This window comes from Actinotignum sanguinis, assembly GCF_030230305.1.
Taxonomy (GTDB): domain Bacteria; phylum Actinomycetota; class Actinomycetes; order Actinomycetales; family Actinomycetaceae; genus Actinotignum; species Actinotignum sanguinis.
In genome coordinates this window covers 1-115,343 of the sequence record NZ_JASPCQ010000006.1, presented here as the reverse complement: position 1 = coordinate 115,343, position 115,343 = coordinate 1, and the positions used below count along the sequence as shown (strand labels likewise).

General features: G+C 61.7%; 97 protein-coding genes, 8 tRNA genes, 1 other RNA gene and 1 pseudogene (1 of these 107 running past the window's edge). 70 read left to right on the top strand and 37 right to left on the bottom strand.

Features of this window, described 5'->3' with window-relative positions:
- The 4 genes in view from QP828_RS04960 to QP828_RS04945 are tightly spaced (at most 58 nt apart) and all read right to left on the bottom strand, a layout consistent with a single transcriptional unit that may run on beyond the window.
- On the bottom strand, window positions 1-197 hold the 5' end (the start) of the coding sequence (locus QP828_RS04960; RefSeq protein WP_274735346.1) for an ABC transporter permease. It extends 778 nt beyond the left edge of the window; 197 of the gene's 975 nt are visible here — the first part of the coding sequence; it begins with the start codon at window positions 195-197; its stop codon lies off the left edge, out of view.
- Entirely contained in the window at window positions 194-1,684 is a 1,491-nt protein-coding gene (locus QP828_RS04955; protein WP_274735348.1) for a sugar ABC transporter ATP-binding protein, read from the bottom strand. The genes QP828_RS04960 and QP828_RS04955 overlap by 4 nt, the downstream gene beginning before the upstream one ends.
- Window positions 1,685-1,686: 2 nt before the next feature.
- On the bottom strand, window positions 1,687-2,643 hold the full coding sequence (locus tag QP828_RS04950; RefSeq protein WP_274735349.1) for an ABC transporter substrate-binding protein: 957 nt from the start codon (window positions 2,641-2,643) through the stop codon (window positions 1,687-1,689).
- 58 nt (window positions 2,644-2,701) lie between these two features.
- Window positions 2,702-3,730, bottom strand: coding sequence for a LacI family DNA-binding transcriptional regulator (locus tag QP828_RS04945; protein WP_274735351.1), 1,029 nt, complete (start codon window positions 3,728-3,730; stop codon window positions 2,702-2,704).
- A gap of 299 nt (window positions 3,731-4,029) precedes the next feature.
- Here QP828_RS04945 and QP828_RS04940 point away from each other — a divergent pair, with 299 nt between their 5' ends.
- From QP828_RS04940 to QP828_RS04915, 6 genes are all read left to right on the top strand, one after another.
- On the top strand, window positions 4,030-4,851 hold the full coding sequence (locus QP828_RS04940; RefSeq protein WP_274735407.1) for a methyltransferase domain-containing protein: 822 nt from the start codon (window positions 4,030-4,032) through the stop codon (window positions 4,849-4,851).
- Window positions 4,852-4,862: 11 nt separating this feature from the next.
- Window positions 4,863-5,204 (top strand): cupin domain-containing protein, encoded by a 342-nt coding sequence (locus QP828_RS04935; protein ID WP_274735353.1) that lies wholly within the window; start codon window positions 4,863-4,865, stop codon window positions 5,202-5,204.
- Window positions 5,205-5,213: 9 nt separating this feature from the next.
- Entirely contained in the window at window positions 5,214-5,510 is a 297-nt protein-coding gene (locus QP828_RS04930) for a hypothetical protein (RefSeq protein ID WP_274735354.1), read from the top strand.
- A gap of 133 nt (window positions 5,511-5,643) precedes the next feature.
- A tRNA-Asn gene (locus tag QP828_RS04925) sits at window positions 5,644-5,715 on the top strand.
- A gap of 112 nt (window positions 5,716-5,827) precedes the next feature.
- Window positions 5,828-6,340 carry a peptide deformylase gene (gene def / locus QP828_RS04920; protein ID WP_126134581.1) on the top strand — a complete coding sequence of 171 codons (513 nt, stop codon included), beginning with the start codon at window positions 5,828-5,830 and terminating at the stop codon, window positions 6,338-6,340.
- Between the two features lie 55 nt (window positions 6,341-6,395).
- Complete coding sequence (locus tag QP828_RS04915; protein ID WP_026428785.1) at window positions 6,396-6,902, top strand: DUF3145 domain-containing protein; 507 nt, start codon at window positions 6,396-6,398, stop codon at window positions 6,900-6,902.
- Between the two features lie 13 nt (window positions 6,903-6,915).
- On the opposite strand, the gene QP828_RS04910 is transcribed toward QP828_RS04915, so the two are convergent.
- Window positions 6,916-7,305: a phosphopantetheine-binding protein gene (locus QP828_RS04910; RefSeq protein ID WP_274735389.1), complete on the bottom strand. Its 390-nt coding sequence runs from the start codon at window positions 7,303-7,305 to the stop codon at window positions 6,916-6,918.
- A gap of 34 nt (window positions 7,306-7,339) precedes the next feature.
- Between QP828_RS04910 and QP828_RS04905 the strand changes: the two genes are divergently transcribed.
- The 4 genes from QP828_RS04905 to QP828_RS04890 all read left to right on the top strand — a co-directional run bounded on the left by QP828_RS04905 (window position 7,340) and on the right by QP828_RS04890 (window position 9,950).
- A complete protein-coding gene (locus tag QP828_RS04905) occupies window positions 7,340-7,948 on the top strand; it encodes a hypothetical protein (protein ID WP_274735391.1) in 609 nt (202 codons plus the stop codon).
- A gap of 117 nt (window positions 7,949-8,065) precedes the next feature.
- Window positions 8,066-8,680, top strand: coding sequence for an L-threonylcarbamoyladenylate synthase (locus QP828_RS04900; protein ID WP_274734450.1), 615 nt, complete (start codon window positions 8,066-8,068; stop codon window positions 8,678-8,680).
- Window positions 8,677-9,339, top strand: a complete 663-nt coding sequence (locus tag QP828_RS04895) for an HAD hydrolase-like protein (protein ID WP_274735392.1) — start codon at window positions 8,677-8,679, stop codon at window positions 9,337-9,339. The genes QP828_RS04900 and QP828_RS04895 overlap by 4 nt, the downstream gene beginning before the upstream one ends.
- A gap of 173 nt (window positions 9,340-9,512) precedes the next feature.
- On the top strand, window positions 9,513-9,950 hold the full coding sequence (locus QP828_RS04890; protein WP_274735393.1) for a hypothetical protein: 438 nt from the start codon (window positions 9,513-9,515) through the stop codon (window positions 9,948-9,950).
- Here the strand turns inward: QP828_RS04890 and QP828_RS04885 are convergent.
- Window positions 9,947-11,734, bottom strand: a complete 1,788-nt coding sequence (locus QP828_RS04885) for an ABC transporter ATP-binding protein (RefSeq protein ID WP_274735395.1) — start codon at window positions 11,732-11,734, stop codon at window positions 9,947-9,949. The genes QP828_RS04890 and QP828_RS04885 overlap by 4 nt on opposite strands.
- A complete protein-coding gene (locus QP828_RS04880; protein ID WP_274735396.1) occupies window positions 11,731-13,584 on the bottom strand; it encodes an ABC transporter ATP-binding protein in 1,854 nt (617 codons plus the stop codon). The genes QP828_RS04885 and QP828_RS04880 overlap by 4 nt, the downstream gene beginning before the upstream one ends.
- A 91-nt stretch (window positions 13,585-13,675) precedes the next feature.
- Here QP828_RS04880 and QP828_RS04875 point away from each other — a divergent pair, with 91 nt between their 5' ends.
- Window positions 13,676-13,816: a hypothetical protein gene (locus QP828_RS04875; RefSeq protein ID WP_274734445.1), complete on the top strand. Its 141-nt coding sequence runs from the start codon at window positions 13,676-13,678 to the stop codon at window positions 13,814-13,816.
- Window positions 13,817-13,828: 12 nt separating this feature from the next.
- Here QP828_RS04875 and aceE read toward each other — a convergent pair whose 3' ends face one another.
- Window positions 13,829-16,564 (bottom strand): pyruvate dehydrogenase (acetyl-transferring), homodimeric type, encoded by a 2,736-nt coding sequence (gene aceE / locus QP828_RS04870; protein ID WP_274735409.1) that lies wholly within the window; start codon window positions 16,562-16,564, stop codon window positions 13,829-13,831.
- A 337-nt stretch (window positions 16,565-16,901) separates the two neighbouring features.
- Between aceE and QP828_RS04865 the strand changes: the two genes are divergently transcribed.
- Window positions 16,902-17,300 carry a DUF3052 domain-containing protein gene (locus QP828_RS04865; RefSeq protein ID WP_126134573.1) on the top strand — a complete coding sequence of 133 codons (399 nt, stop codon included), beginning with the start codon at window positions 16,902-16,904 and terminating at the stop codon, window positions 17,298-17,300.
- Window positions 17,301-17,399: 99 nt separating this feature from the next.
- Window positions 17,400-17,473, top strand: a tRNA-Val gene (locus QP828_RS04860).
- A 57-nt stretch (window positions 17,474-17,530) separates the two neighbouring features.
- Here the strand turns inward: QP828_RS04860 and QP828_RS04855 are convergent.
- Entirely contained in the window at window positions 17,531-18,382 is an 852-nt protein-coding gene (locus QP828_RS04855) for an aldo/keto reductase (protein WP_274735397.1), read from the bottom strand.
- 125 nt (window positions 18,383-18,507) lie between these two features.
- On the opposite strand from QP828_RS04855, the gene QP828_RS04850 reads away from it, so the two are divergent.
- The gene (locus tag QP828_RS04850; RefSeq protein ID WP_274735398.1) at window positions 18,508-19,293 is read left to right on the top strand and encodes a Nif3-like dinuclear metal center hexameric protein; all 786 of its coding nucleotides are present in this window, start codon (window positions 18,508-18,510) and stop codon (window positions 19,291-19,293) included.
- A 107-nt stretch (window positions 19,294-19,400) separates the two neighbouring features.
- On the top strand, window positions 19,401-20,141 hold the full coding sequence (locus tag QP828_RS04845; RefSeq protein ID WP_274735399.1) for a zinc ribbon domain-containing protein: 741 nt from the start codon (window positions 19,401-19,403) through the stop codon (window positions 20,139-20,141).
- Between the two features lie 379 nt (window positions 20,142-20,520).
- Here QP828_RS04845 and QP828_RS04840 read toward each other — a convergent pair whose 3' ends face one another.
- Window positions 20,521-22,908 (bottom strand): LPXTG cell wall anchor domain-containing protein, encoded by a 2,388-nt coding sequence (locus QP828_RS04840; protein ID WP_274735400.1) that lies wholly within the window; start codon window positions 22,906-22,908, stop codon window positions 20,521-20,523.
- Between the two features lie 546 nt (window positions 22,909-23,454).
- Here QP828_RS04840 and rnpB point away from each other — a divergent pair.
- Window positions 23,455-23,799: RNase P RNA component class A (rnpB, locus tag QP828_RS04835), an RNA gene on the top strand.
- 59 nt (window positions 23,800-23,858) lie between these two features.
- Here the strand turns inward: rnpB and map are convergent.
- Both map and panB read right to left on the bottom strand, forming a co-directional pair.
- Window positions 23,859-24,770 (bottom strand): type I methionyl aminopeptidase, encoded by a 912-nt coding sequence (gene map, locus QP828_RS04830; protein WP_274735401.1) that lies wholly within the window; start codon window positions 24,768-24,770, stop codon window positions 23,859-23,861.
- Window positions 24,771-24,779: 9 nt separating this feature from the next.
- A complete protein-coding gene (panB, locus tag QP828_RS04825; RefSeq protein WP_274735402.1) occupies window positions 24,780-25,586 on the bottom strand; it encodes a 3-methyl-2-oxobutanoate hydroxymethyltransferase in 807 nt (268 codons plus the stop codon).
- 90 nt (window positions 25,587-25,676) lie between these two features.
- On the opposite strand from panB, the gene QP828_RS04820 reads away from it, so the two are divergent.
- From QP828_RS04820 to QP828_RS04810, 3 genes are read left to right on the top strand one after another with little or no spacing between them, the layout of a single operon-like run.
- On the top strand, window positions 25,677-26,876 hold the full coding sequence (locus QP828_RS04820; RefSeq protein ID WP_274735403.1) for a DUF2207 family protein: 1,200 nt from the start codon (window positions 25,677-25,679) through the stop codon (window positions 26,874-26,876).
- A gap of 51 nt (window positions 26,877-26,927) precedes the next feature.
- Entirely contained in the window at window positions 26,928-28,265 is a 1,338-nt protein-coding gene (locus tag QP828_RS04815; protein ID WP_274734438.1) for a glutamine synthetase family protein, read from the top strand.
- Window positions 28,266-28,282: 17 nt separating this feature from the next.
- The gene (locus QP828_RS04810) at window positions 28,283-31,228 is read left to right on the top strand and encodes a bifunctional [glutamine synthetase] adenylyltransferase/[glutamine synthetase]-adenylyl-L-tyrosine phosphorylase (RefSeq protein ID WP_279058189.1); all 2,946 of its coding nucleotides are present in this window, start codon (window positions 28,283-28,285) and stop codon (window positions 31,226-31,228) included.
- Between the two features lie 29 nt (window positions 31,229-31,257).
- On the opposite strand, the gene glnA is transcribed toward QP828_RS04810, so the two are convergent.
- Both glnA and QP828_RS04800 read right to left on the bottom strand, forming a co-directional pair.
- Window positions 31,258-32,682: a type I glutamate--ammonia ligase gene (gene glnA / locus QP828_RS04805; RefSeq protein ID WP_126134779.1), complete on the bottom strand. Its 1,425-nt coding sequence runs from the start codon at window positions 32,680-32,682 to the stop codon at window positions 31,258-31,260.
- Window positions 32,683-32,855: 173 nt separating this feature from the next.
- Window positions 32,856-33,557 (bottom strand): DUF4191 family protein, encoded by a 702-nt coding sequence (locus QP828_RS04800; protein WP_284891310.1) that lies wholly within the window; start codon window positions 33,555-33,557, stop codon window positions 32,856-32,858.
- 216 nt (window positions 33,558-33,773) lie between these two features.
- Here QP828_RS04800 and QP828_RS04795 point away from each other — a divergent pair, with 216 nt between their 5' ends.
- Complete coding sequence (locus tag QP828_RS04795) at window positions 33,774-34,289, top strand: hypothetical protein (RefSeq protein ID WP_284891309.1); 516 nt, start codon at window positions 33,774-33,776, stop codon at window positions 34,287-34,289.
- Window positions 34,290-35,481: 1,192 nt separating this feature from the next.
- On the opposite strand, the gene sucB is transcribed toward QP828_RS04795, so the two are convergent.
- On the bottom strand, window positions 35,482-37,254 hold the full coding sequence (gene sucB, locus QP828_RS04790; RefSeq protein ID WP_274733665.1) for a 2-oxoglutarate dehydrogenase, E2 component, dihydrolipoamide succinyltransferase: 1,773 nt from the start codon (window positions 37,252-37,254) through the stop codon (window positions 35,482-35,484).
- Between the two features lie 18 nt (window positions 37,255-37,272).
- A complete protein-coding gene (lpdA, locus tag QP828_RS04785) occupies window positions 37,273-38,646 on the bottom strand; it encodes a dihydrolipoyl dehydrogenase (protein WP_274733664.1) in 1,374 nt (457 codons plus the stop codon).
- A gap of 125 nt (window positions 38,647-38,771) precedes the next feature.
- Here lpdA and QP828_RS04780 point away from each other — a divergent pair, with 125 nt between their 5' ends.
- Window positions 38,772-39,086, top strand: coding sequence for a P-loop NTPase family protein (locus QP828_RS04780; protein ID WP_126134784.1), 315 nt, complete (start codon window positions 38,772-38,774; stop codon window positions 39,084-39,086).
- A gap of 81 nt (window positions 39,087-39,167) precedes the next feature.
- Complete coding sequence (locus QP828_RS04775) at window positions 39,168-39,593, top strand: hypothetical protein (RefSeq protein WP_274733661.1); 426 nt, start codon at window positions 39,168-39,170, stop codon at window positions 39,591-39,593.
- A gap of 89 nt (window positions 39,594-39,682) precedes the next feature.
- Here the strand turns inward: QP828_RS04775 and QP828_RS04770 are convergent, their stop codons facing one another.
- Window positions 39,683-40,378 (bottom strand): DUF3043 domain-containing protein, encoded by a 696-nt coding sequence (locus QP828_RS04770; RefSeq protein ID WP_274733660.1) that lies wholly within the window; start codon window positions 40,376-40,378, stop codon window positions 39,683-39,685.
- A gap of 192 nt (window positions 40,379-40,570) precedes the next feature.
- On the opposite strand from QP828_RS04770, the gene QP828_RS04765 reads away from it, so the two are divergent.
- Together QP828_RS04765 and QP828_RS04760 are read left to right on the top strand one after the other, a co-directional pair.
- Window positions 40,571-41,926 (top strand): dipeptidase, encoded by a 1,356-nt coding sequence (locus tag QP828_RS04765; protein WP_274733658.1) that lies wholly within the window; start codon window positions 40,571-40,573, stop codon window positions 41,924-41,926.
- A gap of 64 nt (window positions 41,927-41,990) precedes the next feature.
- Window positions 41,991-42,992 (top strand): FKBP-type peptidyl-prolyl cis-trans isomerase, encoded by a 1,002-nt coding sequence (locus QP828_RS04760; RefSeq protein ID WP_274736533.1) that lies wholly within the window; start codon window positions 41,991-41,993, stop codon window positions 42,990-42,992.
- Between the two features lie 106 nt (window positions 42,993-43,098).
- Here the strand turns inward: QP828_RS04760 and QP828_RS04755 are convergent, their stop codons facing one another.
- Together QP828_RS04755 and QP828_RS04750 are read right to left on the bottom strand one after the other, a co-directional pair.
- Window positions 43,099-44,961 carry a DEDD exonuclease domain-containing protein gene (locus tag QP828_RS04755; RefSeq protein ID WP_274733655.1) on the bottom strand — a complete coding sequence of 621 codons (1,863 nt, stop codon included), beginning with the start codon at window positions 44,959-44,961 and terminating at the stop codon, window positions 43,099-43,101.
- Between the two features lie 52 nt (window positions 44,962-45,013).
- Window positions 45,014-45,523: an SdpI family protein gene (locus QP828_RS04750; RefSeq protein ID WP_274733653.1), complete on the bottom strand. Its 510-nt coding sequence runs from the start codon at window positions 45,521-45,523 to the stop codon at window positions 45,014-45,016.
- 69 nt (window positions 45,524-45,592) lie between these two features.
- Here QP828_RS04750 and QP828_RS04745 point away from each other — a divergent pair, with 69 nt between their 5' ends.
- Entirely contained in the window at window positions 45,593-46,807 is a 1,215-nt protein-coding gene (locus QP828_RS04745) for a pyrophosphate--fructose-6-phosphate 1-phosphotransferase (protein WP_274733651.1), read from the top strand.
- Window positions 46,808-47,040: 233 nt separating this feature from the next.
- Entirely contained in the window at window positions 47,041-48,399 is a 1,359-nt protein-coding gene (locus QP828_RS04740; RefSeq protein WP_126134793.1) for a class II 3-deoxy-7-phosphoheptulonate synthase, read from the top strand.
- 38 nt (window positions 48,400-48,437) lie between these two features.
- Here QP828_RS04740 and QP828_RS04735 read toward each other — a convergent pair whose 3' ends face one another.
- Together QP828_RS04735 and QP828_RS04730 are read right to left on the bottom strand one after the other, a co-directional pair.
- The gene (locus QP828_RS04735) at window positions 48,438-50,066 is read right to left on the bottom strand and encodes a protein kinase domain-containing protein (protein ID WP_274733649.1); all 1,629 of its coding nucleotides are present in this window, start codon (window positions 50,064-50,066) and stop codon (window positions 48,438-48,440) included.
- A gap of 36 nt (window positions 50,067-50,102) precedes the next feature.
- The gene (locus tag QP828_RS04730; RefSeq protein ID WP_274733648.1) at window positions 50,103-50,600 is read right to left on the bottom strand and encodes a lytic transglycosylase domain-containing protein; all 498 of its coding nucleotides are present in this window, start codon (window positions 50,598-50,600) and stop codon (window positions 50,103-50,105) included.
- 176 nt (window positions 50,601-50,776) lie between these two features.
- Between QP828_RS04730 and QP828_RS04725 the strand changes: the two genes are divergently transcribed.
- Complete coding sequence (locus QP828_RS04725; protein WP_274733647.1) at window positions 50,777-51,139, top strand: Rv2175c family DNA-binding protein; 363 nt, start codon at window positions 50,777-50,779, stop codon at window positions 51,137-51,139.
- A 58-nt stretch (window positions 51,140-51,197) separates the two neighbouring features.
- Here the strand turns inward: QP828_RS04725 and QP828_RS04720 are convergent, their stop codons facing one another.
- Window positions 51,198-52,238 (bottom strand): polyprenyl synthetase family protein, encoded by a 1,041-nt coding sequence (locus tag QP828_RS04720; RefSeq protein WP_274733645.1) that lies wholly within the window; start codon window positions 52,236-52,238, stop codon window positions 51,198-51,200.
- Between the two features lie 106 nt (window positions 52,239-52,344).
- On the opposite strand from QP828_RS04720, the gene QP828_RS04715 reads away from it, so the two are divergent.
- Both QP828_RS04715 and QP828_RS04710 read left to right on the top strand, forming a co-directional pair.
- On the top strand, window positions 52,345-53,625 hold the full coding sequence (locus QP828_RS04715; protein WP_274733644.1) for a hypothetical protein: 1,281 nt from the start codon (window positions 52,345-52,347) through the stop codon (window positions 53,623-53,625).
- Window positions 53,626-53,870: 245 nt separating this feature from the next.
- The gene (locus QP828_RS04710; RefSeq protein WP_274733643.1) at window positions 53,871-55,643 is read left to right on the top strand and encodes an RNA polymerase sigma factor; all 1,773 of its coding nucleotides are present in this window, start codon (window positions 53,871-53,873) and stop codon (window positions 55,641-55,643) included.
- Here the strand turns inward: QP828_RS04710 and QP828_RS04705 are convergent.
- Window positions 55,591-56,364, bottom strand: a complete 774-nt coding sequence (locus QP828_RS04705; protein WP_274733641.1) for a 3'-5' exonuclease — start codon at window positions 56,362-56,364, stop codon at window positions 55,591-55,593. The two genes, QP828_RS04710 and QP828_RS04705, sit on opposite strands and share 53 nt — an antisense overlap.
- A gap of 81 nt (window positions 56,365-56,445) precedes the next feature.
- Here QP828_RS04705 and QP828_RS04700 point away from each other — a divergent pair, with 81 nt between their 5' ends.
- The gene (locus QP828_RS04700) at window positions 56,446-56,640 is read left to right on the top strand and encodes a DUF7455 domain-containing protein (RefSeq protein WP_026428827.1); all 195 of its coding nucleotides are present in this window, start codon (window positions 56,446-56,448) and stop codon (window positions 56,638-56,640) included.
- A 114-nt stretch (window positions 56,641-56,754) separates the two neighbouring features.
- Here the strand turns inward: QP828_RS04700 and QP828_RS04695 are convergent, their stop codons facing one another.
- Window positions 56,755-57,219, bottom strand: a complete 465-nt coding sequence (locus QP828_RS04695) for a GNAT family N-acetyltransferase (protein ID WP_274733639.1) — start codon at window positions 57,217-57,219, stop codon at window positions 56,755-56,757.
- Between the two features lie 224 nt (window positions 57,220-57,443).
- On the opposite strand from QP828_RS04695, the gene QP828_RS04690 reads away from it, so the two are divergent.
- Window positions 57,444-59,567, top strand: a complete 2,124-nt coding sequence (locus QP828_RS04690) for a DNA gyrase/topoisomerase IV subunit B (RefSeq protein WP_274733638.1) — start codon at window positions 57,444-57,446, stop codon at window positions 59,565-59,567.
- Window positions 59,568-59,622: 55 nt separating this feature from the next.
- Window positions 59,623-60,657 (top strand): N-acetyltransferase, encoded by a 1,035-nt coding sequence (locus QP828_RS04685; RefSeq protein ID WP_274733637.1) that lies wholly within the window; start codon window positions 59,623-59,625, stop codon window positions 60,655-60,657.
- Here the strand turns inward: QP828_RS04685 and QP828_RS04680 are convergent.
- Complete coding sequence (locus QP828_RS04680) at window positions 60,654-63,086, bottom strand: DNA gyrase/topoisomerase IV subunit A (protein ID WP_284891308.1); 2,433 nt, start codon at window positions 63,084-63,086, stop codon at window positions 60,654-60,656. The genes QP828_RS04685 and QP828_RS04680 overlap by 4 nt on opposite strands.
- Before the next feature lie 79 nt (window positions 63,087-63,165).
- Here QP828_RS04680 and QP828_RS04675 point away from each other — a divergent pair, with 79 nt between their 5' ends.
- On the top strand, window positions 63,166-64,317 hold the full coding sequence (locus QP828_RS04675; RefSeq protein WP_274733634.1) for an alkaline phosphatase family protein: 1,152 nt from the start codon (window positions 63,166-63,168) through the stop codon (window positions 64,315-64,317).
- Window positions 64,318-64,402: 85 nt separating this feature from the next.
- Here QP828_RS04675 and sepH read toward each other — a convergent pair whose 3' ends face one another.
- Window positions 64,403-65,599: a septation protein SepH gene (gene sepH / locus QP828_RS04670; RefSeq protein WP_274733632.1), complete on the bottom strand. Its 1,197-nt coding sequence runs from the start codon at window positions 65,597-65,599 to the stop codon at window positions 64,403-64,405.
- A gap of 225 nt (window positions 65,600-65,824) precedes the next feature.
- On the opposite strand from sepH, the gene QP828_RS04665 reads away from it, so the two are divergent.
- The 4 genes from QP828_RS04665 to QP828_RS04650 all read left to right on the top strand — a co-directional run bounded on the left by QP828_RS04665 (window position 65,825) and on the right by QP828_RS04650 (window position 67,997).
- Entirely contained in the window at window positions 65,825-66,124 is a 300-nt protein-coding gene (locus QP828_RS04665; protein WP_126134806.1) for a DUF4193 domain-containing protein, read from the top strand.
- A gap of 123 nt (window positions 66,125-66,247) precedes the next feature.
- Window positions 66,248-66,985 carry a DUF3710 domain-containing protein gene (locus QP828_RS04660; RefSeq protein ID WP_274733630.1) on the top strand — a complete coding sequence of 246 codons (738 nt, stop codon included), beginning with the start codon at window positions 66,248-66,250 and terminating at the stop codon, window positions 66,983-66,985.
- A 6-nt stretch (window positions 66,986-66,991) separates the two neighbouring features.
- Window positions 66,992-67,243, top strand: a complete 252-nt coding sequence (locus QP828_RS04655) for a hypothetical protein (protein ID WP_126134808.1) — start codon at window positions 66,992-66,994, stop codon at window positions 67,241-67,243.
- Window positions 67,244-67,271: 28 nt separating this feature from the next.
- The gene (locus QP828_RS04650; RefSeq protein ID WP_274733629.1) at window positions 67,272-67,997 is read left to right on the top strand and encodes a DUF3159 domain-containing protein; all 726 of its coding nucleotides are present in this window, start codon (window positions 67,272-67,274) and stop codon (window positions 67,995-67,997) included.
- On the opposite strand, the gene QP828_RS04645 is transcribed toward QP828_RS04650, so the two are convergent.
- Together QP828_RS04645 and QP828_RS04640 are read right to left on the bottom strand one after the other, a co-directional pair.
- Window positions 67,922-68,644 carry a potassium channel family protein gene (locus QP828_RS04645; protein WP_274733627.1) on the bottom strand — a complete coding sequence of 241 codons (723 nt, stop codon included), beginning with the start codon at window positions 68,642-68,644 and terminating at the stop codon, window positions 67,922-67,924. The genes QP828_RS04650 and QP828_RS04645 overlap by 76 nt on opposite strands.
- On the bottom strand, window positions 68,641-69,288 hold the full coding sequence (locus QP828_RS04640; RefSeq protein WP_279058205.1) for a potassium channel family protein: 648 nt from the start codon (window positions 69,286-69,288) through the stop codon (window positions 68,641-68,643). The genes QP828_RS04645 and QP828_RS04640 overlap by 4 nt, the downstream gene beginning before the upstream one ends.
- Before the next feature lie 54 nt (window positions 69,289-69,342).
- On the opposite strand from QP828_RS04640, the gene QP828_RS04635 reads away from it, so the two are divergent.
- Together QP828_RS04635 and QP828_RS04630 are read left to right on the top strand one after the other, a co-directional pair.
- Entirely contained in the window at window positions 69,343-71,127 is a 1,785-nt protein-coding gene (locus QP828_RS04635; RefSeq protein ID WP_126134811.1) for a hypothetical protein, read from the top strand.
- Window positions 71,124-72,392 carry a class I SAM-dependent RNA methyltransferase gene (locus QP828_RS04630; protein WP_274755808.1) on the top strand — a complete coding sequence of 423 codons (1,269 nt, stop codon included), beginning with the start codon at window positions 71,124-71,126 and terminating at the stop codon, window positions 72,390-72,392. The genes QP828_RS04635 and QP828_RS04630 overlap by 4 nt, the downstream gene beginning before the upstream one ends.
- On the opposite strand, the gene QP828_RS04625 is transcribed toward QP828_RS04630, so the two are convergent.
- The gene (locus QP828_RS04625; RefSeq protein WP_274733623.1) at window positions 72,389-73,606 is read right to left on the bottom strand and encodes an HRDC domain-containing protein; all 1,218 of its coding nucleotides are present in this window, start codon (window positions 73,604-73,606) and stop codon (window positions 72,389-72,391) included. The two genes, QP828_RS04630 and QP828_RS04625, sit on opposite strands and share 4 nt — an antisense overlap.
- A gap of 99 nt (window positions 73,607-73,705) precedes the next feature.
- Window positions 73,706-74,272, bottom strand: a complete 567-nt coding sequence (locus QP828_RS04620) for a DUF3000 domain-containing protein (protein WP_126134814.1) — start codon at window positions 74,270-74,272, stop codon at window positions 73,706-73,708.
- 66 nt (window positions 74,273-74,338) lie between these two features.
- On the opposite strand from QP828_RS04620, the gene QP828_RS04615 reads away from it, so the two are divergent.
- Window positions 74,339-75,418, top strand: a complete 1,080-nt coding sequence (locus QP828_RS04615) for a lipid II:glycine glycyltransferase FemX (RefSeq protein ID WP_274733622.1) — start codon at window positions 74,339-74,341, stop codon at window positions 75,416-75,418.
- Here the strand turns inward: QP828_RS04615 and treZ are convergent.
- The 4 genes from treZ to QP828_RS04595 form a co-directional block, all read right to left on the bottom strand.
- Window positions 75,415-77,274 (bottom strand): malto-oligosyltrehalose trehalohydrolase, encoded by a 1,860-nt coding sequence (gene treZ / locus QP828_RS04610; protein WP_274778338.1) that lies wholly within the window; start codon window positions 77,272-77,274, stop codon window positions 75,415-75,417. The two genes, QP828_RS04615 and treZ, sit on opposite strands and share 4 nt — an antisense overlap.
- Window positions 77,274-79,889, bottom strand: a complete 2,616-nt coding sequence (gene treY, locus QP828_RS04605; RefSeq protein WP_274733620.1) for a malto-oligosyltrehalose synthase — start codon at window positions 79,887-79,889, stop codon at window positions 77,274-77,276. Before treY ends, treZ begins: the two co-directional genes overlap by 1 nt.
- A gap of 10 nt (window positions 79,890-79,899) precedes the next feature.
- A complete protein-coding gene (gene glgX, locus QP828_RS04600) occupies window positions 79,900-82,062 on the bottom strand; it encodes a glycogen debranching protein GlgX (protein WP_274733619.1) in 2,163 nt (720 codons plus the stop codon).
- A 49-nt stretch (window positions 82,063-82,111) separates the two neighbouring features.
- A tRNA-Val gene (locus QP828_RS04595) sits at window positions 82,112-82,186 on the bottom strand.
- A gap of 213 nt (window positions 82,187-82,399) precedes the next feature.
- Between QP828_RS04595 and QP828_RS04590 the strand changes: the two genes are divergently transcribed.
- From QP828_RS04590 to QP828_RS04490, 21 genes are all read left to right on the top strand, one after another.
- Window positions 82,400-82,472 (top strand) — tRNA-Gly (locus QP828_RS04590).
- A gap of 59 nt (window positions 82,473-82,531) precedes the next feature.
- A tRNA-Cys gene (locus tag QP828_RS04585) sits at window positions 82,532-82,602 on the top strand.
- A 4-nt stretch (window positions 82,603-82,606) separates the two neighbouring features.
- Window positions 82,607-82,681: transfer RNA gene (locus QP828_RS04580), tRNA-Val, on the top strand.
- Window positions 82,682-82,752: 71 nt separating this feature from the next.
- Window positions 82,753-82,825: transfer RNA gene (locus QP828_RS04575), tRNA-Gly, on the top strand.
- Between the two features lies 1 nt (window position 82,826).
- A tRNA-Val gene (locus QP828_RS04570) sits at window positions 82,827-82,901 on the top strand.
- Between the two features lie 1,010 nt (window positions 82,902-83,911).
- Window positions 83,912-84,358 carry a Dps family protein gene (locus QP828_RS04565; RefSeq protein ID WP_087070697.1) on the top strand — a complete coding sequence of 149 codons (447 nt, stop codon included), beginning with the start codon at window positions 83,912-83,914 and terminating at the stop codon, window positions 84,356-84,358.
- A 336-nt stretch (window positions 84,359-84,694) separates the two neighbouring features.
- On the top strand, window positions 84,695-86,674 hold the full coding sequence (gene thrS, locus QP828_RS04560) for a threonine--tRNA ligase (protein WP_206435366.1): 1,980 nt from the start codon (window positions 84,695-84,697) through the stop codon (window positions 86,672-86,674).
- Window positions 86,674-87,354 carry a phosphatidylinositol phosphate synthase gene (gene pgsA / locus QP828_RS04555; protein ID WP_274778337.1) on the top strand — a complete coding sequence of 227 codons (681 nt, stop codon included), beginning with the start codon at window positions 86,674-86,676 and terminating at the stop codon, window positions 87,352-87,354. Before thrS ends, pgsA begins: the two co-directional genes overlap by 1 nt.
- Window positions 87,351-88,358, top strand: coding sequence for a phosphatidylinositol mannoside acyltransferase (locus QP828_RS04550; RefSeq protein WP_274778336.1), 1,008 nt, complete (start codon window positions 87,351-87,353; stop codon window positions 88,356-88,358). Before pgsA ends, QP828_RS04550 begins: the two co-directional genes overlap by 4 nt.
- The gene (locus QP828_RS04545) at window positions 88,355-89,479 is read left to right on the top strand and encodes a glycosyltransferase family 4 protein (RefSeq protein ID WP_126134821.1); all 1,125 of its coding nucleotides are present in this window, start codon (window positions 88,355-88,357) and stop codon (window positions 89,477-89,479) included. The genes QP828_RS04550 and QP828_RS04545 overlap by 4 nt, the downstream gene beginning before the upstream one ends.
- The gene (locus tag QP828_RS04540) at window positions 89,476-90,069 is read left to right on the top strand and encodes a hypothetical protein (RefSeq protein ID WP_274733612.1); all 594 of its coding nucleotides are present in this window, start codon (window positions 89,476-89,478) and stop codon (window positions 90,067-90,069) included. The genes QP828_RS04545 and QP828_RS04540 overlap by 4 nt, the downstream gene beginning before the upstream one ends.
- Window positions 90,070-90,078: 9 nt before the next feature.
- On the top strand, window positions 90,079-90,585 hold the full coding sequence (locus QP828_RS04535; protein ID WP_274733610.1) for an NUDIX hydrolase: 507 nt from the start codon (window positions 90,079-90,081) through the stop codon (window positions 90,583-90,585).
- A gap of 106 nt (window positions 90,586-90,691) precedes the next feature.
- Entirely contained in the window at window positions 90,692-91,447 is a 756-nt protein-coding gene (locus QP828_RS04530) for a YebC/PmpR family DNA-binding transcriptional regulator (protein WP_274733608.1), read from the top strand.
- Window positions 91,447-92,085, top strand: a complete 639-nt coding sequence (ruvC, locus tag QP828_RS04525) for a crossover junction endodeoxyribonuclease RuvC (RefSeq protein WP_274733606.1) — start codon at window positions 91,447-91,449, stop codon at window positions 92,083-92,085. The genes QP828_RS04530 and ruvC overlap by 1 nt, the downstream gene beginning before the upstream one ends.
- Before the next feature lie 22 nt (window positions 92,086-92,107).
- The gene (gene ruvA / locus QP828_RS04520) at window positions 92,108-92,704 is read left to right on the top strand and encodes a Holliday junction branch migration protein RuvA (protein ID WP_126134826.1); all 597 of its coding nucleotides are present in this window, start codon (window positions 92,108-92,110) and stop codon (window positions 92,702-92,704) included.
- Window positions 92,701-93,720, top strand: coding sequence for a Holliday junction branch migration DNA helicase RuvB (gene ruvB, locus QP828_RS04515; RefSeq protein WP_126134827.1), 1,020 nt, complete (start codon window positions 92,701-92,703; stop codon window positions 93,718-93,720). The genes ruvA and ruvB overlap by 4 nt, the downstream gene beginning before the upstream one ends.
- Window positions 93,721-93,800: 80 nt before the next feature.
- Window positions 93,801-94,247 carry a preprotein translocase subunit YajC gene (locus QP828_RS04510; protein ID WP_126134828.1) on the top strand — a complete coding sequence of 149 codons (447 nt, stop codon included), beginning with the start codon at window positions 93,801-93,803 and terminating at the stop codon, window positions 94,245-94,247.
- A 5-nt stretch (window positions 94,248-94,252) separates the two neighbouring features.
- Window positions 94,253-95,992: a protein translocase subunit SecD gene (gene secD / locus QP828_RS04505; RefSeq protein WP_274733602.1), complete on the top strand. Its 1,740-nt coding sequence runs from the start codon at window positions 94,253-94,255 to the stop codon at window positions 95,990-95,992.
- Complete coding sequence (gene secF / locus QP828_RS04500; protein WP_274733601.1) at window positions 95,992-97,089, top strand: protein translocase subunit SecF; 1,098 nt, start codon at window positions 95,992-95,994, stop codon at window positions 97,087-97,089. Before secD ends, secF begins: the two co-directional genes overlap by 1 nt.
- The gene (locus QP828_RS04495; RefSeq protein ID WP_126134831.1) at window positions 97,086-97,628 is read left to right on the top strand and encodes an adenine phosphoribosyltransferase; all 543 of its coding nucleotides are present in this window, start codon (window positions 97,086-97,088) and stop codon (window positions 97,626-97,628) included. The genes secF and QP828_RS04495 overlap by 4 nt, the downstream gene beginning before the upstream one ends.
- A 19-nt stretch (window positions 97,629-97,647) precedes the next feature.
- On the top strand, window positions 97,648-99,951 hold the full coding sequence (locus QP828_RS04490) for a RelA/SpoT family protein (RefSeq protein WP_274733599.1): 2,304 nt from the start codon (window positions 97,648-97,650) through the stop codon (window positions 99,949-99,951).
- Window positions 99,952-99,980: 29 nt separating this feature from the next.
- Here QP828_RS04490 and QP828_RS04485 read toward each other — a convergent pair whose 3' ends face one another.
- Together QP828_RS04485 and QP828_RS04480 are read right to left on the bottom strand one after the other, a co-directional pair.
- Window positions 99,981-100,460: a hypothetical protein gene (locus QP828_RS04485; RefSeq protein WP_274736529.1), complete on the bottom strand. Its 480-nt coding sequence runs from the start codon at window positions 100,458-100,460 to the stop codon at window positions 99,981-99,983.
- 89 nt (window positions 100,461-100,549) lie between these two features.
- The gene (locus QP828_RS04480) at window positions 100,550-101,842 is read right to left on the bottom strand and encodes a DUF349 domain-containing protein (protein WP_126134834.1); all 1,293 of its coding nucleotides are present in this window, start codon (window positions 101,840-101,842) and stop codon (window positions 100,550-100,552) included.
- A 141-nt stretch (window positions 101,843-101,983) separates the two neighbouring features.
- Between QP828_RS04480 and QP828_RS04475 the strand changes: the two genes are divergently transcribed.
- The 6 genes and pseudogenes from QP828_RS04475 (at window position 101,984) to QP828_RS04450 (ending at window position 109,237) form a co-directional block, all read left to right on the top strand.
- Window positions 101,984-102,712, top strand: coding sequence for an MBL fold metallo-hydrolase (locus QP828_RS04475; protein ID WP_274733596.1), 729 nt, complete (start codon window positions 101,984-101,986; stop codon window positions 102,710-102,712).
- A gap of 13 nt (window positions 102,713-102,725) precedes the next feature.
- Window positions 102,726-104,042 (top strand): histidine--tRNA ligase, encoded by a 1,317-nt coding sequence (gene hisS / locus QP828_RS04470; RefSeq protein ID WP_274733594.1) that lies wholly within the window; start codon window positions 102,726-102,728, stop codon window positions 104,040-104,042.
- The gene (locus QP828_RS04465; RefSeq protein ID WP_274733593.1) at window positions 104,039-105,796 is read left to right on the top strand and encodes a dynamin family protein; all 1,758 of its coding nucleotides are present in this window, start codon (window positions 104,039-104,041) and stop codon (window positions 105,794-105,796) included. The genes hisS and QP828_RS04465 overlap by 4 nt, the downstream gene beginning before the upstream one ends.
- A pseudogene (locus QP828_RS08790) lies at window positions 105,775-106,305 on the top strand (dynamin family protein); the annotation flags it as partial. The gene QP828_RS04465 and the pseudogene QP828_RS08790, both read left to right, overlap by 22 nt.
- A gap of 1,220 nt (window positions 106,306-107,525) precedes the next feature.
- Window positions 107,526-107,999: an arginine repressor gene (locus QP828_RS04455; RefSeq protein WP_126134839.1), complete on the top strand. Its 474-nt coding sequence runs from the start codon at window positions 107,526-107,528 to the stop codon at window positions 107,997-107,999.
- Between the two features lie 2 nt (window positions 108,000-108,001).
- A complete protein-coding gene (locus QP828_RS04450) occupies window positions 108,002-109,237 on the top strand; it encodes an argininosuccinate synthase (RefSeq protein ID WP_274733589.1) in 1,236 nt (411 codons plus the stop codon).
- 89 nt (window positions 109,238-109,326) lie between these two features.
- Here QP828_RS04450 and QP828_RS04445 read toward each other — a convergent pair whose 3' ends face one another.
- Complete coding sequence (locus QP828_RS04445; protein WP_274733588.1) at window positions 109,327-110,874, bottom strand: MFS transporter; 1,548 nt, start codon at window positions 110,872-110,874, stop codon at window positions 109,327-109,329.
- A 276-nt stretch (window positions 110,875-111,150) separates the two neighbouring features.
- Here QP828_RS04445 and QP828_RS04440 point away from each other — a divergent pair, with 276 nt between their 5' ends.
- From QP828_RS04440 to tyrS, 3 genes are all read left to right on the top strand, one after another.
- Window positions 111,151-111,966: a nitroreductase family protein gene (locus QP828_RS04440; protein ID WP_274755826.1), complete on the top strand. Its 816-nt coding sequence runs from the start codon at window positions 111,151-111,153 to the stop codon at window positions 111,964-111,966.
- A gap of 86 nt (window positions 111,967-112,052) precedes the next feature.
- Window positions 112,053-113,483, top strand: a complete 1,431-nt coding sequence (gene argH / locus QP828_RS04435; RefSeq protein ID WP_274733585.1) for an argininosuccinate lyase — start codon at window positions 112,053-112,055, stop codon at window positions 113,481-113,483.
- Between the two features lie 99 nt (window positions 113,484-113,582).
- Complete coding sequence (tyrS, locus tag QP828_RS04430) at window positions 113,583-114,842, top strand: tyrosine--tRNA ligase (RefSeq protein WP_126134844.1); 1,260 nt, start codon at window positions 113,583-113,585, stop codon at window positions 114,840-114,842.
- Window positions 114,843-115,343 lie beyond the last annotated feature (501 nt).

Genomic DNA, 115,343 nt, shown 5'->3' with positions numbered 1-115,343 from the left:
ACGAAGGTCATGCCGGCCGCAATGATCGCGTTGATAGAGATCGAACGGGCGATATTCATGAGGTTGTTCATCGACATGAAGTTCGGGGCTATGAGCGCCATAATCACAACGAGAAGGACAAGGACCGCGAGAATCCCGACCTTATCCCACCACGCAGCGAAGTTCATTTTCCGTCGAGGTGCAGCTTCTATAGTCATGCTTGTTCCTTTGTTGCTCCGGTCGCGAGGCTCATGACCGATTCTTCCGTGGCGTCTCGTGCATCGAGTTCTCCCACGACTTTTCCTTTTCGCATAACGATGATGCGATCAGACATTCCCAGGACTTCGGGAAGGTCAGAGGAAACCATGATGATGGTTTTTCCTTCTTTAGCCAGATCATTCATGATTTCGTAGATCTCCCTTTTCGCCCCGATGTCAACACCGCGCGTAGGCTCGTCAAAAATCAAGAGATCGGCGCCCGCCATGAGAGTGCGGCCGAGAAGTGCCTTTTGTTGGTTCCCTCCAGATAGAGCCCGTACGGGGAGATTCGTGGAGGTCTTTCTAATATTGAGCACCTCCATGATCTGGCGAACTTTCTTTCGAATTGCGCCTCGTGCGAGCACACCGAGTTTGGTGAAGTTCCCCAAAGAGGCAATTGAGATATTCGATGCCGTTGTGTGATCCAAAAACAGCCCCTGTTCTTTTCTGGATTCTGGCACCATAGCGATACCAGCTTCTAGGGCTTCCTTGGGGCTTTTAGGATGATAGCTTTTACCCTTGAGTAGCAACGTTCCGCTATTTATCGGATCCGCTCCCATAAGTAGCCTGACGGTTTCCGAACGTCCGGCACCAACCAAGCCTGCGAACCCAAGAATTTGCCCGGCTCGAGCCTTGAAGGAAACATCCTCAACGCCAGGCGCTTTGAGATCTTTCGCCTCAAGTACTATTTCTCCTGATGAACGGTCTGCATGTTCGTATAGATCGCCGATTTTTCTTCCGACCATCATCCTCACGATTTCGTCAGGTGTTAAGTCGGCTAGGGACTGTGTCCCGACGGATGTTCCGTCCCGAAGAACGGAGACTCTATCAGCCAGCTTCCACACTTCTTCCATGCGGTGAGTGATGTAGATAAGACCAACACCGTTCTGCTGCTGCTCCCGAATAATTCTGAAAAGGTCTTCTGTCTCAGCGCGGGAAAGCGCGGCAGTTGGCTCGTCGAGAACGAGAATGCGAGCATTCTCGGCAGCCGCACGGGCAATTTCTACCATCTGTTGCATGCCGATGGAGAACGAACCGAGTGGCCTGTTCACATCGATGTCCACTCCAATGGCAGATAATTTGGCACGTGCATCAGAACGCATCTTGTCGCGATCAAGAATCCCGTGTTTGAGTGGTTCAACGCCAAGACAGAGGTTTTCGGCCACGGTCAGATTTGGGACGGTGTTGATTTCTTGATGGATGATCGCGATGCCGTGTTTACGGGCATCGTTAGGAGAAGAGATACGGGCTTCTTGCCCATCAACGAAGATCTTTCCACTGTCGGCAGCCAAGTTCCCCGCCAGGATCTTCATCAAGGTTGACTTGCCGGCACCGTTTTCTCCCATGAGCGCATGAATCTCTCCGGCGTGCAGATCAAAGGAAACTCCTCCGAGTGCTTGTGTGGCACCGAATCTTTTCCTGATTCCTTCGAGCTTGAGAAGTGTCATCTCTACCATCCCGGGTATTCGTCGACCGCATCACGAGTAATGATTTGCGAAGGAATAAGGATAGTGGTTTCTGTGAGCGATTCTCCACGAGCAAGTTGCTGTCCAACCTCGATTGCCTTCTCTACCATCTTTGCGGGCTCTTGGGTGGCAGTACCGACAAAAGGAGAACCTGCGGTTCGGAGCTCCTGAAGTCCTTCAGGGGAAGCGTCGATTCCCACCACTTTAATTTCACTCGTACGCCCCGCTTGCTGGACAGCAAGCGTCGCACCAAGCGCGGATGGATCATTCATGCCAAAGATGCCCTGGACATCGCTGGCTGCGGTAAGCATGTCGGTAGTCACGGAGAGGCCGGTAGCACGGTCGTTTTGCGAGTTCTGATGTCCGACTTCCTTAATGCCAGGGAAATTTCTCATAGCTTGATTGCAGCCCTTGATACGATCTGTGATCGTTTGGATAGGCGTACCATCAACAACCAAAATGTTCCCCTTACCACCCATTTGTTCGAACAGATAGGTGCATGCAATTTCACCAGCCTGGACGGCATCGGTCATTACAATGGCATCCGCTCCCTTTGCGGGAGTATCAACAGCTACCACGAAGATTCCTGCCTGTCGGGCACGTTCGATGGCGGGTTGTAGGCCGGACTCGTCCACAGCGGAGACAACGATAAGGTCCACGCCTTGCTGAATGAATGTATCGATCTGAGTATTCTGATTCGCCAGATCAAGTTTGGCGTCTTGGACGTTGAGGGTCGCACCAATCTTTTCGGCGGCTTCTTTCGCGCCCTTATCCATAGCGGAGAAGAAAGGATTTGACATGTCCTGAACCATCAAGCCGATTTTCTCGATTTTGTCCGGTTTGGGTGCTTCCGTAGCGGAGTCGCCTGAAGTGCAACCCGAGAAAGTTGTGGCTAGCAAGATGCTGGTAGCGAAGGCGAGTACCTTTTTTACTGTTCTCATCGTTGAGATCTCCTTTTGGTTAGATAGACCGTTTGGTCCAAATTGTTTTCAAATTCTTTTAGCATCCGCAGGAACCGCGAATTCTGAGTTTGACATTCACCTCCTCAGACTCCTGGTTGTGGTAGCGGATCGCTCCTTGTGGATGCTCTTGCATGATGTGAATGAGTTTCAGAGCGGCTTTTGCGCCGATATCCCGAGAATCTTCGTCAATTAACGTCACTGGAGGATCGACAAAAGTTGACCAAGTAAATTCGTCAAATGCGACTAACGCGACTTGATCAGGAACATGAAGGTCGCATGCTTGGAGTGCGTGCATAGTTCCGAGGAGAAGTGGATTGTTACCGGCAATGACCGCGAGCCCCTCTGTCTTCCTATCCCTGAGATACTCCTCTAATACGGTTGCACTTGATTGTGAGTCATTAGCGCATTCGAGAATCGAAAGAGTTGCTCCGAACTTCTCGGCGGCGTTTTCCATACCTTTAATTCGAGTTTGCCTCGTGGACCACCGCTCGGGATAGATCAATAAAAGCCACTTGTCGAGTCGGTGGTAATTGAGATGTTCACCGATTTGATACGCTGCTTGTTCGTTATTTGAGGTTACAGACACCGAACCGGAAGGTGCGGTTGGTCCCTGCGAGTCGACATAGACAATGGGGATTCCCCACTCGCAGAGCTTCTCATGGTTGTCTACAGATAGAGTAAGAGTGCTAATAACTCCAGCTGCCCGCGATTGTATTGCCTCGATAACAACCAGATCTTCAGTTTTCTGGTCAAACCTGCCTTCGGGAGCGAGGTCAGCTGTGCGTACGCCATGGGAGGATGTACGTAGCATTTCGTGAATGCCGTCGAGCATATCTACGTAGTAGGCATTGGATGTCGATGCTGTCATTACAACGATTGGGCCGGGAGTTTCACGGCGCAGAGCGCGTGCCGTTTGGTTAGGGATATAACGGAGTGTTTTGGCCGCTTCCAATACCCGGGTTTTGGTTGATTGCGTTACGGGAGCTTTACCGGAAAACGTATTGGAGACAGTCCAAATGGACACACCGGCGGCCCTAGCCACGTCTTTGAGAGTTGCCGGTTTCATTAGGGTCTCCTTTGTCCCAATTAGTTGCGTTGAGGTCAAGCTATGCCACCTAAACGTTTAGGGCAAGGATGCATATCGGTTCAAAGTGTTGTGGGGTGCGACACATGAGTCTGTATTACGTGCATTTTAAGACACTTATCCGCATAGGTTTTGTGTTTCTCTGTAATGGTTGATTGGCGTTTGTCTAATGATTAGCTTTCGCGTAGTAATTATTCGGTTTTTGAAGTGATGGAAGTTGTGTGTGGAAACTGTGAAATACCCTTTTCTCAACAGCCGCGCGGGATTAAAGTGAATCCATGATCGATGACAATGCTCCGCTTCCACAATCTGATCGTCCTACCGCTACCGCCGCCGGGCACTGGGTGCTCGCCCGCGCGGGGAAGCGGGTATTGCGCCCCGGTGGCCTGCATTTGACGATGGCCATGCTTGAACACGCCCAGCTGGCCAATGCGGACGTGGTGGAATTCGCCCCCGGCCTGGGCCGAACCGCGGAACTCATTATCGCCCAGCCCATTCACTCCTATACCGGAGTCGATCAGGACAAGAATGCGGTGACCCGCGTCAGGGGGATCGTTGAAAAAGTGGGCGGCGTCGTCGTTAATTCCACCGCGCAGAAATCTGGACTTCCCGAGGCAAGTGCGGATGTGGTCGTGGGTGAAGCGATGCTCACCATGCAGGGCGCCAATTCGAAAGCCGCGATTGTGAGCGAAGCTTTCCGGTTGCTGCGCCCGGGCGGGCGCTACGCCATCCACGAGCTGAGCCTCACCCCGGATAGTATCGATCCAAGCATTGCCGATACCCTGCGCAAGGGCCTGGCCCAGACGATTCGCGTCAACGCGCGTCCGCTCACCCAGGCTGAATGGCGCCAGGTGCTCACCGACGCCGGTTTCGACGTGGAATGGGTGGGGGAGGCTCCTATGGCGCTGCTGTCCCTCCGCCGTAATCTGGCCGACGAAGGCCTGCGCGGGGTGGCACGTATCCTCCGAAATGTGCTGCGCGATAAAGAGCTACGGGCGCGGGTGCTGGCCATGCGTGCCCTCTTCCGCAAGTACCGCCACCACCTGGCCGGTGTGGCCATGGTGGCTCGTAAACCCGCCGAATCCGCCACTACCTCGAACTGAAAGGACAACCGATGAGTGACACTACCCCGCAGCTTTCCTACCTGGAAGATCTTGGCGCCACGGTGGATTACGCCGCCGCCTCGACCGTTTCCACCACCGCGCTGCGCGCTGAAGGTGTGAATGTGGTGGTCTTCTCCTTCGATACCGGGGAGGAACTTTCCGAGCACACCGCCGCCGTTCCCGTACTCATCCAGGTACTAGAAGGTGAGGTGGAAATGCGCACTGAGGGACGCACTGTGCAGCTGCGCCCCGGCGGCCTCGTGCACCTGCCCACCCGTCTCCCGCACGCGGTGCGCGCCCTGGCTCCCACCAAGATGGTGCTGTTCATGCTCACCGGGCAGCGTGTGGGCTAGAGTAGCCCCATGTCAACATCCGAGAAACCGCAGCTGCCCGCGAAACCCGAGCTGCCAGAAGCGCAGCAGCTATCGGAAGCGCAGGAGCTGCCGGAGAAGCTGGAAACTCCCGCTTCCCTCGATGCCGCCCAGGCGGAGGAGATTCAGCGCATCGCGCGCCGGCGCATGATTGCGGCCGCGATTGTAGGAGTCATTCTGCTGATCGTCATGTTCTTCGCCGGGCGCGCCCTGCGCCAGCACCTGAGTGCACCCTCGGCTGGCGTGGGGGATCCGGTAGCCGCGGTGATGGCTAATCCGCCGTGGTGAAGCAGCCGGTAGCCGCGGTGGCGGCGGGCCCTTTCGCGGTGGCGAGCGGCACTGACGCCTGGGAGTGGCAGAGCACACACCTCTGAAGTTGCTTCGCGTCCCGCCATTGACTATTATCTTTTCTGTTGCAAATTCCCGCATAGCTCAATGGCAGAGCATTCGACTGTTAATCGAACGGTTGCTGGTTCGAGTCCAGCTGCGGGAGCGAACGAACGGCGGTGAGCGTAGGCTTACCGCCGTTCTGCTCTGTCCGGCACCCGCGGCCACCCGCGCCGCGGGGTGAGTAAATGTGAAGAATCTTACCAAAGGAGTTCGCTATGGCATACCGGGAGATTCGCGTGGTGGGAGACCCGGTCCTGCGCACCCCCTGCGATCCGATTCGGGACATCACCCCGGGCATTGTGCGCCTGGTAGAAGACCTGCTCGAGAACGTGAACGACGACGCCCGGGCGGGCCTGGCAGCCAACCAAATCGGGGTCTCCCTGCGCGCCTTCTCCTGGCACATCGACGGCGAGATCGATTACATTCTCAACCCCGTGATCGTGGCGCTCTCCGAAGATGAATACCAGGACGGTGACGAAGGCTGCCTATCCGTCCCGGATCTGTACTATCCGACTAAGCGGGCCTGGTATGCCCGCGCTGAAGGTATTGACCTGGACGGTAAGAAGAAAATTGTGGAAGGGGAGGGCCTCCTCGGGCGCTGCATCCAGCACGAATGTGATCACCTGGACGGCCACCTCTACCTCGACCGCCTGGAACGGGACGTACGCAAACAAGCGATGCGCGATATTCGCCAGCTGCGCGTCTCTTCTGCGCTACAATCGCTCTAGTAGCCCCTCCGCGTGGGTAGCACGGGGAAAGCCACCCAAGCGCAGGAGGAATGCTATGGCACATAAATACGCCACTCGCGGCGTCATATTCATTCACTCTGTCATGCCGGCCGTTCAACCCCACGTTGAATGGGCGGTTACAAGTGTGCTCGGATACGAACCGCATTTTGAGTGGACCAAACAACCTGCCGCCCCGCATATGAACCGGGCAGAAGCCTCGTGGACGGGAGAAGTGGGAACCGGTGCCATGCTCGCTTCCGCGCTCAACGGCTGGGAACACTTACGTTTTGAAATCACCGAGGATGCTAGCCCGGTATCCGAAGGAGGCCGCTGGTCCGCCACCCCCGGCCTCGGTATTTTCTACGCCCAAACAGATCTGACCGGCAATGTGGTGATCCCCGAAAACCGGGTGCGGGCCGCGCTGGAAAACGCCGGGAACGACGCCGCAGAAATGCGCCGGCTTCTCGATATTGCCCTCGGCCAAGCCTGGGATGATGAACTCGAACCCTTCCGCTACGCCGGCGCGGGCGCCCCGGTGCGTTGGCTGCACCGGGTGGGGTAAAGCCCGGGGGGGGCTAAAGCCCGAGGGCAGCCCGCAAATCCGCCGCGGAAAGCGGAGCATCTTCAGCGGGCCTCTCCGGCTTCTCCGGGCTAAGCCCCGCGGCATCCGCCGCTGTGGTAGTAGGCATGGGGCGGGTGGCAGCGGCGCCGTCGTTCCTAGAAGCGGACGGGGTGATGCTGAATTCCGCGCCCGGGCAGCTGAGCCGCACCAGATCCCCGAGAGTATTCGCCGCGCAAATCTCGCTATCGGGTACCACCACGCCGCTGGCATCCTCCAGCGCCACTGCAACAGCCCAGCGTGTCACGCTATCCACGCGGCTCAGCTCGAAACTCTCGGTGGCATCCGGGTAGCCTTCCCGCTCCAGGATATCCGCGCCCAGCGACATGAGTTGCGCTACCTCCATCGCACGACCTCCCTATTTTCGGTACGCTCGCATCATGGCATTCCTCGATTTGATGCAGCAACTCTTCCAGCATACTCGGGCCCCGGAAGCCGATACCGCCACCGCGCAGGCGCTGCGTGATCGGCTTGCTGAAGATCCCAACGACGTCGAGGCTTTCACCCAGCTTGTCACCCTGGCACGCGACGCCGAAAACGAACTCCCGCCCGTGGATCCGCTTACCGCGGAGGTGACCGGAAGCCTTCTTTCCGCGGATCTGGCGATCTACGCTCTCGCGGAAGAGCTCTCCAGCTCCCCGGCTTCCTGGTACCCGCAGCTGCATATGGCTCGCCTCGCGGTGAGCTCCGATCCGGAGCGAGCGCTGCGGCTCCTCACCACCGCCACGGACCGCAATGCGGACGGGCACATCCTCGCCCGCGCCATGGCTATTCTGCGCGAGGCCGGCCACCCGGATCAGGCCCTCAGCTTAGGTCTGGCGCACTGGGATCCGGCCACCCATAGTTTCGAGGCTGGGGAAGCGCTGGTACGTACCGCGCTGGCAGCCGGACGCGCCAGCGAAGCCCGCGCGTACCTGCGGGAAATGGAGCCTTATACCAGTGCGGCGCAGCTCGCGGAGCTGCGCGAGGCGGCGCGCGCGGCGGAGTAGGGCGGCGGAGTAGGGCGACGCGTGCAACGGAGTCAGAGTAAGTCAGAGTAAAGCGGAGTGCGGCGGAGTAAAGCTGCGCGGCTTCCTCGTGTCGCGCCCTCGACTAGACTAGTGGCCATGGCTACCTTCATTGATATTCATCCTGAGGATCCGCAACCGCGGCTCGTCACCAAAGTGGTGGATCGGCTCCGGCGCGGTGAGGTGGTGGCCCTGCCCACTGATTCCGGTTACGCCATTGTGTGCCAGATGGGCAATAAAGAGGGCCTGGAACGGATTCGCACCATCCGGCAGGTGGGTGATAAACACCATTTCACCCTGCTCTGCCATGATTTCGCGCAGCTCGGGCAGCTTGTGATCGTAGATAATCCAGATTTTCGGCTCATCAAAAGCCTCACGCCCGGGCCCTACACGTTCATTCTCAAGGGCACTAAAGAAGTGCCGCGCATGACCCTCAACCCGAAGAAACACACGGTGGGCGTGCGTATCCCGGATCACCGCATCACCCAGGCTGTGGTTACGGAGATGGGCGAACCCTTGCTCTCCTCCACCCTTATTCTTCCCGGCGCGGAAGAACCCCTTGAAGAAGGCTGGATTGTGGAAGATGAACTGGGCCATGCCCTGGATGTGGTGGTGAACGGACCCGTGGGGCGCGGCCCCACCACCGTACTTGACCTAGTAACTAACGAAATCGCGAGACAAGGAGCAGGCGATACCGCCGGACTTGACCTGTGAACCCTATCCTTATTGATCTGGACGGAACTTTCCACGATTCCGCCGCTATCGTCAAAAAAACTTTCCGGGCCACTCTGCGTGAAGAAATGGGGGAGGATCACCCCGAAGAATTCTTCGTGCAGTTCATTGGCCCGCCGCTTATCGATACCTTCACGAAGCTCGGCGCGGCCGACCCGGTGGAGATGGTGCGCCGCTACCGGGTGCGCTACGAACAGCGCATGCTCGACACCCCGATTTTCCCGGGGATGCGTGAATTGGTGGAGGAGCTGGACGCAGCCTGGGTGCCGCTTGCTATTGCGACGTCGAAAAACGAAAAGAATGCCCGCGCGATTCTGGAACACCAGGGCGTAGCACAGCACTTCCGCTACATTGCCGGGGATCCTGAAGATATCCCCGGGTACGGGAAAGCTGAAGTGGTGGGGGCGGCGCTGCGCGAATTGCGGGCGCAGGGCGTCGATACCTCACGGGCTCTTATGGTGGGGGATCGTATTCACGACGTCGAAGGCGCAGGCCAGCATGGCCTGCCCACGGTGCTTGTGGAGTGGGGGACCGCCCCGCGTAGCGAATGGGAGCTAGCTTGGCGGCACGTGGGAACCGCGGCTGAGCTCGGTGAAATTCTGCGGGATTTTGCCGAGGTGGAACAGTCACAATCCCATTAACACCGGCCACGGTTATATTAACAAGGCTTACAGTAGCATTACCCCGGGATACAATTTGATTAAGATGCTATTGGTGTGGCCCGTGGCCGTATCCATCCACCCGAGGCATCGTTAGACTCAAAAATAAGGTCGTCACCGCGGCGGTTGATTATATAACTCAACGGAAGGATCTTATGATGAATGCCTACATGTCTGGAAAGATTGCGGCGGGAGCGGCGATCCTGGGTGCTTTCCTTGGCTATCCGCTTCTCTATATTAACTCCATGGATATGGCGCAAGGGGCCCCGGAATTTAGCCTTGCTATCTGGACCTGTACGTGCTTTGGCATGCTCTGGGTTGCGCTCGGCCAGGTTTATCTCCTGGGGGTCTACCAATGGTTCACGTTGCTGGAACAACCCCGGCGCCCCGCTCCCGCATGGCTGCGCCCCACGATGCAGGCGATCCCGGTGGGCGCTGCTGCGCTGGGAGCTATTCTCTTGGTCTTCCTCATTATTAAAAATGCCGGGCACCCGAGCGTTCTGATTCTCATAGCTGCCCTGTGGGTTCTCAGCCTGGGTGCCAGTGCGGTAGCACGGCTCATGTCCGGCTACCTTACGCGCCGCACGGCCTAGGCCCACTGGCTTTCGTAGAGGCGGGCATAGGCGCCGCCGGCTGCCAGCAATTCCTCATGGCTACCACTTTCCACCACGTCTCCGGCTTCCATGACCAGGATCGTGGTGGCATTGCGGACGGTGGAGAGGCGGTGGGCAATAATGAAAGAGGTACGCCCTTCGCGCAGCCGCTCCATGGCATCCTGGATAAGCGCCTCGGTGCGGGTATCCACCGAACTGGTGGCCTCATCCAGAATCAGCACATCGGGATTGGCTAGGTACGCTCGCGCAATGGTGATGAGCTGCTTCTCCCCGGCGGATACATTCTCGCCCTCATCGCCAATATGGGTATCGAAACCGTGGGGGAGAGTCTCGAGAAGATCATCGATACCCAGGGCGGCCGCGGCGGCAATGGCGTCGTCGCGCGTCGCCTTTTCCTTTCCGAAAGCAATATTTTCCCAGACAGTGCCGTCAAACAGCCAGGTGTCTTGCAGGACCATCCCGAAATGTTCCCGCAGAGATTCCTTGGTAAAAGAATCGATGGGCGCACCGTCCACGGTAATCGCCCCGCCATCTACCTCGTAAAAACGCATAAGCAAATTGACGAGCGTGGTTTTCCCGGCGCCGGTGGGCCCCACAATCGCCACCGAATGCCCCGGCTCCACCCGCAGCGAGAGGTCACGGATCACCGGGGTATCCGGTTCGTAAGCAAAACGCACATGCGAAAACTCGATAGTGCCACGCCGCGCTTCGGGAGCCACCACCTCGCGATAGCTCGAACTCGCATCCGGCTCCATTTCTTCCTGGGCGAGGTAATCGAAAATCCGCTCCGCGGAGGCCGCCGCGGATTGGATGAGATTCGCGGTAGATGCTAGGGACTGGAGCGGGTGGGAAAGCTGGCGGGTGTATTGCATCATCGCCTGGAGTCCACCAATGGTCATCGTGCCGGTCATCGCCTGGATACTCCCCAGGAGCGTGACGATAGCGAAGGAACCGTTCTGTACCAGCATCATGAGCGGCTGGGACATTTGCGCAATCGCCTGAGCACGGAAGGAAGCATCGTAAAGCTCTCCATTCGCGGCATCAAACTGGCGCTGGAATTCATCTTCCAGCCCGTAGGCAGCCACCACATCCAGCCCGGTGAAGCTCTCCTCCACCACGGCGGATACCTCACCTGTGAGCCGCCACTGGTCGCGGAAATACGGGCGGGAGCGACGCAGGAGAAGCAGAATGCCGATAATCCCCACCGGGATCACCACAAGCGAGGCAAGGGCTACCGACCAGGACAAATAGACCATGACCGCCACGATCCCGATGATCTGGTATATCGCGGAGAGCACTTCGGACAGGGTTTGCAGCAGGGACTGGGTCACGTTATCGACGTCGTTCGTGACCCGCGAGAGCACGTCCCCGCGCTGCTGTTTATCCAGCACGGACAGCGGCATCCGATCAATTTTCTGCTGGCAATCCCGCCGCATCTCATAGCCGAGATCCTGAATAATGAGGCGAATGATATAGCCGAACCAGAAACGCAGCAGCGCCGAGAGAATATAACATCCGGCCGCCAGGCTCAGCACCCGCGCCAGCTCCGGGAAATCCACCCCGCCCGCGCGAATCCCGTCGACCACCACGTTGGTGCCCTGCCCGAGGAGGAAGGGCGCGGCCACCACCGCCGCGGTCGCGATAAGCGAGAGCAGCAGCACCGCCAGGATCCGCCCCACATAATGGCGCAGGTAGTGGCGAATAAGGGTGAGGAGCGCCCCGCGGATATCACGAGCTTCGTCAATATTTCCGGCACCTCTCATGCTCGCGCCTCCTCATTCGTTGCGGCCGCGGTGCCGTTCGTTTCCGCGCTGTCCGCTTCTGTATCGCGTACCGCGTCGCCTTCCGGCTCGCGCTCCTGGGAGCGCACAATGGAGCGGTACATCTCATTTGTTTCCATAAGTTCGGTGTGCGTTCCGCAACCCACCACCTCGCCGCAATCCAGAACGACGACGCAATCGGCGCTGCGGGTGGTCGAAATACGTTGGGCGATAATGACCACCGCCGCATCTCGGACCCGCTCCTTGAGATTCGCCCGTACCCGCGCATCGGTGGCGTAGTCGAGGGCGGAGAAAGAATCATCAAAAACCACCAGGTCCGCTCCGGCCCGCCCGGAGTTATCGGGGAGGGCACGGTAAAGAGCCCGCGCGATGGTCAGGCGCTGGCGCTGCCCGCCGGAAAGATTGGTTCCCCCGGTTTCTACCGGCATCTCCAGCCCGCCCCCGGCTTGCACAAAATCCCAGGCCTGGGCGCAGCGCAGTGCATTGATCACCCGCTCCTGATCAATATCGCGGGTGGATCCAGCAACATTGCTGGCCACGGTTCCGCTGAACAGGAAAGCACGCTGGGGCACAATGGCTACCCGGCGGCGGAAATCAGCGAGTCGAATATCACGCACATCTACGTCGCCGGCCCCGGTGCTAGCTTCCACGGTGTAGCGCCCCGTGCTCACATCCACGAGGCGGGGCAGTATTTTGACCAGCGATGATTTGCCTGAGCCCGAGGCGCCGATAATCGCCGTCGTCGTTCCAGGTCTGAACGTTATAGAAATGCCGCGCAAGGCCGGTTCGTCCGCATCCGCGTAGGTGAGGGAAATATCGCGCAAGCTGAAAGTGAGCGGCCCGGGCGGCATCTCCCGCGCATTCGGCGCGTCCGCAATGGAGGGGACGGTGCTATTGACCTCGATCACACGCTCGGCGGACACATTACCGCGCGGAACCACCATAATAATCATGCCGAGCATCATGACCGCGCCCAGAATCATCATGAGGTAGGTAATAAAAGCCGCCAGCGCCCCCACCGGCATGGAACCTCCGACAATTCGATGCCCGCCAATCCAGACGATAAGCGCGGAGGCCAGCCCGATGACCGCGCTCATAGCCGGCAGCAGCGCGGACCAAATCGTGCCGATCTGGAGCATAATCGAACGGAAATTACGATTGTGGCCCTCGAATTCCCCCGCCATCGCATCTTCGCGACGGAAAGCCCGAATCACCCGCGCCCCGGACAGCTGCGAGCGCAGCGCATCGTTAATCGCATCCACACGCCGCTGCAGGGTTTCGTAGCGTTTGGCGAGCATCGCGGTACACACCAGAATAATTGCGGTGAGCACCGGAATAATCACAAGAAGGGTGAGAGAAAGTACCACATCCTGCCCGATGGCCATGAGCACCCCGCCCACTCCCATAATCGGGGCCGTCACCATAATAGTGAGGGACATGAGGGTGACCATTTGGATTTGATTGACGTCGTTCGTGGTACGAGTCACGAGGGTGGAGGCCCCAAAGCGCTGCTGGTCCGCGGGGGAGAAGCGCTGCACGTGCGCGAAAGTTTCGCGGCGCAGCTCCCGGCCCAGATGGGTGGACACCAGCGCCCCGTAATAGATCGCCCCGATAGCGCAGAGCACCTGCGCGAGGGTAAAGAGGAGCATGAGTAGCCCGCGCGACCAGATATAGGAGCTATTGCCTTCCAGGATGCCGTAATCGATAACGTTCGCGCCCAGCGCGGGGAGGGTGAGCCCGAGGAGCACCTGCGCGATCTGTAACACAGCAATCGCGAAGAGCTGGAATTTGCGGTCGCGTAGATGCCTCCACGCCAGTCGATAAACGGTCAATCACTCGCCTCCATATAGGTGTGGCGGCCCGAAAGCTCACTGTGCGAAAATAGCTCGCCGCGTGAGAAGGGACCGCCACACTATGCTACGTGTGAGAGCACAGATGCTCAAACACTATTCAATTAGTTACGACGACGCCGGGCCTGCACCGCTGCCAGTGCAGCGCCCGAGCGCCGTAGCTTGGCGCGCCGGGGATACTGGCTATGCCAGCGATGCAGGCCCGCCCGGGTAGCTTTACTCCGGTTTACTCCGGATCGTTATCGGGCACCGGTTCGGCTGCGGCCGGGTTATGCAGATCGTACTTCTCGATTGCCTGGCGGACAACCGAGCGGTCGATCTTGCCGGCCTTGGCCAGCGCGTACAGGGCCCGCACCACCATCGTGGCATCATCGATCTTGAAGTAACGCCGGGCGGCCGGGCGGGTATCGGAAATACCAATCCCGTTGGCGCCGAGCGTCTCATAATCACCCGGGATCCATTCGCGGATGGAATCTTGAACCTGGTGCTCGAAATCGGAGGTGGCGATGAAGGGGCCTTCTTCGCCTTCCAGCTTCGCGGTCACATAGGCCTTGCGCGGTTCTTCCTCCGGGTGGAGGTAGTTGTATTCATTGGTGGCCAAGCCATCCTTGCGCAGCTCATACCAGGAAGTCACGGAGTAGACGGTGGCATCCACGCCCCAGTCATCGCGCAGCATACGTTTGGCTTCGCGAGCCCAGCGCACCCCCACGCCCGAGGAAAGCAGGTTGACGCGCGGGCCGCCCAGGCCATCGGCTTCATCGAGCTTGTAGATACCGCGGATAATGCCATCCACATCCACATTCTCCGGTTCGGCCGGCTGGTGGATGGGTTCGTTGTAGACCGTGAGGTAGTACATGACGTTCTGCTCACGCCCGTCCGAGCCATCCCCGTACATACGCGTGAGGCCATCCTTGAAAATATGGCCGAGTTCGTAAGCGTAGGCCGCATCGTAAATAACCATGCCCGGGTTGGTGGAGGCGAGCACGGGGGAGTGCCCGTCCATATGCTGAGAGCCTTCACCCGTGAGGGTGGTGCGCCCGGCGGTGCCACCAATAATGAAACCGCGTGCCAGCTGATCGTAGGCCGCCCAGAACTGATCCCCGGTGCGCTGGAATCCAAACATCGAGTAGAAGATGTAGAAAGGCACCATCGGGGTGTTATGGGTGGCATACGAGGTTCCGGCCGCCACGAAAGCGGAGAGGGAACCGGCTTCGGTAATACCGGTGTGGAGCAGCTGGCCCTGGGTGGATTCCTTGTAGGAGAGCAGCATATCGTGATCCACCGCGGTGTACTGCTGGCCCTGGGTATTGAAGATCTTGGCCGAGGGGAACATGGAATCCATGCCGAAGGTACGCGCTTCGTCCGGGACGATAGGTACCATGCGGAAGCCGAATTCCTTATCGCGCATAATGTCCTTGAGCAGGCGCACCAGGGCCATAGTGGTGGCCACCTTCTGCTTGCCCGAGCCCTTCTTCATGGACTGGAAAGGCTTATCGGCCGGCAGGGCGATCCCACCCTGGTGGGTGCGGCGCTGGGGCAGGTAGCCACCCAGAGCTTCGCGCCGTTCACGCATATGCTTCATCGCCGGGTGATCTTCAGCAGGCTTGTAGTAGGGCGCGTTATAGGGATCTTCCAGCTGGGAATCATCAATGGGGATGCGCAGGGTATCGCGCAGCAGCTTGAGATCGTTGCTGTTGAGCTTCTTCATCTGGTGGGTGGCATTGCGCCCGGCGAAATTGGAGCCGAGGTCATAACCCTTGACCGTTTGCGCCAGAATCACGGTGGGCTGGCCCTTATGGGCGAGGGCAGCCCGGTAGGCGGCGTAAATCTTGTGATGATCATGGCCGCCGCGGCGCAACGCCCAAATCTCATCATCGGACCAATCTTCCACCATGGCCTTTGTGCGCGGGTCACGCCCGAAGAAGTTATTGCGCACATAAGAACCATCGTTTGCCTTGAAGCCCTGGTAGTCCCCATCCGGGGTGGACGTCATGAGATCCACGAGGGCGTGGTCCTTATCCTGGGCGAGGAGCTTATCCCAGCCCGAGCCCCACAGCACCTTAATGACATTCCAGCCCGCGCCCTTAAAGAAAGACTCGAGTTCCTGAACGATATTGCCGTTGCCGCGCACCGGCCCGTCCAGGCGCTGGAGGTTGCAATTGACCACCCAGGTGAGATTATCGAGCTTCTGGGAGGCGGCCAGCTGGAGCATCCCGCGCGATTCGGGTTCGTCCATTTCGCCATCGCCCAGGAAGGCCCAGACGTGCGAATCAGAGGTGTCCTTAATGCCGCGTTCGCTCAGGTAGCGATTGAACCATGCCTGGTAGATGGAATTCGTGGCACCGATACCCAGGGACACGGTGGGGAACTGCCAGAAGTCCGGCATCTGGTGGGGATGCGGGTAGGAAGGGAGACCGCGCCCGCCGGAAATGCGGGAGGCTTCCTGGCGGAAAGAATCCAGGTCAGCTTCCGTCAGGCGCCCTTCCAGATAGGCGCGGGCGTAATTACCGGGGGAGGAGTGGCCCTGGAAGAAGATTTGATCCCCGCCGCCGGGAGCATCCGGACCGCGGAAGAAGTGGTTGAAGCCCACTTCATAGAGGGTGGCTTGGGCGGCGTAGGAAGAAATATGCCCCCCAACCCCCACGCCGGGGCGCTGGGCGCGCGTTACCATCACGGCCGCGTTCCACCGGGTCCAGCTGCGGAACTGATGTTCGAGTTCCTCTTCTTCCGCGGTGCCCGGGTAGGGAGGTTCTTCTTCAGCCGGAATCGTATTGATATAGGGCGTGACGAGATCAGGGGAGACCGAAACTCCCTTGGTGCGCGCGTGTTCGTCCACGCTGGCGAGGATAAACCGCGCCCGATCCGCACCATTTGTTTCAATCAGATCATCCACGGACGCTAGCCATTCGCGGGTTTCTTCCGGATCAACATCCGGGATCTGGCTGAGCTGGCCGGATACCATGCGAGCATCAGAATCTTGTGAAGCCACGGAATCTCCTCCATTGCTTGAGTGGTCATGTTTCTTAGGGACGTGTCAAGGCTACCCGTTCGCGGCTTTAGTCCCAGAGCGGCTGTGGTGCCTCTTACACATGCACTCTTATAGTACCGCGTTGTTGAGAGCCATCGCACAGGCATGAGGGGAATTAAGCTGAGCGGTGGACGGGGCGCGCGGCGGGTGGGTTTCGCGGCGCCCGGATACCGGGCGGCGCGCGTCGTCGTACCGGAATGATCACCAAAATCACGAGGCACGCGGCTGAGATTAACTTGAAAAAACGGCGGCGATCAGATGAGCTTAAGCCATGAGTTCGTTTGGTTTCCAGAAAGGGAACATCATCCAAGAATTTGGCTACGACGACGACGTAGCCACCCAGGTCCGCGCGCAGATCGAAGAAACTATCGGAAGCGAGCTGCTGGACGAAGATTCGCGCGATATCGTGGACGGCGCCATCGCCTGGTGGCGTGCAGACGATGGCAACGTCGATGACCTCGCCGATTTGCTCCTGGATATCAAGGCTAATTTCGACGACGAAAATGCTATCTGCTGGCTCTTCGTGCCCACCGGGCGGGTGTCGAATGCGGTACCGCATAACGATATTGAAGAGGCTGCCGATACCGCGGGGATGCAACCAACCACATCCGTGGCCCTCGGTGAATCCTGGACGGGCGTGCGCCTGACCAATAAGGGCCTGCGCTACTAGGCTCCTCACCTCGCCCAAGGATGTGGGCGGTAGGTATTTTCGGTGAGAAGGTGCGCGCGGGCCGCGCATCGGGTAGGATCATCCGAGTGCGCAGCGCGCGGGCCCGTAGCTCAGTTGGTCAGAGCACCTGGTTTACACCCAGGGTGTCATCGGTTCGAATCCGGTCGGGCCCACTCTTTATACCGCCTATGCGCTTATACCGCTATGCGCTTCATCGCGCGCCGGTGGTGCTACCACTCTTCATGCGTACGCGCATCCCAAACGTGCAGGTCACCGGTATCCAATGCGGCTAAATCCCGCATATCTGATTCATCCAGGGTGAAGCTGAAGAGATCAGCATTCGCCCGCCAGCGCTCGCGGCGGGACGACGACGGAATCACCACAATGCCCTGCTGGACACACCAGCGCAGCACAATCTGGCCCGCACTTACCCCGTGCTTGGCAGCCAGGCGCCCCACCACAATCTGATCCAGCAGCTTCTCCGGGCCGCCCAGCGGGCGCCACGCTTGGGTGACAATGCCGTGGCGCTCATGGAAGGCGCGCAGATCGGTGCGCGGGAGGGCAACCGAGAGCTGGATCTGGTTGAGTACCGGCCACACCCCGGTGGCCTCATGCAGGCGCGTGAGATGTTCCGGCAAGAAATTAGAGACTCCCACGTGGCGCACCACGCCCTCGGCCTGGGCGGCGAGCATTTCTTCCCAGGTTTCCACGTACAGGCCGCGGGAAGGATTGGGCCAGTGGATGAGGAGGGCATCGAGGTAATCAGTATCGAGGCGGCGCAAGGAATCTTCGATGCTGCGCCGGGTATAGCGTTTGCCCTGTTCCGCGCCGGCCACTTTCGAAGTGATAAACACCTCCGAGCGCGCCACCCCGGAGCGTTTCACCGCTTCCCCCACGGCTGTTTCATTGGCGTACTGCTGGGCGGTATCGACGAGGCGGTAGCCATCGGCGATGATGTGGCCCAGGATGGTGGCAAGTTCGTTTCCCTTGGCTAGCAGAGAGCCGATCCCGACGAGGGGAATCTGCCCGCCATCGGCAAGGGGAACGGTGGGAATAACGGTGGGAATATCGGATGCGGTCATGCCCCTCAGCCTATCAATGTGACAGATATCATGTCTATCTAGTGTTTTCCTGGCGGAATTAGGCGCCGTACTTGAGAATGAACGCGCATTTTCAGTTCCGTAGGCGCCCCGGGTAGGGTGGATTCATGACATATACAGTGGCGGATATCACCGCGGTTATGGACGAATTATTCCCACCCGCGTGCGCGGAAAGCTGGGATCGGGTCGGCCTGGTGGCAGGCCTGCCCAGCGATGAGGTGCGCAGCGTCGCTTTCGCCGTCGACCCGTGTGAAGCAACCGTGCAAGAAGCCTGCGAACGCGGTGCTGACCTCCTCATCACCCACCACCCGCTCTTTTTGCGCGGAACTTCCACCGTGGCGGGAACTTTCGCCAAGGGGCGGTGGATAACGCAGTTGGTGCGCGGGCGAGTCGCGCTTTTCAGTGCCCATACCAATGCGGACGTGGTGGCCTCCACCGTTGCGCTCGCGCGGCTTCTGGGCGTGGAGATCGAGAGGCCGCTGGATCCCGAATCCGGAATCGGCGGGGTGGGGAGCATTGCGCCCGTGCCCTTCGGGAAACTGGTGGAGAAGGTAGCTCAGGTATTACCGCATACCCCGGCCGGGGTGCTCGGGGCGGGTGATCCCGAGCGGGAAGTGCGGCGCCTGGCTATCTGCTCCGGTTCGGGAGATTCACTCTTAGCGGCCGCGAAAGCCGCGGGCGCGGATGCCTATCTCACCGCGGATTTACGCCACCACCCGGCCACCGACCATATCTGGGACGGTGGCTGCGCGCTCATCTGCGCCACCCACTGGGCCAGTGAATGGCCGGTGCTCGGTGAGATGGAGGAGCGCCTGCGTGAACATTTCCCGCAGCTGAATACGTATATCTCCGCGATTCCCACGGATGCGTGGAATATCGCGGTGCGTGGCTGAGGCGACCGCGGCTGCGGTGGCGGTACCCTGCGCGGGGCGGGCTCTCCCACATAGAATAGGGGAGGCGCGCCGCGCGCCTTTCGTGCGAGTCGAAGGAGATCCACCCGATGAAAGCACCCCGTGCCGATCAACTTATCCTGCTTCAAGTTGCTGATTTGGATGCGCAGCTCAACCGCCTCGAGCGGGAGAATACTCAGCATCCGCTGCGGGTATCCCTGGGGAAACTCCTCAATGCGATTGCCGCGCGCGGGCGGGAAAAAGCCGCGGCGGAAACGCAGCTGGAGCAGGCACGGGCAGACTTGGCAGATATTGAAAAAACCAGCGCGGAATTAGCGCGCCAGGTTGCGGACAAAGAAGAAGAATATAATGCCGGAACCGGGCTGACATCCCGCGATCTGCTTGTTTTGGAAGACGAAATGGCGGCTTTGCGGGCTACCCTCGAGGAAACTTCGGACAGAGAATTCACCGCGCTTGAAGCGGTTGAAGGCGGCGAGGAACGGGTGCGGGAACTGGGCGCAGCTATTGATGCACTCCAAGAAAAAGTACTGGCGCAGCGTTCCGAATTGGAAGATGTGGTTGCCGAGCTTACCGCCTCTCAAGAAAAAATCCGCGCCCACCGCGAGGAGCTTTATGCACCGCTGGCGGCGTCGCTCAAAAAAGTGTACGAACACTCGGTTGCCACCGGTGGCTACGCGGTCATGACCATGACTCCCAACGGTGCCACCGGCGCTGGAATCACACTCTCCCCGGTAGAAGTAGCACAAATCAAGTCCACCCCGGAAGATGATATTTATCTTTCCGAGGATTACGACTGCATTATCGTTCCGGTGGATTACGACGAAGCCTAGGTGATTGCCCGGGTGCGCGGGGCGCGGAGAACATTTTTCCTTGCCCGAGCATTAGCCAGGCCCGGGAGCGAGGCTCGCGTTGAGCCAGGTGAGCCATCAGAGTGGTACCCGAGAACATCGGGCCGCACGTAGTGGTACTTCCCGACAAGAAAATGGGCTCTTGCTGTAGCTCCAGTACCACTTCAGCTCTGGCACACATATAGGTGGCCGGAAAGACCATAAAGATCTTCCCGGCCACCATCCGAATGCGCTTCTTGGGGCTATGTTCCCAGCTGCCCGTGCCGGCTAGGCCCGCGGCTGTGCCCGTGCCGGCTAGGCCCGCGGCTGTGCCCGTGCCGGCTAGGCCCGCGGCTGGTAGGGAACGCTAGCCATGCGGTTTCTAGCGCGCGGCACGCTTGCGGGAGGCATACGCCACCGCGCCCGTTCCAGCCAGCATAAGCAGCAGAGCCGCACCGGCCACACCGGTACTTTCCGCACCGGTGTTCGGCAGCTGCGCCGCGGCCGCGGCGTGCTTGGCAACCGACTGCTTAGCGCGGGCTGCCGGGGCTACCGGAGCGGCAGGATCGGCGTGCTTGCCGCCCGGTGCCGGGGCATTCGGTGCAGGCGTTTCCGGTGCCGGCGCGCTCGGAGTAGCAGCCCCGGTGCCGGGTTGCTCACCCGCACCCGGCGTCTCTCCCGCACCAGGAGTTTCCGGCTGCTCTGCCGCACATTTCTCCAGGAAGGTACGCAATGCCGCGATACGGGCATCGACCGCCGCTAGATCATCCGTGAGCTGTTTCGCCGCAGCATCCGCCGCCGCGACCTTCTGCGTCGCTTCGGCAAGGGTGGCGCTCGCAGCCGTATCGTGCTCACGGGCCGCCGCGGCATCAGCCTCCGGCTGGGTAGCCGCCGCTGCCAACTTGTCATATTCGGCCTGCAAGCCGTCCAGCTTCGCCGCGGCTGCTTCCAGATCCGCAACCTGCTGGCGGGCCTTATCGCGTGCCCCCTCGGCGGCCGTCAGCGCGGTGGAACTCTTGTCCGCCGCCGCCTTCGCCTTCTCAAGTTCCTGGTCGGCAGCGCCCTTCGCGGTCTCGGCCTCCGTCAGGGCTGTTGCCGCTTGGGTGTGCTCCTGCTGGGCTTCTTCGCGCTTAGCCTTGAGGTCATTGAGCTTCGGCACGAACTCATTGATAATCTTCGCGGAGAGGTCTTCCAGCTCCTTGTTCGCCTGCGTGGCTTTCTCCTGTGCGGCGGTGGTTTCCTGCTGGGCTGCCGTTAGCGCCTCATCGGCGGGGCGGGTTGCTTCCGTCGCGGCGGTCTCCGCGGCGGCGAGGGCTGCCTTCGTGGTTTCTACCTGCTGCTGAGCCGCGGTGAGAGCCGCGTCTTTCTCGGCAACAGCAGCGCGCTTCGCCTTCTCGCTTTCCACCGCGGCCGTCAGCTGCGCGGCGCTTTCCTGCGCGGCCTGCTGATTCGCGGCGTGGGTGGCCTCCAGGCCAGTCTTCTCGGTCTGCGCCGCATCACGCTCCGCTTCTTTGGCGGGAATCTGGGTGGCGAGCTCATTCTTTTCCGCAACCTTGGCGGTATACGCCTCATTCGCCTGCGTGAATGCAGCCTTCTTCGGGGCGGTTTCAGCCTTCTTCGCTTCCCATTCCTGCCGGAACTGCTCCACTTCCTCGTTACTGTAATTCTTCTTGTCCCCGGCGGCGGCTTCGTACATCTCCTTCGCCTCGTCCTCGGCCGCTTGGGCCTCGTTGTAGGCGGCTTCGGCATCATTCTTGGCCTGTTCCAGTCCCGGCAGTGCGGCCTGCACCTCGGCCTGGCGGTTCTTGAGTCCGGTAAGCGCATTCTCAAGATCGCCGAGTTTTTGCGTGGCCTGCGCCAGCTTCGCTTCCGAATCCTTGACATTACGCTGGGCAGTTTCATCATCAGCGCGCTTGAGCGTCACATCGTTAGCTGCCGCGGTGGCCGCCTGCTGCGCTTCATCTTTCGCGCTCTGGGCGGCGGGAACGGCAGCGACGGCGTCGTCGTGCGCCCGCTGCGCCGCGGCAACCTTTTCCGCTTCCCGCGCGGCAACCTGGTCGCGGGTATCCTGAGCCGCGCGTTCCTTGGCCCGTGCAGTCTGCAAATCCGCGTCCGCCTGATTCTTCTTCGCGGTTACCTCACGCAGCTGCGCGGCGAGCTTCTCGCGTTCAGCATTTCCGGCAGCCTCGGCCTCCTGCGCCGCCTCCAGCTTTGCGCGGGCATCTTTCTCCACCTGCGTCTTCGCGGCGAGCTGCGCAGTCTTCTCGTCAAGAACGCGTTGTGCGTCGGCCGCTGCTGCGGCGTCTTTCTCCTTTTGGGCCGACGCCGCCACTACCTGGCTCTCCGCCGCTTCCAGAGCGGTGCGCGCCGCGGGAATCGCATCTTTCGCCGCCTGCCCTTCCGCCTGGAACGCATCCAGCGCAGCCTTGGCCGCATCGCGGGCCTGTACGGCAGCCTGGGCGGCCTTCTCCGCGGCGTTCAGTTTCGCGGTAGCCGAATCTTTCGCGGCTTGTGCCTCCGTTGCGGCAGCCTGGGCGGCTGTGAGATCTTGCTGTGCAGTTTCCGATTTCTGGAGCAGCGCGTCCCGTTCGGAATTCGCTTGGGCGACCGCGGCCGTTGCTTTCGGGGAATCCGTGCAGGAGCTAAAGGAAGCGCCCGGAGCGGGGGAGTCGGCGGTCGGTTGGGCCTGGGCGGCCACGGTACCCGCCATTGTGAGGGCGAGGGTGGTCACGGTGAGAGTACTGGCGATTCGGGAGATACGCTGCCTCATGGGAATCCTTCGCGAAAGACATTGCAGTACTATCCTGAGCGGCTAATCTGCAATTTTGAGTGTTTAATGAAACATCCAAAGTCTACGGGCCGTGCGGTGTATCCGTATATGACCTTTGGTTAAATGTGGTGAGCGTCTACGGCGGTGTATATATGCAGCTCGTGGCGTGTGCGTAGCCGTCTGTGTTGCGGTGCGGGGGCCGACCCTCACGCAAAGTCGGCCCCCGCATCCATTACCTACTAACAGAGAAAACTTGCGAAACGTCGCTGTTTTGACTGTTGATCGGATTCTAAGCAGGTTTAATATTTAGGGGCAAGGGATCCTCAAACACTTAATAATTGCGGTAGTTCGAGTAGGAACGGCCTGCCTTACTTTCCCAGCCTTTCGCGCTTTCGTATATGAGCAAAGTAACAATCCGGCAATATTACTCGCGGTAATTGATGCGGTATATACATTCAGAAAAGGCATTCTTGTATCGTTTCGAATCCGGGTAATAATCGCGGGGATGGCTGCCGTGCACCCGTCAGACTGGTAGCATAAACGGGTCATGTTGGCCGGGCGGCCGCGCGGCGCGTATGCGCCTCGAGGAACGTCCGGGCTCCGTAGAGGACGGTGGTGGGTAACGCCCACCCGGGGTGACCCGCGGGAAAGCGCAACAGAAAGTAAACCGCCGCAAGGTAAGGGTGAAAGGGTGGTGTAAGAGACCACCGCGTGCCGGGTGACCGGCATGGCACGGCAAGCCCCACCGGGAGCAAGATCAGACAGTGCCCCGTCAGGCTCCTCGTCTAGGGCACGGGTGGATTGCTAGAGTGCGTCAGCAATGGCGCACGTAGATGGATGGTCGCCGCCGCGCGAGCGGTACAGAACCCGGCGTATAGGCCAAGATGACAGTGGGGGCGGATTTTCGAATCCGCCCCCACGTGCATATCTGCCCCAGCGTGCATATCCGCCTAGAGCCGCAGCCCGAGTTTCGGATCGGAGGGCAGCGTCAAAATCTCTGGCCCGCTTTCCCGCACCACGATGGTGTGCTCAAATTGGGCGGTGCGCCCGCGGTCCTTGGTCACGACCGTCCAGTCATCATCCCAGATCTCATAGTCGATAGTTCCCAGCGTCACCATGGGCTCCACCGTAAAGACCATATTCTCTTCGATGGTTTCCCCGTGCAAAGGTGCGGCGTCGTAATGCGGAATAATGAGGCCGGAATGGAAAGCCTCTCCCACGCCGTGCCCGGTGAAATCACGCACGTCCCCGTAATCGAAACGCTTGGTATACGACTCAATCACTCGGCCGATCACGTTGACCTGGCGCCCGGGGCGCGCCGCCTTAATCCCGCGCAGGGTGGCGGTGGCGGTGCGTTCAATAAGCAGGCGGGATTCTTCGTCGATCTCACCCACACCGAAAGTGGCATTGGTATCCCCGTGCACGCCGTCCTTATAGGCCGTCACGTCCAGGTTGATAATGTCACCTTCGCGTAGCACCTGGTCATCAGGGATACCGTGGCAGATAACTTCGTTGACGGAAGTGCAGATCGACTTGGGGAAACCCATATAGCCCAGGCACGAGGGGTAGGCGCCGTTATCGATCATGTACTCGTGGGCGATGCGGTCTAGTTCATCGGTGCTCACGCCCGGGCGGATCGCTTTGGCGGCCTCGTACATGGCATCCGCGGCAATGGTTCCCGCCACCCGAATCCGCTCAATCGTTTCCTCAGTTTTCACATCCGAGGCGGTGATCACTTCCGGCCCGTCATGAAACATGTATTCGGGGCGTTCAATATGGGCCGGAACTTTACGGCGCGGCGAAATCTTTCCGGGACGCGCCGAACCGAGCGGCGCACGTGCTGCAAGACTCATAGCCACCATTGTAGTGGCTTAGAAACTGTGCTCCTTATCCGGGAATTCCCGGCTCTTGACGGCCGTGCGGAAAGCCGTGACCGCGTTGCTGAGCGCGCTACCCACCTCACCAAAACGCTTGGCGTAGGAGGGCTGCCATTCATTCATTCCGGCCATATCCGGCCATACGAGTAGCTGCCCGGACGTGCGGTAGCCGGCCCCGATCCCGAGGGTGGGAACTGAGAGAATTTCGGTAATTTTCGCTCCGAGTTTCCCGGGTACCATTTCGACGACGACGGCAATAGCGCCCGCCTTCTCCAGCGAGACCGCATCGTCGATAATGGCCTCACTTTCTTCTTCATCCCGGCCTTGCACCCGGGGGCCACCCAAGGCAGCGTCGGCGTGGGGCCGGTAGCCGACGTGGGCCACCACGTTAATCCCGGCGTGGGTGAGGGCTTCGACGATGGGTGCGAAAGCTTCCCCGCCTTCTAATTTCACCGCATCGGCGCCCGCCCGCACCAGGCGGATAGCGGTGCGGATAGCTTGCGCAGGGCCTTCTTCATAGGTGCCCATCGGCATATCGGCAATGATGAAAGCCCGGGTGGTGCCGCGCATAACGGCGCTGGTGGCGCGCTCAATATCTTCCAGGGTGACCTGGATTGTGGAGGAGAATCCCATGGCGGTATTGCCGATGGAATCACCCACCACCAAAATATCGATTCCGGCCGCGTCCAAAATGCGCGCTGTGAGAGCGTCATAGCAGGTCAGTGCCGTGAGCACCTCTCCGTTAGCGACCATTTCATTCAGGTGCTGCACCCGAATTCGTGCCGGTGAGAACTCCGTCATGATTACCTCCCGATATCTATGGCTTAGAGTACTAGGTCACGCGCGCCGGTGCATCATCGGGCACGGTACGCTAGGTGCGAGGAGGTGACTGTGGAACCCTTGCTTGAGCTGGTGTCCATGAACGCACTGGAATTCTGGTTAGCCTTAGGGATCGGGGTGACTGCCCTGGTCATTATGTGCCTGGCGCTTATCCCCAGTAGGGAATATGCCGATCTGCCGCGCGGGGTGTATCCGCGTGAACCTGCCGGGGTAACCGGCCATAATTACCGGCGCCGCCGCCGGCATACCCGCCCGCCGGTGCGCACCATCCCTCCGGAGATGCCGGCCGCCCTCGGGGCTTTTATGCACCGCCACTACGCCGCGGACGACGCCGCCATCACCACCCTCCTCGACCTGGCCGCCCGCGGGTTCCTCACCATTGACTTCTTCCGCGATCCGGCCTTACGTGGCCAGATGATCACAATTTCGCTCACCGAGGCGGATACCTCCACCCTCGAACCTTTTGAGATGCGGGTTCTGGCGGCCCTCGCCTCCCCGCAGAGCGCCGAATCGGCAGCATTCCGTGAATCTGAGCCATTCGATGATCGCTCGTATCGCACCGCGATGGAAAACGCCGGGCTGCCCGCCGCCTCCCGCCCGGTGCTACGCGTGCAGGGCTTCTCCACCCGCCTCGCCCTCGCCATCGCGCGCGATAGCAAAGCGGAAGTGGTATCGCGGCGGGGCTGGTACCACCACGGGCGCGAATTAGTGGGGTCGCTGGCAGCCGTACTCTTCTTCGGTGGTATCGCCCTGACGGGATTGGCCTTTATCGGGGCCCTGGCTTTTGAACTGTCCTGGTATTGGCTCATCGTGGGCGGCTGGCTGGTGTTCTGCGGATTCGTGGGGCTCCTCAATTTTTCTTCTCTCACTCCGAACGGGGTGGTGGCCAGCGACCAAGTGGAAGGTTTCCGGCGTTTCCTCACCGCGGCTCCCCGTTTCGCTGGGGTGAGCGCGGACGTCCTCGCTTCTTATGTGGGCTGGGCTTATGCCCTGGAATGCGCGGATGAATGGGTCCGTTCCCTCGAGCGAATTAACTCGCGGGATATGCGCGACGTCGGCGCGGCCCTCCCGTGGCTGCATTTTGCCGGCGAAGACATCACAAATTGGTACCAGCTGCGCGAGGCCCTGAGCGTATTGGAAACCCGCTTCCGTTCCCACCCGCTCGCCCACGATCTCCCGCACGCGCGGCGCCGCCACCTGCGGCGCTTCGTGCGCGGATTACTACCCGCCGCAATTCGCACCCACACCTAATGGACCACGCCCGCAACACCCCACGGATACAGAACGGAAAGATGAAGCGCCATGGATGACCAGCAAGAACACGTCCTTCGCACCATAACCGACCGGGGCATCCGCTACGTGCGGTTGTGGTTCACCGATATCGTCGGCACCCTCAAATCCGTGGCGGTAGCCCCCGTGGAGCTCGATAATGCTTTCGCGGAGGGCGTCGGTTTTGACGGCTCGGCCATTCAAGGGCTCACGCGCGTTTATGAGTCAGATATGATTGCGCGCCCGGATGCTTCTACCTTTGCGGTATTGCGTGGCGTGGATGGGAGCGACGACGCCGCTTTCATGTTCTGCGATATCCTCACCCGCGAAGGTGAACCAGCCCGCTCCGACCCCCGGGCCATTCTGCAACGTACCCTGCGGCGCTGCGAGGATCTGGGCTTCACCGCCTACGCCCACCCGGAAGTCGAGTTCTACCTGTTCCAGCCCGGGGCGAGCGATGATGAAGAGCCCACCCCGATCGATTCGGCCTCCTATTTTGATTACGTTACCCGCTCGGTGGCTCATAATTTCCGCAGGGATGTGATCCTCTCCCTGGAGGACGTGGGCATCAGCGTGGAATTTTCCCACCACGAAATTGGCCCGGGCCAGCAAGAAGTAGATCTGCGCTACGCCGATTGCCTAACGATGGCCGATAGCATTATGGCCGCCCGCGTCATCATTAAAGAAGTGGCACTGCGTCACGGGGTGGAAGCATCCTTCATGCCCAAGCCCTTGGCGCACTGGCCCGGATCGGCCATGCACACCCATTTCTCGCTTTTCGAAGGCGAAACAAATGCCTTCCACGATCAACGCGGCCAGTTCGGAATGTCGGTGACGGCGCGGCGTTTCCTCGCCGGCCTCATGCGCCACGCCCGCGAAATTACCGCTGTCACCAACCAGCACGTCAATTCCTATAAGCGACTGTGGGGCGGCGGGGAAGCCCCACCCTATGTGTGCTGGGGGCCGCGCAATCAATCCGCCCTCGTGCGGGTACCCGAATATAAACCCACGAAACCGCAATCAGCACGCCTGGAATACCGCGCCCTGGACACGGCCGCCAATCCCTACCTAGCTTTTGCTGCGGTACTCGGCGCTGGCCTGGCCGGAATCGAAGGGAAATACGATCTTTCCGATCCGGCCGATACGGACGTTCTCCTCCTCACCGATATGGAACGCTCGGTACTCGGCATCGAATCCCTACCCGGGAGCCTGGACTCCGCCCTCAAGCTCATGGAGGGCTCCGATCTGGTTGCCGAGATTCTGGGCGAAGATGCCTTCGATTACTTCCTGCGTGATAAACGCGCCGAATGGGCCGAATACCGCGCCCAGGTTACCCCGCTGGAACGCGCACGTTTCCGCGCGGATCGCTAGGGTAGCGGGGAACGGGTATGCGTCGTCTCACCCTCGCCCAGCGGGCCCGGCGCTCTGGATTCACGGCCCCCGAACGCGCCGTTCCGGATCTGGAGGCCGGCGCCTGGCAGCCCGAGGATTTCACGCACGTGGCGGACCCGGACCGGGCACTTGCGGCCTGTGCCCGGCTCGGTTTAACCCGCCGGGAGGGCGTAGGCTGCGACGCCGCCGCCCGGCCGCGCCTCCTCGCTGTCCTCGGGCTTTCCACCGCGCTGGCCGATCACCTGGCCCGGCACCCGGAAGCCGCCCGTAACCTGTGCGGCAGCGCGGAGGAAGCAGAAAGGCGCGCGCTCCTGAGCGAGGCGGAGGAACGCACCGCCATGCGAGCTGCCCTCGCCCCCTGGCTCACCGGCACCGCAAACAACCTCCAGGATGCTATTGCCGCGCTACGAGCCCACTATTACACCCGTATTCTCACCCTGGCCGGCTGGGATCTCACCCTCCCCGACCCCCTTATCCGCCTGCCCGAGGCGGCCGCCACCCTCTCTAACCTGGCCTGCGCCACCCTGGAAGGTGCCCTCCAGCTCGCCCGCACCCGGGTACCTGATGCCCAGGATATTGACTTCACGATCATCGCGCTCGGGAAAACTGGGGGAGGGGAACTCAATTACGCCTCCGACGTGGACGTTGTTTATATCACCGAACCCCGCCCGGGCGTGAGCGAAGAACGGGCACTGGAGATCGGCACCGCACTGGCCACCACCCTCGCCGGATATATCAGCGCACCCGGTCCCGAAAGTGCCCTGTGGACCATTGATACCGCGCTACGCCCCGAAGGCGGCACCGGCTCCCTTGTCCGCACCCTTGCCTCCCACCTGGATTACTACGCTACCTGGGCGCAAAGCTGGGAATTCCAAGCCCTCCTCAAAGCCCGGGTAGCCGCAGGAAACCGCGAACTCGGTGAAAGTTACGTGCGCGCCACCCGCCCGCTGGTATGGAACGCTGCCTCCCGAGAGAATTTCGTGACCGACGCCCGGGCCATGCGTACCCGCGTCGAATCCCATATCCCCACCGCCCAACGCGAACGCCATATCAAACTAGGGGCGGGCGGCCTGCGCGACGTCGAATTCACCGTCCAGCTCCTCCAATTAGTCCACGGGCGAGTAGATACCACCATCCGCTCGGCCACTACTACCACGGCGCTCGCGAGTCTGTCCGAAGGCGGATATATTTCTCGCACGCATGCCGCCCGCCTCGACCACCACTACCGGTGGCTGCGTTGCCTGGAACACCGCGCCCAAATGGTGCGCTTGCGCCGCGCCGCCGTGCTTCCGACCCGGGAAGATGACCTGCGCCGCCTGGCCCGCTCCCTCGGCCTGCCCGACGCCGGCGCGCTTCTCGAAGCTTTCGCGCAGGTACGCCGGGAGGTGCGTGAACTCCACCAAGATATTTTCTATCGGCCTCTCCTGCCCGCCGCAGCCCAGCTCTCCGCGGATGATATTTCCCTCGCCCCCGAGGCCGCCCGCAGCCGCCTCGCCAGTATCGGCTACCGCGACCCTGCCGGGGCCTTGCGCCATATCGCCGCCCTGACCGCGGGAAGCAGCAGGAGCGCAGCGATCGCCCGCCAGCTCCTCCCCGTGATGCTCGGCTGGTTTGCGGAAGGTCCCGAACCGGATGCCGGGCTCCTCGCCTTCCGGGTGCTCTCGGAAAAAATGGGGGATACCTCCTGGTATATGCGCACCCTGCGCGACGGCGGGCCCGTCGCGCACCGCCTCGCCCTTATCCTGGCCCGTTCGCGTTTCCTCGCCCGTGATATCCCCGAGCTTCCTGAATCCATCGCGTGGTTGGGCGACGACGCCGAACTGGCCCCGCGCAGCGCGGATGCGCTGCGCGGGGAGCTGGACGCGCTTCTTGAGCGGCGCAGCAGCCCTAAGGAGATCGCCGGGGCGGGCCGGTGGTTGCGCTGGCGCGAGGTGCTGCGCACCGCCATGGCCCAGGCTCTCGGGCTGCTCGGGCCCGATGAGGTGGCGGGCGCGGTGAGTAACGCTGTGGAATGCGCGGTGGAAGCCGGAGTGCGCGCGGCCAAGTGCGCCGTCGTCGCAGAAAATAGTGCGGCGGATAGCCAGCCCGAGGTTTCTTTTGCGGTGATCGGTTTGGGGAGCCTGGGCGGACGCGAATGTGGCTATACCTCCGATGCTGATGTGATGTTCGTCTGGGATGGACCCGAGGCGGCCGCGGGATATGCCGATGCGCTGGCCCGGGCCTTCATGCGCGTGGAACAGGAAACGGGCGGGGTACCGCCGTTAGCCGTGGACGCGGATATGCGCCCGGAGGGCCGGAGCGGGCCGCTGGCCCGGCGCCTGGATTCCTACGCGGAGTACTACCGGGCCTGGGCCGAGCCCTGGGAATTCCAGGCTTTGCTGCGGGCCCGCCCGGTGGGTGGGGATCGCGCGCTCGGGGAACGTTTCGTGGAGATGATCGCCCCGCTGCGCTACCCGGCACACTGGGATGAGGCGCGGCGTACCGCTATCCGGCTCATGAAAGTGCGGGTGGAAAAGGAACGAATCCCCGGGGGAGTGGCCCCGGCTTCTCATCTCAAACTAGGCCCGGGTGGGAGTGCGGATGTGGAGTGGACCGCGCAGCTCCTTCAGCTTGAGCACGCGGCGGCCTATCCGCAGCTTCGGGTGACCGGAACGGGGGAGGCGCTGCGGGCGGCGGGTGCCGCCGGGCTCATCACCGCGGCGCAGGAAAATGCCCTGCTGGAAGGCTGGCGGGCTGCCAGTGCACTCCGCCAGGCCGCCTTTGTGGCTACCGGCCGGACCGGGAGTGCCGCCCAGGTCATTCCGCGTGATCCGCGCGAACGCGAACGTATGGCCGCGATCCTGGGCGCCGGGCACGCCGCCGATGTCCTCGACCGGCGCGCCCGGGCCGCACGCCATGCCCGCACCGCCGTGGAACATGTTTTTTACGGGCGGGATACGTAGCCCGCGCCCCTTGAGAGCGGGTAGCCCGTTTAGAGCGTGTAGTACAGCTCGAATTCGTAAGGGTGCGGGCGGGCGCGCAGGGGCGTGACTTCCGCATCCATCTTGTACTTAATCCAGGTGGCGATGAAATCCTCCGTAAAGACATCCCCTTCGAGAAGGAAATCGTGATCGGCTTCCAGCTCGGCCAAAGCCTCATCGAGGGAGGCGGGGATCGTCTCGATATCCGCGTATTCTTCCGGAGGTAGCTCGTAAATATCCTTGTCGATGGGGGCGGGCGGTTCGATCCGGTTACGGATGCCGTCCAGGCCCGCCATGAGCTCGGCGGAGAAAGCCAGATAGGGATTAGCGGTGGGATCGGGAACCCGGAATTCAATACGCTTGGAGGCCGGAGAATTTCCGCTGAGCGGAATCCGGATCGCGGCTGAGCGGTTGCGCGCCGAATAGACCAAATTAATGGGAGCTTCGAAACCGGGAACCAGGCGCCGGTACGAGTTCACGGAGGGGTTGGTGAAGGCCGCGAGTGCCTTCCCGTGCGCCAGCAGGCCGCCCACGTACCAGCGGGCCAGGTCCGAAAGCTGGCCGTAGCCGCGCGGATCATGGAAAAGCGGCTGGCCATCCTTCCAGAGCGACATATGGCAGTGCATCCCCGAGCCGGCTGAATCAAAAAGCGGCTTGGGCATGAATGTGGCAGTTTTCCCGCATTCATCGGCGGCCCGGCGAATCACGTACTTGAATTTCATGAGGTCATCTGCCGCGGCGCGCAGGGAATTGAAACGGTAGTTAATTTCCTGCTGGCCGCCCGCACCCACTTCGTGATGGGCGCGTTCCACATCCAGGCCCACCTGCGCCAAATATTGGCACATGACATCGCGTACATCCTCATTGGCATCCACCGGTGCCACCGGGAAATAACCCTGCTGGTGCGGAATCTTGTAGCCGGTATTCCCGCCCGGCTCCGGCCGGCTCGAATTCCACGATCCCTCATTGGAATCGATGACGTACATAGAATGATTGACCGCGGTGTCATAGCGTACGTCGTCGAATAAATAAAACTCTGCTTCCGCACCCACTGAAATCGTGTCCGCAATTCCCGTGGAACGCAGGTAGGCTTCGGCACGTTCGGCAACATTGCGCGGATCGCGCGCAAAGGGCTCATCCGTATAGGGATCCACCACGTTGAAATTCATGATGAGGGTGGGCTCCGCGCGGAAAGGATCCACGAAAGCGGTGGACACATCCGGGAGCAGTTTCATATCCGATTCGTGAATCGAGGTGAATCCGCGGATAGAGGAGCCATCAAACATGTAGCCCTCGTTCATTTTTTCCGCGGTTGCCTGGGTGGCGGGCACCGTGAAATGTTGCATAACGCCGGGCAGGTCGCAAAAACGAATATCGAGGAACTGGATTTCGTGCTCCGCGATAAACTCGGCAGCTTCGGCGACACTTGTGAACATGGTGGACTCCTCCCGGCGCGCGGCTCGGCTAGCGGTGCGGTTTACCCCATGTATTTTAGCGCGCTACGCCCTGCTCAAAAACCTGCGGACACGCCTCCGCCCGGCGGAACTCGTGTGGAATTCCCCGGGCGGATAGCGAAAATTGCGTTGAATATGTACGACGGCGGCGCGGCCTACTGGCCGCGCAGGGCCCGCCGATTAGCGCGAATATTAGTGGGATCAATGCCCTTGGGGATATTGAGCGCCTTATTCCCCAATGCGTCGAGGCGCTGGGACAGGGCCGAAACTTCCTGGGCGGAAATTTCCTTCTTAAGCTTCTTAATGGCCCGCTCGAGCTTGGCGAGCGGAACCTGGCCTTCGCCATTACCCATGAAAAGAGCGTGCACCGGGGCATTCGGTGCTACCCGGCGAATAGCGCGGCGTTCATCATCAATGAGCTTGCGGGTGCGTGAGATGGGGCCTTCGGCGACGAGAACCACGCCGGGCCGCCCGATGAGCCGGAAAACGAAATCTTGGTGGCGCGCGTTGAAACGCACCGGTTCGGTTTGCTTGACCCACGAGCCGCGCAACGAATCGAGAATCGCGGAGGTTGCCCCCGGCATGCCATCCAGCTGCGCGTAGCTGGCCGACCGCACCGCCCGGGTGAGAAGCAGCATGGGGAGCAGAAGCATGAGGAGAATACCGAAAACGGTCCACGCGATCCAGCTCTTCGTAAGGAAGCCGAGGAGAATGCCGATCCCCAAGCCCGCGAGCCCGGCCAGGGCAAGCCACCAGCCTAGATGCCGGTAGGTACGCTTCGCGATGGTGAATGCGTCACGCAGAGTCTTGAAAAAGCCCGGCTTCTTCTTCGCGCCCTTGTTCTTATCCTGTGCCATCTGATTCCTTTTAAATCCTTCTCGATAGTCCCCGTCGATTCTAGACGATAGCGCCGGCTTTGTTGAGCACCGGGCCCAATCTCACGCCTGCGGGCAGCTTGAGGAGCGCCGCTGACCCGTGCGATGACCCGTGCGACTTGTGGAAAACGACGCCGCGGCAAGCTCGCCTGTGGATGCTCCCTGGACGGGATGGGGCGGTGGTGGTGAACTGTCCCCATGTCGGGGGAAGAGAAGACGAAGCCGGTGGCTCTCCTGGTGCGATTATGCGTTTTCGGGATGGTCGCGGGCATACTCGCGGGAATGATTCTCGGTGCTCTTGTTCCCGGTATGAAGGAGGCGCGCACCGGCCCGCAGCAGGCGGCCAATGCGGAGCTTCGCGGCGGTCGGGATCCGGAAGCGCTGGCGGTGGCCCGCCAGCTGGTAGCGGCTCGCGATGCTGCACTCACCGCTGGTGATACCGCTTCTTTGAGTAGCTTGAGCGTTCCGGAGGGCGCCGCGGCGGCAGCAGATGCACAGTTGCGCAGCGCATTGGAAACCTCTCCGGTTGCGAAGGTGGAAACCGAGGTGCGGAAAGCGGCGTGGGTAGGGGAGGATCTCCTTGAGGTCATCACCGTGCAGCGGCGCCTCGTGCTTGCCAACGGGGAAACTGTCGGGCCGCAACCGGAGCGGTGTGCGCGGTGGCAGCTGAGTCCGCAGCCGTGGCGGATTGTGGCGGTTCACCCGTGTTTGTAAGCGGGCCGCCCGTGTTTATCACCTCCGAGACAATTGACCGGTTACTAACATCGCCAGGCGTGTTCGTAAGACTAAACGACACCCCAAGTACAGGCTTAGCAACAACAGGTTTGCGGTAGCGATACCGGGCCGGGTTAGTCGCATCCAGGGCCGGGTTAGTCGCATCCAGGGCCGGCGCGTTGTGGAGTGTTAGGGAGGCAGAATGTAGGTCACGGATATAGAACCGCAGAAAAACTGTTACCCACCTGCATGCTATTAGCTGGCCCTGCCGTGGTCACTCGCTCGCGTGGGCAAGCGTGGACGATGCGAGCGGTGATGCCCATAAATAGCAACGCGCCGACAGTGAAGCCCCCAGGATGCGTCCTCCCGGCAGGAGGCCCCCACAAAAAGCAACCTCACGACAGTGGGCCCCATAAAAAGCAACATCTCGACGGGCAGCTCTTCAGAATGCAACCCCACGACAGTGGGTCCCACAGGATGCAACCCCACGACAGTGCGCCCCACAAAAAGCAACCCCACGACATCAAAACAATTTCTTAATGTAGCTGCCGTTGCATTTTGATTTCGGGCAAACGCGGCTGCCTTCCCGCGAGAGTCTCATGGGCCTCACGAACTTCAATAGTCACATCGGCCTCTGGGGAGGGGGATCTGTTTTCATAACTGTACTGCGCTTGTCGTACATGCGAAGTACATCCCGGGAAAACACCCCCTCCCCGCCGGCGCGGCGGGCGGTGGCGGGGAGGCAAGGCAGCAGGTGGCGCGGTGGGCGGCGAAGCAAGGCGGCGGGTGGCACAGGCCCCAATCGCCGTTGCAGCGCGGTGATACAGCGCAATGCTCAGGCGCGGTGGTCCGGTGCAGTGCTCCAGATTCGCGGGTCAGCCAGGCAGCCCGGTTAGGCAAAGTGCGAGTGCGGGACATCTCCTCCCACAGGATGCGCGTAAGGGACACGAAACCATCCCGAAACGGTGCTCTCCCTCGGACTTTGTTTCCGGGCACGGTTCGTGCAGCTCCGTCCGCACCCCCGACTGTCTATTAACCCGTCTATTAACCCGAAAGCTCCCCGGTTCCGATAATGCCCATGAGCACTATCGGAACCGGGGAGCATCTTCACGCGCGGTCACGCGTGCGGACGAGGTTGTGTTAGTAAGCTACTTTGCTACCCAGGTGCTGAGTAGCCCACTAACCGAGTTCCTTAGAACGCACCCTCGAAATCGGCTTCTTCCAGGCGAGCCTTGAACTCCTTGAGGAAGCGGCCCGCATCTGCACCGTCGACCAAACGGTGATCGTACGTGATGGCGGGGTAGAGGTAGGAACGAATACCGATGGATTCGTTGCCGTCCGCATCCTTGACGATGCCAGGTTCGCGCATAATCGCACCGATCCCCAGAATGGCTACCTCCGGCTGGTTGATGACCGGGGTGTCAAACATGACGCCGTTAGAGCCGGTATTCGTAATGGTGAAGGTACCGCCGGTGAGGTCATCAACCGCGGCTTCGCCATTGCGTACCTTGGCGGCACCGGTGTTAATGGCGCGTGCCAGGCCCGCGATATTGAGATCACCGGCGTTCTTGATCACCGGGACGAACAGGCCCTTGGGGGTATCCACCGCGATGCCGATGTTCTCGTAATCGAAGTACTCCACTTCGTTGTCCTTGATGGTGGCGTTGAGCTTCGGGTGGTTCTTCAGGGTATCGACAGCAGCCTTGACGAAGAAGGGTAGGTAGGTCAGCTTGGTGCCTTCACGTTCTGCGAAAGCAGCCTTATTGGCTTCCCGAAGCTTGACGATCTTCGTGACATCCACCTTGATAACGGTGGTCAGCTGCGCCGAAATCTGGAGGGATTCCACCATGCGCTTGGCGATGGTCTGGCGCAGGCGCGTCATCTTCGCGGTGGTACCACGCAGCTGAGCCGCCTCAGCGGAAGGCGCGCTCGGCGTGGCCTTCTTTGCCGGGGCGGGGGCCGCAGCTGCGGCCGGGGCCGGCTGAGAAGCGGCAGCCTGGGCACGCGCGGCTTCTTCCGCGGCCTTCTGTGCGGCAGCGGCTGCCTCTTCCACATCCTGGCGGCGAATACGCCCACCCACGCCGGAGCCCTTGACCGCGGAGAGATCCACGTTCAAGTCCTTGGCCAGCTTCCGCACGATCGGGGTGATATAAGCATCGGGTTCGGAGAATCCGGTACCGGCAGCAGCCGAATCCAGATCCGGCGTATGCGCCTGGTTTTCCTGCTGGGCAGGGGTGCCGTGCTGCGGGGTACCGGAAGCCGGTTCTTGGACCGCTGCCACACCGGCCGGTGCTTCAGCCGGGGCCGCGCCGGCGGCGGGAGCCGCGGGAGCGGGCGCGGCTGCGCCGTCGCCGATATAAGCGATCACGGTACCCACCGCAACCGTTTCATCTTCCTGGACCACAATCTTCTGAATGGTGCCAGCGGCCGGGGCCGGAACTTCCGAATCGACCTTATCGGTGGAGACTTCCACGATGGGCTGGCCGGCTTCGACTTCCTCACCTTCGGCCACCAGCCACGAGGTGACGGTTCCTTCACTAACCGATTCACCCAGGGCCGGCATTTTCACTTCCACACCGGTGGTAGCCGAGCCGCCCTGCTGCGGGGCGGGAGCTGCTGGTGCAGGAGCGCTCGGAGCGGGGGCCGGTGCCGCCGGAGCAGCAGCCGGGGCCGCTTCTTCCGCGTGGGCCGCGTTGCTGGCGGGAGCCGCCGGAGCAGCCACGCCGGAGCCATCACCGATATAGGCGAGGATGGCACCTACTTCAACTTCTTCGTCTTCCTGGACGAGGATCTGTTCGATAACACCTTCCGCGGGAGAGGGAACTTCCGAATCGACCTTGTCTGTGGACACTTCGACAATCGGCTCATCGAGCGACACGGTATCGCCCACCTGCTTGAGCCAGGCGGTCACGGTACCGGTGGTGACGGATTCGCCCAGGGCGGGCATCTTCAACGGTTCAGACATAGAGTTTTCTCCCTCGATTTAGTGGTTGTGGAGCGGCTTGCCCGCGAGGACCAGTGCCGCTTCGCCGATTGCTTCGTTCTGGGTGGGGTGGGCGTGGATAAGACCATCGAAGTCCTGCGCGTAAGCTTCCCAGGCCACCATGAGTTCACCTTCACCGATCTGTTCGGACATACGTGCCCCGATGGCGTGGAAGCCCACGATGGGGCCGTCCTTGACCGCGACCAGCTTAACGAAACCGGCCGCACCCAGCATCTGGGACTTGCCATTACCGGTGAGGTTGAAGGTGGCGGTGGTGATATTTTCCTTGCCGTATTGTTCCTCGGCCTTGTCCTGATTGAGGCCGACCGAGGCGATTTCCGGGGTGCAGAAAGTCACGCGCGGAATCTTCGTTTCGTCAATCACCTTGGGGTTGAGACCCGCAATATCTTCCGCAACGAAAATACCCTGGAGGAAACCGCGGTGTGCCAGCTGGAGGCCGGGCACAATATCGCCCACCGCGTAGACTCCATCAATGTTGGTGCGCAGCCGCTCATCAGTGAGGACGAAACCACGATCCATCTTTACCCCGACTTCTTCGTAGCCGAGGTTCGCGGTGGCCGGACCGCGCCCGATAGCGATGAGTAGATAATCCGCCTCGAATTCCTTGCCGTCCTGGGTGAAAACCTTGACGGAATGATCGGTCTGTTCGAGGTGATCAAACATGGTTCCGGTGGCGAATTTAATTCCGCGCTTGCGGAACTGGCGTTCCAGATTCTTGGAAACTTCCGGATCCTCATTGGGGACCAGGTGCGGCAGGCCCTCAATAATCTGGACTTCTGCCCCGTAGGAGCGCCACGCGGAGGCGAATTCCACCCCGATGACTCCGCCGCCCAGCACGATCACAGATCCGGGGGCTTCACCCAGCTCCAGTGCTTCGGTGGAGGTGAGCACACGGCCGGTGATCTCCTGGCCGATGGTCTTCGAATAGGAGCCGGAGGCAAGCACCACGTGCTTGCCGCGGTAGTGCACGCCATCAACGGCGATGGTGTCTTTCGCAACAAGCCTGCCCCAGCCCTGCACAATCTCAACTCCGCGCGAGGAGACCAGGCCGGTCAAGCCCTTGAACATCTTTTCGATAACGCCATTCTTGTAAGCCTGCAAGGTAGGCATATCGATGCCCTCAAAAGAGCCCTTCACACCGATGGAGGGGCCTTCGCGCATTTCATCGGCAACATCAGCGGCGTGCAGCAGTGCTTTGGTGGGGATGCACCCGCGGTGCAAACAGGTACCGCCGAGTTTGTCAGCCTCAATGAGAGCAACGGTCAGGCCCAGCTGACCGGCACGAAGCGCGGCCGCGTAGCCGCCGCTGCCGCCACCGAGGATGACGACGTCGTACTCTTTCGTTTCTGCCACAGGATTTCCCTTCGCAATACAACATTTTGGAATGCGGTACAAGAGCCGCTATACCTATATTCTGCCATGCCGAGGTGTTATCTGGAACGCATCACGCTCCCAGCGAGGGTCGCTAAAATCACCGTATGGGTCTTTTTTCGCGTCGCTCCCGTTCCCGTGCTGCTCACGGCGGTGCTCGCCGTTCGACGACGGCGAAACACTTCGCCGATTTCATCGAGACTCGCGCGGGGGTGGAAGCCTATTTTGAGGTGGAAACTCCGCGTGAGCCAGCAGCTCTTCTTCTCGTTGCTCGCACGGGGGAGTGGACCCGCCGGCGGGTGCCCGATCTGGCGGCAGGAGCACAACTTGCTCGAGAACTGGGCATACCTTTCTACGAAATTAACCGCACCGGCTACCCCGAGTCGGTACGTCGTTGGAATGCGGAGCACCGGCGCGCTTAAAGGTTTATGATGGTACGTCGTCTCCGCGGTCGATCCCGCGAAGGAGACGCACAGCCAGTGCAGGATTCTGGGAGGAGCCAGGTGACTAGTGAAATGATTCGAGACGAGAGGCGCACCGCCGTGGGCTGGCCTCTCTTCCTCCTCATTGCGCTGAGCCTGGGGGCCGCTATTTTCGTGTGGCGTGCCATCGTCGCGGGCACCGAAGATTTTCAACTGGGCTATCCCGGGCGCATGGCTACTACGCTAGTTGCAGCGCTCGTCTGGGTGCTTGCCTGCGCTGGCTCACTCCACAACGGGCGGCGGATGCGCTGGGTGGCCACCACTTGCTGGAGCGCCAATATTGTGATGGCCGTGGTGGGCGTGGTGATTCCCGATCTTTTCCACCAGGTGAGTCCCTGGTACCAGGCCGGAGCCACCTATTATTACCTTCCTACCCTCGGGGCTATTGCCGGGCTGGCCTGGATCATGTGGTCGCGGCCAGCCAGCATCGCCCAGCGTAATCTTTAGAGCTTTCGTTGCAATCTTTAGATTTTCGCCCGCGCCCCTGCGCCCGCCCCTACGCCCCGGCACTGAGGTCTAATTTTTGAGTTACGGGCCTAGCCCTTAGCGGCGCGCTTGGTTTCTTTCTTCGCTTCCCGCGCCTTCTTCAGATCAGCGGGAGTGCCGCCCTCGGGGTACTCACTGAATTTCACCATGGGGCGGGGCATACGCCAACGCCGCGGGGTGAAGCCGCGTGACATCATCTGCCCGACCAGACGATCCGGAGTTTTATCTTCCCCGAATTTGTATTCCACCAGGGTGCGAACCTGGCGGGCGCGCCACCACGCCTCCAAGGCCATGAGCACCAGGACCGCGTAGCAGGTAATAACAAATACATTGAAGACCAGCGGATAGCGGGTGAGGGTGAACACGCCCACGATCATAATGATGGCGAGGCCAAGCATGAGCGAGGAGAACTGGAAACGCGAATCAAGCGCATCGCGCGCGAAAGCTCGCTGCACACCCGCGTGGGCGAGGGGCATATTCCGAATATCCCCCGTTTTCATCGCGGTTTGTTCGCGTTCCCAACGTTCGGACGAGCGGGCGCGTTCCTCGGCCTTGCGGGCCTTCTTTTCCTCGCGCGTCATGGAGGACTTGTCAGAAATAATCGGCCGGCGGTGGCGTGCCTCCACGTCCTTGCGCTTCGGGGTGGGAACTCCCTTGCCCGGTGTGTATCCCTTGGGATGAGTAGGGGCGGGGGCTGCCTGTTCTTGCGCCTGTTCTAGTGCCTCTTTCTTGCGGCCGAATGCCATCTCAACTCCTGCGTCGTCGCCAACTATGCCTTGAACGAGAATAGTCTAACCGTTCGCGCGCGACCGTCCTGTCCATTACGTGCGCGTGCACGGCCCGCGGCCGCTCCGTTTGCCGCGTGCGCACGGCCGGCGCCGTCGTCGTTCAGCACCCGCCCGCGCGGGCGCGGGCGCGAACCCGGTACCCTAGGACGTATGAGTAGTGATCTTGTTGCGCGCGTAGATGAGGCCCTGCCCGTCCATCGCGCTTTGCTTGAGGACCTTGTGCGTATCCCCTCCGTCTCCGCTGACGCTTTTGACCAGGCTAAAGTGCGTGAATCTGCGGAATTCGTGGCACGCATGGCCCGCGAACGCGGCTTCGACGTCGATATTATTGAATTGGAAACGCCCCAGGGGAAGGGCCGTCCGGCAATTCTCGCCCATAAGCACGTTGGGGATGATAAGCCCACCATTCTTCTCTACGCGCACCACGATGTGCAGCCGCAGGGAACCTTGGAGGGATGGGAATCCGATCCCTTTGAGCCGGTAGAAAAGAACGGGCGGCTGTACGGGCGAGGCACCGCTGACGACAAAGCGGGTGTGCTTGTCCACATGGCGGCGATCTCAGCCCTCGGTGATGACCTGGCCGTGAACGTCACCCTCTTTATTGAAGGCGAAGAAGAAATCGGTTCGCCTACCTTCCACGCTTTCCTGGAAACCTACCGTGATCGCCTCCAGGCCGATGCCATTGTGGTGGCCGATTCGGGTAACTGGAAGGTGGGGGTGCCCTCCCTGACCACCTCCTTGCGCGGCGTTGTGCGCCTGGGCGTGGAAGTGTCCACCCTTACCCACGGCGTGCATTCGGGCCAGTACGGCGGGCCCACCCTCGATGCGGTGACCGCCCTCGCGCGGATTATCGCGACTTTGCACGACGAGAACGGTGACGTTGCGGTTCCCGGTTTGGATGCCTGGGACGACGCCGACGTCGATTACGAAGAAGAGCACCTGCGCCGCGATGCCGCGATTCTGCCCGGCATGCAGCTGCTAGGAACCGGATCCTTCAATTCGCGCATGTGGACGAAACCCTCCATCGCCGTTATCGGCATGGATGTTACCTCCACCGCAGAAGCCTCCAATACCGTGATTCCCTCCGCGCGGGCCTTCCTGTCCATGCGCGTGGCCCCCGGTCAGGATCCGCAGCGCGCCGGCGAACTGCTGGCCGAATACATCGAAGCGCAGGCACCCTTCGGGGCCACCGTGGTGACCGAAGTTGCGGAAGCAGGTTCCGGTTTCAAGGCCGGGGAGGATACCCCCATCATGCATCTGGCCCGCGAAGCGCTCAGCGAAGCCTTCGGTCACGAATCGGTGGATATCGGAACGGGTGGATCCATTCCCTTCATTTCTGACCTCGCGGAGGTATTCCCGCAGGCGGAGATTTTGGTAACCGGCGTGGAAGATCCGGACGCACGCGCTCACGCTCATAACGAATCTCTGCATCTGGGCGATTGGCGCAACGCTATTCTGGCGGAGGCGCTGCTCCTGGAAAAGCTGGGTCAGGGCGAAAGCCGCTAAGCGCGGGTACGCGAAGGCCGTGGCGTGCTCGAACGGCGCGGACGGGACGAAGAAAGTGACATTGATGGGAAAGAAAATTCTTGCGGGATGCACGGCAGCCTTGCTCGCGTGCGGCCTTACGGCATGTTCGGGTGGGAACGACGGCGCAGCTAGCTCAACACCGGCTGCTTCGGAATCCGCGAGCGCTGCGGCAAGCGGTACGGTAGAAAGCCCCGCCCCCGGGGAAACACCTGAGATTGTGTACTCGGAGGAGGGCATGCCGTCCCTGGGTGGTACGGCGCAGGCACCGCTGCTGGAGTTCCCGAAGGGGGAAGCTCCCGCGGATGTGCGGGTGCGGGTGCTGGAACAGGGGAGCGGCGCGGAATTGGGCGCTGATGCGGTAGCCAAGGTCAATTACGTGGGCCAAGTGTGGGGGAAGAACGAGCCTTTTGATTCTTCCTACTCGCGTAACGCCCCGGCTACCTTCCCGCTCGCCCAGGTGATCCCGGGCTGGAGTCACACTCTGGCCAAGGCCCACGTGGGGGACAAGCTGATTTTGTCCATCCCGGCCAAGTGGGGGTACGGCCCCTCGGGCGGTACCCAGGATGGGTCCATCGGAGCAACCGATACCATTGCTTTCTACGTGGAAATTCTGGATGCCTGGAATGCTAAGAGCACGGGCGAGGCCGGTGCCACGGTGGAAACACCCGCAGATGCGCTCCCGGTGGACTACACGGGTGAGCTGGGCCAGCCCATTACCGAGATCCGGGTGAAAGAAGGGGCAGAAGCTCCCGCGGAGCTCAAGGCCACGGTCATTGCTCGGGGTAGCGGGGCTCCGCTCCCGGAGAAGGGCACCTATGTGCTCCAGTTCGCGGCCGCCCAATGGGATAACGCCCACGCGGAAAATACCTGGGTTCCCACAACTGCGAACTACCCGGCCGGGCCGCGCTCGGTTCCTTCCACCCAGCAGATTTTCGCACCTCTGGCCGGGGTGCCGGTTGGCTCGCGAGTTCTGCTGAGCGTGCCGAATAAGGATAATCCGGCCCAGGCTATTGCCGTGGTGGTGGATATTCTTTCCGCGGTGTAACTCCGGGTAGGTGCCGGGTAGCTACCCGGCGGTTTCGGATCGAGCCGAAAGATACATCAAATAGTGTGAAGGGCGGGGTGCCTCCAGGGGTGCCCCGCCCTTCACACTATTCGGGGAACGGTTCCGTAGCGCTCGCGGAGTGACTCAGGAAAGATGCGGGGAAGCGATGGGCTGAGGCGAGGGGAACCGCGAGGGGAACCTCGCTCTCAATAGCGAGCACCCGTGAGCGTGAATCGGCGAGCCAGGCCGCCAGGAGCTGGGTTTCCTCCGGGTGGGCATGCTCAGCCGCCCGGGCCGGCGGTGCGAGCAAAGGAGTGGCGCTGCGCAGCGCCGCGGCGCGTTCGGGAACCTCGCGGGCTGTACGCACCGTTGTGGTAGCGAGTAGTTTGCCGTAACTAGCGAGAATAATCTCCCACTGGTCCTCGCGCCGGGAAACGGCGACGACGCAGCGTGCCCGCCACAGCGGTGCGAGCATTTCTCGCCGGTGTACAGCGGTGAGGAGGGCCGAAAGCCGGTCGCGTTCCACCACCGCTTCTTCGAAACGTTCCGCACCGGCCAGGCGGGCAATACGGGCCATCTGGTGATCCCATACTTCGGCAAGGGAACCGGTTAGCAGCTGCCGGGCCCGAGAGAGGGCCACCGCCCCGGTATTGACGGTGCCCCGCGGGGCAAGATAGCAGGGCGCGTGGGCAGCAAAGTGACACGGGCAATCGCTCAGATCGGCCTTCCGTGGCACATTCAAGCCTGCGGGGTTGAGGCCGGCTTCATCTCCGATGAGTTCAGCGGCACGCCGGGCGGCCTTACGGGAACCAAACGGGCCCAGGGAATTCGGCACCGCCGCGGCCGCGCAGCTCCGCGATATTTTCAGGCGTGCCACGGGGGCGGTTTCCAGGCCGATCCAGGTGCGGGTGTGCAGGCGGCGGGAGCGGCGATTATAGGGCGGATCGAAGCGGGTAATATCGCGAAGCTCCACTACCCGTGCTTCGAGGAGAGTGGCGGTGGGTGTGGTTTCTACCCGGGTGGCCAGGTCCACCATCTCCGCCATCCGGCGGCGTTTTTCCGCGGAGGTGAAATACTGGCGCACCCTCCGGTACATATGTCCGGAGCTGCCCACGTACAGTACTTCGTTATTCGGGCCGATAAAACGGTAGCTGCCCGGGCCGTGCGGTACCTCATCGGCTAGCACGGCGCGGCGCCGGCGGCGGGCCGGAACTGGATTGGAGGCGGTGAGCAGGTCCTCGATATGGGTGACCCCGAGCGGGCCGAGCCGCCCGATCATTGCGTGGAGGACATCCACGGTGGCCCGCGCATCATCGAAGGCACGGTGGGAGGGCTGCACCGCGGCCCGACAGTATCCCGCCAGGGTGCTGAGTTTGTGATTGGGGACTTCATCGCGGGTAAAAATACGCCGTGCCAGCCCGAGGGTATCGAGAACGCGCAGGCGCGGCCAATCCATGTCTAGTGCTTCGCAAGCCCCGCGCAAATGAGACATATCAAAACGGGCATTATGAGCCACGAGCACCGGTGGCGCGGCTCCGTGGTTTCGGGCAACCATTCCGTTGCCGTTGCCGTTGGCATCGCCGGGGGCAACGGCTGCGGGCTCAAGAAAATCGAGAAAAGCTGGAAGGACCTCGCGCAGCGGGGGAGCGGAGATAGTCATCGCGGTGGTAATACCGGTGAGCACGGTGATGTGGGCGGGGATAGGTACCCCGGGATTAACGAGCGAAGAAAACTCCTGCACTACCTCCCCGCCGCAGACTTTCACCGCCCCAATTTCGGTGAGCGCATGAGCCCCGGGCCGCCCTCCGGTGGTTTCCACATCTACCACCACGAAAGTGGCCTCATCGAGGGGAGTGCCCAGATCCGTGAATTCCAGCTGGCGGGGACTCACAGGACGGCCGGATCGATACGTCTCAATGGGTTCGGTATCGATCCGGGTGCCGGGCCGCGGAAAACGCCGTGATGTCATGATTCTTTAACCTAGCGCGGACCTCCGACAAAATATGCGGGGAGATGGCGCGCTAGAGGCGGGCGCCGTCGTCGTACGGATCGGTATCTTCACGAGCCGGGGCCGTCAAAATAATGGCGACCACCACGCCCACCAGCGCGCCACCGGCCAGGAGCCACGCAGTCAGGCGCGGCGCGGGCAGCAGGCCGATAAACATGAGGGCGCTGATGAGAACCAGCACCCCGGTGGCCATCCAGGCGAGGCTCGCGTAGCGGTGCGCGGGGGCCTGGGGAACGTAATATTCTTCGCGCGAGGCCGGGTCGAAAGTGGCGTCGTCGTCGGAAAAATCTGAATCCTCCGGGGCTGGGGACCAATCGCGCGGACCGGTTGCGCGCCCGCCACCCAGCGCCCACGCGGCATCGGTGTAGCGCGGGGAAGCGTCCACCGGTGGCAGTGCGGTGCCACCATCCTGGACGCTATCGATATTCGCTCCCACACCCTCGGCTTCTAGCTCGCGCGCGATCTTGTCCCATTGCGCATCGAAGCTATTATCCGAGTGCTTGCCTGTAGGTCTTTCTCCCATGAAAGACACTATAGCTGCGGGTATAATCGACAGCGGAATAATCCCCCAATCAGAAACGGAAGGTTAACGATGACTGTCCGCCGCGTTGCGCTCTTGACCGCCGGAGGTTTCGCCCCGTGTTTGTCCTCGGCCGTGGGTGGCCTCATTGAGCGCTATACGGAAATTGCGCCCGATGTGGAAATTATCGCCTACCAGCATGGCTACCACGGGTTGCTTACCGGGAATTACATCACCATCGATAAAGAGGGGCGTGAACAAGCCCATATCCTGCACCGTTTCGGCGGTTCGCCCATCGGCAACTCCCGCGTCAAGCTGACCAATACCGCGGATCTGGTCAAGCGGGGCCTCGTGGAAGAAGGCGTGAATCCGCTGGAATTCGCCGCCCAGCGCCTCGTGGAAGATGGCGTGGATGTGCTCCACACCATCGGCGGTGACGATACGAATACCACCGCCGCTGATCTGGCCGCCTACCTGGAAGAAAACGGGCATCACCTCGTGGTGGTGGGCCTGCCCAAGACCATCGATAATGACATTATTCCGGTGCGTCAGTCCCTGGGTGCCTGGACCGCCGCGGAAGAAGCATCGCTCTACGCCCAGCATATTATTGGCGAACATCGCTCCAACCCGCGCATGCTCATCGTTCACGAAGTCATGGGCCGCAATTGCGGCTACCTCACCGCGCAGGCCTCCAAGTACTACCACGATTGGGTCCAGGAGCAGGAATGGGCTCCGGCGCTGGGGCTAACCAAGGAACGCTGGGATGTACACGCCGTCTTCCTGCCTGAAATGGCTTTGGATATCAGCGGAGAAGCCGAACGCCTCAAGAAGATTATGGATGAGATCGGCAACGTCAATATCTTCCTCTCCGAAGGCGCAGGCGTGGATGAAATTGTGGCGGAAATGGAAGCCGCCGGCCAGGAAGTGCCGCGTGACCCCTTCGGGCACGTCCAGCTCGATAAGGTCAACCCGGGCCGCTGGTTCGCGGAGCAGTTCGCGCAGAAGCTCGGTGCGGAAAAGGTTATGGTGCAAAAGTCCGGGTACTTCTCGCGCGCCTGGCACGCCAATGCCGAGGATCTGCGCCTCATTAAGGGCATGGTGGACCTGGCCGTGCAGTGCGCGCTGGAAGGCAAGCCCGGCCTCATCGGCCACGATGAGGAGAACGGTAACGTCCTGACCAATATCGCTTTCCCGCGGGTGAAGGGCCACAAGGCTTTCGATATCACCCAGGATTGGTTCGTGGAGACCATGCAGGCCATCGGCCAAGACGTGCGCCCGCACGCCTAAAACAGCTGCGCCGCTGGCCGCGGCCGCGCAGATCGTGCTGCCCCGGCTGATCATGGTGTTTCGGCTGACCCGCATCCACACGTAAAGGCTCGCCCCGTACCGCTTATATGGTGCGGGGCGAGCTTGTGTGCGGGATTCATGGTGAGTGCGGTAGGGGCCGTTGAGTGCCGGGTGTGTCTCATGGCGGTGACGCAATTCTGCCCGCGCCCCCGTTCCGGGCTAAGATTTCGTTTATGTTTGAGGACGATACGCATAAAATCGCCGCGCTGGCCCACACCTGGCGCGATAAGCCCGCGCTGCACCAGCCTCATTACGAGGACGAAGCAGAGCTCGCTGCCGTCATGCAGCGTTTGGCGAAAATGCCACCTCTCGTTTTTGCGGGTGAATGTGATCGCCTCCGGGAGAGCATCGCGGCCGCGCAACGCGGAGAAGCTTTCGTCCTCATGGGCGGGGATTGCGCGGAATCTTTTGAGCAAATCACCGCGGATCGTATCCGTGCCAAGGTTCGCACCCTCCTGCAAATGTCGGTTATTTTGACCTACGGGGCATCGGTGCCGGTGGTGAAAATCGGGCGGATGGCCGGCCAGTACTCCAAGCCGCGCTCCCAGGCAACCGAAACAATTGGCGACACCACTCTGCCCTCCTACCTGGGTGATTCCATTAACGGGCACGAATTCACCGCCGCGGCGCGCCGCCACGATCCGCACCGCTTGGAGGAGGCGTATCTGTACTCGGTGGCCACCCTCAACCTCATGCGCGCTTTTACGCGCGGCGGTTTCGCGGACTTGCGTTCGGTCCACGATTGGAACCGCGGTTTTATTGCCAACCCGGCTTATGTGCGGTACGAAAAAACGGCGAGCGAAATTGATCGTGCCATGCGTTTTGTGACCGCGGCCGGGGTCGACGGCGCCCAGCTGGCTGAAACGCAAATTTATTCCTCCCACGAAGGCCTTGTGCTGCCCTTCGAGGAAATTATGATGCGCATCGATTCGCGCACCCACGATCCTTATCTCACCTCCGCACACTTCCTGTGGATTGGGGAACGTACCCGTGACGTTAACGGTGCCCACGTGGAGATGTTCTCCCATGCGCGTAACCCGATCGGGGTGAAATTAGGGCCGACGACGACGCCAGATACGGCACTTGCCCTGATCGATAAGCTTAATCCGGAAGGTGAGGCGGGCCGCCTCACGTTCATTACCCGCATGGGGGCCGGCCGCGTAGAAGAAGCCCTGCCGCCCCTGGTGGAAGCCGTGCAGCGCGACGGGCGCCCGGTAACGTGGGTTTCCGACCCCATGCACGGAAATACCATCAAAGCCTCCAATGGCATTAAGACCCGCCGCCTGAGCGATATTATGGCGGAAATCCGCGGGTTCTTCGCAGTTCACGAAGCCTTGGGTAGCCACCCGGGCGGTATCCACGTGGAACTGACCGGGGACGACGTAACGGAGGTGCTGGGGGGCTCGGAAGAGATTTTCGAAGAAACCCTCACCGAACGCTACGAATCGCTGGTCGATCCGCGCCTCAACCATCAGCAGTCTTTGGAGCTGGCCTACCAGCTGGCCGAAATGTTGCGCGACGTCCACCTGTAAAACAGGGGCCTAGCCTGGGCTGGCATGGCCTGGCTTGGCTAGCGCGCCGCGATAATGAGCGTGACCTTTTCGCCGGCTGCGGCGCTCACGCCGGGGCCGGGATCCTGGCGCAGCACGGTGCCCGGCCGCGCAGCCCGGGTCTCCCGGTAGCGCACCTGCACCTGGAACCCTGCGTTTTCGAGCGTGGCGCGCGCCTCCGCCTCCAATGTATCCGCCACATCTGGAACGGTTGCAGCGCGGGCTTCGCCGGCGATAAGGAGTTCAACTGTGCTCCCCGGCCGCACTCGGCTACCTGCCTCGGGGTCGCTACCCAGCACGGTGCCCGGTAGCGCCCCGTTTCCAGCACCCACCTCCGTCTCCACCGTGAGCCCGAGCGCCTCCAGTTGGCCGCGGGCTTGGGTAAGACCGGTGGCAAGCTCGGGCACTGTTATCCGTGCCCACGGGCCGGCCTGAAGTGCCCACGTAGTTCCTCCCACACCGGCTAGGAGCGCCAGTGCGCATACCCAGGCGGCAATCTTCCACGCGCGGCCGCGCCGCGGGCGCACCCCGTGGCGTGCTGGGCGGTGTGCGGGAACAGTGGCCTGCACGCTTGCCCCGGTAGAGATCGCCGTGGCGGTATCCGCACCTGTAATTCCGGTAGTTGCGGCCACCCTGGTAACATCCACGGTGCTCCGAGCCGGAGAGATATCACCGGCCGAGCTGCTTTCCTCCCGGTGCTCAGCTGCCGCGGTAGGGAGAAGCGGTTGCGGGTGGCGCGGCGTAACCGGGATACGCCGCAGCTCGGCCTCCTCAGATACCCGGTCTCGAAGTCCGTGCAGCAACTCGCGGGCCTGCGCGGCGCTTGCCGGGCGATCCGCCGGATTTTTCGCTGTGAGCACCCCGATAAAAGAATCAACCTCCGCCGGCAACCACGAATTATCCCCTGCTAGACGCGGCAGATCCTCGCGTGCCTGCGCCGCCGCGAGCTGGGCGGCCGAATACCCGGCCCAGGGGAGCCGGCCGGCAAGTAGCTCAAAGAGCACCAGGCCGGTGGCGTACATATCGCTAGCGGGGCTCGCGGCGCGGTGCTCCAGAATCTCCGGTGCGGTATAGGCCAGGGTTCCCCAGCGCGGCAGGGCCCCCGAGGATGAGCTCACCGCATGGGCGAGTCCAAAATCGGTTACCGTGACGGCGAGCTGTGGAAGGCGCACGGGGGAGGGTGGCGGGCAGGCGTCGTCGAATAAAATATTTTCCGGTTTGATATCCCGGTGAATAATTCCGGCCCGGTGGGCAGCTGCCAGGCCCTGAAGAACCTGATCGCAAATCTCCAGGGCGGTGCCGAGCTGGAAGGAGCCCAGGCGCTCCAGCTCGTGGCGTAGCGTGGGCCCGGGAACGTATTCCATGACGAGGTAGGCGCGCTCGGTTGCGCCGTCGTTCCACACCCCACGGTCGTACATAGTGACGATATGCGGGCTGCTGAGCGCGGCAACAGCCCGAGCTTCCCGTTGGAAGAGCCGAGTGAAATCATCAAGCGCCGCCAAATCGGGGTGCATAATTTTGATGGCGACCACGCGATCAAGCTTGGTATCGTAGCCGCGGTATACCGCGGCCATCCCGCCGCGCGCCACCGGGGCGTCGAGACGGTAGCGGCCCTCAAGCCACCCGGTCGGCAGGGAAGGAATAGTCACATACTTAGGGTAGCGTGCTGCTGGGAAATGCCGCGTTTAGAAACTCTTTGCTGCACGCAAGACCCGCAGCACATATTTTTGGGTGGAGGGATAGGGCCCCGCCTCCCGCAGGCGCGCCAGACCCTGGTAGTAGGCGGCAATCGCCTCATGTGTGCTGGTGGTGTGGCGCTGCAAATACCGAATAATGGCGATCCCTGCGGTGATGTTATCCGCGGGAATGAGCCAATCCAGATCACGACCGACCATCCGCCCCGCCCACCGCGAGGCGGCGGGAATTAACTGCATCACACCTGCCGCACCTTCCGGGGAGAGCGCGCGGGAATTAAAACCGGATTCGATATAGGCATGCGCCATTGCAAGCCGAGGATTGACGCCCATGAGCGCCGCCGTATCACGCACCATCTTCTGCGTATCGGCCCGACTCGGGGCGATAATCGCATTCAAACGCGCCGCGATTTCCGCGTGCGATAGTTCGTAGCGCGGGGCAGGTGCCTGCGCCCGTAAACGCGCAAGATTCGCCTTCGATCCCACCATTTCTCACTTCCTGGCCGGGGCGGGGGACATTCGATAGCGTCCCGGCCGTTGTTCCACTTGTGACAATAGTGCACTGTTGTGAAAATGTCACCAGATTGTGACGATTTTGTAATGGCGACGACGCCGCGCCCTTGCCCACCGACGCGCATGAGCGGTGCCGGCATTAAGATGGAACTGTGGAAAAAGAGATAACGAATGTGACCTGGTTGAGCCTCCCGGAGCTAGCGGAGTACCTCGAGACTGATCTGCGCACGGTCCGCTCCCAACTGCGCGACGCCCGTTTCCTGGCGGTGCGGCGTGGGGACAATAACGCGCTCTACGCCGACGCGGGACAATTCGTGATGAAAGACGGCAAGCGCGTGCCCCTGCCCTCGCTGCGCGGCACCATTATTTCCCTGCGCGATGCCGGATATAGCGACGACGAGGCGCAGGAATGGCTGCGGCGCTTCGATGCGGAATTACGGGATACCCCGCTGAGCGCACTCATTGCCGGGCACACCCACGCGGTCCGCCGCGTCATCGCCGGCCTGGCTTTTTAGTTCCTCGCTGGCCCGCTTCGGTGTGGCCACGTTCGTGCGGGCCGATGCGCCTCGTGGACTAGTGGGTGCGCGAGCGCAGCCGCTGCAAGAGTTCGCCCAGGCTCTCGCGGGCGGCCTCATTCAGCCGCGGCAAGATAGCACGAGCACTATCCTCACGCTGGCGGATCATGCTTTCCACGTGAGCACGCGCTCCCGAGCTTTCCATAAGATTTTGGGCACGAACGACGTCGTCGCCCTCCAAGGGCTTCCCACGCAAGGACCGCAGCCACCGGGCATCCGCCTCGGTTACCCGCTCTAGCGTTTCGAGGAAGAGGAACGTGTTTTTCCCTTCGGTGAGGTCATCGCCGGCGGGTTTACCGGTAACGGCCGGATCCCCGAAAATGCCGAGGATGTCGTCGCGCAATTGGAAAGCCTCACCGAAAGGCGTGGCAAAAGCTCGTAAATCTGCGATTGTTTCCGGCGCGGGCTGCCCGGTGAGCGCGGCTCCGATGAGCAGCGGGAACAGCGCGGAATACGACACCGTTTTATGGGTAATGATCGCGCTAATATCCTCCCGGGTAGCCGCGCGGGTATATTCGCAGCGGATATCGAGGAACTGGCCGATGCCCACGTCCTCACACATGGTGAAGAAAGGCTCAAGGGGAGCGGTGCGCCCGGCACTCACCGCCTCCTGGGAAGCCAGCGCCAGCACAGCATCGCCCACAATAAGGCCGGCCCGCAAACCGTAGCGCTCGGGGGAACCATCCCACCCGGACGCTCGGTGATAATTCTCCAGCTCGGCGTGCACCGTGGGTACCCCGCGGCGGGTGGCAGAAGCGTCAATAATATCGTCGTGAATAAGGGCCGCGAGCTGGAAAAGCTCCACGGCAGCTCCCAAACGCACCGCCGCCACCATATCCGCACAGTCGGGTTCGGGCAGAGCGGCGAGCATTCCCGCGCGCACAAGCCGGGCCCGGGTGCGTTTACCGCCGGCTGCAAGGGCGGTAACCGTATCGATGAAATCCTCCACCTCAGGCTGATCCCAGCGCCGCAACGAATCCAAACGCGCCTCGATACGGCTATCGACCCCGTTGGTGAAATCGCGAGTGCTCCACTCCATTGCTCCTGCTCCGCTTCTTTATCCACAGATTCGTGAGGTGCGCGCCCCATCCACAGGGTACCGGCACTCGCCAGCACGTGCCGGCTGAAGCTGGTTATCTAGCCCTATGGACACGATCACACTTCATCATCCACGCGATGCCCTCGCTGTTATTCCCCATCTGCTGGGCTTCCACCCGCGCCACCACTTCGTACTCTTCGGGGGAAGCCCGGAATTACATCGGGCCGTGGGCCCGGAGGGTGAGGCACTCCCGCAATGGTTCGGCTCGCTGGAATCTTCTAAGCGGCCAGAAGTTGCTGTGGCCGGGGGTGAAACGCCACTTATCCGCCTGGATCTGCGTGCCGGCCCTATCTCACCCTATGTTGCCCGGCAGATATCTGACACGGTAACTGCCTGCCGCATGTTCAGCTGCGTGGCGGTGGTCTACTGCCCAGATTTTGTTCGCTTCGCACATACCCGCGAATTTGCCTCGGTGCTGGCCCTCCTCGAACTGCTGTGCGCCGCGCTTTCCCGGCTCTGGGATAGCAACCCTGGCACTCGCGATGCGTGGAGTCTTGATTTTTTTATTGCCGATAACGAAGGGTTTATGGATATGGGAGAAGAAACATTTTGCCGCTGGGAAGAACTCGAATCTACCGAGGCTGCGGCTACTCTCGTGTATAAAGGCTCGGCACCGCTGGAGGAAGAACCGCGCCGCGATATCGTCAAAGCCAGTCCCACCCGGATGCGCAATACCGCCGTGGCGCTGGAAGAAGCGCGCGGGGAGCCGCTCACCGCACTGGAAGAGCATTGGGATATGCTCCTCGCTCGGGTGGTACGCCGCCGCCAGGCGGGCCCACCGCGCCTGACCACCCGCGAAGCGGGTCGGGCCCTGGCCGGGCTCGTGCACATTCCCATTCGGGACAAAATTTTGCAGGTGTCTCTCGAACATGATCCGCTGTTGCCCATGTCTTCGGTGGATCCCGCTTCGGGTTTTGCTACCGGGATAGGGGAGCGCCCCAATATTGTGCGAGCTTTGGGGATGATGGCACTTCTGGATGAATTAGCCCGCCTAGCTCCGGATGGGGTAGAGGTTCCTTATGTGTGCTCAGCGTATTTAGCCTGGTGGGTGGGGCAAAATTCCATGACCGCGCTGCGTGCTCAGGAAGCCCTGGAGATCAACCCCGGCTCGCGCCTGGCACGCATGCTCAAAGATGCTGCCGCATGGAACGCGCTGCCGCCCTGGCTGATCGGCCCGAATGAAGGCGGGAGGAGCTCTCGCGCCGAAGCTGGCGGTGAAAGTGGAGGTGCGGGTGAGGACGGAGGTGAAGATGCCACACCTCGCGCTCTGGCCGATAGCGATCCCGAAGCCGTGGCCGATAGTGGCCCCGGCAGTAAAGCGGCGTAAGTAGCTACGTGCGGGAAGGTACCAGTGCCCCCCGGGGAAGGTACCAGTGACCCCCCGGGGAAGGCGGGAGACCTAAGGTGGGAGAACTATAGTCACCGAATATAAGAATATTCTGTGATGATCGGCACGTTAGGGAGGGTGGGGAACAAAAGGCGGGTCGGGCGCGTTCCGCTAAGTAGCTCTTTGGGGTGGATACCCCGTGCCGGTTCTCGGCATTCGTTGATAACACTAGGGAAAGGTCTCACGTGGCCACAAAGTCTGCCAGTGCACAAGAAACCGCTGCCGTGGAAAAAGACACCGCGGCCTCCGCATCCGCTTCGGGTACGAAGAAGAAGGCGGCCTCTCGCTCTTCCAGTCGCACGGCATCGGCCACCTCGGCAGCTTCCGCTTCTGAAAGCACCACGGCTGCGAAGAAGCCGGCGCCTAAGAAAGCCAGTGCTACCAAGGCCACCACTACCAAGAAGGCAGCCTCCAAGACAAGCGAATCGAAGGCGGCCGAATCCAAGGCATCTTCTTCCACCAAGAAGGCCGCTACGGCGAAAACCACCGCGAAGTCCACCGCCTCAAAGTCCACCGCGGCAAAGAAGACGTCCGCGAAGAAGGCAGCGGCTGAAAACGAGGTGCCGGAAACCGCATCTGCCGCTACGGAGGCTACCGCGGCCGGCACGGAATCCACCGAAGATAAGCCGGCGGCTAAGAAGCCTGCCACCCGCAAGACTTCCGCGAAGAAGGCAACTTCGAAGGCAGCTGAATCCAAGACAGCTGCTGCCTCGAAGAAATCCACCTCGAAGCGTGCCACCGCTAAGCAGGAAGAACCCGAAGATCCCGAAGAACATGAGGATCTCGAGGATGAAGATTTCGACGTCGACGCTGAAGATGTTGATGCCGAGGATCTTGACGACGATCTCGAGGATGACGAAGACACCGACCACGATTCCGAGGACGCTGAAGAAGAGCCCGAGGAAGAAGAGGACGAAGCCGATAAGGAAACGGATAGCGCCGCTAAAACGGAAACAACCGGGCGTAACTCCCGGGGTGGTTTCACCGTTAAGGACTCTGATGATTCCGATGAACCGGCGGTGCGTGTTCATGTTGCCGGTGCCACCGCGGATCCGGTCAAGGATTACCTCAAGCAGATCGGTAAAGTTCCCCTGCTCAACGCCGCGGAAGAAGTGGAACTCGCCAAGCGAATCGAGGCGGGGCTCTACGCGCAGCACCTGCTGGATCAGGGAAATCTCGATAAGGAGAAGGATCACGCCTATATCCGTGAACTGCGGATTATCTCCCGTGATGGCAAGCACGCCAAGAACCACCTCCTGGAAGCTAATCTTCGCCTGGTAGTTTCTTTGGCTAAGCGCTACACGGGCCGGGGCATGCTCTTCCTTGATCTTATCCAGGAAGGGAATTTGGGGCTGGTGCGCGCCGTTGAAAAGTTTGACTACGCCAAGGGCTACAAGTTCTCTACCTACGCCACCTGGTGGATTCGCCAGGCCATTACCCGCGCGATGGCGGACCAGGCCCGCACTATCCGCATCCCGGTGCATATGGTCGAAGTTATCAACAAGCTCGCGCGGGTCCAGCGCCAGATGCTCCAGGAACTCGGGCGGGAACCAACCACCGAGGAACTGGCGAAAGAACTGGATATGACCGAAGAAAAGGTCGTCGAAGTTCAAAAGTACGGGCGCGAACCGATTTCTTTGCACACACCGCTGGGTGAAGATGGCGATTCCGAATTCGGTGACCTCATTGAGGATTCCGAAGCGGTGGTCCCGGCGGATGCCGTTGGCTTCACCCTGCTCCAAGAACAGCTCCATCGCGTTCTCGATACCCTATCCGAACGCGAAGCCGGGGTGGTTTCCATGCGCTTTGGCCTTACCGACGGCCAGCCGAAAACCCTGGATGAAATTGGTAAGGTCTACGGGGTTACCCGCGAGCGCATTCGCCAGATCGAATCCAAGACCATGTCTAAGCTGCGCCACCCGAGCCGTTCGCAGGTGCTGCGTGACTACCTGGAGTAAAGCTAGCAGCGGCAGGTTCCGCGTGGCCCCGCGGGGCGCGGCGTTTGCAGCGCACGCTGCGGAACTCCACGTCGAATAACGGGGTGGGCCATATAATCTCAGCGGCGTGGCGGCGAGCATCGTCCCACGCCGCTGCTGTTATTTCCCGGCCATCTCTACTACGCGCGCGGGTGGCGTAGCGCTGCCCCCGCGCCTCCCGGCGCAGATACTCAGCCAGGAGCCGCCCGCACATGCGCGCATCCGTGATGGCGCGGTGGTGTTCTTCTATCGCAATCCCGGCCCGCTGGGCCACAGCCATGAGGGAGTGGCGCCCCTCGGGAAGGTAAATACGCGAGAGATCCATCGTGCATACCGCGGCGTTGCGGGGGATATGTAGTGGGCTGCCCGCCCGGCGAAAAGCCTCGTTGAGAAAAGCAAGATCGAAACGGACGTTGTGCGCCACGAGGATACGCCCGCGCAGCAGCCGTTCCACCTGGGGGAGAAGTTCGGAAAACGACGGCGCCTGCGCCACTTCCGCGCCGCGCACCCCGTGAATTTCCGTGGCTCCCATGGGCCGCAACGGGTTCACCAGGCTCTCCCATTCGCGTTCCGGGCTGCCCTGCTCATCCAGAAGCACCACCCCGATCTCCACAATTCGATCGGTGCGCGCATCTAAACCGGTGGTTTCCAGATCGAGGGCGGCATAGCCCAAAGAACTACCGTGTGCGTGAGAAAGAGCCATGCGTTCAGCTTACCGAGAGCACGGGCCTGAGGTGATCTTCTCCTCAGGAATAAGCGCGCCCTTTTATGCTTTGATAGGTATGTGAGTACTACATTGACTGAATTAGCTCCCTTGACCGCGCAGGATCGTTGCGATGCCTGCGGAGCCCAGGCCTACGTTCGGGTACGCCTGCCCTACGGAGAACTTTTCTTCTGCGGCCATCATGCTTCCCAGCACCTCGATAAGCTGCGTGAAGATGCCCTTGAGATTCAAGACGAACGCGAAAATATCGCCTAACCTCGCTTCGATCTCAACACGAGCGGCCCATCCGGGCCGCTTTTTCGTGGCCAAATCCCGGCTCAGGGGTATCTGAAAGCTCAGCGGCGTTCCTCCATAGTCCCCTGCGATTACCTACGCTGGAAGGCGCTTCATATACAGAAGAGGGAACGGACGTCCTTCCTCATCAACATCGCTGCGTTTGTACGTGCTAAATCCGTGATGAGAATAAAATCCAACCGCCAGCGGGTTCTGTTCATTGACGGTTAGCTCGGTGACCCCGTACCTATCCACGGCTAGATTCAGTAGCCGTGCCCCAAGGCCGACGCCGCGCGCCGGAGCGGCAAGGAATAACATTTCGAGGCGGTGGGCCGCTACACCCATAAACCCGACGACGCCTCCCGTCCGATCCTTCGCGACCACCACATGTTCAATTCCCGTGAATACCTGCGGTAAATCCTGCCGGATCTGATCGATATCGGCTTCAGATAAAAACAGGTGGGTCGCGCGTACCGAAGACTCCCATACCTGGACTAGTTCCTCAAGGAGTTCCTCGGTCCTGTGCGATTGAGCTACCTCAACAACGGTCGCGTCTTCCATACGTTTAGCGTACCGGTACCAGAGGGACCTGAAATATTTTAACTGCTGACGTTACGAACCATGCGAAATGCAGGTTAAATCTGCAGCCCTCGTGACTACGAATTGCCTGTCTAGCGCAGGGAAAAATTCACACGCAGCGCAACCGAGAAGCAGTACCACTCACATATGAGGCGCATACGCGCGCCGCTGCGGCTCGCGAACAGCCGTTCGCGTAAACTACCGGTGTGTCAACTTCCGAAGAATACTCAGCTCGTCACCTCCAAGTCCTCGAAGGCCTGGAAGCCGTGCGCAAACGCCCCGGTATGTACATCGGCTCCACGGATTCACGCGGACTCATGCACTGCCTTTGGGAAATCATCGACAACGGCATCGACGAAGCTCTGGAAGGATTCGCCACCCATATCACCGTTACCCTCTATGCTGACGGCTCGGTTGAGGTAACCGACGACGGTCGCGGGGTGCCCGTGGATACCGTCCCCGGGGTGGGGCTTTCCGGAGTGGAAGTTGTGTACACTCGCCTGCATGCCGGAGGGAAATTCGGGGGCGGATCCTATTCCGCTTCCGGTGGCCTCCACGGCGTGGGTGCCTCGGTCGTTAACGCCCTCTCCGCGCGCATGGATGTGAAAGTCCGGCGCGGCGGCAAGGTTTACCAGATGCAATTCAAGCGCGGCGAACCGGGGCGTTTCCAGGACGGCACCCAGCCCTCCCCGGAGGCCCCTTTTGAAGCCTTCACGCACGGTAGCGAGCTTGATACCGTCGGGAAAGTAGCGAAGAAGAATACCGGCACATCGGTGCGCTACTGGGCTGACCCCCAGATTTTCCTGGCCGAAGCAGAATTCTCCTATGACCTGCTCACCGAGCGGGTGCGCCAATCCGCGTTCCTGGTTCCCGGCCTGACCATCACCATCCGCGATGAGCGCGGCCTGGCGGGCACCCCCGGGGAGAACGGCCCCCATGAGGAAGTGTTCCATTACGAGGGGGGCGTCGTCGATTTCGTGGACTATCTGGCCACCGATCCGGCTCTTACCGCCACTATGCACCTCACGGGCAGCGAAACCTTTACCGAAAACGTGCAGGTCCTGGATCCGGAAAGTGGGCATTTGCGCGCCCAGGAAGTCGAACGAACCTGCGAGGTCGATGTGGCCCTGCGCTGGGGAACCGGATATGACACCACCACCGAATCCTTCGTGAATATTATTCGCACACCCGGGGGAGGGGCGCACCAGACTGGCTTCGAACAGGGCGTGGTGAAAACCCTGCGGGCCCTTATCGATACCAATGCCCGCCGCCTCAAAATCACCGCCAAAGATGCCAAAATCGAAAAGGACGATATTTTGGCCGGGATGACCGCCGTTGTTACGGTGCGGCTAGCCGAACCCCAATTCGAGGGGCAGACGAAGGAGATCCTCGGGACTGCGGCAGTGCGTCCGATTGTGGCGCGCGTCGTCGCCGCGCAGCTTCACAGTATCTTGGCGTCCACGAAACGAGACCAAAAAACAGAAACGTCACGGCTCCTCGAGAAGATCGTGGCGGAAATGCGGGCCCGGGTGGCCGCGCGCGTCCACAAAGAAATTTCGCGGCGGAAAAACGCCCTCGAAAATTCCACGCTGCCAGCCAAGCTGGCCGATTGCCGCAGCGATGATATTGAGCACACCGAGTTGTTTATCGTCGAGGGGGATTCGGCGCTCGGCACCGCGAAACTGGCGCGTTCTTCGGAATTCCAGGCCCTGCTGCCCATCCGCGGCAAGATCCTCAATGTGCAGCGTGCCTCGCCCGCGGATATTCTGCGCAACCAGGAAGTCTCCTCCATTATTCAGGTGGTGGGGGCCGGTTCCGGGCGTACTTTTGACCTCGCGGCGGCGCGATACGGGAAAATTATTATGATGACGGATGCGGACGTGGACGGCGCCCATATCCGCACCCTGCTGCTCACACTTTTCTTCCGCTATATGCGTCCGCTCGTGGAAGCCGGGCGGGTTTTCGCGGCGGTGCCGCCGCTGCATCGTATTGAGGTGGCCGGGCGCGGCGGGAAAAAAGGATCGTATATTTATACCTATTCCGAAGAGGAATTGCATCGGGAACTCAAGAAGCTCGAGCGCGCCGGGAAAACCTATAAGGAACCCATCCAGCGCTATAAGGGCCTGGGGGAGATGGACGCGCACCAGCTCGCGGAAACCACCATGGATCCGGCCCACCGTACCCTGCGGCGCATCCGAATCGAGGACGAAGCCGCGCTGCGGGAAGCCGAGTCCGTTTTTGAGGTATTGATGGGTAACGAGGTGGCTCCGCGCCGCGAATTTATTGTCGAAGGTGCCAGCGATATCTCCTACGACAAGATCGATGCCTAAGATTCCCGGGCCACGCTTCGCTACACTTGAGAGTCATACCCGTAAAGGAGGGCCCATGGGTGACGGTGCGATGCGGTGGAGCGATCTCACAGCGGCGGATGCCCGCGCGATTTTCACGCTGCTCGATACCCACCAAAGCGCCGTCAACTCCAGTTTCCGCACCTCGCGTGAAGAAATCGCTCTGATGTTTGAGCCTTCGGTTCCGCACAGTGTTTTCGGGTGGTACGACGACGCAGCACCGGTCCGGCGCCTCCTCGCTTTCGGTATCGTGCGCCTTTACGATGCGCGCACCGCGCATCCCACCGTCACGCTCTCGGCCAGTGTGCACCCCGAGCTCAGCCCGGAGCTGCGCGAACGGGCCGCTCGCGGCGTGCTCGCCGAACAATTGCGCCGGGCTCCTGCCCTGGCGGCCGGCACCCTCCACCCCGTGGCCGTGGCGAATGTGGAAAGCTGGGATCCGGAACGGGGGAAGGCCCTGGCCGCTGCCGGCTTCACCGACCGGCTCTCCTACCTGCAGATGCGCCGGCCGCTCGCGCGCGGGCCGCTGCCCCTGCCACCTTCCGCGCACACGGAGAATAACAGTGTGGAGCTGGTTCCCCTCACCCCCGACTGGGACGACGCCGCGCTGCTCGCCCACAATTCTTTTTACGCAGATAAATTGAATTACCCGATTTACACCCGGGAACAGTGGCGTATCGAATGCGCGTTTATGCGCCGGGAATGGAGTTTCTTGGCGGTGGATACCCGCGGGGATCGGCCCCGGGTACTCGGATGTATCATGACCGCAGCTTATGAACAGGATTGGCCGGGCTTGGGATTACGGGAGGGCTATGTTGATGAGCTCGCGGTGCGGGCCGAAAGCCCGGACGGGGTCAACGCCCGGCTGCTGGCAGCCAGCATCGCGGCGCAGGCGGAGAGCGGTATGGATGCCACCACCCTGGATCTCACCGTTCACTACGAACCGGACGGCACCTGCCTGACTCCCGAAAGCGCGGCGCGCCTGAGCCTTTACGAAAGCTTCGGATTCGAGGTTACCGAACGTACCCGGGTAGTTCATCACCCGCTCCCGGATATGCCGGAGCGTGACTAGCTTCCGATAGCAGCAACCGGGACCGTCAGCGCACTGCCCGAAGCATCTCGCTTCTCCTCAACCTCGGGTAGCTCAACCGGCTGGCCGGAGGCGGTGACGGCGCGCAGCGGCTCCGGGCCGAGAGCAGCAAGTGCTAAAACATTTTCCCCGCGCAGGAAACGCTGGGCCCGCACCCCGCCCGTACCGCGGCCCTTGGCCGGGAAACGATCCAGGGGAGTGACCTTGGCGCTACCCGGTTCTGTGCCCGGGAGCGCCTGCTCATTGGAAGCAATCGTGACCACTAGGGAACCGGCAAGATCATCGCCCGGCACCACTCCGAGGGCAATGACCCGGGCACCTTCCGCGCAGCGAATCCCGGCAATGCCCTGGCCGGCCCGCCCCTGCGGGCGTACCGCGGATGCCTCAAAACGCAGTAATTGCGCATCGCTCGTGATAAGAACCACCTGGTCGGTATCTCGGGCCAGCGCGCAGCCTACCACGCTATCCCCCTCAGCCAGGGTAATAACCTCCCAGCTCTCCTTATTCGGGTAAGCGCCGTTCACCCGCTTAATACGCCCGTGCGCGGTGGCCAGGGTGAGCACCGGATCGCTCTCACCAGCAGTGAGCGGGGCCAGTCCGACCACACGTTCTCCAGAGTCCAGAGAAATAAGATCCGCCACCGGGGTACCTCCGGCCAGCGAGGGCGCCCCTGCGGTATCGGGAAGAGTGGGAACGGTGAGCACATCCAGATCGATCATCCGCCCGTGGCTTGTTACCACCCCGATATGCCCGCGGGCCGTGGCCGGTACCTGCGATATGACGGCATCGTGGGCGCGGCGCGGACCGCTGCGTTCTGGTGCATCGCCGCCCGCGGTACGCGCCACCAGCCCGGTACCCGAAAGCAGCACCCAGGTCGGATCATCGGAAACTTCCAGGGGGAGTGCTTGCGGAGCTGCCGCGCTGGCCGCCCCGTCCGATTCCAGGAGCACGGTGCGCCGCGGGGTGCCGAATTGCTGGGCCACCTCCGTCATCTCCGAGGCCACCACTTCCCGCAAACGCTCGGGAGAACCAAGTATTTCCTCCAGCTCCGCAATGGTGCGTTCCAGCTCCTCGCGCCGCCCTTCTAACTCAAGTTGGGAATACTTCGTGAGGCGGCGCAGCCGCAGCTCCAAAATATAATCGGCCTGCGCCTCGGAGAGGTCAAAAACAGCCATGAGCCGCTCGCGGGCCGCCGCGGTATCCTCCGACGAACGAATAACCGCGATGACCTCATCAATATTGAGGACAGCAATAAGGAGACCCTCCACCAGGTGCAAATCAGATTGCGCAGCCCGTAAACGGTGCTCACTGCGCCGGCGCGTCACCGTGATGCGGTGCTTAATCCACACGCGCAGCAGCGCCAGCAACCCTAAAGTTTGCGGCTGACCATCGACCAACGCCACATTATTAATGCCGAAGGATTCTTCGAGCGGAGTGTGCTGGTACAGCTGGGCGAGTACCGCTTCAGGGTGGAACCCGTTTTTTACTTCGACGACGAGCCGCATCCCATGGTGCCGATCAGTCAGGTTTTGGACCCCGGAGACCCCCTGGATTTTCTTGGAGTTAACGGCGTCCTTGAGCTTGTCAATGATCTTTTCCGGGCCCACAAGATAGGGCAGTTCCGTAATAACAATGCCGCGCTTACGGGCGCTGATTTTTTCGATCCGCGCCGTCGCCCGGGTACGGAAAATACCACGCCCGGTTTCGTATGCTTCCCGGATGCCGTCCAGACCAATAATTCTGCCGCCTTCGGGCAGATCCGGACCGGGGATAAAGCGCATAATATCCTCCAGGCTCGCATCCGGATGGCGCAGCAGATACTTCGCCCCGTTAATAACCTCAATAAGATTATGCGGGGGAATATTCGTGGCCATCCCCACCGCGATGCCGGAAGAACCGTTAACCAGCAGATTCGGGATCGCGGCCGGGAGCACCTCAGGCTGCTGGAGAGTGTTGTCATAATTGGGGACCATATCGACGACGTCCTCGTCAAGCGAGGAAATCATCGCCATGGCCGGGGCTGCCAGGCGTGCCTCGGTATAGCGCGAGGCAGCGGGCCCGTCGTCGAGCGAACCGAAATTACCGTGCCCGTCCACCAGCGGTAGCCGCATGGTGAAAGGCTGGGCGAGGCGCACCATCGCGTCATAAATAGCGGTATCACCGTGGGGGTGGAGGCGCCCCATAACGTCACCCACCACGCGCGAGGACTTCACGTGGGCGCGGTCGGGGCGCAGGCCCATCTGCCCCATCTGGAAAAGGATACGGCGCTGCACCGGCTTGAGACCGTCGCGCGCATCGGGCAGGGCACGCGCGTAAATCACCGAGTAGGAGTACTCGAGGAAGGAGGTGCGCATCTCCTCCGACACGTTAATATCGACGATATGTTCCGCGGGGCTCGTATTCTTGGGCATTGCTCAATTATCCCGCTTTTTGGGCGCGCGCGGGGCGCCGGGGCAGGAGTGTGTCGAGGTGGAACGTAGACTGGGAGGCATGACTGAGCTTCCTGTGCTGCCCGCGGAGCGCTCTCTGCGCGCCGTCCTGGGTGAATGTTTAGCCGCCTGCGGGGTGCTGCCCGCAGCGGAATACGCGGCGGCTGAAACGGAGCGGGCGGCGGGCGTGCTGGATTTGCCGCGTGCCAGCCGGGTCTGCCTCGTGCTCGTGGATGGACTGGGGGCGGAAAACCTGGCGGCACGTATCGGCCACGCGCCCACCCTGCGTGCCTTGACCGCGCGCGAACCACTCACCTCCACGGCGCCGTCCACCACCGCCGCAGCGCTCACCACCCTGGGTACCGGGGCGCTGCCCGGGCGCACCTCGATGCTCTCCTACTCCCTGCGTTCTCCGCGTACCGGCCGTAATTTCTCCCTGATTAGCTGGGAAGATAGCGGGCTCGATCCGGAAGAATGGCAGCCGGTGCCAACCTGGGCGCAGCGCCTGGAGGCTGCCCGCCCCGGCACGGCCACGCAGCTGGGTGCCATCCAAGATCCTGACCACATCGGCTCGGGTCTAACGCGGGCTGCCTGGCGCGGTTTTACCGCTCTCGGGGGGCCCACCCTCGATGATCGGGTCCAGCTGGCCGCTCGTTTCCTGCGTGAGGGTGGGCGTTTTGCCTACTTGTACTGGGGGGAGGTTGATCACCGCGGGCACCGCTGGGGTGCTACCAGCGAGGAATGGACCATGGCTCTCGAGGATCTGGACGCCGGTATTCGCCTGCTCACCCGGGTGCTACCCCCGGACACTCTGCTGGTGCTCACCGCGGATCACGGCATGATTGATCCGAGCGAACGCGTCGATGTGGCCGCCACGCCGGTGTTACGCGAAGGCGTGGATCTGTATTCGGGGGAGGAACGCGCGGTGCATCTTTATACCCGGGAACCGGAAGAAGTAGCGGCCCGCTGGCGGGACTACCTGGGGGAACGTTCCTGGGTGTACACCAAAGAGGAAGCCATCGCGACCGGAATGTTCGGGCAGGTTACCGCGCAGGCGCGGGAAGCGATGGGGGATGTGCTCGCTTTCCAACGCGGCACCCTGAGCGTGGTTCACACCGGGCACATGCAGCCGGGCGCCACCTTTATGCGTGGGGTCCACGGTTCGCTCACCCCCACAGAGATGCTTATTCCCCTCCTTGTGGAGCTGAACTAGCGCTCCGGAAAGTGCGCGGTACTGCGCGCCGCGGGACCCGCGTGGTGCGAGCATCTAGTAGCACCTAACACCTAGCACGCCTGACCTAGTCCTTTTTACCGAAGACAATCTCATCCCAGGACGGCATGGTGGGACGATCCGTGCGCTTACGGCCGCGGCGCGGTTCGCCGGTAGCCGGAGCGGTTTTCTCCGGCGCGCTAGCCGGGGCGGCTTTTTCGGGAACCGGCGCGCTAGCCGGAGCAGCCTCAGCCCCGCCGTTTGGCTCCGCGGCTGCCGCGGACAGTCCGCCGCCGGTATCGGAATCCGCATCCGGCGCGGAAGTCGGGCGGAGCGCCGGGGTCTGCGCGAGTTCTTCCGGCTCCAGCAAGGCGCGCTGGCCGGGCAATTGCCCTTCACGCGAGGGCAGGGAAACAATGGTGGCCGGAGCCCGCAGCTCCTCTTCATCCTCGGGAGCGCGATGCGCCCCGTCCCATTCGTCGGGATCGATATCATGATCGGCATCCGGCATGGGGCGTGACTTACCGCGCTGGGAATCCAGCGAGGCCAGCACCTCATCAATAGAGGCACGGGCCGGAGGAGTATCCGCCGCGCTCGGGAGAGCGGAGGGGGAGGCCGGCACCGCGGCGGGAACCGCCGCGGGCGTCGTACCAGAAAAAACAGTATCCGCAGTTCCCGGTACCACCGCGGGCGTATGATCCGGGCGCCACGGGCCCGCATCGGCCGTGAGCGACGTTTCCGAGAGCCAGGAGGCCTCATCATTGCGGGTCTGGAGAGTATGGCGATCCGTGTCGATGAACCAGCGGGCTTCGTGCTCACGCCCGGCAGATACAAAACGTACGATCAGCGCCCAGGGTTGCCCCGCTTCGCGTACCGCATCCCAGGTGATCGAGGTGGTATCCACATCGCGGGCAACGAGGCGGGATGTGACGAGTTCTTCAACTGTGAAACCTCCCACATCGCGCCCGAGGGTGTAGTTACGGGCCTGCGCGGCGGTGTAGTTACGTTCAGCAATAATGGGGTACGCCAGGGCTGAAATACGCGAGGGAGGTAGCGCGGCCATCTCAGAAATCTCATCAACACTGTGGCCGGCACGCACGAGAGCTTGGATTTCACGCGGCCCCATCGGCGTGATCTCCTCCGCGGGAGTACTGGGATGGGGATCCTTGCGCAGGGCCGCACGCAGATCATCGGTGACGGGCAGCAGATAGCGATTACCCTCCTCATCGTTGAGCGTGAGGTTGTGACCGTCGGGTTGCAAGCCGAGCAGCTCCAGCTTTTTCATCTCTTCCCTTACTCTTGGTACCACTCTTAGGGTGCCACCTCCGAGCCCGAAAAGCAGGCATTGGGCGCGGGTGTGTTTCCAAGTGCCGCGCGTGCTGTTACACTAAGCGCGCAGTACCACCCGTCAGGACCATACGCGAGGGCGGAAAGATCCGTTTCTCGCGGGTGGACGCCGGTTCGTGCGGAATCCACCGCATGGGCCCCGGCACTTTTGGAGAGTGACTTTATGGCAACAGATTACGATGCTCCGCGCAAGCAAGACGAGGAGCTCCGCGAGGATTCTTTCGAGCAGCTCGCCGGGCGGCGCTCGGATCAGCAATCCGGCGCGGTTGACGAGGATGAGGTCGAAGCGGCCGAGGGCTTTGAGCTCCCCGGCGCGGACCTGTCCAATGTTGAGCTATCCGTCAATGTGATTCCGGCCCAGGATGATGAATTCACCTGCTCGCAGTGCTTCCTGGTTCACCACCGCTCCCAATTGGATCACGTGGAAGACGGCCTGCCCGTCTGCGTGGATTGCGCGAGCTAACTGGAAGTACGACGACGCCGCGGCCCACGGGCCGCGGTATCGCACCGCAGCGCATCTCAACACGGTGCGACGTCCCTCATTAGACTAGAGGGAATGAAGGAATCGGGACGAGGAGTATAAAGCATGGCATGGTTCTCACGGCGGAAGAAAAACGAGACGTCGGCATCGCAGCCGGAAGAACGTGAGGAAGCCGGCCAGAACCTCGCGGGGGAAGCCGCTGGTGATCCGGCGGCCCGCCCGGGCGGTGAGCCGGATGCCACCGGAGCTCCCCAGCGCGGCCCCTACGATGAATCCGAGGCGCCGGAGAACCCCGCCCTTATTGACGGCGGTGCGCTGCGCTTGCCCATCCTTCCCGATGCCACCATGCAATTCTCCGTGGATCGCGAACGCCAGGTCGTGCTCGGCGTGGTCTACGTGATGGGGGATTCCGCGGTGCAATTGCAGGTATTCGCCGCCCCGAAATCCGCTAGCCTGTGGGAGGACATCCGGGTGGAAGTGATTTCCTCCATCGCCAACCAGGGCGGGCGTTTCCAGGAAGCTGAAGGGGAGTACGGTCCGGAAATCCAGGCCCAGATGCCCGCGGAGAACGGCCGGGTACCGGTGCGCTTTATCGGTATTGACGGCCCGCGCTGGCTGCTGCGAGTAGCCGTCACCGGGCGCGGGGCGGTCGATCCGGAACGCGGGACCGAAGTGCTCCACCGGGTTCTCGATGATCTGGTGGTGGTGCGCGGCTCCCAAGCGATCCCGCCGCGTGAACTGCTGCCCCTGGCGCTTCCCCAGCAGGGCGAGCCGGAACCAGAAACTCCCGATACCGGCATTGAGCTTCCCAAGCGCGGCCCGGAAATCCAAGAGATTCACTAGATACCTATGGCTACGCCGGTGTGGGTGACGGGGGATATTATCGCCATCACGTACCCGGGCGCCCCCGGCGGCCGCGGGGCGCATACCCCGGAGGTACGTATCGCCGTGGAAACCACCGCGGGGCTCCTCACCCTCATTTTCCAGGGGCGGCGCACCATCGACTGCGTGCGGGTCGGGGACCGTATTCGCGCCCGGGTGGTGCCATTGCGGCGCCGGGGCGTGCTGGTAGCATATAACCCGGAATATATCGTGCTTTAGCGAGCACCCCGAGTAACCGGGAGGCCCCATGGATACCACCACACCCGGCGGCGGTTTACGCGCGGTTCTCGGGGAAGAATTTGACGCCTGGAAAGCGATAGGCGGGGTGCGCGGCGTTATCGAAGCGAATGTTCCCGCCCTTGTTTTTGTCATTATTTATTTAGCTACCCGCAATATTCCCCTGGCGGTTCTCGTTCCCCTGGGCATGGCTATTGTGGCCATCCTGGTGCGGCTCATTCAACGTATTGACGTGATGCCGGCGCTCGGCGGGCTTTTTGTAGTGGGAATCTCGGCCTTTTTCGCCTGGCGCTCCGGACGCGCGGAAACTTATTTCCTTCCCGGTTTCCTCACCAATGCCGCTTATGCGGTAGGAGTGACTATTTCCCTGCTCATCCGCCGGCCCATCATGGGCTATGTTATTGGGATGCTGCGCGGGGATATTGCCGCGTGGCGCAGCGCCACTCACTCGGCCGCTCGGCTCACCTACCGGCGCTACACCCGCATTACGTGGCTGTGGCTCGCCATGTTCGCGGGCCGCGTCGTCGTGCAACTGCCCTTCTTTATCAGCGGCAATACCGCGGCGCTCGGCGTTATCAAAATTATTGCCGGGCCGGTGCTTTTCTGCCTTATCCTGTGGGCCACCTGGCTACTGGTGCGGAGTCTGCCCCCGGCTAGCACCTACCTGGAGGCCTCCGCATCCGCGGCGGATTCTCCTTCCGAATCGTGCACGGAGGCCGGGCGAGGCCGGAAATAGCTCTTGAGGGCGGACATATCCACATCGTCCCCGCCGTCAATGAGGAGCACCTGGTCATCCACATCCACGATTAAATCGGCATCGGCGGTCAGGGGCACGCCATCGCGAATAATGGCGTTAATGGCGACTCCGGAGGGCAGTTCAATATCGCTGATGGCGCTTCCTACCACCGGGGCGTCGGCGGATACCGAGACCTGCCACAGGCTCGCCCCGCTGCGATGGAAACGCATAATCTGGGTGAGCGACCCATCCGAGACCGCATCTTCCACCAGGGAGGCCATAATCCGCGGGGTGGACACCGTGACGTCCACACCCCAGGCATCGGTGAACAGCCATTCATTACGCGGGTTATTGACACGCGCAATGGTGCGGGCGATCCCGAACTCGGTTTTCGCCAGCAAGGACACCACCAGATTTACCTTGTCATCCCCGGTGGCGCACACGATAATATCGGCCTCTGCCGCGCCCGCTTCGCGCAGTGCGGGAACTTCGCAGGCATCGGCCAGATGCCAATCCGCATCCGAGGCACTCGAAATGCGCATAGCGGAAGGCTTCTTGTCCACAATGGAAATGGAATGCTCGGATTTGAGAAGTTCGCGGGCCACCGACACCCCGACCGCGCCGGCCCCAATAATGAGAATATTCACTGTGCTCCTTCCGATTTGAGCAGCATGTGTTGCACGCCGGAGGCGTCCTCGGAAGCCACGAGCACTTTGAGGGTGTCCCCGTCCTGGATAACGGTGTCGCTATGGGGGAGGAGCCCGGCCAGGCTACGGATAATGTAGGCGACTCGCGCCCCGGTTTCGTCTTCCACATCCGCCACGGTGCGCCCGAACCAGCGCCGATCCACCGCCACTTCAATGAGGGAGATTCGGGCGAGGGGATCGCGGAATTCGTGGTGGGGGCCCAGCGGAATGAGCTCGCGCAGTACCCGGTCCGCCGTCCAGCGCACCGGGGTCACCGTGGCGATCCCCAAGCGTTCGTAGATAATCGCGCGGGTGGGGTCATAGACGCGCGCCACCACATTGGTCAGCCCAAAAGTTTCGCGCGCTACCCGGGCGGCGATGATATTCGAGTTATCGCCCGAGGACACGGCGGCGAAGCCGGCGGCGTCGTCGATATTCGCGCGCGCTAAAACATCGCGATCAAAACCCACGCCGGTGATCTGCTGCCCCGGGAAATCTTCGGGGAGCTTGCGGAAAGCTTCGGCGTCCTGGTCGATAATGGCCACCGAATGACCAATGGCGGAAAGCGAGAGCGCCAGCGCGGCACCCACGCGCCCGCATCCCATAATTACGAAGTGCACTACATTACGCTACCGCAAAGCGGGTACCGTATCCTAGTGATGAGAAAATTATCGTTCCTGGGGATGTCCCAGTACGTGGGCGCAGCCACCTGCGTGTGTCTGGCGGTGGTGCTGCTGCCGCGCAGTATTCAACGCGGGGCACCGTTTGCCAACCCCACCCTCGTGGGCGCGATGGCGCTGGCGGGAGTCGCCGTGCTCGCGCTCGTGGTGGCGGCCACCATCGCCGCGTCCCGTGTGGTGCCCGGAAAAGCTGCCCACCAGGTCGTTTCCCGCTATATCGCCCCAGCTTTCGGGACGGTTGCCGCTGCCGCACGCTTCGCGGCTTTCGCGCTGCTCCTGGTACTGGCCGCCGGCCTCGTGGGTATGGCGGTAAATGCGCTCACCCCGCTGGCGGTGGACGGGCGCCTTATCCAGATCCCGCTGGTCGTGGTCTGCGCCCTGCCCGCGTTACTGCATTGGCGCCTACCGCTGGCCGGCGCCCTACTCGCCGTACTCGCGGCGAGCGGCGTGATTATCGCAACCCTCATCACCGGGCTGGTGCGCGAAGCCCGCGGCACCGTCTCCCTCGCGGATCTCATCACCAACCGCGCCGAAGAACTACCCGGCTCCCAAGCCATCCACCCGCTCGGAAATACCTTCGTCATTATGTGCTTCCTGGCGGCGGTGGTACTGCTGGTTGGCGGGCGCATCGGTACGGGGCGTGAACGTTTCTTAGGGCCGCGCGCCCTGAGCACCATCGCCGGCATCGCCGCGGTGGTGCTTTCGGGCACGTTCTATCTGGAAATGCGCCTGGATATCCTCACGGTTCCGGTGGGCCTCCCCAGCATCGTCATGGGTACGGCATTTTGGGGAAGCACCGGGCGTATCATCACCGCGATCGCCTTCGGTTTCCTCGGCCTCGTGTGTGTTTTCGTGGTGTACGAACGTCTGCCGCGCCTATTGCGGGAACTAGCTTTCGACGGCGCCCTTCCCGCACGTCTCGCCGCCCCGGAAGCTTCCCGGGCCCGCAGCGGCGTTGTGCTGCTGGTTGCGGTTCTCGCCGGCGCCCTCGGGGTCTTTTTGTCGACGACGCACGCCGGCGTCGTCGCCCTTGTCTTTGTATGTTTCCTTATCTTTACGCTGCATTGCGCGGCGCTTTCTCTGCGCGGCGGGCAGATCCTCAAAACTTCGGAGCGGCGGGAGGAACGCCGGGCCGCGCATGCTTCCCGCTGGGGTTTCGCCTTCTTCGCGCTGGCGGGATTCGCTGTGCTCCTCGTCACGGTGGCCATGCAGCCCGCCTGGACCCTCACGTCGCTGGCGGCGGTGGCGGTGCCCACGGCGGGGATGTTCATCGCCCAGCGCGGGCGCGGAAAGATGAGTGCCCACCTCAAACCTTTGGATGTGGGGGCCGGGCGGCGCCTGCCGGTGCGCACTCACGCGGTGGTGCTGGTGCAAGAACTCAATTTGCCAACCTTGCGGGCGGTTACCTACGCGCGAGCGCTGCGGCCCTCCACCCTGACCGCGCTCACCGTGGACCTGAGCGAAAGCCGTACCGCCGCGTTGCGCGCCGCCTGGAGCCAATCCCAATTGCCGGTGGGCCTGACCGTGCTGGGTAGCCCCACGAGCGGGGCGCGCGGGCCGCTCGTCGATTATATTCGTTTCCTTCTGGACACCCACCCGCAAGATATTGTGCTGGTGATCGCGCCGAAAGTGGTTTCCACGACCCTGTGGCACCGGGTGTACCTGCGCCGATCCGTACCCGCGCTTTTCGCTGACCTGTCCTATGACTCGCGCCTCATGCTGGTGCAAGTTCCCTACCAAATCCATTCGGGAGAAGACCTGTGACCACCTCTGCTGCTCAAGCTCACCATTCAACCGTCGATATCACCCTGGAAGATATCGGCCACGGCGGTATTGCCATCGGCCGTGCCGAGGGCAAAGCGATTCTGGCTCGCTTCGGGTTGCCCGGGGAACGCGTGCGGGTGGCACTGACCGAAGAACGCGCCCGCTTCGCCCGCGGGGACGTGATCGAGGTGCTCGGAGAGCCCTCACCGTACCGCCAGGCTCATCCCTGGCCGGAAGCCGGACCCGGGGGCGTGGGTGGTGCGGACCTGGGGCACGTTGTATTTGACTATCAGCACGAGTGGAAAACTCGGGTACTTACCTCAACTCTCCGCAGGATCGGTGGCCAAGCTCTCAGTGACCACCTGGAAACGCAGGGGATTGTTCCCGCGGTCACCGCTCTGGAATCTGATCGTGCTAACGGAGGCTGGGCGAGCCGCACCCGCATCGACGTGACCGTGACCGCGGGGCGTTTCGGAATGTTTCGCGAAGGTAGCCGCGAGGTTCTCCCCATCACTTCTATGCCGCTCGCCGTCAAGGAGATCGCGGAGCTGGGGCTGTGGGATGGAAGCTACCTCACCCGCCTCGCCCGCAGCCTCGGCCCACTGCGCGATGGCCAGCGGGTTCGTGTTCTCGCGCCCTCGGCCAGCCCAGCGGCGGTGAGTATCGGCGGGCGCACCTTCGACGCGGCCGCTGCGGAATGCTCACCCTTCGCGCGCGAAGAGGTACACGTGGGGGAGGAAACCTACCGCTACCGGGTGCGGGCCTCCGGTTTTTGGCAGGTGCACCGCGAGGCACCGGCCACTCTTATCAATCTGGTGACCCGTGCCGCAGGTGTTGAACCCGGGGATCATATTCTCGAACTCTACGCGGGGGCCGGGCTGCTGACCGTGCCGCTGGCCCGCGCGGTCGGGGCCACCGGTCGGGTGGAAAGCCTGGAAGGTGCGCGCACCGCGGTGGAAGACGCCCGGGCGAATCTGCGCCCCTACCCGTGGGCGCGTGCCCGTACCGCTGCTATTTCCGCGCGTGATATCGACGACGCAGATATTCTCCTCGCCGATCCTCCCCGGAGCGGTTTGGGAATTGCGGCGGCCCGGGCCGCCGCGGCGAGCAAGGCCCGCCGGATAGTCCTTGTTTCCTGCGATCCGGCGGCGTTGGCCCGTGATGTGGCCGCGATGGTAGAGGCCGGGCGGAGCGTGGAATCCATGCGCGGTGCCGATCTCTTCCCCAATACCCACCACTTTGAAGTGGTGACAGCGCTGCGCTAAGAGCGCACCGCGGCGGCGATCCAGGTGGCGGTATTCTCCACCTGCCAGGGGCGTGCTCCCAGCTCGGCCAGCGCATCACCAATGGCGGGGGCGGTACGCGCCACCCGGCGGCGCAAAAGGCGCGCCAGCTCGCGCTGCACGGCCGGCTTGAGAAGCACATCGTGGCGGATTCCCAGCTCCGTTGCGCGTTTCTGAACGGCACCGCGCACGTGCTCAAGGAGGTGCGGGATTCCACGTTCGGCGCGCCGGGAGGGGCGGGCCGGGGCGGGTTCGGGAAGTTCGGAGCTCGGCAGTGCCCAGGCCTGGGCCACCGCCTGCCATAGCGCCGGCGCCAAATACTGTTTGCCTCCGGTACGCAAGGGCCGGGCGGTGCGCACATCGGCCAGGGAGCGCGGGCGACGCCGCGCCAGGGCCGCGATATCGGCGCGGGAAAGTACCAGATCCGGGGCGGTATCAGTTGTCTGGGCGATGCGATCCCGAGCCTGCCACAGGGCTCGCACCAGGGCGAGATCGCGCCGGGAGGAAAAATCCTGGCGGTGGGTGGCGCGCCGCCACGGTTCTGCGGGAGCCGCTTTGGGAGGCCGGGTGCGGATCTCTTCAAATTCTTGGGCCGCCCACTCCAGGCGCCCGGCCCGCTCCAGGCGTTCGAGCTGCACCTGGCGCAGGGGAGCGAGCAATTCCACATCGAGCGCGGCATAGGAACGCAGCTCATCCGCGAGCGGGCGCTCGGACCAATCCGCTTGGGAATGTTCTTTGGCGAGGAGCAACCCTAGATTTTCCGCGAGCTGCGCCTGGAGAGAAATACGCTCATCGCCCAAGAGCAATGCCGCTACCTCGGTATCAAAAAGCTTGCCTGGCCCCGGGCGCAAACCCAGGTCTCCCAGGGAGGGCAGATCCTGGTCGGCGGCGTGCAAAATCCACACGGCATCGCCAAGAATCGTTGCCAGCTCCGGGTAATATTCCTCATTTCCCACCGGATCGCACAGCAGCGTTCCCGAACCCTCGCGGCGCAGCTGAATCAGGTAGGCCCGGGCCGAATAGCGGATCCCCATGGCGCGCTCCACATCCACCGCGACGGGGCCGCTGCCGCGCCGCAACCGTGTGAGAGCGGGGCGATAGGCGGGACCGGTGGTGAGCGGCGGGATACCTTCGCGCGGGGTATCTACATGGATCAGGGTGGGATCTTCGCTCCAGCGAATAGAAGAAGACGTCATAACCTCACAACTGCACAGACTAGGGGCCGCGATTAATACTAGCGGGCTTGCGCACGCCCGGGGTCGCCACGCGCAGGATGCTACCTCCCGGGGGCGCACCTAGCGGGCTGGCAGCGCCGTCGTTCCTTCCGGTGCAAGGCCGCAGGCCAGCGCAATAAAATCCGCCCAGGCGCGCACGTGGTGATAAAGATCGGGGCTGCTCGGCGTCCAGGAGGCCCGTAATTCCAGCTCGGTCAGGGAAGAGGAAAGCTCCAGCCCGCCGAAAGTCTCGTTATACATGCGAGTCACGGTGCCGACCAGGTGGTGGTAGTCAGCGCCGTGCGCATCCAGGGTATCGGCCAGCCACGCCCAGGCAACTTCGCCGAGTAGCGGATCACCGGCCATTGCGGTATCCATCGGCGCCCCCATATGGCACACGATTCGGAAAGTTCCGTGCCAGGCTTCCTGGCCGGCCGGGTCGTGGAGCACCACGAAGCGGGCCCCGCCGCGATAGTTATCCGGATCCATCGCCCGCGAATCGTTAATCTCAGCCTGAAGCGCAACAGCCCACGGGGCGATGCGCTTGGGCGGAGGTATCTGCACGATGTGCAGCTCGGGACGAAACTCGTGCCCGCGCAGGCTATCGAGCGCGGTGAGGAAGTCCTCGGGTGCATGAATCTGAGACACGCTAGTTACCGTAATGCGCCAGTGCGCGGGTTTTAGCCAGGCGCGCCGCGCGGGTAGGATGGCGGCATGTCTACACTCTCGCTGTCGCGGATCGATGACACCACCTACCTGGACCTGGCTGCCGGCCACGGGCTGCCCCTTGAGCAGCTGCCCGCCTGGGATCGCTATGAGGATGCCCTGCCCGGCCACGCACCTTTTGGTCGTTTCCTGTGGCGTGATAGCACCGGCCAGCCGCGTGCTCTTATTTCTCTCACGCGGATGGAAGGGCGTGGCTTTACCTACCTGTGGGCGAAGAAGGGCCCGGTGTGGTTGGGGGAACGGCCCACGGCCGGCGAAGAACTGGAGTTTCGTACCACGCTGGCGCAGCTGGTGCGGAGCGCGGACCGCGGTCTTGCTTTTATGAGGATTCACGCTTGGCACCGGGCTGCGGATCTGCACGAATTACTGCAAACGGTCACCTATGATCGCACCGTGGTGGTCGACGTCGCACGCCCGGATGCGCAGATCCGGGCGAGTTTCTCCAAGTCGGGGCGCCGCCAAGCACGTAAAGCCGAGGCGGAAGGGCTGGAGTTTTGCGATGAAACGGAGCGGGCCCGGGAAGTATTTCCGGAGCTGTACGCTATCCTCACCGAAACTGCCAGCCGTGATGATTTCGGGGCGGCACCTATGAGCCAGTACGTGACCATGCTGGAATCCCTGGGGCCGGATCACGCTCGGTTATTCGTGGCGCGCGCGGAGGGACGGGCGCTAGCGTGGCAGATTGTGCTCGCCACCGATGATCTTGGGGAAGCATATTACGGGGCAACCAACGCGGAGGCTCGCCAGCGCCACGCGTCTATGTTCATGGATATGCATACGATGACGTGGCTGCGGGAAACCGGGCGGAAATCTTATGACCTCATGGGAGTGCATTCGGAGCGCGCCCCGCAACTGGAAGGCGTGACCGGGTACAAACAGAAATTTGCCGCCGATTTCACCGAGGTGGCCGGGGCCTGGGATGTTCCGCTGCGTCCGCGCTACTATCGGGCACTCACGTTGGCTCTGCACGCGAAGCGCGCCGCCGTGGGGACAGTGCGTGCCGCGCGCGAACGTTTGGGACGGCGTGGAGGCAAAGCCTCCGCAGCGCGAGTTACCGCGCGGGACTAGGGCTTGGAGGGACTGAGAACCGCGAAGCCAGGCCCGGAAAAATCAACGTGGGATTCGGCCACGGTAACGCTGCCGCAGGTGAGGAGCGTATGCAGCGGTCCTGCCTCGGGCGGTAGCTGCACCCGGGTGGGAGGAGCGGACGCCGTGGCCGGTGTTTCAGCCGGCTTGTCGGCTGGTGTTTCGCCGGGGAGTGGGGAGGGCGTTGCCCCTACCTGGAAAACAACGAAGCTGGCCCCGCGCCGGTAATAGCCCGCGGTACCCAGGCGTACAATTTCTGAATCTTCCCGGTTCGGGGAAGAAAAATCGGGGTGCTCGCGCCGCAGCCGCACTAGCTCCCGGGTCACCTCGAGATAGCGAGCGTGGGAAGGTTCTTCTAATTCTGCCCAATCCAGGTGCGACCGGGCGAAAGTGGAAAGCGCCTGGGGCGGGGGAATGCGCCCGGCATGTTCGCCCCAATCCCAGTCGCGAAATTCTGCAATCCGCCCCGCATCTACGCGTTCTCCCAACTCCGCAGTGTGATCTGTGAAGAACTGGAAAGGTGCGGAAGCACTCCACTCCTGGCCCATAAAGAGGAGGGGCGTAAAGGGGGAGAGCAGCATGAGCGCGTCGGCAACCAGGGTGCGTTCCGCGCTCAGGGTACGGGAGCGGCGGTCTCCCACCGCGCGGTTACCCACCTGGTCGTGATTCTCGGTATAGACAAGGAAACGGCGCGAATCAAGCGCATCGGGCACCGGAGAACCCCAGTTCTGCTTCCGGAACGTAGAAAAATTACCGTCGTGCACGAAAACGTGCCGCATGGCCTTTTCCAAGGCGCCGGGTAGCGCGAAATCCCCGTAATAGGCGAAATTTTCCCCGGTTGCGTAAGTATGTAGGGCGTGGTGAATATCATCAGCCCATTGCATATCCATACCGTTGCCGCCCGCGCGGGTGGGGCGCAGCATCGTCACATCGTTAAGGTCCGATTCCGCCACGAGTGCGATACGCCGCCCGCTCTCCGCGGCGAAAGCCGCGGCGGCGTCGGACAATTCCGCGAGGATGTGGCGAGTGGAATGGTCCTGGATCGCGTGAACGGCGTCGAGTCGAAAAATATCCACGTGGTAGTCACGGGCCCACTGGAGCATATTATCGATAAAATAACGCCGCACCGGGCCGGAATTCGGGCCGTCTACGTTCACACCCGGACCCCAAACGGAAGAATAACGGTTCGTGGTGTAGGGGCCGAACTCCGCCAGGAAATTCCCGTCCGGCCCGAAATGGTTGTAGACCACGTCGAGGCACACCGCCAGCCCGGCGCGGTGCGCGGCCTCCACAAAACGTGCGAAACCCGCCGGGCCGCCATAGTTGTCGGTGACCGCATAGATATCCACGCCGTCGTAGCCCCAATTGCGGGTGCCGGGCACCGGAGAAATCGGCATCACCTCGACGATATCCACCCCGAGCTCACGCAGGTACCCGAATTTTTGCGCCGCCGCATCAAAAGTGCCCTCCGGGGTGAAGGTGCCGATATGCAGTTCGTAAAACACCTTCCCGAGCGGATCCACCCCGGAGAAGGGCGAAAACTCGAAAGCGTCGAGATCAACAACTTCGGACGGACCCATGACTCCTTCGGGTTGGCGCCGGGTGCGCGGATCGGGCAGCCCCATTCCCCCATCCAGACTGATGCGGTAGCGAGTACCGGCCGGTAGGGGAGTGTCGAGAATCCACCATCCAGGCCCGCTAGCCAGCGCAGCGCCGTCGCGCCCCGCACGCGCTGCCTCAATATCAGCCGCGGTGACCGGCCGGAAGGGGAGGCGCGCCCCATCCACAAGGGCAGCAACGCTCGCGCGCCCCGGTGCCCACACGCTCAGAGGTTCCATTAATCGTCGCTTTCTTCGCTGCCTGTTTCGGGGTACTCTGCGGCGCCATTTTCGGTGCCTGTTCCGCCCCAATCCTCAGCTTCGCAACGGGCATAGACCGCCACCGGCAGCGTGGCGCAGGCATCGCGCACGAAGAGCTGCGGCCCCTCAACCTCGCCTTCTTCCAGAACGTTGCGCCACCGGCCGGGCGGGAGGACGATATGCGCATCGCCCCAGCCGCCGGCCAGTTCCTGGCGGTGTGCGAGACGCGAGACCAGCACAATAACATCCGGCTCCCCGTCCAGAGTGCGGGTAAAGGCAAAAATATTTCCGGTGGTAGCAGCCAATGGCTCGTAGCCTGAGCGCAGCGACACAAAAGTATCGGGACGCTCACGGCGCAGCCGTAACAGACGCGAGGTCACCCACATTTTTTCTTCATCGACGCTCGCCCGCGCGGGTAGCGCACCTGCTGAATCTAGCTGCGTGAGGATTCCGGCAAGACACCGGTAATTGACGGGGCGGCGGTTATCGGGATCAACCAGCACATTCCGAGTAATTTCCTCCCCCTGATAGGTATCGGGCACCCCGATAAGGGTGAGAGCCAGCACCTTCGCGGCGAGGATACGTGCGCGGCGCGCCGGCCGGGTCTGTTCCCACCAGGCGGTGAGTTCAGCCACCGATTCCGGGGTGGAAATAACCGAACGAGCATAGGCAAAAAGCCCGGTTTCCACCGCTTCGTCCGGCTCGGTCCAGGTGGTCCAGGTTTTTTGTTCCCGGGCGGCCTTGCGGAGGTAATCAATGAGGCGATCAGCTTCGATGGGCCCGTTATCCGTCCACGTTCCGATAATTGTTTGCCACATGAGGTTTTCGATCTGGCCATCGAGCTCCGCGGGGCGGGAAGTGGCGTGCCGTTCGCGCAGCCGTTCAAGGAGTTCTATCCACTCGGTGGGGTAGTCCGCCAGCGTGGCAATAGCAGCGCGGGTATCTTCCCCGCGTTTGGTGTCATGGGTGGTAAGCGTGGTCATCATCACGGGCCAATCGGCCATCATCTGCCGGGTCCAGGTGTGCAGTTCGTCGGGGGTGAGCGAGGCGCGCCGCGGATCGGATCCGACTTCTGTCGCTGAGGTGAGCGCGGTATAACGATAAAAGGCGGTGTCCTCCACGCCCTTGGCCATAACCGCTCCGCATACCTGCTGGAAACGGATAATCGCCTCATTCCGGGAAGCATCATGGCGTTTTGCCGCCGAGCCGATTTCCCGCCCGAGCAAAATATCCACCACAACATCCAGGGTTTCGCAGCGGTCCTCGGACAGCAGCCCCCGGGCGCGTTCCGCGGCTTCCAGGAGTGCAGCTTCGGCATTGGCATGCGGTTTTTCTCCGGGAACCACATACGCGCGGTAGCGGTCCATGCAGATGACGAGCGCGGAAACAGCATCGTGCAAGGAACGTTGGGAATGATCGCGCAGGCGCAGGTCATCATGGCATACCTCCGCCATGAGCCGCGCCATCCGCTCGACCTCCGCCTGGAGGGAGGAATGCATAATTTGGCGTTTTGCCTCCCGTTCCAGAACGGGATAGGGCTGGGTGGTATGGGACAGATGCACAAAATTCGCGGTGAGGGAGCGCACCCCTTCCGGGTCGGTGAGCAGTGCCCCAATACGCCAGGAGGCTTCGTATCCGGTGCACCCCGCGCACTTCCAATCCGAGGGAAGCTTCTCGTTGCCCTCCAGGATTTTCTCCGCCACGATCCACGCCCCGCCGGTCGCTTCGTACAGGCGCTCCATATACTGGCGCGGATCGGCCAGCCCATCGGGGTGATCGATACGGAACGCATCAATAAAACCGGCGTGGAAGAGCTCCAGCAGCAGCGCGTGGGAGGCGTGAAATACTTCGGGATCCTCTACCCGAATCCCGGCGAGGGTATCCACATCAAAAAATCGCCGGTAATTGAGTTCTTCTTCAGCTACTCGCCAGTAGGCGAGCCGATAGTACTGGCGTTGCAGTAGTTCTGCCAGAGGGAGAAATTCGGTGCCTTTCCGAACCGGGAAAACGTGGTCGTAGTAGCGCAGTACCGGAACGTCGCCGTCGTCCTCATAACCCGGTACGACGACGTGATCGAGCGTTATTGCCTCGCGGGCCAGCGCCGTACCCACCCGTTCGCCCAACACCGGGATGAGGATCCCATCGTCGCTGGACTCCACGTCAATATCGAACCAGGAAGCGTAGGGAGACTCGGGCCCGTCGCGCAGCAGGGACCACATGGCGCGGTTGAGGTAGAGCGGGGTGGGCATCGCCATGTGATTGGGAACCACATCAACGACGACGCCGAGTCCGGCCGCGTGCGCCGCATTCGCAAAAGCCTCAAAACCGGCCCGCCCGCCCATCGGCTCGGAAATCCGGGTGTGATCCACTACGTCATAGCCGTGCGTGGAGCCCGGTGCAGCCTGGAGGATGGGGGAGCAGTACACATCGGTAATCCCGAGCTGCACCAGATAGGGGAGCAGAGCGGTGGCATCCGCGAAGGTGAAATGAGGGCCGAGCTGCAACCGATACGTGGACACGGGCTGGCGCCGCCCGGCGGCGGGCACGTGGGAACGTAGAGCTGGAATACTAGAGGTATCGGTGATTGCGGTCATACTTTCGAGCTTAGCGCACGGTCGGCGTAGTTTTCTGGGCGCCGGCCAGCGCATCATCGATATCCTCCTCGGAGGGCTCATGCACGAAAACGCGCATCGAGCGCCCGATCAGACTGGTGGTATCCCCGGATGCGAAAACGAGCTGGGGATTCACCTCCGCCGCGGTATTGACTACTTCCGTCCATTCGCGCGCATAGTCGCCGCCCGGGATAGCGAACTCAACTTCGTCGTCGCCCGCATTGAACATGAGGAGGACGTCATCATCAATAATCGGGTTACCGCGCTCATCGGGTTCGCGAATACCCGCACCGTTGAGGAAAACCATGAGGGCACGCGCGAAACCGGAATCCCAATCGGAATCTTCCATCTGGCTGGAGTCGGGGCGGAACCATTCGATTTCCGGGAGGCACCCTTCACACACTGGATCGAAACCGGAAACGAAACGCCGCCGCCGAAAGACCGGATGATTCTTGCGGAAAGCAATCGCTGCCCGCGTGAATTGCAAAATATCCATCTGGCGCTCATCGAGATCCCAATCCATCCAGGCGATCTCGTTGTCCTGGCAGTAGGTGTTGTTATTACCTCCCTGGGTGCGCCCAATTTCATCGCCGTGAGAAATCATCGGTACCCCTTGGGAAAGCAGCAGGGTGGAGATGAAATTGCGGATTTGGCGTTCGCGCAGATCGAGAATATCGGGATTATCCGTGGGGCCTTCTTCTCCGCAGTTCCAGGAACGATTATTCGATTCGCCGTCGGCGTTGTTTTCACCGTTGGCTTCGTTGTGTTTCTCGTTATAGGAAACCAGATCGCGCATGGTGAAACCATCGTGGGCGGTCACGAAATTAATGGAGGCGAAGGGTCGGCGCCCGGAGGATTCGTACAGGTCCGCGCTGCCCGTCAGGCGCGAGGCGAATTCCGGAAGGGCGGCCGGTTCCCCGCGCCAAAAATCGCGCACGGTGTCGCGGTATTTGCCGTTCCATTCCGTCCATAGCGGGGGGAAGCCGCCTACCTGGTAGCCGCCTTCGCCCACATCCCAGGGTTCGGCAATGAGTTTGACCTGGGAAATGATGGGGTCCTGCTGGATGATGTCGAAGAAAGAGGAGAGCTTATCCACCGCGTGGAGTTCCCGGGCCAGGGTGGAGGCCAAGTCAAAACGGAAACCGTCCACGTGCATTTCCGTCACCCAGTACCGCAGCGAATCCATGATGAGTTGGAGGGTGTGCGGGGAGGTCATATTCAGGGAGTTTCCGGTCCCGGTGGTATCGAAATAGTGCCGCGGATCATCGGGAACCAGGCGGTAGTAGGACCGGTTATCGATGCCCTTGAAGGAAAGGGTGGGGCCCATGTGGTTCCCCTCCGCCGTGTGGTTGTAGACCACGTCAAGGATGACCTCAATATCGGCTTCGTGGAAAGCTTTGACCATGGCCTTGAACTCATCGACCTGCTCTCCGCGCGACCTGGTGGCGTAGCCATCATGGGGCGCAAAGAACCCGATGGTGTTGTAACCCCAGTAATTGCTCAGGCCCCGATCCTGGAGCGAGGTGTCATTGATGAAGTGGTGCACGGGCATCAGCTCAATAGCCGTGACCCCCAGGGAAGTAAAGTAATCGAGAATAGGTGGGTGGGTGAGACCCTGGTACGTACCGCGCAATTCTTCGGGAACATCCGGGTGACGCTGGGTGAAACCCTTGACGTGGGTTTCATAAATAATGGTCTCGTTATATTCATGCTTGGGTGGGCGGTCGTAACCCCAATCGAAATAGGGGCTGATGACCACGGAGACCGGCACGTGGCCTAGTGAATCCAAGGTGCACGGTTGCGAAGGATCGTTGAAGTCATAGGAAAAGACTTCCTGAGCATTGGTGATATTACCTTCGATAGCTTTGGCGTACGGATCCAGGAGGAACTTGGAAGGATCGCAGCGCAGGCCCCGGGCCGGATCGTACGGGCCGTGCACGCGATATCCGTAGCGCTGCCCAGGGCGAATCGAGGTGAGATAACAATGCCAAACATTGGCATCAACTTCCCGCAGTTCCACACGGGTTTCCTTGTTGTTTTCGTCAAGCAGGCAGAGTTCGATTTTCTCAGCCACGGAGGAGTAGATCGCGAAATTCGTGCCGGTGCCGTCGAAAGTAGCGCCCAGCGGATACGGGTGTCCAGGCCAAATTCTCATACCTGAGTATCTCATACGATGGTGGGAATCTACTGAAAATTTACTGAACTGGTGGGCGATACTGGGTTCGAACCAGTGACCTCTTCGGTGTGAACGAAGCGCTCTACCACTGAGCTAATCGCCCGGGCGACCGTAACGGCCCGTGCATCACGCAAGCTTATAGGGGGTGGCCGGCGAAACTCAAATTTAACCAACGTGGTGTGCACCTCACCGGCCCGGTTTGACCGGGCGCTCAGAAAGTCGCTATAGTTTTTCGATGTCATCGACGTCGCCGCGGCGGTTCCCGCCACGGTTAACCTGGCCAGTACGGCTCGGGTAGTGATTGTTGAGTGGCCACGCGGATGTAGCTCAGTTGGTAGAGCGCAACCTTGCCAAGGTTGAGGTCGCGGGTTCGAGCCCCGTCATCCGCTCGGATGTGAAGAAAGGCAAAGCGGCACACGGTGCCCATACTCCTCTCACGTATCCGGACGGTGGGTTGGCCGAGAGGCGAGGCAACGGCCTGCAAAGCCGTGTACACGGGTTCGAATCCCGTACCCACCTCGCGGGGCGATTGGCGCAGCGGGAGCGCGCTTCCCTGACACGGAAGAGGTCACTGGTTCGATCCCAGTATCGCCCACCACTATTTCCTTGCAGCGCCATTTTGACCCGGCTCTCACGGTTGGGTAAGCTAGTGGCTCGCTGTGAAACAGTGCGGATGTAGCTCAGTTGGTAGAGCGCAACCTTGCCAAGGTTGAGGTCGCGGGTTCGAGCCCCGTCATCCGCTCGGGCGATTGGCGCAGCGGGAGCGCGCTTCCCTGACACGGAAGAGGTCACTGGTTCGATCCCAGTATCGCCCACCACGGATTTTCACCATAGAATCGCCACCCCATGTCTTCCCACCTGCCGTGTCTCAGCTGCCTGGTGGTCCCGTAGTTGCCCCGTACCCCCGGACCCCCGGACCCCCGGTACCCCCGTGGCCTTTCGTGAATGGGGCATAGACAGAAGTGCCTCATGGCGCTGTATCACCGCGCTGAAACGGCGATTGGGGCCTGTGCCGCCCGCCGCCTTGCCTCACCGCCCACTGCGCCGCCTGCTGCCTTGCCTGGCAGCCCACCGCCTGCCGCGCTGGCGGGGAGGGTGTGTTTTCCCGGGATGTACTGCGCATGTACGACAAGCACAGTACAGTTATGAAAACAGATCCCCCTCCCTAGGGGCCGGTGTGGCTATTGAAGTTCGTGAAACCCATGAGACTCTCGCGGGAAGGCAGCCGCGTTTGCCCGAAATCAAAATGCAACGGCAGCTACATTAAGAAATTGTTTTGATGTCGTGGGGTTGCATCCTGTGGGTCTCGCTGTCGTGGGGTTGCTTTTTGTGGGGGCCTCCTGCCGGGAGGGCGCATCCTGGGGGCTTCACTGTTGGCGCGTTGCTATTTATGGGTATTACCGCTCGCATCGTCCACGCTTGCCCATGTCGAGCGAGTGACCACGGCAGGGCCAGCTAACAGTATGCACGTGGGTAACAGTTTTTTCTGCGGTTCTATATCCGTGACCTACATTCTGCGTCCCTAACACTCCACAACGCACCGGCCCTGGATGCGACTAACCCGCCCTGTGGCTGTGGCTGTGGCCGTGGCTGTGGCGTACGGCGCGCGGAATATGAGCGTGACATGACTAAAGTCCCGGGCTACCACCTCAAGCTCTACGCAATCATGCCATGAGCGTAAAAGCGCGCAAGTACGCGGGAAAGCGGCGTCGTCGTGCGGAAAAAACAGTCGTCAATAGCAGGTTTTATCCCGCGGCGTTAGGTCTTCCTGACTATATTTTCCGCATCGGAACGGGTAGACCTATATACGTAACGAAAGGATGGATCAATGGCCGAAAAAGTTGTTATCGATGCTCTTCAGCGCACGCTGACCGATCTTATTGACCTCTCCCTGCAGGCTAAGCAGTACCACTGGAATATTCAGGGCGCGCGTTTTCGCGCTCTGCACCTCGCTCTCGATGAAGTTGTATCCGTCACCCGCACTGACCTCGATGAGGTTGCCGAGCGCATCGCCACCATCGGTGGTTTCCCGGATGGCCGGGCCGTTACCGTGGCCAAGGAAAGCGGCCTCGATGATGCGGGCACCGGTCCCTTCAACGTGGATGATGTCTACACCGTGATGGCGGAAAAGCTCTACGGAGCCTCCCGGCGCATCCAGAATGACCTGTCCAAGGTGGATGAAGCCGATCCGCTAAGCGGCGACCTTCTCATCGGGGTTGCGCGCAATCTGGAGCTGCAGGGCTGGTTCATGAAGGCAGCTGCGGTCGAAAACTAAGTCACGCGCGCCTTCGTGGCGCTCACCTCGTGACTTAACGCGAAGGGGACCATCCCGCCTGGTGGGGTGCGTCCCCTTCGCTATGTTCGCACGGGCGCGCAAGTTCCGCCGGTGCGGCTACCCGCGCTATGCGTGAGCCTCCCGTCAATCTACCCGTGCTATGCGTGAGCCTCCCGTCAATCTACCCGCGCTATGCGGGACGGGTATGCGTGAGCTGTATCCCCTTCCGCGGACTGGCGGTGCTGCGCCGCGGGCGGGCCCGGGGTGAAACAGGTATCCTGGTGGGCGGGCATCCCCGGTCTGGATGCCGTGAAAAATAGAACTAAGGAGAAAACTATGCCCGCACGTCTATCCGTGGACGGCACCCTCGTCACCCTTGACGAAGCGTGCCCGGGAACCGCCTATTTCGCCGCGGATCGCGCGATTGTCGCCCTGAAAGTCAACGGGGAACTCAAGGATTTGGCCACGGATTTGACCACGCTGGACGGCGCCGAGGTGGAAACCGTGCGCATTGACTCCCCGGACGGGCTCAATATTCTCCGCCATTCCGCCACCCACGTGCTGGCCCAGGCCGTCCAGCAGATCTACCCGGATGCGAATCTGGGCATCGGTCCTTTTATTGAGGACGGCTTCTACTACGATTTCGGCAATATCGACCCGGTCACCCCGGATATGCTGAAAGAACTCGAAAAGCGCATGAAGCGCATCGTCAAGGAAAATCAGCGATTCGTGCGCCGCGAGGTCACCGAAGAAGAAGCGCGCCACGAAGAAGCCTCCCAGCCCTACAAACTTGAGCTCATCACCACGAAGGGCCACGATGCGGACGGTGCCAGCGTGGAGGTGGGCCACGGTGGCCTCACCATGTACGACAATGTCAATCGCCACGGTGACGTGGTGTGGACCGATCTGTGCCGCGGGCCGCACCTGCCTTCCACGAAGTTCATCGGCAATGGTTTTGCGCTCACCCGCGCCTCGGCCGCCTACTGGAAGGGCGACCAGAATAACGATCACCTCCAGCGCATTTACGGCACCGCCTGGCCGAGTAAGGAAGAACTGGATGCCTACCAGACTCGCATTGCCGAAGCGCAGCGGCGTGACCATCGCCGGCTAGGTACCGAACTTGACCTGTTCTCCTTCCCCGATGAAATCGGCTCCGGGCTCCCGGTCTTCCACCCCAAGGGCGGCATTATCCGCATGGAAATGGAGAACTACTCCCGCCAGCGCCATATCGAAGCCGGCTACGACTTCGTCAATACCCCGCATATCACCAAGGGCCAGCTCTTCCAGACCTCCGGGCATCTGTCCTGGTACAAGGACGGTATGTTCCCGGCCATGCGGGTGGATGAGGATCAGGATTACTACCTCAAGCCGATGAACTGCCCCATGCACTCCCTTATCTATAAAGCGCGGGGGCGCTCCTACCGCGATCTACCGCTGCGGCTCTTCGAATTCGGGACGGTGTACCGCTACGAAAAGTCCGGCGTCATCCACGGTCTCACCCGCGCCCGGGGCTTCACCCAGGACGATGCCCATATTTACACCACCCGCGAGCAGATGCGCGAGGAACTTTCCTCCCTGCTCACCTTCGTGCTCTCCCTCCTCAAGGACTACGGTCTCAACGATTTCTACCTGGAACTGTCCACGAAGGACCCCAAGAAGTTCATTGGCGACGACGCCCTGTGGGAAGAAGCCACCCGCACCCTGGAAGAAGTGGCGTTATCTTCCGGCCTCGAATTGGTGCCCGATCCGGAAGGCGCAGCTTTCTACGGTCCCAAGATCTCGGTGCAGGCACGCGATGCCATCGGCCGGACCTGGCAGATGTCCACCATCCAGCTTGACTTCAACCTCCCCGAACGCTTCGGCCTGGAATACACCGCGCCGGACGGTTCGCGCCAGCGCCCGGTCATGATTCACCGAGCCCTCTTCGGTTCTATCGAACGTTTCCTGGGCGTGCTGGTCGAGCACTACGCGGGGGCTTTCCCCGCCTGGCTCGCCCCCGTGCAGGTACGGCTGGTTCCGGTGGCTGATACCTTCAACGACTACTGCGAAAATATTGCTCGGCGCCTGCGCGAGCAGCATATTCGCGTGGAAGTTGATACCTCCGATGACCGTTTCGGCAAGAAGATTCGTAACGCCGCGAAAGAGAAAATCCCCTTCACCCTCATTGCCGGTGGGGACGACGTCGACGCCGGCGCCGTGTCCTTCCGTTTCCGTGACGGGGAACAGCATAACGGGGTCGCTATTGACGAGGCGATCGCGCATATCGTGGATGTGGTACGACGGCGCGCTAACGAACCGGAAGCGGAGAAGTTCTAATGCTCTCCCGGAGCGGGCGGCCCCTGGCCCAGGCAATTTTCGGTCCCATCGCGCGCCTGTGCGTGCGTGCGGGGATCAGCGCCGATGCGGTGACGATCACCGGAACCGTGGCGGTGGTGGCGTGCGCGCTCGTCCTCTATCCCCTCGGGCACCCGGTTTGGGCCTCCTGGCTTATCGGCATCACCGTGATTTTCGACAGTCTTGACGGCCAAATTGCGAGGTTGACCGGAACTGCCTCCCGCTGGGGTGCCTTCCTGGATTCCACCCTGGACCGCCTGGCAGATTCCGCGATATTTTGCGGGATTCTGCTGTGGATCACGCGCTGGAACATCGGGGCGGGGGCCGGGCTCACCGACTGGCTGGCACTGGCCTGCCTGGCGGCTCTCCCGGCCGCGCTATGCACCTCCTACGCGCGGGCCCGCGCCGAAGCGGTGGGGTTCACCGCGAATGTGGGGATCAGCGAACGCGCTGACCGGCTGGTGATCGTGCTGCTCGGGGCACTGATAACCGGCTACGGAGCCAGCGCCTGGGTGTTGCTGGTGGCACTCGGTTATCTTGCGGTAGCCGGGTGGATCACGGTGGCCCAGCGCATGGTCACCGTGTACCGGCAGTCCCGCGCGGAGTACGGTGCCGGCGAGCGGGCCGCCGGTGAACGGGCCGGCCAGGGGAGCGGCCAGTGAATCTCGGCAATCTTCTTTTTCGCGCTACCGGGGCGCTGGCTCGACTCCCCGAACCGGTGGGCCGCGGTCTTTTCGCCGCGGTCGGGACGCTTGCCGGAACCCTGCCACTGCGCGGAACCCAGCAGCTGCGCCGCAACCTCGCGCGGGTACGCCCAGATATGCGCGGCGGGGCCGCCCGCCGTCTCACCCGCGCCGCGCTGCGTTCCTATATGCGCTACTACTATGAAGCCCTGCGCCTGGCAACGTGGGAAGCCGATGATTTAGCAGCGCGGGTTATCGAGGACGGCCTCGATTCCGCCCGAGCGGAATTCGCCCGCGGCAACGCCCTCATCGGAGCGCTCATGCACATGGGCAATTGGGATGTGGCCGGCGCGTGGTCGCGCTATTTCCTCGCCCCTGTGCACACCCTGGTAGAAAAACTAGAACCCGCCGAGGTATTCGAACGATTCGTTCAGCTTCGTGAAAATATTGGCATGGTTATCTATCCCGTGGTTAAAGGTGGCGGGGCGATCCACCGCCTCGCGGAGGATGCCCGCCGGGCCCCCATTCTCGCCCCGGTTCTAGCTGATCGCGATCTCACCGCTTCCGGTGTGGAAGTGGAATTCTTCGGGGAGAAGATGCTCGCCGCTGCCGGGCCTGCCATCCTCGCCATAGATACCGGCTGCGCCGTCGTTCCTATCTTTTCCTACTACGTGAAAAAGGAACGTACCCGGCACGTACCTACCCGGTGGCGCATGGTTCTGCGCAGCGGCGCACCTATCCGCGCCCGGGTGGACGCCTCGGCCTCCCCGCGCGAGCGCCACGTGGAAATAGCGCGAATCACCCAGGAGTGGATCGCGGCTTTTGAAAACGTGCTGGCCGAGCACCCGGAGGACTGGCATATGCTCCAGCCTGTTTTCGTTGCTGATTTGGACGGTGAGCGCTACCGCACCAACCGCGAGAAAGCCGCTCGAGAACTCGCGCGCCGCCAAGCGGAGTACGACGCGAAGGAAGGAACGCCGTGAACATCGGGATTGCCTGCCCCTATTCATGGGACGTGCCCGGGGGAGTGGGATTCCATATCCGGGATCTGGCCGAGGAGCTCATCGCCCGCGGGCACAGCGTCTCAGTGATCGCCCCGAGTGAAGAAAACGAGGCACTACCCGATTACGTGGTACCGGTGGGAGCCTCCGTGGCGATTCCTTACAACGGTTCGGTGGCTCGCCTTTCTTTCGGGCCACGCGTCAATCGCGCGGTGCGGCGCTGGCTGCGGGAAGGGAATTTCGATGTGCTCCACGTGCACGAACCTTTCGTTCCTTCCGTTTCTATGCTCGCCCTGATGAGCGCGGAATGCCCGGTGGTGTCCACCCACCACACCGCCATGGATCGCTCCCGGGCCTTTGACCTCTTTTCTCCGGTCCTGCGTCCGATCCTGGAAAAGATCCAGGCGCGCATCGCGGTCTCCCAAGAAGCACGCCGCACCACGGTGCAGTATTTAGGCGGGGACGCTTTTATTATTCCCAATGGCGTCTATACCGCCGATTTCGAAGTACCGCGAGACGCCCGCTTCACCGGCACGCCCGACTCACCCACGTTCGGATTCCTCGGCCGCCTGGACGAACCGCGTAAAGGCCTGCCGGTTTTGGCCGCTGCCGCCCCGCTGATCCTGCGCGAATTCCCGGGAGCACGGTTCTTCGTTGCCGGTAAAGGCGATGAGGAAGCAGCGCGGGAGCTCTTCGGGGCTGCGGGCGCCCGGGTGACTTTCCTCGGGCCGGTCAGCGATGCCGATAAAGCAGCGATGCTCGCGAGCGTGGATCTCTACGTGGCACCCAATACCGGGGGCGAATCTTTCGGAATTATTCTTATCGAAGCGATGAGCGCGGGCGGTTTCGTGCTCGCCTCAGATATTCCCGCCTTCCGCGCGGTATTGGGCGGAGGAACCTTCGGGGACCACTTCGCCAATGAAGACCCGGAGGATCTGGCCCGGGTGGCCGTGGCGGCCCTGCGCGATCCGCAACGCCGGACCCGGGTAGCGCAGGCCGGTCAGGCCGAAGCGCAACGCTACGACTGGTCCACGGTTGCCTCTCAAGTCTTTGCCGTGTACGAAACAGCGGTTCGCACCGCCCAGATGGAGGTAGAGCAGTGAATCTATGGTGGTGGCTTGCGCTCGTCGCCGGTGTGGTACTTCTCCTTCTCGGCCTGAGTGCGGCCGGGGCGGCCCGCCGCCTCGACCGCCTCCACACCACCCTCCTCAAATCCCGCCGCGCGGTGGAACAGGCGCTCGCCGCTCGCGCCCGCACCGCCTACGATATGGCTATGTCCGGGGAGTTGGATATGGCCGGAGCGCTTATCCTCACCGATAGCGCCCAGCGGGTCCTATCGGCCTCCATGCTTCCGGTGGTGGCGGACGGATTGGAAGCCTTGCCCGGTGATATGCGCGGCGATCTTCCCGATCCGGCCGCGGCAGCCCGGGAGCGGCGCGCGGTGGAATCCGAACTTTCCCGCGCCCTGCGCCTCACCGTGGATGAACTAGATGCCGGCGATATCACCGACCCGGCCGCCCGCGAGTTTTACCGGCGGCTCGCGCGGGCCCGCCTCGATGTGCGTATGACGCGCTCCTTCCATAATTCGCATGTGGACCAGGCCCGCCGGGTGCGCAACTCCCGAGTCCTCTCCATTTTCCCCATCGCCGGGCACGCCCCGGTCCCGCAAACCATCGATATTGACGATGAGTAAGAGTTCCCGATGACCCGCACTCCCCGGCGCGCTGCGCGCATTATCGCCCTGGATGAAGCCGGTCGAGTCCTCCTCATCCGCGGGCACGACCGAGACGACCCCACGCACCGGTGGTGGTTCACGCCCGGTGGGGGACTGGAAGATACGGAAAGTCCCCGGCAGGCCGCGGTGCGGGAATTTCTGGAAGAAACCGGCGTCGTCGTAACAGAAACAGAACTCATCGGGCCGGTGTTGCGCCGGCACGCAACTTTTCGTTTCGCGCGTGCCACCCTCAGCCAAGACGAAGTATTTTTCGCGGTGCGCCTGGACGCGGTGCGCGCCCGCGCGGCGGTGACCGGAAGCGGGCGGGCCTGGACCGCTGCGGAAAAAGAGCTGCTAGACGCTATCGACTGGCGTTGCGCCGCGCAACTCAACGGCTCCCCGCGCGAGCGGGTCTACCCGGCGGGCCTCGCGCAGCTGGCGGCTCACGTCCATGCAGGCTGGGATGGAACCTGCCACGAACTTTGGGAGAACTAAGCTCCCGGCACAGTACAGCGAAGGCGCGCTGCGGCCCAGGTAATAGTTCCTAGCCCTTGAACCGCGTACAATGGCTCCGGAAGTTTTTATCTACTCGGGAGGACACGTGTCAGGACACTCCAAGTGGGCAACCACCAAGCATAAGAAAGCCGCTAATGACGCCAAGCGCGGCAAGCTTTTCGCGCGTCTGGTCAAGAATATTGAAGTGGCAGCGGCAACCGGTGGTGGCGATCCCGCGGGTAACCCCACACTCTTTGACGCGATCCGCAAAGCCAAGCAGAACTCGGTGCCGGCCGATAATATTGATCGCGCCGTCAAGCGTGGCTCGGGTGAAACTGATGATTCCATCCAGTACGAAGCCATTACGTATGAAGGCTACGGTCCGGGTGGCGTGGCTATCCTCATCGAGTGCCTGACCGATAATCGCAATCGCGCTGCCTCGGATGTGCGTACCGCACTCACGCGCAATGGGGGAACACTGGCGGATCCCGGTTCGGTTTCCTATCTCTTTAACCGTCGCGGTGTGGTGGAAGCGGTTAAGGGGGATAACTCCGAAGATGATGTTCTCATGGCGGTGCTGGATGCCGGTGCCGAAGAAATTGAGGACGACGGCGAAACCTTCACCATCTACTGCGCGGCCAGCGATGTGGTAGCCGTGCGCACCGCGCTTCAGGAAGCCGGAATTGACTACAATTCGGCAGAATCGCGCTTTGTGCCCTCCACCAATGTTCCCCTTGACCGGGCCGGTGCGGAAAAGCTCCTCAAGCTCACCGATGCCCTCGATGATGTGGACGATATTCAAGAGGTCTACACCAACGCGGATATTGCCGATGAGATCCTCGCTGAGCTCGAGGGTGAGTAGTGCGCATTCTGGGGATTGACCCGGGACTCACGCGCTGCGGGCTGGGGACCATTGACGCTGAGGTAACGCGGCGGGTGCGTTTGGTAGATATGCGCGTGGCGCGCTCCCCGGTGGATCTGGCTCCGCATCGGCGTCTCCTCCTTATCGCGGATGAGATTGACGCGGTGATCGCGGAATTTTCCCCCGAGGTCGTGGCGGTGGAACGCGTTTTCGCGCAGGAAAATGTGCGCTCGGTGACCTCGACCGCGCAGGTGGCCGGCATCGCGATGCTGGCCGCCGCCCGTGCCCAGCTGCCCCTCGGCTTGCATTCGCCCTCCGAAGTGAAGGCGGCGGTCACCGGCTCGGGGCGCGCCGGGAAACTCCAGGTGCAAAATATGGTCCAGCGGATTCTAGGTCTGGCCGAACTCCCGCGCCCCAAGGATGCCGCGGACGCCCTCGCCATCGCGATTACCCACGCCTGGCGCGGGGGTGCCCACGCCCTGGATGCCACGGTGGATAACGGTCAGCACGGTGGGGCCGGCACTCTCCCGCGCGCTGAAGGTGCGGATTTAACCCCCGCGCAGCGTATGTGGGCGGGAGCTGAGCGCATGAGTCGGCGCGCCGGCGCGGTCTCCCCGCAGCGCTCCGCTAGCGGTTAGAGTCATGAGGAAGGAGACCTGAGTGATTGCAAGTATTCGCGGAACTGTCAGCCGTGTCACCACCACGTTCGCGGTGGTGGAAGTGGGCGGGTGGGGCGTCAAAGTTTTTGCGACGCCGGCTACCCTCGCCACGCTGCGCGAAGGAGCGGAAGCTTTTCTCTACACCTCGCTGGTTGCCAGCCGCGATGATCTCCCCTCCCTCTACGGTTTTAGCGAGGCGGACGAGCGCGACGTATACGAAATCATGCAAACGGTTTCCGGGATCGGCGCCAAAGTCGCGCTCACACTCCTCTCCGTCCATACCCCGAACGCCCTGCGCGCTGCCGTGCAATCCAAGGACGAAGCGGCCCTCACTCGGGTCCCCGGCATCGGCAAGAAAAGCGCCCAGCGCATTATTTTGGAGCTGGGCAATAAGCTCGGTCCGGCACCGGTAGCGGCGGGTGAGGTGGCCAGCGCCGGGGCTGATCCAGATGCCGTGGTGGCCGGTCTGGTGGGACTGGGGTGGAAGGAAAGCGACGCCGTCGCCGCCTATGAAGAAGCGCGCACCCACGTACCCCAGGGCACCGTGGCCCAACTACTGCGCGCCAGTCTCCAAATACTAGGGGCCCGCCGCTCATGAGTGATGATTTTTCCTTCGAAGCGGGCCTGGTCTCCCCGGAAGCCAACGAAACAGAGCGCGCCGCCGAAGCGGCCCTGCGCCCGCGTCAGCTTTCCGAATTCGTGGGCCAGGATACCGTGCGCGACCAGCTTTCCCTCGTGCTCCAGGCCGCGGTGCAGCGCGGGCGCACCCCCGATCACGTGCTCCTCTCCGGCCCGCCGGGTCTGGGGAAAACCACCCTCGCCATGATTATCGCGGCGGAAGTGGGTGGGGCGCTGCGCCTAACCTCCGGGCCGGCGATTCAACATTCAGGAGACCTGGCCGCGATTCTCTCCTCCGTACAGGAAAACGACGTCCTGTTCATTGACGAAATCCACCGCCTGGCTCGCAACGCCGAAGAAATGCTCTACCTGGCTATGGAAGATTTTCGGGTGGACGTGATGGTCGGGAAGGGACCGGGTGCCACCTCGATCCCGCTGCCGCTACCGTTCTTCACGGTGGTAGGGGCGACGACGCGCGCCGGTTTGCTGCCCGCTCCCTTGCGTGATCGCTTCGGCTTCACGGCGCATCTGGAGTATTACGAACAGCGCGATCTAGCCCGCATTGTGCGGCGCAATGCCGTCAAGCTCGGCCATAGCATTACCGAGGATGCCGCGCAGGAAATTGCCGGGCGCTCGCGCGGTACCCCGCGTATCGCCAACCGGCTGCTGCGCCGTGTCCAGGATTGGGCGCAGGTGCGCGGCACCGGGGAGCTGGACCTGAGGGCCGCGCGGGCTGCCCTCGATCTTTTCCAGGTGGATCCCGCCGGGCTGGATCGCCTTGACCGCGCGGTACTCGACGCGGTCTGCACTCGCTTCGGGGGTGGGCCGGTGGGTCTGACTACTCTGGCGGTTTCGGTGGGAGAAGAACCGGAAACAGTGGAGACGGTGGTGGAGCCCTACCTGGTGCGCGAAGGCTATTTGGTGCGCACCCCGCGCGGGCGGATGGCAGCCCCGCGGGCCTGGACGCATCTGGGTTTAACTCCGCCTACAGATTAGTTTCGTCACGGCCGCAGGTGTTTTCAGTTATGCACGGTAAACTGGCACGGTAATTATTGTCTTTTCCAAGGAGCTTTCGCGTGGAATTCGTCATCATGGGCGCCATCCTAGTGGGGATGGTTCTGTTCATGTCCCAGTCCAATAAGAAGGCCCGGGCACGTGCTGAAGAACACCGCAACAGCATTCTGGTGGTCGGCACGGATGTCATGACCACCGCGGGTTTTTACGGGCGCATCGTTGCTATTGACGGGGATGCGGTGACGCTTGAAAGTCCCTCCGGGGATGAAACTGTGTGGTCGCGTCTGGCTATTCGGGAGCAGGCATCCATTCCTTTCGCACCGGTCAGTGAAGAAGAAGCGGCGGCGGAAGATGCCGCGGAAGCTGCCCGCCTGAGCGCTTCGGAAGAAGCCAGCGCCGGTGCTAGCGGTGCGGATACTGCCTCGGAAGCTACCGATCACGTGACTCCTCGGAGTACGGACTCGGCTTTTGGTGAAAAGAAAGATGAGTCGGGCTCGGCCTGGAAGTAAACACTATGTCTCAATCTAAAAATTCCGGCGTCCGGTTATCCTGGCGCCGGATCATTACCCTTGCGATCTTGGCGATCGCACTCTTCGTCTCCCTCGGTGTCGGATCGGTGGCGGGTTCCGGATCGGAATCCCGGTGGACCCCGAATTTCGCCCTTGACCTCGAAGGCGGTACGGAGCTCATCCTTACTCCGAAGACCACAGATAATTCGGAGATCACCTCGGAAGATGTCAACCAGGCGATTGAAATTATTCGCCAGCGTGTGGACGCTTCGGGTGTGGCTGAAGCGGAGATCACCTCCCAGGGTGGCTCGAATATCGTGGTGGGTCTGCCCGGGCATCCCAGTCAGGAAACCCTTGACCTCGTGCGTAATTCCGCGGTGTTGCGGATGCGCCCGGTCCTCGCGATGGCAAATCCGGGAACCATGAAGGGCGAAGGCGATAACGCCGCACCCCTGACCGGCACCGCGCTGGAAGAAGCGGCCATGAAGGCCGCCGACGCGGATGGAGACGGCAAGCTCTCCACCACTCCGCCCAGCCAGCCCACCAGCGCTTCGGATCCGGCCTGGGCGAAAACCGAGCGGGTCACCTACGATGCGCTGACCTTGGATTGCACCGCGGAGAACCCGGCCACCGCCCCGGAAGAAAACCCGGATACAGCCTTGGTTGCCTGCGGGCAAAGCAAGGATTCTAAAACGGGTGAGGTGACGCCGTATAAGTACGTGCTAGGTCCGGCAGAAATTGCCGGAACGAATCTGACCCGGGCCACCTCCGGTTTCGATCAGCAGCAGGGCCAGTGGATCGTACAGCTAGAATTCGATAATGAGGGCGCGCAGAAGTTCTCTGAGGTTACCGGGCGTTTGGTGGGCTTGCAGAGCCCGCAAAACCAATTCGCCATCGTGCTGGACGGGCGCGTTATTTCCTCCGCGATTCCGCAAACCCAGATTTCGGGTGGGCAGGCCGTTATTAACGGTTCCGGCATTAATGCGACGACGTCGCGCGTGCTGGCCAACCAGCTGCAATTTGGTTCGCTACCCCTGGAATTTGAGGTGCAATCCGAACAGCAGATTTCCGCCACCCTCGGTTCGGAATCGCTGCGCGCGGGCCTGGTGGCCGGCCTCATCGGTCTCGTGCTCATCGTGCTTTACCTTGTGTGGCAGTACCACGCCCTGGCTATTGTGGCTATCGGTTCGGTGGTCCTCGCCACGGGCCTGTCCTACGGGGTTATTTGTTTACTGTCCTGGGTGATGGGTTACCGTTTGTCAATGGCCGGCGTCGTCGGCTTGGTTATTTCCATCGGTATCACGGTCGATTCCTTCATCGTGTTCTTCGAGCGTATTCGCGATGAGATTCGCGACGGGCACGCGGTACGCACCGCGGTGCAACGTGGCTGGAAGCGCGCGACCCGCACAATTATCGCTTCTGATTCCGTCAACCTCATCGCGGCCGGGGTGCTCTACTTCATTGCGGTGGGTTCGGTGCGTGGTTTCGCCTTTACCTTGGGGCTCACAACCATCCTCGACCTCGTCGTCGTCTTTATGTTTACCTATCCGCTTATGACGCTGCTGGTGCGTACTAAATTCTTCGGTGGGGGGCACCCGGCATCGGGTATGTCCGCCAAGCATTTGGCGCATACCCCGGCGTATCGCGGCCGCAAGGTTCCCGGCGAAGGCTCGCTTGCCGAGCGTCGCACCCGGGAGCGCCGTGCCGCTCTTCCCGCGAGCAGCGAGGGAAAGGATAACGCCTAATGTCGATGTACACCTTAGGTAACGATCTCTACACCGGGCGGCGCAGCTTCAAAATCGTGCAGCGGCGCAAGACCTGGTACACCATTGCGATTATCTGCGTGATCGCGTCGTTTATCGCGCTTTTCACCCGCGGGCTCAATATGGGTATTGAGTTCACCGGTGGATCTCAATTCACGGTCTCGGGAGCGCAAACAACCGATCAGCGCCTCGCCTCGGATATCATGGCCCGCCACGGCGGGGATAAAGCCGCTCGCGTGGCCCAGGTAGGCGAGAGCGCCTTACGTATCCAGACCTCGGCGAATGCTGATGGTACCGGGGTGGGTAATGCGGAAACAGAAGCGATCCGCACGGAATTGGCTGAAGCGTACGGAACCTCCGTGCAGGATGTCACCTCCACGTATATCGGCCCGGTCTGGGGCCAAGATATTTCCACGAAGGCCCTCCAGGGTTTCGTGGTCTTTATCGTGCTGGTGCTCCTGGCCTTGTGGGCCTATATGCGGTCCTGGCGTAATGCCCTGGGCGCTATCGTTGCGCTTTTCCACGACCTCGTGGTGACAGTGGGAATTTATTGCCTCTTCGGCTTCGAATTCACGCCGTCCACCGTTATTGGCCTCTTGACCATTCTCGGCTACTCCCTGTACGACACCGTGGTGGTTTTCGATAAGGTCCGTGAAAATACCGAGCACGTGCTGCGCCAGCACCGGGTGACCTTCGGGGAATCCACGAACCACGCCGTCAACCAGACCCTCATCCGCTCCATCAACACGTCGGTCACCTCGATTATGCCGGTGGCATCCATTCTGTTTATCGGGGTGTACCTCATGGGTGCGGGGACGCTGCGCGACCTGGCGCTCGTGCTCTTCGTGGGTCTGCTACTCTCGGCGTACTCCTCCATCTTCCTGGCCGCGCCGCTCGCCGTTACCCTCACGAATGCGGATCCGCGCATCAAGGCTCATAACGCCGAGGTGGCCGCCGCGCGCGCCGAACGCGGTGAGGCCGGTGTTGCGGAAGATGAGGTCGTTTCTGCGGTTCTCGAACCGGGCCACCATCTCGGTAATACCGCGCAGCCACGCCGCAAGAAGAGGAGCAAGAAGTGAGCACTGCGTTTTCTGCGCAACTCGTGGAACTAGCGGCCAGCCGGGTGCGGGAACGTGAAAACTTCCCGGCACCCGGGGTGATCTTTCGTGATATCACCCCTCTCATAGCCGATGGGGAAGCTTTCCACCTCTTTATTGATGAGCTGGCACGCCATTACGAGGGCAAGATCGACGCCGTTGCCGGGCTGGAATCACGCGGATTTATTCTGTCCGCGCCGCTGGCCTACGCCATGGGTTTGGGGATGGTCACCATCCGCAAAGCCGGGCGGCTGCCCGGGCCGGTGATCGGGGTTGATTATGAACTGGAATACGGTTCGGCCCGCATGGAAGTTCAGCCCTTTAATATTGAAGATGGACAGCGCGTTCTGATTATCGATGACGTTCTTGCCACCGGTGGAACCGCCAATGCTGCCTGTGAGCTGGTGGAAAGCTCGGGCGGGATTGTGGCCGGCCTGTGCATGCTCATTGAGCTGGCTGGTATGGGCGGTCGGGAGCGTCTGGCCGGTAGGCAGGTCGAAGCGGTGCTAACCTTCGATTAACTCAAGAGGGGAGTAGGGCATGTCGGAATCGCAAGGTCCGCGGGTACTATCGCGGCTATCGTGGTTGACCGGACGTACGGCCAGCCAGGTTCCTGATGCCCTGGAACCCCTGATGCGCGCCCTGGGTAATGTTGATAAGGAACGCATTATTCGGGCGTATAACGTGGCGGAGGAATGCCACCGCGGCCAGAAGCGGCGCTCAGGAGAGCCGTATATTACGCATCCGGTCGCGGTGGCAACCATCCTCGCCGAACTCGGAATGGATGAGGACACCCTCGTCGGTGCCCTCCTCCATGACACAGTGGAAGATACCGGATATACCCTCGAACAGGTCCGAGAAGATTTCGGTTCCACCGTGGAACTCCTCGTGGACGGGGTTACGAAGCTCGATAAGGTCGAATACGGGGAAGCGGCGCAGGCGGAAACCGTACGCAAAATGGTTATCGCGATGTCCAAAGACATCCGCGTCCTTCTCATTAAACTTGCCGACCGGCTCCATAATGCCCGCACCTGGCGTTTCATGCCGCAGGAAAAGGCACGCTCCAAGGCGCATGAAACCCTGGAAATTTACGCGCCTCTCGCGCACCGCCTCGGCATGAATTCCATTAAATGGGAGCTCGAGGATCTTTCCTTCAAAACCATGTATCCGGAGGTCTACGCCGAAATCGAATCCCTGGTGCAAGAACGCACCCCGGAACGCGAGGCGTATATCGCGAAAATCAAGGCCATTTTAGAGCGGGAGCTCAAGAGTTCCCATATTAAATGCACGATTACCGGCCGCCCGAAGCACTATTACTCCATCTACCAGAAAATGATTTTGCGGGGTAAGGACTTCGAGGATATTTATGACCTCGTGGGAGTGCGGGTGCTGGTAGAAACTATCCCGGATTGCTACGCGGTGCTGGGTGTTGCCAATACGATTTTCACGCCGATTCAGGGGCGGATCAAGGACTATATCACCACCCCGAAATTCAACCTCTACCAGTCGATTCACACCACGGTTATCGGCCCGGACAACCGCTCTCTTGAAATCCAGATCCGCACCTACGATATGCACAGGCGCGCCGAATACGGCGTGGCAGCGCACTGGCGGTACAAGGAAAACCCGAATGCCACCAAGCGCGGGGGCGGGGCCGCGAAAGTTGATGAAGAAACAACGCAGCTCAACTGGTTGCGCCAGTTAGTTGATTGGCAGCGGGAAACCGCGGACCCGGCCGAATTCCTCGAGTCGCTCTCCTATGAGATCTCCGGCAACAAGGTGTATGTGTTCACCCCGGCTGGGGAAGTCATGGAGCTTCCCACCGGTGCGACCCCGGTTGATTTCGCCTATGCCGTTCACACAGAAGTGGGGCACCGCACGGTGGGTGCGCGGGTGAATGATCGGCTCGTCACCCTCGATCACAAGCTGGAATCCGGGGATACGGTTGAGATTATTACCGCGAAAAGCCCGGATGCCGGGCCTTCCCTCGGCTGGCTTGATTTCGTGGCCAGTCCGCGCGCCCGCGCCAAGATCCGGGTGTGGTTCAAGAAGAGCCGCCGGGATGAAGCGGTGGAGGAAGGCAAGGATAAGCTCGCCCGCGCCATTCGCAAGCGCAATCAGCCCGTTCAGCGCCTCATGAGCCATGACACGCTCGCGGAAGTCGCGCGAGAAGCTGGGCGGAGTTCCGTAGATGACCTGTATGCAGGTATCGGGGAAGGGGATATTTCCCCCGAAACGGTGGTGCGTAACCTTATCACCTCCCAGGGCGGGCAAGCCGGGGTAGAAGAGACTCTCGCGGAGGCAGTGACCCCGAACCGTATTTCGCGGCGGCGGAGCACGGCTAGTACCGATAATGCCGTGGTGGTTCAAGGCATGGAAGCCGGGGACGTCATGGTCAAACTGGCTCGCTGCTGCACCCCGGTTCCCCCCGACGCCATCGTCGGTTTCGTGACCCGCGGTTCAGGGGTATCTATTCACCGCGCGGATTGCCCGAATGTGGAGCAGCTGCAAAAGCAACCGGAACGATTCCTCGAGGTGCACTGGGCTGACGATTCCGAAGCTGTGTATGTTATTCAGGTCCAGGTGGATGCTCTGGATCGCCAGGGTTTGCTCTCCGATATTTCTCGGGCGCTCCTGGATAACGGCGTGAATCTCCTGGCTGGCAATATGATGACCACGAAGGAACGCATGGTGCGTAATACCTTCACCTTCGAGATGGCCGATCCGCACCACTTGGCCCGGGTTCTGGCAGATCTACGCAAGATTGAAGGCGTATACGATGCCTACCGGGTGACTAATTCCAAGCCCGCTAACCAGCGCCGGGTAGAGCCCCCGCGCGCGTAGCACTGCAACAGCTAGGGCGAGGAACCCGCTTAGCGCTGGGCAATAGCACGCACAGCCGCACGCGCTGCGGCGAGGTGCTGCCCGGTTAGGGTTTGCGCCGCAGCTTCCCACTCATGAGCTTCTAGAAGGCGCCGCCGTGCTACCTCCAAAGCGCAGGAAATCGCCACGTCCAGCTCCTCCTGGCGAAAAATATCCGTGATTGTGCGCGGTAGTGTGGTCAAGTATAATCCGGCTATCGATTGGCGCTCCGCGGGCGCTGGCTTGCGCACACCCCGCGACTTCGCTCGCACGCTACAGATCCGCACCAGCCGGTCCGCTGGCCAATAGCCGGTATACACCCACAAGGCGCTCAGAGTGATGGCGATGGTATCCCGCCCCAGCACCGGCGCAAGAAGAGAAGCCCGCAGCACCGAATGGGTGGCGCAATCAGCCGCGCACACCAGCCCGGGCGCATATTCCACCAGCAAACCAGCGTTAACATCCAGGCGCTGCACCGCATCCACATACATATCGAGAGTGTGCGATGGCAAAGAAAATAACGCAAGCCGCTTTCCCCAGGCGGGGAGAGCGGCTTGCGTTTATCCACAGGTAGGTGAAGTTACAGATCCTTATTTACCTGCTCAAGCCAGGCCACGCGGGCGGCCCGTGCTTCGTTCAGCTCGGTGAGCTTCTTTTCATCGCCGGCCTGGCGTGCCTGGGCAATCTCCTCATCGAGTTCCGCGATAAGCGCTTCGAGCTGGGCGGCCATCCCGGATGAACGCTGCTGCTTTTCCGGATCGGTACGGTTCCAGCGGTCGTTTTCCGCCGCGCGAACCTTCTCCTCAATTTCCCGCATCCGGCCCTCGGTCCGGGCAATATCACCGCGCGCCACGAAACCGATCGCATCCCAACGCTCCCCGATCTCACGGAGCTTTTCGCGGGCTTCATCCACATCGGTGATGGGCAACAGGGCTTCGGCCTCCGCTACCAATTCGAGCTTCGCGGCCAAATTTTCCGCGTACTGGCTATCCACCTGGCTGAAATGCGCATCCCGAGCATCGTAGAAAGGTTGGCGAGCGGCCATGAAACGCTCCCAGAGCTTATCGTCATCGCGGCGCCCGGCCCGCCCGGCCCGCTTCCATTCATCCATGAGTTCGCGGTAGCGATCCCCGGTTTCCCGCCAATCGGTTGAGGAAGAGAGCGCGGCGGCCTCCGCGATGAGCTTTTCCTTGGTGGCCTTCACCTGGCTGCGGCGCACATCCAGTTCCTTATAGTGGTTGCGCCGGGCCCGATCAAAGGTGGAGCGGGCGGTCGCAAAACGCCGCCACAGCGCTTCTTCGGTGGGGCGATCGATGCGTGCCCCCTGGCGCTGGGCCCGTTTCCAACTCTCGAAAAGATCATTGAGCTCAGCGCGGGTATTCTGCCAGTGAATAGTGTGCGGATTTGCGTTGGCGAGTTCCTCAGCGCGTTCCACAATCTGAGTGCGCTCCTGGAGGGCAGCTTCCTTGGCAGCGGCGCGCTGGGCCGCGTATTCCTTGGCGCGCACCGCCACGACTTCTTCGAGCTTATCCAAGCGAGTGCGCAGCGCCGCGATATCGCCCACGGCGGCCGGTTCAGCCAGTTCCTTGCGCAGGGACGCGATTGACTTGCGGCTTTCTTCGGGGGATACGTGGTGGGCGCGCGTTTCTGCCAGGCTTACCTGGGTATCCAGGTCAATATAGCGGCGAATGTAGAATTCCAGGGCATCATCTTCGGTGCCGGAAGCCGCGTAATGGCCAACGACCCGTTCGGTATCCCCATCCTTAAGCCACACCTTCCCTTCGTCGTCCACGCGTCCGAAAGGACGGGCTTTGGCGACGGCGGCCGGATCCAGCGGCGCGGGAGCGGGCTGAGCGGGATGAGCTGTGGACATTGTTACTCCTTGTGGAGAAAGAGGCGTGAGGTACACGCCGCGGGACAACTTTAATTCTTACGGTATACCACAATTGTGCCACGGAGAAAGGGATTCCGGGTGCCAGTAGGAAAAAATCGGGAGAAAGGATACGGTTAATGCATGATTTTCTTGCGGTATTCCAATACTGCCCTGGAGGCGAATTGTTATATCATGGCCGACCCTACGCATCGGGTAGCCCTGGTTGTTGATGCGGGAGCTGGCAGTGCCGCGTGGGTAGAACGCGCCTTGTCAGCCCGTAATTTGCGCCTGGGTGCCGTACTGGCTACGCATGGGCACGGGGATCACGTCTGGGATGCCGGGGTGGTGGCCGGCTCGAGCGTGCCGTGCTTTATCGCTGAGCCAGATGTGTACCGGCTGGATAATCCGATCGCTCATGCTTTTTACGCCCCGCTTGTTCTGGCCGCCACCGGGGGGCGTTCCTGGGTGAAACCAGAGAAGATCGTGCCCCTTCCCGAAGCCATATACACGGAGGGAACGGAACTGGTTCCCGGCGTGCACCTGCGCGCCATTGCTGCCCCCGGGCATACCGAAGGCTCGACAGTTTTTCTTTTCTCGGGGCGTTTCGACGCCGATCCGGAAACCCCGCAGCTTCCCGATTGGGGCTTTGGGGAGAATTTCATGATCACCGGAGACGTGCTCTTCCGGGACGGCGTGGGCCGCACCGACCTCGAGGGCGGGAACGATGCGCAGATGCGCGCTTCCTTGCGCACCATCGTGGCCAATGTGGAAGGCTCCACGATTTTCTTCCCCGGCCACGGCAAACCCTCCACCCTGGCGCGCGAACTCAAAGCCTCGCCGTACCTGCGCGCTTATATCGCGATGAAGTGAAAGAATAGTACCTATGAAAATTGCGCCGATCTCCGGTTTCCCCGAATGGCTCCCGCAAGCCCGTATTGTGGAACAGAAAGTTCTTGACACCCTGCGCTCCACCTTTGAACTCCACGGTTTTTCAGGAGTGGAAACTCGCGCCGTCGAACCTATGGATCAGCTGCTGCGCAAAGGCGAAACTTCCAAAGAAGTCTATGTGCTGCGCCGCCTCCAGGGGGAGGAAGGCCAGGATTCCGGCCTCGGTCTGCACTTCGATCTCACCGTGCCGCTGGCCCGCTACGTGCTGGAGAACGCCGGAAAACTTGATTTCCCCTTCAAGCGCTACCAAATCCAAAAGGTCTGGCGCGGCGAACGCCCCCAGGACGGGCGCTTCCGGGAGTTTTACCAGGCCGATGTTGATGTGGTCGGCCAGGATACCCTCGCCTTCCACCACGATATTGAGCTGCCCCTCGTCATGGTCGATGCGCTGAGCAAGCTTCCCATCCCGCGGGTGCGGGTGCGCGCCTCGAACCGTAAACTCGCCCAGGGCTTCTACGAAGCGATCGGGCTGGAGAATACCGAGGAAACCCTGCGAATCCTGGATAAGCTCGACAAAGTCGGCCCCGGGGTGGTGACCGAGCTGCTCTCCGAACACGTGGGGGCAAGCGCACAGCAGGCGCAACTCGCCTTGAGTTTGGCGGGCATCACAACCGAAGATGCCTCTTTCGTTGACAAAGTCCGCGCGCTCGGTGCGTCGTCGTCGCTTTTGGACGAAGGGCTGGAAGAACTAGCAACACTCGTAACCGAAGCGAATTCTCTCATACCCGGTTCGGTCAGCGCGGATCTGTCTATTGCGCGCGGCCTGGACTACTACACCGGTTCCGTTTTCGAATCGACGGTGGAAGGGCACGAAGACCTCGGTTCGGTATGCTCGGGCGGGCGCTACGATAACCTGGCGACGGCCGGTAACCGCAGCTATCCGGGCGTGGGCCTGTCCATCGGGGTCTCGCGCCTGCTCGCGCGTTTCCTGCACCAAGATCTGCTCCGCGCCAGCCGCAAGGTTCCCACGGCCGTGTACGTGGCGGTCAATGACGAATCGGAACGGCACCACGCCTCCACCATCGCGGCGCGGTTGCGTTCGCGCGGTATTCCCGCGGACGTGTCGCATAATGCCACGAAGTTCGGTAAGCAGATCAAGGCGGCCGATAAGCGCGGCATTCCTTTCGTATGGTTTACGACGGCGGAAAGCGAGCAGGTCCGTGATGTGCGCTCGGGCACCCAGGTCCCCGCCGATCCGGATACCTGGACTCCGCCGGAAGAAGATCGCTACCCGCGGGTGATTATGCCGTGAGTCGCCTGTCTTCCCTCGAGCGGGTACGCCAGGCGCTAGGCAACCTGAGATTCCCGCTGCCCACTCCGGGTGCGGTAGACGGGCGCGATGCCCGCACCGACGGCATCCACCAGCTTGATGACTACGTGCTCCCGCGCCTGCGCTCCCTGGACGCGCCGCTGGTGGCCGTGGTGGGCGGGTCTACGGGTTCGGGTAAATCTGCCCTGGTGAACGCCCTCGTGGGTGCCTCTGTCACGCCGTCTTCCGCACTGCGCCCCACTACCAGGATCCCGGTGCTCGCCCATGCTCCCGGGGAGGAAGCGTGGTTTTCCGGCGACCGTATTTTCCCCGGGCTGGCGCGCCTGAGCGGCGCCGGCGCAGCGCTTGCGCACGAACGTTCCGATGCCGGCGCCAGTGCAGCGGAGGCGAGCGGCGAAATCCGCTTGGTGGAATCACCTCGTGTCCCGCGGGGACTGGCCCTCGTGGATTCTCCGGATATTGACTCGGTCGAGGGAGGCAACCGCAGGCTGGCCGGCCAGCTTCTCCAAGGGGCCGACGTGTGGGTTTTCGTTACTACTGCCGCGCGCTATTCGGATGCGATTCCCTGGGCCCTTCTTGATGAAGCAGCTGAGCGCAATATCGTCATTGCGGTTGTTCTCAACAGGGTGCCGGTTGGGGATGCCGCGGCGATTCGGCCCGATCTGATCCGCAGGCTTGAGGAACGCGGCTTGGGAAGCGCTCCGCTCTTTGTCATAACCGAGTACCCGGGAGCGCCGGGCATTCCGGAGGCCGACGTGGCTCCGCTGCGCGAATGGCTCGCCGGGCTCTCCCGCGATGAACGTTCGCGCGCCTCGGTAGCGCGCCAAACTCTGACCGGGGCGCTCGGTAGCCTGGCCGATACCTGCGCCCAGGCTCGCGATTCCTATCTGGAACAGATCGAGGAAGTCGAACGTTTAGAAGCAGCCGTCAATGCCGCGCTGGAAGAAGCACGTGCCAGTATAGAATCCGGCATCGCGGATGGCACCGTGTTGCGCGGGGAAGTGCTGCGCCGCTGGCATGAGATGCTCGGCAGCGGGCAGTGGGCACGCGCGCTGCAAGCAGGCGTCACGCGGTGGCGTGACCGGCTGAGCTGGCGGCGAACCGCTGGCGGGAATGCGAGCGAGGACTCCGTGGGGGAGGCCATCGAAGATTCCCTCACCGATATGCTCCTCACCGCGGATGCCAGTCTGGCCGCTTGCCTCACCACCGAATTGGAGCGCAGCGCAGCCGGTGCGGGAATAGTCCTCGCGGTTGAGTCTCGGAGTGGGGAAACGGGCTCCCAGCGCGATAGCGCGGCTCGCCGGGACGCTGCCGGAGCCCTGGTTCGCGATTGGCGCCGTGCTCTCACGGATATGCTCGGTGAGCAGGGGCGCGGCAAGCAGTTCACCGCACGCTTTGTTTCGCTCGGTATTAATGCGGTGGGCGTCGCGCTCATGCTCGTTGTCTTTGCCCACTCCGCCGGCCTCACCGGCGGGGAAGTAGCTATCGCCGGGGGAACGGCCGTGGTGGCGCAGCGCGTTTTGGAAGCTATTTTCGGCGACGACGCTGTTCGCCGCATGGCCGCTACCGCCACCGAGGATCTCCTCGGGCGCACCGCGGAGTTCTTCGCGGACACCGCCGCACCCTACCGAGAGGAAATCGCGCGTTTGGGAATCAGTAAGGGTGCTCTGAGTGAGCTGGATGAAGCGATGCGCAGCGCGGAAGGGAGGCGCGGATGGATCTTCCCACTGGATTAAAGAACCTGGAGCAGGCCCTCGACCTGGGCGGCGACTACCTTGATGGGGCAGTGCGCGGCCAGGCCCGCGATGTGCTAGCCCGGGCGCGCCAGCGCGGCCTGGTAGGAACCGAACGCACCGTGGTGGCTCTGGCAGGAGCCACCGGTTCGGGCAAGTCATCCCTGCTCAATGCCATTGTGGGGCAGGAGGTGGCCGGGGTGGCCGCCACTCGGCCGGCTACCCGCACACCCCTGGGGGTCTCGGGGCGCCACGCCTCTGACGTTCTCGATTGGCTCGGGGTGCGCGAACGTAAAGTGCTGCTGCAGCTAGCTCCCGATACCACCGCCAATCTGGTGCTCGTGGACCTGCCGGATATTGATTCGACGGCGGATACTCACCGCGCCCAGGCCGAGCGCATTATCGCGCGGGCCGATGTGGTTATCTGGGTGCTCGACCCGCAAAAATACGCCGATGCTGTGGTTCACGAAGATTTCCTGGCAGCAATGGGTGAATATCATTCTTCTCTCCTCATCGTTATCAATCAGATTGATCGCCTCAGCGCTGCTGATGAAGAAGCTATTGTGGCTGATCTGGGGCGTATTCTCGCCGCCGAAGGCGTGAGTGCGGATATCGTGGCGGCCTCTGCACTCACCGGGGTGGGAGTCGAAGAAATTCGCGGAGCGCTCGTGGAAATCGCCGCGGGGAAGAGAGCCGCGGCGGAAAAACTCGCCGCGGATGTGCGGACCGTGGGCGCGGCGCTCACGGAGAACCTCGTTGATCAAGGCGGATATCCGCGTGACCTCACCGATATTGCCGGGGTGGATGACCTTGTTACCGGGCTGGCTCGGGCCGGCGGCCTGAATTCGGCCGCCCGGGGCGCCGCGGACAACTACCGCAGGGCCGCCCGGCGCGCGACTGCTTGGCCGCTGCTGCGCGGATGGGGGAGGCGAGCCCTTCCTGGCGGTGGGAAGGGAACCGGCGCGGATCTCATGCGTAGTTCGGTAGCGGGAGTTACGTCTCATTCGTCTCATTCGGGTGTTATGTCCGATGCGGGGGCCACGTCATATGTGGCAGATGGCTCTGGCGCAGTGGCGAGCTCCGGAACCGTGGAAAAAACTAGGGTAGCGCTGGGCGAATTCATTGCGCAGGCCGCCCGATTCCTCCCGCGTTCCTGGCGTGGGGCGGTGCGCGATGAAACTTCCCGGCAAGCCGCGCGGCTTGCCGATAGCGTCGCGCGGATTATCGCGCGGGAAAGCCAGGCTTGGCACCGTCCGCGCTGGTGGGGCGTCGCAGCTGCCCTCCAGTGGCTGGCTTTTGCCGCTCTGGTGCTGGGCGCCCTGGGAATCGGCGCTGGGATCATCACCGAAGCTGGGGGAGTAGCCCTCCCGCTGGGGCTGCGCCGGGCCAGCCTGATGTGCGTGGTGGCCGGCGCCGTATGCGGCGTCGTCGTAAGTATGAGCACGCGGGCTGCACGCACGCACGGAGCGCAACGCGTTGAACGCCAGGTGACCACCCGGGCGCGCGGCGCTATCGACACGGAGGTGCGCGATACCGTACTTGCACCTTTCCGCACGGAAATGGAACGCTACCGAGACTTTGCGCGCGCCGTGGCATCATTAATGCGGGTGTCTGCCTGACTCGGGCCGGCACCCGCCGCGTGTAATGCAAAAAATTGCATCAGCGCGTATGATTATAATGCAAGGGGGCGCGGGCCGTCGGTTCGTGTTCCCGGTGATGCGAAAGGATCATTGTGACCGCCGGAATTCCTTCGAGTCGCACCGCCCGCCAAGGGCTTATCGCCTCGATTCTGGAAGCTCATCTCATCGGTTCCCAAAATGAATTACGGGAGTATCTCATACGTGCCGGGGTGGATGTCACCCAGGCCACGCTCTCCCGTGATTTAGACGATTTGGGGGCCGTGAAGATCCGGGTGGACGGATCGATGGCATATCGCATCGCTGACCAGACGATGGATACCGGGGAGCGCCTGGCGCGGTGGGCTCGTGAAATACTGCTCAGCGCCGAATGCGCCCTCAACCAGATCGTGCTGCGCACCCCGCCCGGGGCCGCGCAGCTACTCGCCGCCGGGATCGATCGGGCGCGCTTGGACGGCGTGCTCGGGTGCGTTGCCGGAGACGACACCGTGCTGGTCATTGCCCGCAGCGAAGAACGCGCGGTAGAGATCAGGCAACACCTCCTCTCAATGGGGGAGAAAAAGGAGTAATAATGGCGAAGGAGCGGGTAGTTCTCGCCTATTCGGGCGGACTGGACACCTCGGTGGCGATCGGCTGGATCGGGGAGCGAACCGGAGCTGAAGTGATCACCGTTGCCGTGGACGTAGGCCAGGGCGGCGAGGATCTGGAGACCATTCGCCAGCGCGCCCTCGATTGCGGGGCCGTGGAGGCCTATATCGCCGATGCCCGCGATGAATTCGCCAGTGAATACTGCATGCCGGCCCTCAAAGCCGGAGCGCTCTACATGGACGCCTACCCGCTTATTTCCGCTATTTCTCGCCCGGTTATCGTCAAGCACCTGGTGGCTGCGGCTCGGCAATTCGGGGCGAACACGGTGGCGCACGGATGTACCGGAAAAGGTAATGACCAGGTTCGTTTCGAAAACGGTATTACCCAATTGGGGCCGGATCTGGCGTGCCTCTCCCCGGTGCGAGATCTCGCGCTCACCCGCGAATTCGCTATTGATTACGCCAATAAGCATAATTTGCCCATTGAAACGACTCACCATAATCCCTTCTCCATTGACCAGAATGTGTGGGGGCGGGCCATTGAAACCGGGTATCTCGAAGATCTGTGGAATGCACCCACGAAGGATGTGTATACCTACACGGATGATCCGACCTATCCGCCGCTGCCCGATGAAGTGATCATCACCTTTGAGGGTGGTATTCCGGTCAAGATCGACGGCGAAGCCGTCACTCCGTTGCAAGCTATTGAACAACTCAATAAGCGAGCCGGAAAGCAGGGGATTGGCCGGATCGACGTAGTGGAAGACCGCTATGTTGGCATTAAGTCCCGCGAGATTTACGAGGCACCGGGTGCCATGGCGCTGCTCACCGCGCATAAGGAACTCGAGAACGTGACGATGGATCGCGAGCAGGCGCGCTTCAAGCGCACCGTCGCGGACCGCTGGGCGGATATCGTATACGAAGGCCAGTGGTTCTCACCACTCAAGCGCTCCCTTGACGCTTATATCGAAGATACCCAGCGCTATGTCTCCGGTGATATTCGTATGGTTATGCATGGTGGGCGCGCTACCGTGACCGGGCGGCGCTCGGAGGCGTCGCTTTACGATTTCAACCTGGCTACCTATGATGCCGGTGACTCCTTCGACCAGTCACACGCGAAGGGCTTCATCGAATTGACCGGGCTGCCCGCGAAACTTGCCGCCGCCCGCGATGTTGCCTTCGGGCGCGGGGTGGCTATCCCGCCCGCGCGACTGAACTAGCGCGGTGCGCCCGCGCGGCTGTATCTAGAACGGGGGCCGAGGTCGTCACGACCTCGGCCCCCGTTTTTACTTCGGTGCTTGATGATGCGTTACTTCGCTTCGCGGGCGTGCAGCATCGCGGGCGAGGCAGGCCGGCGCATGAAAATAATCGAGACAGTGAGAGCAAGTGCCACGATAAAGCAGATCGTCCCCATGGAAGCCGCGTAACCCGTGAACCAGGCACCGGCCCCGCGCGGGGTTCCCTCGTTGACGAAGGCAAAGAGAATCGCGGTCACCATCGCATTGCCGATAGCGGTGGTAATGCGCTGACTGGTTTGCTGCACCCCGCCCGCGGTACCGCCGTGGGCGGGCGGAACGTCAATCATTGCCTGGGTCTGATTGGCCGAACCAATCACGCCAATACCGAAGCCGAAAACGCAGATGGGGAGGGAAAGCCACCACGGACTCCACCCCGAATAGGCAATTCCGGCGGCCAGCGGAATACTCGAAGCGAGCGATACCAGCGCGAGCGCGAAAGCGCCCGCCTGGATATGCCGACCCCACGCCACCGCGTAGCGCCCTGCCCACACCGAGGCGTAGGCCGAGGCAATCGCGTTGGGCAAGCCGAGGAGCCCGGCCTGCAAAGCATTGAATCCCATGCCCTGCTGGAGATACATCGCCAGCACCACGAAAACAGATGTTGTTCCCAGGAACTGGATGGCGGTAATGGAGGTGCAGAAACTGAAGGATTCGATGCGGAAGAGGCGCAGATTGACCATGGGAATCCGTCCCCGTTTCGCATAAGAATGCTCCCAGAGCACCCAGGCCAGCCCGAGGAGGGCCCCGCCGCCCAGCAGTGCCCAGCGCCAGGCGAAGTGGGACATGAAGGGCAGCATGAGGCAGAGCACCGCGAGAGCCAGCAGGGTCATCCCCACCGGGTCAAGGTCGAGGCGATGCCCGCGCCGGCGGCCGACCGGTTGGCCCCGACGTTCCATTTCTGCCCGGTAGGCGGCATCGATTTTAGCGGCGTCGTCGCCAATAGCGCGCCGTTCTTTGAGGAAGGGCAGCAAGAAAATACCCAGCCCCAAACCAAGCAAACCGAGCGGAACGTTGAGAATAAAGGACCACCGCCACCCCACGGGCCCGAAGATCTGCACGAGGCTCCCCGAGAGTAGCGGCCCCACGGCGACCGAGGCGGAAACGGCCAGGCCCATATAGGCGAAGGCTTTAGCGCGGGCGTGACCGTCGAAATACTGCATGATCATGCCGGTGACCTGGGGCGAGAAAATCCCCGACCCGATGCCCTGGAGGGCGCGCGCGATATTGAGGATAAACGCGTCGCTGGCCACCCCGCACAGTAGCGAACCGAGCGTAAACACCGCCATCCCGATCATCCACAGCGAGGAGCGTCCGAAGATATCGCCCAGGCGCCCCGCGGGAACCAGGAGCAGCCCGAAAGCTAGGGAATATCCGGAGAGCACCCACTGAATATCACCGCGCCCGGCATTCAGGCCCGTTTCGATAATAGGAAGCAGATTATTAACCGAGCTGACCTGGATAAGCGACATGACAAGCGCAACGATGAGCACCACAAGGAGCTTATTGCGGTCATACGTTCGGTCCGAACCCGGAATCGTGAAATAACGCGTATTTTCCATTCCATCCTTCACAACAACGCGCACGCTGGCGGCATAGATATAGCCGTGAGACGAGCGCAACCTAGCTCCGGTAACTCTGCGATGCTGTGGTGTACAAAGGTGAGCGGCGGGGACGGCAGGTAGCCGAACACCCGGCCGCATGCACAAAAAGAGCCCGCACTGAGGCGAGCGAGCAGAGACAGCAGTCCCGGTACGGGTGCCAGCATAGCAGCATTCCCCGGCAATGCCAGCTGTGACGAATCTTGCGCTGTGGCCCAAGCGTGGGAGAATACCCGTATGGATACTTCACACAAGACTTCAGAAGATATGCGCCTCGCGGATACTGCCGCGGCTGCCACGCTGCGCACTCAGCTCAACCACCGCACCATTCGTGATTTTGATGGCCGGCCGCTCGGGGAGGAACTTACCGCCACCCTGGTCAAGGCCGCGCTGCACGCCGCCACCTCGCAGGGCATGCAATACGCAAGCATTATTCGAGTGCAGGATCCGGCCCGTCGCCAGGCCATCGCAGAAGTCTGCACCCAGGCCTACGTGGCGCAGGCACCTGAACTGTGGATTTTCGTGGCGGATACGCGCCGTGCCTGGCGCGTGTGCCAGGAGCAGGGCGGTGAGGGTGCCGGGGCCCGCAGCTATGACGCCTTTAACGCCGCGGTTGCGGATTGCATGATCGCGGCGCAGAACACCGTGGTGGCCGCGGAAAGCCACGGCTTGGGTACCACGTACCTCGGTTCTATTTTGAACGACGCCGAACGCATCTGCCAGGTGCTCGAATTGCCCGAACTCACGTTCCCGGTTATTGGCCTCATCATGGGCTATCCCGATCCGGAACGCATCCCGGCGCTCAAGCCCCGCATGGATGCTGGGCTGCGCGTTTTCACTGACCGTTACCAGGAACCGGAATCCGCGGTGGAATCGCTGCGCGAGTACGACGCCGCCATCGCGCCTTGGGTGGATATCCGCTACGGAAAGCCGGTCGGCCCCTTCACCGATTACGTGCCTACCCGGCTGAGCGGTTCGGTGGCGCGGCGCGGGCGGTTATTGGCCGCCATCGGCGCGCAGGGATTTGACGTGGCACTTCCCGCGGAAGAATAGTGGAATATCGGTGAGAGGGCACCCAATTTCCCGCGGGGGAGTTGCGGAACTTCCCGCCCGAAAGTGAGGGTGTTTAGAATAGTGCAATGACTGAACATCTTGCCCTCTGGGGTGGGCGCTTCAGCGGTTCCAGCGCTGACGCCCTGACCGAACTTTCACGCTCGACTCATATTGACTGGCGCCTGGCACCCTACGATCTGGCCGGGAGCCACGCCCACGCCCGGGCGTTGGCCGGGGCAGGACTCTTGGACGATTCCGAGCTCGCCGCGATGCTGGCCGCGCTGGATACGCTCGGGCAGCGGGTGGCCAGTGGGGAACTCACGCCTTCCCCCGATGATGAAGATGTGCATACCGCGCTGGAACGTGCCCTGCTGGCCGAAGCCGGGGCCGAGCTGGGAGGGAAGCTTCGGGCTGGACGCTCGCGCAATGATCAAATCGCCACGCTTATCCGCATGTACCTGCGCGACGCGGCGCGGTACCTGAGCGAAAAACTGCTGACGGTGGTGCGGGCGCTCGTTTCGCAGGCCGAACGCGCCGGCGATGCGGTTATGCCCGGGCGTACCCACCTCCAGCATGCCCAGCCGGTGCTGGTAGCCCACCATCTGCTCGCCCATGTCTGGCCGCTATTGCGTGATATCGGGCGCTGGCAGGATTGGGATAAACGGGCCGCGTATTCGCCCTACGGTGCCGGGGCGCTGGCGGGGAATACCCTGGGGCTGGACGCTGCGGCAATCGCGAGAGAACTAGGCTTTAACGCCCCCGAACACAATTCCATTGATGCCACCGCAGCACGGGACCTGGTTGCCGAATTTAGCTATATCTGCGCCCAGATCGGGGTGGATCTCTCGCGGCTTTCCGAAGAAATTATCCTGTGGAATACCCGCGAATTCCGCTTCGTCACTCTTGATGATGCCTACGCGACCGGATCCTCGATTATGCCGCAGAAAAAGAACCCGGACGTAGCCGAATTGACCCGCGGCAAGAGCGGGCGCCTCATCGGTGATCTGGCCGGATTACTAGCTACCCTCAAGGGGCTCCCGCTCGCCTATAACCGAGATCTACAAGAGGATAAAGAACCGGTTTTCGACGCCATCGATACCCTTGACCTCCTCCTCCCGGCAGTGGCGGGCATGGTAGAGACCATGGTGCTTAACTACGAGCGCATGGCCGAGCTGGCACCCCAGGGATTCTCCCTTGCCACCGATATCGCCGAGTGGTTGGTGCGCGGCGGGGTACCTTTCAGGGACGCGCATGAAATTTCGGGTCGCGCGGTCGCCTTCTGTGAAGAGCGCAGCATCGAATTATGGGATATGAACGACGACGAGCTGCGCTCCATCGACGCGCGGCTCACCGCGGATGTTCGGGATGTGCTCACGGTGGCTGCCTCTGTGGGGGCCCGGCGCGGGGTGGGGGGAACCGCACCGGAGCGTGTTGCGGAGCAGTTGGCCACTGCGCGGGAATCCATCGGGCGCGCGGAGGGCTTTGCCCGCAGCGCGACCGGTGCGGCGTCGTCGTAAAAAGAGATAGTGGCAGGAATAAACCGGGCGTGATAACGTCCGGACGTGACGTTACGGAAAGGCCCGTGGCGCGCGAAGTACAACGGAAGGACACGAGACGTGAAGGACGTTCTTGAGGAACTGGAATGGCGGGGGCTGATCGCCCAGCATACGGATATTGACGCGCTGCGTAGCGCGCTGAACTCCGGTCCGGTCACCTTCTATTGCGGTTTTGATCCGACGGCGGCTTCGCTGCACCACGGTCACCTTGTCGCGGTGAAGCTGATGCGGCACCTCCAGCTGGCCGGACACCATCCACTAGTACTCGTGGGTGGGGCGACCGGGCTCATCGGGGATCCGCGCCCCTCAACAGAACGCACGCTTAATCCACGTGACACCGTTGCTCAGTGGGTGGAATCTCTGGCCGGGCAGCTGCGCGGTCTGCTGGATTTCGAGGGTGATAACCCGGCTCGGCTCGTCAATAACCTCGATTGGACCGGGCAGCTTTCCGCGATTGATTTCCTGCGTGACCTGGGTAAACATTTCCGGCTTGGGACGATGCTCTCCAAGGACATTGTGGCGCGGCGCCTGGAATCGGATGAAGGTATTTCCTACGCCGAGTTTTCCTACCAGGTTCTCCAGGCCAATGATTACCTTGAGCTGTTCACCCGTTACGGTTGCACCTTGGAGGTGGGCGGGAACGACCAGTGGGGCAATCTCGTGGGAGGCATGGACCTCATCCGCAAAGTGACGGGCGAATCGGTGCACGTGCTCACGAATCCGTTGATCACCAAGTCGGATGGCACAAAGTTTGGGAAATCCGAAGGCGGAGCCGTATGGCTCAACCCCGAGATGCTTAGCCCCTACAAGTTCTTCCAGTTCTGGCTCAATACCGCCGACGAAGACGTGGTGCATATGCTCAAGGTCTTTACTTTCCGGACTCGGGAAGAAATCGAGGAGCTGGCTACCGCGGTGGCGGAGCGTCCCCAGGAACGGCGGGCACAACGCGTGCTTGCTCAGGACGTGACGGCCTGGGTGCACGGCGCAGATATTGCCGAACGGGTGGACAATGCTTCGCGCGCGCTTTTCGGTGGCGACGGTTTGGCAGCTTTGGATGCCGATACCTTGCGCGACGCCGTAGCGGAGCTGCCGCAGGCGACGGCGCCCGTGGGAACTCCGATTCCGGAGCTCTTCGTGGCCACGGGCCAGGAACGGGGCCTGGGCGCCGCGCGGCGTACCGCGAAATCCGGCGGCCTGAATATCAACAATCGCAAAGTTGGAGAGGCTGACGTTCTCAGCGCCGACGATGTTCTTCCCGGGGGCGTCGTGGTGCTGCGCAAGGGCAAGAAAAACCTCGCGGTTATCCGTGTTACGGAGTAAATAGCGATGTAAAGAACGGCTCTCGCACGCGCGGTGGGCTAGGTAGTGGCGGCGTTACCGGTGGTGGTAGCGCCGCCACTTCTGTAGACGGTGGACGAATAGGCCAATGGCGGGATAGCGGCGTAGTTAGGGATTTTTGCCTGATTTTCTGTGCGGTTTTCTTTGGTTTTTGGGGTGTTTGGGTGGGGTGTGGTGGGTGTCTCGTTGGTGTGGTTTGTGTTTTGGGTGGTGGGCTTGTAAGCTTGTTATCCGTCGCCGAGGCCCGGGAAACCGGTAAGCGGTGACAGGATCCCTTGAGAGTGGCGTGGTTCACTGGGGCTGGGTTTGAAATCCTGGCTGGGTGGTGCTAAGCTAACAGGGTTGCTCTTTTTGAGTGTGATTGTTTCTCTTGCGTGTGATTGCCGTGGTTTTATCGGGTGGTTGTGCGTGGGGTGTGGGCGTGGTGTTTGGATGCTTAATAGTGTGTCTGACTATTTATTTTTTACGTGATATTTTTTGTTC

Bases quoted from the DNA above. Each gene is read 5' to 3' on its own strand.
- QP828_RS04955 (WP_274735348.1), bottom strand. From the start codon at position 1,684: ATGACACTTCTCAAGCTCGAAGGAATCAGGAAAAGATTCGGTGCCACA.
- QP828_RS04950 (WP_274735349.1), bottom strand. From the start codon at position 2,643: ATGAGAACAGTAAAAAAGGTACTCGCCTTCGCTACCAGCATCTTGCTA.
- QP828_RS04945 (WP_274735351.1), bottom strand. From the start codon at position 3,730: ATGAAACCGGCAACTCTCAAAGACGTGGCTAGGGCCGCCGGTGTGTCC.
- QP828_RS04935 (WP_274735353.1), top strand. From the start codon at position 4,863: ATGAGTGACACTACCCCGCAGCTTTCCTACCTGGAAGATCTTGGCGCC.
- QP828_RS04930 (WP_274735354.1), top strand. From the start codon at position 5,214: ATGTCAACATCCGAGAAACCGCAGCTGCCCGCGAAACCCGAGCTGCCA.
- def (WP_126134581.1), top strand. From the start codon at position 5,828: ATGGCATACCGGGAGATTCGCGTGGTGGGAGACCCGGTCCTGCGCACC.
- QP828_RS04915 (WP_026428785.1), top strand. From the start codon at position 6,396: ATGGCACATAAATACGCCACTCGCGGCGTCATATTCATTCACTCTGTC.
- QP828_RS04910 (WP_274735389.1), bottom strand. From the start codon at position 7,305: ATGGAGGTAGCGCAACTCATGTCGCTGGGCGCGGATATCCTGGAGCGG.
- QP828_RS04905 (WP_274735391.1), top strand. From the start codon at position 7,340: ATGGCATTCCTCGATTTGATGCAGCAACTCTTCCAGCATACTCGGGCC.
- QP828_RS04900 (WP_274734450.1), top strand. From the start codon at position 8,066: ATGGCTACCTTCATTGATATTCATCCTGAGGATCCGCAACCGCGGCTC.
- QP828_RS04890 (WP_274735393.1), top strand. From the start codon at position 9,513: ATGATGAATGCCTACATGTCTGGAAAGATTGCGGCGGGAGCGGCGATC.
- QP828_RS04885 (WP_274735395.1), bottom strand. From the start codon at position 11,734: ATGAGAGGTGCCGGAAATATTGACGAAGCTCGTGATATCCGCGGGGCG.
- aceE (WP_274735409.1), bottom strand. From the start codon at position 16,564: ATGGTATCCGGCCAGCTCAGCCAGATCCCGGATGTTGATCCGGAAGAA.
- QP828_RS04865 (WP_126134573.1), top strand. From the start codon at position 16,902: ATGAGTTCGTTTGGTTTCCAGAAAGGGAACATCATCCAAGAATTTGGC.
- QP828_RS04855 (WP_274735397.1), bottom strand. From the start codon at position 18,382: ATGACCGCATCCGATATTCCCACCGTTATTCCCACCGTTCCCCTTGCC.
- QP828_RS04850 (WP_274735398.1), top strand. From the start codon at position 18,508: ATGACATATACAGTGGCGGATATCACCGCGGTTATGGACGAATTATTC.
- QP828_RS04845 (WP_274735399.1), top strand. From the start codon at position 19,401: ATGAAAGCACCCCGTGCCGATCAACTTATCCTGCTTCAAGTTGCTGAT.
- QP828_RS04840 (WP_274735400.1), bottom strand. From the start codon at position 22,908: ATGAGGCAGCGTATCTCCCGAATCGCCAGTACTCTCACCGTGACCACC.
- map (WP_274735401.1), bottom strand. From the start codon at position 24,770: ATGGTGGCTATGAGTCTTGCAGCACGTGCGCCGCTCGGTTCGGCGCGT.
- panB (WP_274735402.1), bottom strand. From the start codon at position 25,586: ATGACGGAGTTCTCACCGGCACGAATTCGGGTGCAGCACCTGAATGAA.
- QP828_RS04815 (WP_274734438.1), top strand. From the start codon at position 26,928: ATGGATGACCAGCAAGAACACGTCCTTCGCACCATAACCGACCGGGGC.
- QP828_RS04810 (WP_279058189.1), top strand. From the start codon at position 28,283: ATGCGTCGTCTCACCCTCGCCCAGCGGGCCCGGCGCTCTGGATTCACG.
- glnA (WP_126134779.1), bottom strand. From the start codon at position 32,682: ATGTTCACAAGTGTCGCCGAAGCTGCCGAGTTTATCGCGGAGCACGAA.
- QP828_RS04800 (WP_284891310.1), bottom strand. From the start codon at position 33,557: ATGGCACAGGATAAGAACAAGGGCGCGAAGAAGAAGCCGGGCTTTTTC.
- QP828_RS04795 (WP_284891309.1), top strand. From the start codon at position 33,774: ATGTCGGGGGAAGAGAAGACGAAGCCGGTGGCTCTCCTGGTGCGATTA.
- sucB (WP_274733665.1), bottom strand. From the start codon at position 37,254: ATGTCTGAACCGTTGAAGATGCCCGCCCTGGGCGAATCCGTCACCACC.
- QP828_RS04780 (WP_126134784.1), top strand. From the start codon at position 38,772: ATGGGTCTTTTTTCGCGTCGCTCCCGTTCCCGTGCTGCTCACGGCGGT.
- QP828_RS04770 (WP_274733660.1), bottom strand. From the start codon at position 40,378: ATGGCATTCGGCCGCAAGAAAGAGGCACTAGAACAGGCGCAAGAACAG.
- QP828_RS04765 (WP_274733658.1), top strand. From the start codon at position 40,571: ATGAGTAGTGATCTTGTTGCGCGCGTAGATGAGGCCCTGCCCGTCCAT.
- QP828_RS04760 (WP_274736533.1), top strand. From the start codon at position 41,991: ATGGGAAAGAAAATTCTTGCGGGATGCACGGCAGCCTTGCTCGCGTGC.
- QP828_RS04755 (WP_274733655.1), bottom strand. From the start codon at position 44,961: ATGACATCACGGCGTTTTCCGCGGCCCGGCACCCGGATCGATACCGAA.
- QP828_RS04750 (WP_274733653.1), bottom strand. From the start codon at position 45,523: ATGGGAGAAAGACCTACAGGCAAGCACTCGGATAATAGCTTCGATGCG.
- QP828_RS04745 (WP_274733651.1), top strand. From the start codon at position 45,593: ATGACTGTCCGCCGCGTTGCGCTCTTGACCGCCGGAGGTTTCGCCCCG.
- QP828_RS04740 (WP_126134793.1), top strand. From the start codon at position 47,041: ATGTTTGAGGACGATACGCATAAAATCGCCGCGCTGGCCCACACCTGG.
- QP828_RS04730 (WP_274733648.1), bottom strand. From the start codon at position 50,600: ATGGTGGGATCGAAGGCGAATCTTGCGCGTTTACGGGCGCAGGCACCT.
- QP828_RS04720 (WP_274733645.1), bottom strand. From the start codon at position 52,238: ATGGAGTGGAGCACTCGCGATTTCACCAACGGGGTCGATAGCCGTATC.
- QP828_RS04715 (WP_274733644.1), top strand. From the start codon at position 52,345: ATGGACACGATCACACTTCATCATCCACGCGATGCCCTCGCTGTTATT.
- QP828_RS04705 (WP_274733641.1), bottom strand. From the start codon at position 56,364: ATGGCTCTTTCTCACGCACACGGTAGTTCTTTGGGCTATGCCGCCCTC.
- QP828_RS04695 (WP_274733639.1), bottom strand. From the start codon at position 57,219: ATGGAAGACGCGACCGTTGTTGAGGTAGCTCAATCGCACAGGACCGAG.
- QP828_RS04685 (WP_274733637.1), top strand. From the start codon at position 59,623: ATGGGTGACGGTGCGATGCGGTGGAGCGATCTCACAGCGGCGGATGCC.
- QP828_RS04680 (WP_284891308.1), bottom strand. From the start codon at position 63,086: ATGCCCAAGAATACGAGCCCCGCGGAACATATCGTCGATATTAACGTG.
- QP828_RS04675 (WP_274733634.1), top strand. From the start codon at position 63,166: ATGACTGAGCTTCCTGTGCTGCCCGCGGAGCGCTCTCTGCGCGCCGTC.
- sepH (WP_274733632.1), bottom strand. From the start codon at position 65,599: ATGAAAAAGCTGGAGCTGCTCGGCTTGCAACCCGACGGTCACAACCTC.
- QP828_RS04665 (WP_126134806.1), top strand. From the start codon at position 65,825: ATGGCAACAGATTACGATGCTCCGCGCAAGCAAGACGAGGAGCTCCGC.
- QP828_RS04660 (WP_274733630.1), top strand. From the start codon at position 66,248: ATGGCATGGTTCTCACGGCGGAAGAAAAACGAGACGTCGGCATCGCAG.
- QP828_RS04655 (WP_126134808.1), top strand. From the start codon at position 66,992: ATGGCTACGCCGGTGTGGGTGACGGGGGATATTATCGCCATCACGTAC.
- QP828_RS04650 (WP_274733629.1), top strand. From the start codon at position 67,272: ATGGATACCACCACACCCGGCGGCGGTTTACGCGCGGTTCTCGGGGAA.
- QP828_RS04640 (WP_279058205.1), bottom strand. From the start codon at position 69,288: ATGGGATGCGGGCGCGTGGGTGCCGCGCTGGCGCTCTCGCTTTCCGCC.
- QP828_RS04635 (WP_126134811.1), top strand. From the start codon at position 69,343: ATGAGAAAATTATCGTTCCTGGGGATGTCCCAGTACGTGGGCGCAGCC.
- QP828_RS04625 (WP_274733623.1), bottom strand. From the start codon at position 73,606: ATGACGTCTTCTTCTATTCGCTGGAGCGAAGATCCCACCCTGATCCAT.
- QP828_RS04615 (WP_274733622.1), top strand. From the start codon at position 74,339: ATGTCTACACTCTCGCTGTCGCGGATCGATGACACCACCTACCTGGAC.
- treZ (WP_274778338.1), bottom strand. From the start codon at position 77,274: ATGGAACCTCTGAGCGTGTGGGCACCGGGGCGCGCGAGCGTTGCTGCC.
- treY (WP_274733620.1), bottom strand. From the start codon at position 79,889: ATGACCGCAATCACCGATACCTCTAGTATTCCAGCTCTACGTTCCCAC.
- glgX (WP_274733619.1), bottom strand. From the start codon at position 82,062: ATGAGAATTTGGCCTGGACACCCGTATCCGCTGGGCGCTACTTTCGAC.
- QP828_RS04565 (WP_087070697.1), top strand. From the start codon at position 83,912: ATGGCCGAAAAAGTTGTTATCGATGCTCTTCAGCGCACGCTGACCGAT.
- thrS (WP_206435366.1), top strand. From the start codon at position 84,695: ATGCCCGCACGTCTATCCGTGGACGGCACCCTCGTCACCCTTGACGAA.
- pgsA (WP_274778337.1), top strand. From the start codon at position 86,674: ATGCTCTCCCGGAGCGGGCGGCCCCTGGCCCAGGCAATTTTCGGTCCC.
- QP828_RS04535 (WP_274733610.1), top strand. From the start codon at position 90,079: ATGACCCGCACTCCCCGGCGCGCTGCGCGCATTATCGCCCTGGATGAA.
- ruvB (WP_126134827.1), top strand. From the start codon at position 92,701: ATGAGTGATGATTTTTCCTTCGAAGCGGGCCTGGTCTCCCCGGAAGCC.
- secD (WP_274733602.1), top strand. From the start codon at position 94,253: ATGTCTCAATCTAAAAATTCCGGCGTCCGGTTATCCTGGCGCCGGATC.
- secF (WP_274733601.1), top strand. From the start codon at position 95,992: ATGTCGATGTACACCTTAGGTAACGATCTCTACACCGGGCGGCGCAGC.
- QP828_RS04490 (WP_274733599.1), top strand. From the start codon at position 97,648: ATGTCGGAATCGCAAGGTCCGCGGGTACTATCGCGGCTATCGTGGTTG.
- QP828_RS04485 (WP_274736529.1), bottom strand. From the start codon at position 100,460: ATGTATGTGGATGCGGTGCAGCGCCTGGATGTTAACGCTGGTTTGCTG.
- QP828_RS04480 (WP_126134834.1), bottom strand. From the start codon at position 101,842: ATGTCCACAGCTCATCCCGCTCAGCCCGCTCCCGCGCCGCTGGATCCG.
- QP828_RS04475 (WP_274733596.1), top strand. From the start codon at position 101,984: ATGATTTTCTTGCGGTATTCCAATACTGCCCTGGAGGCGAATTGTTAT.
- hisS (WP_274733594.1), top strand. From the start codon at position 102,726: ATGAAAATTGCGCCGATCTCCGGTTTCCCCGAATGGCTCCCGCAAGCC.
- QP828_RS04450 (WP_274733589.1), top strand. From the start codon at position 108,002: ATGGCGAAGGAGCGGGTAGTTCTCGCCTATTCGGGCGGACTGGACACC.
- QP828_RS04445 (WP_274733588.1), bottom strand. From the start codon at position 110,874: ATGGAAAATACGCGTTATTTCACGATTCCGGGTTCGGACCGAACGTAT.
- QP828_RS04440 (WP_274755826.1), top strand. From the start codon at position 111,151: ATGGATACTTCACACAAGACTTCAGAAGATATGCGCCTCGCGGATACT.
- argH (WP_274733585.1), top strand. From the start codon at position 112,053: ATGACTGAACATCTTGCCCTCTGGGGTGGGCGCTTCAGCGGTTCCAGC.